This is a genomic window from Mucilaginibacter sp. OK283, assembly GCF_900110415.1.
GTDB lineage: Bacteria > Bacteroidota > Bacteroidia > Sphingobacteriales > Sphingobacteriaceae > Mucilaginibacter.
This window is the reverse complement of the sequence record NZ_FODR01000013.1, coordinates 57,672-173,014: the sequence shown is the minus strand read 5'-3', so window position 1 is coordinate 173,014 and position 115,343 is coordinate 57,672. Positions and strand designations below refer to the sequence as shown.

98 protein-coding genes and 2 tRNA genes (1 of these 100 only partly in view) are annotated in these 115,343 nt (G+C 43.1%); 47 read left to right on the top strand and 53 right to left on the bottom strand.

Annotated elements, in window-relative coordinates; genetic code table 11:
• Positions 1-99 precede the first annotated feature (99 nt).
• On the bottom strand, positions 100-672 hold the full coding sequence (locus tag BMX56_RS24830) for a thymidine kinase (protein WP_090652394.1): 573 nt from the start codon (positions 670-672) through the stop codon (positions 100-102).
• 255 nt (positions 673-927) lie between these two features.
• Here BMX56_RS24830 and BMX56_RS24825 point away from each other — a divergent pair, with 255 nt between their 5' ends.
• The 3 genes from BMX56_RS24825 to BMX56_RS24815 are packed head-to-tail and all read left to right on the top strand — an operon-like array spanning position 928 to position 2,623.
• The gene (locus BMX56_RS24825; RefSeq protein ID WP_143065525.1) at positions 928-1,935 is read left to right on the top strand and encodes a hypothetical protein; all 1,008 of its coding nucleotides are present in this window, start codon (positions 928-930) and stop codon (positions 1,933-1,935) included.
• A 24-nt stretch (positions 1,936-1,959) separates the two neighbouring features.
• Positions 1,960-2,340 (top strand): DUF1634 domain-containing protein, encoded by a 381-nt coding sequence (locus BMX56_RS24820; protein WP_090652392.1) that lies wholly within the window; start codon positions 1,960-1,962, stop codon positions 2,338-2,340.
• A gap of 52 nt (positions 2,341-2,392) precedes the next feature.
• Complete coding sequence (locus tag BMX56_RS24815) at positions 2,393-2,623, top strand: KTSC domain-containing protein (protein WP_090652391.1); 231 nt, start codon at positions 2,393-2,395, stop codon at positions 2,621-2,623.
• A 116-nt stretch (positions 2,624-2,739) separates the two neighbouring features.
• On the opposite strand, the gene BMX56_RS24810 is transcribed toward BMX56_RS24815, so the two are convergent.
• Positions 2,740-5,178 (bottom strand): outer membrane beta-barrel family protein, encoded by a 2,439-nt coding sequence (locus tag BMX56_RS24810; protein ID WP_090652390.1) that lies wholly within the window; start codon positions 5,176-5,178, stop codon positions 2,740-2,742.
• Between the two features lie 277 nt (positions 5,179-5,455).
• Here BMX56_RS24810 and BMX56_RS24805 point away from each other — a divergent pair, with 277 nt between their 5' ends.
• Positions 5,456-6,775, top strand: coding sequence for an alpha/beta hydrolase (locus tag BMX56_RS24805; RefSeq protein ID WP_090652389.1), 1,320 nt, complete (start codon positions 5,456-5,458; stop codon positions 6,773-6,775).
• A gap of 93 nt (positions 6,776-6,868) precedes the next feature.
• Here the strand turns inward: BMX56_RS24805 and BMX56_RS24800 are convergent, their stop codons facing one another.
• A complete protein-coding gene (locus BMX56_RS24800; protein WP_255369914.1) occupies positions 6,869-7,342 on the bottom strand; it encodes a DinB family protein in 474 nt (157 codons plus the stop codon).
• 84 nt (positions 7,343-7,426) lie between these two features.
• Between BMX56_RS24800 and BMX56_RS24795 the strand changes: the two genes are divergently transcribed.
• The gene (locus tag BMX56_RS24795) at positions 7,427-9,211 is read left to right on the top strand and encodes a DUF885 domain-containing protein (protein WP_255369913.1); all 1,785 of its coding nucleotides are present in this window, start codon (positions 7,427-7,429) and stop codon (positions 9,209-9,211) included.
• A gap of 276 nt (positions 9,212-9,487) precedes the next feature.
• Here the strand turns inward: BMX56_RS24795 and BMX56_RS24790 are convergent, their stop codons facing one another.
• Positions 9,488-9,736 carry a hypothetical protein gene (locus tag BMX56_RS24790; RefSeq protein ID WP_090652387.1) on the bottom strand — a complete coding sequence of 83 codons (249 nt, stop codon included), beginning with the start codon at positions 9,734-9,736 and terminating at the stop codon, positions 9,488-9,490.
• 152 nt (positions 9,737-9,888) lie between these two features.
• Here BMX56_RS24790 and BMX56_RS24785 point away from each other — a divergent pair, with 152 nt between their 5' ends.
• The 3 genes from BMX56_RS24785 (at position 9,889) to BMX56_RS24775 (ending at position 14,433) form a co-directional block, all read left to right on the top strand.
• Complete coding sequence (locus BMX56_RS24785) at positions 9,889-10,794, top strand: DUF6263 family protein (RefSeq protein WP_090652386.1); 906 nt, start codon at positions 9,889-9,891, stop codon at positions 10,792-10,794.
• Between the two features lie 121 nt (positions 10,795-10,915).
• Positions 10,916-12,931, top strand: a complete 2,016-nt coding sequence (gene ligA / locus BMX56_RS24780; RefSeq protein WP_090652385.1) for an NAD-dependent DNA ligase LigA — start codon at positions 10,916-10,918, stop codon at positions 12,929-12,931.
• Positions 12,932-13,452: 521 nt separating this feature from the next.
• Entirely contained in the window at positions 13,453-14,433 is a 981-nt protein-coding gene (locus BMX56_RS24775; protein WP_090652384.1) for a type I phosphomannose isomerase catalytic subunit, read from the top strand.
• A 118-nt stretch (positions 14,434-14,551) separates the two neighbouring features.
• Here the strand turns inward: BMX56_RS24775 and BMX56_RS24770 are convergent, their stop codons facing one another.
• The 4 genes from BMX56_RS24770 to BMX56_RS24755 form a co-directional block, all read right to left on the bottom strand.
• Entirely contained in the window at positions 14,552-14,998 is a 447-nt protein-coding gene (locus BMX56_RS24770; RefSeq protein WP_090652383.1) for a response regulator, read from the bottom strand.
• Between the two features lie 16 nt (positions 14,999-15,014).
• The gene (locus BMX56_RS24765) at positions 15,015-16,496 is read right to left on the bottom strand and encodes a PAS domain-containing sensor histidine kinase (RefSeq protein ID WP_090652382.1); all 1,482 of its coding nucleotides are present in this window, start codon (positions 16,494-16,496) and stop codon (positions 15,015-15,017) included.
• A 409-nt stretch (positions 16,497-16,905) separates the two neighbouring features.
• Positions 16,906-17,589: a DNA alkylation repair protein gene (locus tag BMX56_RS24760; protein WP_090652381.1), complete on the bottom strand. Its 684-nt coding sequence runs from the start codon at positions 17,587-17,589 to the stop codon at positions 16,906-16,908.
• Between the two features lie 4 nt (positions 17,590-17,593).
• Entirely contained in the window at positions 17,594-18,058 is a 465-nt protein-coding gene (locus BMX56_RS24755; protein ID WP_090652380.1) for a YciI family protein, read from the bottom strand.
• 503 nt (positions 18,059-18,561) lie between these two features.
• Between BMX56_RS24755 and BMX56_RS24750 the strand changes: the two genes are divergently transcribed.
• Positions 18,562-19,023 carry a helix-turn-helix domain-containing protein gene (locus tag BMX56_RS24750; protein ID WP_218152484.1) on the top strand — a complete coding sequence of 154 codons (462 nt, stop codon included), beginning with the start codon at positions 18,562-18,564 and terminating at the stop codon, positions 19,021-19,023.
• Positions 19,024-19,369: 346 nt separating this feature from the next.
• Here the strand turns inward: BMX56_RS24750 and BMX56_RS24745 are convergent, their stop codons facing one another.
• Genes BMX56_RS24745 through BMX56_RS24730 form a run of 4 tightly spaced genes read right to left on the bottom strand, consistent with a single transcriptional unit; the run spans position 19,370 to position 27,732 of the window.
• Positions 19,370-19,747 carry a hypothetical protein gene (locus tag BMX56_RS24745; RefSeq protein ID WP_090652379.1) on the bottom strand — a complete coding sequence of 126 codons (378 nt, stop codon included), beginning with the start codon at positions 19,745-19,747 and terminating at the stop codon, positions 19,370-19,372.
• Positions 19,748-19,775: 28 nt separating this feature from the next.
• On the bottom strand, positions 19,776-23,360 hold the full coding sequence (locus BMX56_RS24740; protein WP_177183909.1) for a DUF6443 domain-containing protein: 3,585 nt from the start codon (positions 23,358-23,360) through the stop codon (positions 19,776-19,778).
• Positions 23,361-23,407: 47 nt separating this feature from the next.
• Positions 23,408-27,334, bottom strand: coding sequence for a hypothetical protein (locus tag BMX56_RS24735; RefSeq protein WP_090652377.1), 3,927 nt, complete (start codon positions 27,332-27,334; stop codon positions 23,408-23,410).
• Positions 27,335-27,369: 35 nt separating this feature from the next.
• Complete coding sequence (locus BMX56_RS24730) at positions 27,370-27,732, bottom strand: hypothetical protein (RefSeq protein ID WP_090652376.1); 363 nt, start codon at positions 27,730-27,732, stop codon at positions 27,370-27,372.
• A gap of 703 nt (positions 27,733-28,435) precedes the next feature.
• On the opposite strand from BMX56_RS24730, the gene BMX56_RS24725 reads away from it, so the two are divergent.
• Positions 28,436-28,981: a pyridoxamine 5'-phosphate oxidase family protein gene (locus BMX56_RS24725; RefSeq protein ID WP_090652375.1), complete on the top strand. Its 546-nt coding sequence runs from the start codon at positions 28,436-28,438 to the stop codon at positions 28,979-28,981.
• Here the strand turns inward: BMX56_RS24725 and BMX56_RS24720 are convergent, their stop codons facing one another.
• Positions 28,982-29,329 (bottom strand): hypothetical protein, encoded by a 348-nt coding sequence (locus tag BMX56_RS24720; RefSeq protein ID WP_090652374.1) that lies wholly within the window; start codon positions 29,327-29,329, stop codon positions 28,982-28,984.
• 175 nt (positions 29,330-29,504) lie between these two features.
• On the opposite strand from BMX56_RS24720, the gene BMX56_RS24715 reads away from it, so the two are divergent.
• The 4 genes from BMX56_RS24715 (at position 29,505) to BMX56_RS24700 (ending at position 32,840) form a co-directional block, all read left to right on the top strand.
• On the top strand, positions 29,505-29,924 hold the full coding sequence (locus BMX56_RS24715) for a pentapeptide repeat-containing protein (protein ID WP_177183908.1): 420 nt from the start codon (positions 29,505-29,507) through the stop codon (positions 29,922-29,924).
• A 184-nt stretch (positions 29,925-30,108) separates the two neighbouring features.
• Complete coding sequence (locus tag BMX56_RS24710) at positions 30,109-30,468, top strand: hypothetical protein (protein ID WP_143065524.1); 360 nt, start codon at positions 30,109-30,111, stop codon at positions 30,466-30,468.
• Between the two features lie 236 nt (positions 30,469-30,704).
• Positions 30,705-31,082, top strand: coding sequence for a chorismate mutase (locus tag BMX56_RS24705; RefSeq protein WP_177183907.1), 378 nt, complete (start codon positions 30,705-30,707; stop codon positions 31,080-31,082).
• A 297-nt stretch (positions 31,083-31,379) separates the two neighbouring features.
• Positions 31,380-32,840 carry a glycoside hydrolase family 30 protein gene (locus BMX56_RS24700; RefSeq protein WP_090652370.1) on the top strand — a complete coding sequence of 487 codons (1,461 nt, stop codon included), beginning with the start codon at positions 31,380-31,382 and terminating at the stop codon, positions 32,838-32,840.
• 44 nt (positions 32,841-32,884) lie between these two features.
• Here the strand turns inward: BMX56_RS24700 and BMX56_RS24695 are convergent, their stop codons facing one another.
• Both BMX56_RS24695 and purU read right to left on the bottom strand, forming a co-directional pair.
• Positions 32,885-33,760 carry an endonuclease/exonuclease/phosphatase family protein gene (locus BMX56_RS24695; RefSeq protein ID WP_090652369.1) on the bottom strand — a complete coding sequence of 292 codons (876 nt, stop codon included), beginning with the start codon at positions 33,758-33,760 and terminating at the stop codon, positions 32,885-32,887.
• 76 nt (positions 33,761-33,836) lie between these two features.
• Positions 33,837-34,664: a formyltetrahydrofolate deformylase gene (gene purU / locus BMX56_RS24690; RefSeq protein WP_090652368.1), complete on the bottom strand. Its 828-nt coding sequence runs from the start codon at positions 34,662-34,664 to the stop codon at positions 33,837-33,839.
• Between the two features lie 131 nt (positions 34,665-34,795).
• On the opposite strand from purU, the gene BMX56_RS24685 reads away from it, so the two are divergent.
• Positions 34,796-35,212 carry a hypothetical protein gene (locus tag BMX56_RS24685; RefSeq protein ID WP_143065523.1) on the top strand — a complete coding sequence of 139 codons (417 nt, stop codon included), beginning with the start codon at positions 34,796-34,798 and terminating at the stop codon, positions 35,210-35,212.
• 122 nt (positions 35,213-35,334) lie between these two features.
• Here the strand turns inward: BMX56_RS24685 and BMX56_RS24680 are convergent, their stop codons facing one another.
• A complete protein-coding gene (locus BMX56_RS24680) occupies positions 35,335-35,697 on the bottom strand; it encodes a cupin domain-containing protein (RefSeq protein WP_090652366.1) in 363 nt (120 codons plus the stop codon).
• Between the two features lie 125 nt (positions 35,698-35,822).
• On the opposite strand from BMX56_RS24680, the gene BMX56_RS24675 reads away from it, so the two are divergent.
• Together BMX56_RS24675 and BMX56_RS24670 are read left to right on the top strand one after the other, a co-directional pair.
• Positions 35,823-36,317, top strand: coding sequence for a TspO/MBR family protein (locus BMX56_RS24675; protein ID WP_090652365.1), 495 nt, complete (start codon positions 35,823-35,825; stop codon positions 36,315-36,317).
• 52 nt (positions 36,318-36,369) lie between these two features.
• The gene (locus BMX56_RS24670) at positions 36,370-36,903 is read left to right on the top strand and encodes a hypothetical protein (protein WP_090652364.1); all 534 of its coding nucleotides are present in this window, start codon (positions 36,370-36,372) and stop codon (positions 36,901-36,903) included.
• A gap of 260 nt (positions 36,904-37,163) precedes the next feature.
• Here the strand turns inward: BMX56_RS24670 and BMX56_RS24665 are convergent, their stop codons facing one another.
• Positions 37,164-39,554 (bottom strand): translocation and assembly module lipoprotein TamL, encoded by a 2,391-nt coding sequence (locus tag BMX56_RS24665; RefSeq protein ID WP_090652363.1) that lies wholly within the window; start codon positions 39,552-39,554, stop codon positions 37,164-37,166.
• Between BMX56_RS24665 and BMX56_RS24660 the strand changes: the two genes are divergently transcribed.
• The 3 genes from BMX56_RS24660 to BMX56_RS24650 all read left to right on the top strand — a co-directional run bounded on the left by BMX56_RS24660 (position 39,545) and on the right by BMX56_RS24650 (position 40,622).
• Positions 39,545-40,294 (top strand): TrmH family RNA methyltransferase, encoded by a 750-nt coding sequence (locus BMX56_RS24660; protein ID WP_090652362.1) that lies wholly within the window; start codon positions 39,545-39,547, stop codon positions 40,292-40,294. The two genes, BMX56_RS24665 and BMX56_RS24660, sit on opposite strands and share 10 nt — an antisense overlap.
• A gap of 50 nt (positions 40,295-40,344) precedes the next feature.
• A tRNA-Cys gene (locus BMX56_RS24655) sits at positions 40,345-40,415 on the top strand.
• A 33-nt stretch (positions 40,416-40,448) separates the two neighbouring features.
• Positions 40,449-40,622, top strand: a complete 174-nt coding sequence (locus tag BMX56_RS24650) for a spore protein (protein WP_090652361.1) — start codon at positions 40,449-40,451, stop codon at positions 40,620-40,622.
• A gap of 177 nt (positions 40,623-40,799) precedes the next feature.
• Here the strand turns inward: BMX56_RS24650 and BMX56_RS24645 are convergent, their stop codons facing one another.
• Positions 40,800-41,849, bottom strand: a complete 1,050-nt coding sequence (locus BMX56_RS24645) for a quinone-dependent dihydroorotate dehydrogenase (RefSeq protein WP_090652360.1) — start codon at positions 41,847-41,849, stop codon at positions 40,800-40,802.
• Positions 41,850-42,017: 168 nt separating this feature from the next.
• On the opposite strand from BMX56_RS24645, the gene BMX56_RS24640 reads away from it, so the two are divergent.
• From BMX56_RS24640 to BMX56_RS24620, 5 genes are all read left to right on the top strand, one after another.
• Positions 42,018-42,788: an SGNH/GDSL hydrolase family protein gene (locus BMX56_RS24640; RefSeq protein ID WP_090652359.1), complete on the top strand. Its 771-nt coding sequence runs from the start codon at positions 42,018-42,020 to the stop codon at positions 42,786-42,788.
• 204 nt (positions 42,789-42,992) lie between these two features.
• Positions 42,993-44,915, top strand: coding sequence for an ABC-F family ATP-binding cassette domain-containing protein (locus tag BMX56_RS24635; protein ID WP_090652358.1), 1,923 nt, complete (start codon positions 42,993-42,995; stop codon positions 44,913-44,915).
• A gap of 337 nt (positions 44,916-45,252) precedes the next feature.
• Positions 45,253-46,404 carry a type IX secretion system plug protein gene (locus BMX56_RS24630; protein WP_255369912.1) on the top strand — a complete coding sequence of 384 codons (1,152 nt, stop codon included), beginning with the start codon at positions 45,253-45,255 and terminating at the stop codon, positions 46,402-46,404.
• Between the two features lie 317 nt (positions 46,405-46,721).
• Positions 46,722-49,154 carry a beta-galactosidase GalB gene (gene galB, locus BMX56_RS24625; RefSeq protein WP_090652356.1) on the top strand — a complete coding sequence of 811 codons (2,433 nt, stop codon included), beginning with the start codon at positions 46,722-46,724 and terminating at the stop codon, positions 49,152-49,154.
• Between the two features lie 150 nt (positions 49,155-49,304).
• Positions 49,305-50,402 carry an AI-2E family transporter gene (locus tag BMX56_RS24620; protein ID WP_090652355.1) on the top strand — a complete coding sequence of 366 codons (1,098 nt, stop codon included), beginning with the start codon at positions 49,305-49,307 and terminating at the stop codon, positions 50,400-50,402.
• Between the two features lie 110 nt (positions 50,403-50,512).
• Here the strand turns inward: BMX56_RS24620 and BMX56_RS24615 are convergent, their stop codons facing one another.
• The 4 genes from BMX56_RS24615 to BMX56_RS24600 all read right to left on the bottom strand — a co-directional run bounded on the left by BMX56_RS24615 (position 50,513) and on the right by BMX56_RS24600 (position 54,588).
• The gene (locus tag BMX56_RS24615; protein ID WP_090652354.1) at positions 50,513-51,850 is read right to left on the bottom strand and encodes a M16 family metallopeptidase; all 1,338 of its coding nucleotides are present in this window, start codon (positions 51,848-51,850) and stop codon (positions 50,513-50,515) included.
• 16 nt (positions 51,851-51,866) lie between these two features.
• Positions 51,867-53,246, bottom strand: coding sequence for a M16 family metallopeptidase (locus tag BMX56_RS24610; protein ID WP_090652353.1), 1,380 nt, complete (start codon positions 53,244-53,246; stop codon positions 51,867-51,869).
• Between the two features lie 120 nt (positions 53,247-53,366).
• Positions 53,367-54,065 carry a hypothetical protein gene (locus BMX56_RS24605; RefSeq protein ID WP_090652352.1) on the bottom strand — a complete coding sequence of 233 codons (699 nt, stop codon included), beginning with the start codon at positions 54,063-54,065 and terminating at the stop codon, positions 53,367-53,369.
• Positions 54,066-54,222: 157 nt separating this feature from the next.
• A complete protein-coding gene (locus tag BMX56_RS24600) occupies positions 54,223-54,588 on the bottom strand; it encodes an iron chaperone (protein ID WP_090652351.1) in 366 nt (121 codons plus the stop codon).
• A gap of 291 nt (positions 54,589-54,879) precedes the next feature.
• Here BMX56_RS24600 and BMX56_RS24595 point away from each other — a divergent pair.
• A tRNA-Phe gene (locus BMX56_RS24595) sits at positions 54,880-54,952 on the top strand.
• 276 nt (positions 54,953-55,228) lie between these two features.
• Here BMX56_RS24595 and BMX56_RS24590 read toward each other — a convergent pair.
• From BMX56_RS24590 to BMX56_RS24570, 5 genes are all read right to left on the bottom strand, one after another.
• Complete coding sequence (locus BMX56_RS24590; protein WP_090652350.1) at positions 55,229-56,035, bottom strand: helix-turn-helix domain-containing protein; 807 nt, start codon at positions 56,033-56,035, stop codon at positions 55,229-55,231.
• A 49-nt stretch (positions 56,036-56,084) separates the two neighbouring features.
• The gene (locus tag BMX56_RS24585) at positions 56,085-57,122 is read right to left on the bottom strand and encodes an SDR family oxidoreductase (RefSeq protein ID WP_090652349.1); all 1,038 of its coding nucleotides are present in this window, start codon (positions 57,120-57,122) and stop codon (positions 56,085-56,087) included.
• 146 nt (positions 57,123-57,268) lie between these two features.
• Entirely contained in the window at positions 57,269-57,673 is a 405-nt protein-coding gene (locus tag BMX56_RS24580) for a nuclear transport factor 2 family protein (RefSeq protein ID WP_090652453.1), read from the bottom strand.
• Positions 57,674-57,684: 11 nt separating this feature from the next.
• Positions 57,685-58,542 carry an SDR family oxidoreductase gene (locus BMX56_RS24575; protein WP_090652452.1) on the bottom strand — a complete coding sequence of 286 codons (858 nt, stop codon included), beginning with the start codon at positions 58,540-58,542 and terminating at the stop codon, positions 57,685-57,687.
• Positions 58,543-58,652: 110 nt separating this feature from the next.
• A complete protein-coding gene (locus BMX56_RS24570; protein WP_090652348.1) occupies positions 58,653-59,237 on the bottom strand; it encodes a Crp/Fnr family transcriptional regulator in 585 nt (194 codons plus the stop codon).
• A 542-nt stretch (positions 59,238-59,779) separates the two neighbouring features.
• On the opposite strand from BMX56_RS24570, the gene BMX56_RS24565 reads away from it, so the two are divergent.
• Entirely contained in the window at positions 59,780-61,087 is a 1,308-nt protein-coding gene (locus tag BMX56_RS24565) for a phospholipase D-like domain-containing protein (RefSeq protein ID WP_090652347.1), read from the top strand.
• A 645-nt stretch (positions 61,088-61,732) separates the two neighbouring features.
• Positions 61,733-64,894 carry a GH92 family glycosyl hydrolase gene (locus tag BMX56_RS24560; protein ID WP_255369911.1) on the top strand — a complete coding sequence of 1,054 codons (3,162 nt, stop codon included), beginning with the start codon at positions 61,733-61,735 and terminating at the stop codon, positions 64,892-64,894.
• Positions 64,895-65,434: 540 nt separating this feature from the next.
• Here the strand turns inward: BMX56_RS24560 and BMX56_RS24550 are convergent.
• The 4 genes from BMX56_RS24550 to BMX56_RS24535 all read right to left on the bottom strand — a co-directional run bounded on the left by BMX56_RS24550 (position 65,435) and on the right by BMX56_RS24535 (position 72,101).
• Positions 65,435-67,708, bottom strand: coding sequence for a GH92 family glycosyl hydrolase (locus BMX56_RS24550; RefSeq protein ID WP_090652345.1), 2,274 nt, complete (start codon positions 67,706-67,708; stop codon positions 65,435-65,437).
• 310 nt (positions 67,709-68,018) lie between these two features.
• Positions 68,019-69,428 (bottom strand): sugar porter family MFS transporter, encoded by a 1,410-nt coding sequence (locus tag BMX56_RS24545; RefSeq protein ID WP_090652344.1) that lies wholly within the window; start codon positions 69,426-69,428, stop codon positions 68,019-68,021.
• Between the two features lie 46 nt (positions 69,429-69,474).
• Positions 69,475-71,286 (bottom strand): class I mannose-6-phosphate isomerase, encoded by a 1,812-nt coding sequence (locus BMX56_RS24540; RefSeq protein ID WP_255369910.1) that lies wholly within the window; start codon positions 71,284-71,286, stop codon positions 69,475-69,477.
• An 80-nt stretch (positions 71,287-71,366) separates the two neighbouring features.
• Positions 71,367-72,101: a GntR family transcriptional regulator gene (locus tag BMX56_RS24535; RefSeq protein WP_090652343.1), complete on the bottom strand. Its 735-nt coding sequence runs from the start codon at positions 72,099-72,101 to the stop codon at positions 71,367-71,369.
• 281 nt (positions 72,102-72,382) lie between these two features.
• On the opposite strand from BMX56_RS24535, the gene BMX56_RS24530 reads away from it, so the two are divergent.
• From BMX56_RS24530 to BMX56_RS24510, 5 genes are all read left to right on the top strand, one after another.
• Positions 72,383-73,681, top strand: coding sequence for a GH36-type glycosyl hydrolase domain-containing protein (locus tag BMX56_RS24530; RefSeq protein ID WP_177183906.1), 1,299 nt, complete (start codon positions 72,383-72,385; stop codon positions 73,679-73,681).
• Between the two features lie 474 nt (positions 73,682-74,155).
• Positions 74,156-77,302, top strand: coding sequence for a SusC/RagA family TonB-linked outer membrane protein (locus tag BMX56_RS24525; protein ID WP_090652342.1), 3,147 nt, complete (start codon positions 74,156-74,158; stop codon positions 77,300-77,302).
• A 22-nt stretch (positions 77,303-77,324) separates the two neighbouring features.
• Positions 77,325-79,268 carry a RagB/SusD family nutrient uptake outer membrane protein gene (locus BMX56_RS24520; RefSeq protein WP_218152483.1) on the top strand — a complete coding sequence of 648 codons (1,944 nt, stop codon included), beginning with the start codon at positions 77,325-77,327 and terminating at the stop codon, positions 79,266-79,268.
• Between the two features lie 53 nt (positions 79,269-79,321).
• On the top strand, positions 79,322-80,491 hold the full coding sequence (locus BMX56_RS24515) for a DUF5000 domain-containing lipoprotein (RefSeq protein ID WP_177183905.1): 1,170 nt from the start codon (positions 79,322-79,324) through the stop codon (positions 80,489-80,491).
• A gap of 25 nt (positions 80,492-80,516) precedes the next feature.
• Positions 80,517-81,725 carry a DUF4998 domain-containing protein gene (locus tag BMX56_RS24510; RefSeq protein WP_090652339.1) on the top strand — a complete coding sequence of 403 codons (1,209 nt, stop codon included), beginning with the start codon at positions 80,517-80,519 and terminating at the stop codon, positions 81,723-81,725.
• Positions 81,726-81,861: 136 nt separating this feature from the next.
• Here the strand turns inward: BMX56_RS24510 and BMX56_RS24505 are convergent, their stop codons facing one another.
• A complete protein-coding gene (locus BMX56_RS24505; protein WP_090652338.1) occupies positions 81,862-82,344 on the bottom strand; it encodes a hypothetical protein in 483 nt (160 codons plus the stop codon).
• A gap of 45 nt (positions 82,345-82,389) precedes the next feature.
• Here BMX56_RS24505 and BMX56_RS24500 point away from each other — a divergent pair, with 45 nt between their 5' ends.
• On the top strand, positions 82,390-82,875 hold the full coding sequence (locus tag BMX56_RS24500) for an ABC transporter ATPase (RefSeq protein WP_090652337.1): 486 nt from the start codon (positions 82,390-82,392) through the stop codon (positions 82,873-82,875).
• A 53-nt stretch (positions 82,876-82,928) separates the two neighbouring features.
• On the opposite strand, the gene BMX56_RS24495 is transcribed toward BMX56_RS24500, so the two are convergent.
• Positions 82,929-84,014 carry an alpha/beta hydrolase gene (locus BMX56_RS24495; RefSeq protein WP_090652336.1) on the bottom strand — a complete coding sequence of 362 codons (1,086 nt, stop codon included), beginning with the start codon at positions 84,012-84,014 and terminating at the stop codon, positions 82,929-82,931.
• Positions 84,015-84,125: 111 nt separating this feature from the next.
• On the opposite strand from BMX56_RS24495, the gene BMX56_RS24490 reads away from it, so the two are divergent.
• Positions 84,126-84,737: a YdeI/OmpD-associated family protein gene (locus tag BMX56_RS24490; protein ID WP_090652335.1), complete on the top strand. Its 612-nt coding sequence runs from the start codon at positions 84,126-84,128 to the stop codon at positions 84,735-84,737.
• A 95-nt stretch (positions 84,738-84,832) separates the two neighbouring features.
• On the opposite strand, the gene mtgA is transcribed toward BMX56_RS24490, so the two are convergent.
• The 4 genes from mtgA to rpsF form a co-directional block, all read right to left on the bottom strand.
• Positions 84,833-85,597 (bottom strand): monofunctional biosynthetic peptidoglycan transglycosylase, encoded by a 765-nt coding sequence (gene mtgA, locus BMX56_RS24485; protein ID WP_369829651.1) that lies wholly within the window; start codon positions 85,595-85,597, stop codon positions 84,833-84,835.
• Positions 85,598-85,712: 115 nt separating this feature from the next.
• Positions 85,713-86,156, bottom strand: a complete 444-nt coding sequence (rplI, locus tag BMX56_RS24480) for a 50S ribosomal protein L9 (RefSeq protein WP_090652334.1) — start codon at positions 86,154-86,156, stop codon at positions 85,713-85,715.
• A gap of 15 nt (positions 86,157-86,171) precedes the next feature.
• Positions 86,172-86,435 (bottom strand): 30S ribosomal protein S18, encoded by a 264-nt coding sequence (gene rpsR / locus BMX56_RS24475; protein ID WP_022833472.1) that lies wholly within the window; start codon positions 86,433-86,435, stop codon positions 86,172-86,174.
• Positions 86,435-86,800 carry a 30S ribosomal protein S6 gene (rpsF, locus tag BMX56_RS24470; protein ID WP_090652333.1) on the bottom strand — a complete coding sequence of 122 codons (366 nt, stop codon included), beginning with the start codon at positions 86,798-86,800 and terminating at the stop codon, positions 86,435-86,437. The genes rpsR and rpsF overlap by 1 nt, the downstream gene beginning before the upstream one ends.
• A 378-nt stretch (positions 86,801-87,178) precedes the next feature.
• On the opposite strand from rpsF, the gene BMX56_RS24465 reads away from it, so the two are divergent.
• The 3 genes from BMX56_RS24465 (at position 87,179) to BMX56_RS24455 (ending at position 90,797) form a co-directional block, all read left to right on the top strand.
• The gene (locus tag BMX56_RS24465; protein ID WP_090652332.1) at positions 87,179-88,633 is read left to right on the top strand and encodes a capsule assembly Wzi family protein; all 1,455 of its coding nucleotides are present in this window, start codon (positions 87,179-87,181) and stop codon (positions 88,631-88,633) included.
• 126 nt (positions 88,634-88,759) lie between these two features.
• Entirely contained in the window at positions 88,760-88,936 is a 177-nt protein-coding gene (locus BMX56_RS30280; RefSeq protein ID WP_177183904.1) for a hypothetical protein, read from the top strand.
• A gap of 73 nt (positions 88,937-89,009) precedes the next feature.
• Entirely contained in the window at positions 89,010-90,797 is a 1,788-nt protein-coding gene (locus BMX56_RS24455) for a DNA polymerase III subunit gamma/tau (RefSeq protein WP_090652330.1), read from the top strand.
• An 86-nt stretch (positions 90,798-90,883) separates the two neighbouring features.
• Here the strand turns inward: BMX56_RS24455 and BMX56_RS24450 are convergent, their stop codons facing one another.
• Both BMX56_RS24450 and BMX56_RS24445 read right to left on the bottom strand, forming a co-directional pair.
• Positions 90,884-91,321 (bottom strand): hypothetical protein, encoded by a 438-nt coding sequence (locus BMX56_RS24450; RefSeq protein WP_090652329.1) that lies wholly within the window; start codon positions 91,319-91,321, stop codon positions 90,884-90,886.
• Positions 91,322-91,437: 116 nt separating this feature from the next.
• Complete coding sequence (locus BMX56_RS24445) at positions 91,438-92,142, bottom strand: hypothetical protein (protein ID WP_090652328.1); 705 nt, start codon at positions 92,140-92,142, stop codon at positions 91,438-91,440.
• Positions 92,143-92,352: 210 nt separating this feature from the next.
• Here BMX56_RS24445 and BMX56_RS24440 point away from each other — a divergent pair, with 210 nt between their 5' ends.
• From BMX56_RS24440 to BMX56_RS24420, 5 genes are all read left to right on the top strand, one after another.
• A complete protein-coding gene (locus BMX56_RS24440) occupies positions 92,353-93,582 on the top strand; it encodes an NADP-dependent isocitrate dehydrogenase (RefSeq protein ID WP_090652327.1) in 1,230 nt (409 codons plus the stop codon).
• A 259-nt stretch (positions 93,583-93,841) separates the two neighbouring features.
• Complete coding sequence (locus BMX56_RS30275) at positions 93,842-94,075, top strand: hypothetical protein (RefSeq protein ID WP_090652326.1); 234 nt, start codon at positions 93,842-93,844, stop codon at positions 94,073-94,075.
• Between the two features lie 91 nt (positions 94,076-94,166).
• Entirely contained in the window at positions 94,167-96,620 is a 2,454-nt protein-coding gene (locus tag BMX56_RS24430; RefSeq protein WP_090652325.1) for a DUF5686 and carboxypeptidase regulatory-like domain-containing protein, read from the top strand.
• 109 nt (positions 96,621-96,729) lie between these two features.
• The gene (dapA, locus tag BMX56_RS24425; protein ID WP_090652324.1) at positions 96,730-97,608 is read left to right on the top strand and encodes a 4-hydroxy-tetrahydrodipicolinate synthase; all 879 of its coding nucleotides are present in this window, start codon (positions 96,730-96,732) and stop codon (positions 97,606-97,608) included.
• 102 nt (positions 97,609-97,710) lie between these two features.
• Positions 97,711-98,508 (top strand): Fic family protein, encoded by a 798-nt coding sequence (locus BMX56_RS24420; RefSeq protein ID WP_090652323.1) that lies wholly within the window; start codon positions 97,711-97,713, stop codon positions 98,506-98,508.
• A gap of 69 nt (positions 98,509-98,577) precedes the next feature.
• Here the strand turns inward: BMX56_RS24420 and BMX56_RS24415 are convergent, their stop codons facing one another.
• Complete coding sequence (locus tag BMX56_RS24415; protein WP_090652322.1) at positions 98,578-98,757, bottom strand: histone H1; 180 nt, start codon at positions 98,755-98,757, stop codon at positions 98,578-98,580.
• 686 nt (positions 98,758-99,443) lie between these two features.
• Between BMX56_RS24415 and BMX56_RS24405 the strand changes: the two genes are divergently transcribed.
• The 3 genes from BMX56_RS24405 (at position 99,444) to BMX56_RS24395 (ending at position 101,409) form a co-directional block, all read left to right on the top strand.
• Complete coding sequence (locus tag BMX56_RS24405; RefSeq protein WP_090652320.1) at positions 99,444-100,025, top strand: Crp/Fnr family transcriptional regulator; 582 nt, start codon at positions 99,444-99,446, stop codon at positions 100,023-100,025.
• 206 nt (positions 100,026-100,231) lie between these two features.
• The gene (locus tag BMX56_RS24400; protein ID WP_090652319.1) at positions 100,232-100,648 is read left to right on the top strand and encodes an ABA4-like family protein; all 417 of its coding nucleotides are present in this window, start codon (positions 100,232-100,234) and stop codon (positions 100,646-100,648) included.
• Positions 100,645-101,409 (top strand): hypothetical protein, encoded by a 765-nt coding sequence (locus BMX56_RS24395; protein ID WP_090652318.1) that lies wholly within the window; start codon positions 100,645-100,647, stop codon positions 101,407-101,409. Before BMX56_RS24400 ends, BMX56_RS24395 begins: the two co-directional genes overlap by 4 nt.
• 216 nt (positions 101,410-101,625) lie before the next feature.
• On the opposite strand, the gene BMX56_RS24390 is transcribed toward BMX56_RS24395, so the two are convergent.
• From BMX56_RS24390 to BMX56_RS24375, 4 genes are read right to left on the bottom strand one after another with little or no spacing between them, the layout of a single operon-like run.
• Positions 101,626-102,267 carry a response regulator transcription factor gene (locus BMX56_RS24390; RefSeq protein WP_090652317.1) on the bottom strand — a complete coding sequence of 214 codons (642 nt, stop codon included), beginning with the start codon at positions 102,265-102,267 and terminating at the stop codon, positions 101,626-101,628.
• A 3-nt stretch (positions 102,268-102,270) separates the two neighbouring features.
• A complete protein-coding gene (locus BMX56_RS24385; protein WP_090652316.1) occupies positions 102,271-103,056 on the bottom strand; it encodes a sensor histidine kinase in 786 nt (261 codons plus the stop codon).
• Complete coding sequence (locus tag BMX56_RS24380; RefSeq protein WP_143065522.1) at positions 103,017-103,682, bottom strand: hypothetical protein; 666 nt, start codon at positions 103,680-103,682, stop codon at positions 103,017-103,019. The genes BMX56_RS24385 and BMX56_RS24380 overlap by 40 nt, the downstream gene beginning before the upstream one ends.
• Positions 103,683-103,697: 15 nt before the next feature.
• Complete coding sequence (locus BMX56_RS24375; protein WP_090652314.1) at positions 103,698-104,585, bottom strand: hypothetical protein; 888 nt, start codon at positions 104,583-104,585, stop codon at positions 103,698-103,700.
• A 206-nt stretch (positions 104,586-104,791) separates the two neighbouring features.
• Here BMX56_RS24375 and BMX56_RS24370 point away from each other — a divergent pair, with 206 nt between their 5' ends.
• The gene (locus tag BMX56_RS24370; protein WP_090652313.1) at positions 104,792-105,196 is read left to right on the top strand and encodes a hypothetical protein; all 405 of its coding nucleotides are present in this window, start codon (positions 104,792-104,794) and stop codon (positions 105,194-105,196) included.
• A gap of 123 nt (positions 105,197-105,319) precedes the next feature.
• On the opposite strand, the gene BMX56_RS24365 is transcribed toward BMX56_RS24370, so the two are convergent.
• The 9 genes from BMX56_RS24365 to BMX56_RS24330 all read right to left on the bottom strand — a co-directional run.
• Positions 105,320-106,759 carry a glycoside hydrolase family 125 protein gene (locus BMX56_RS24365; protein WP_090652312.1) on the bottom strand — a complete coding sequence of 480 codons (1,440 nt, stop codon included), beginning with the start codon at positions 106,757-106,759 and terminating at the stop codon, positions 105,320-105,322.
• A gap of 169 nt (positions 106,760-106,928) precedes the next feature.
• Positions 106,929-107,867 (bottom strand): glycosyltransferase family 2 protein, encoded by a 939-nt coding sequence (locus BMX56_RS24360; protein ID WP_090652311.1) that lies wholly within the window; start codon positions 107,865-107,867, stop codon positions 106,929-106,931.
• Positions 107,846-108,682, bottom strand: a complete 837-nt coding sequence (locus BMX56_RS24355; RefSeq protein WP_090652310.1) for a class I SAM-dependent methyltransferase — start codon at positions 108,680-108,682, stop codon at positions 107,846-107,848. Before BMX56_RS24355 ends, BMX56_RS24360 begins: the two co-directional genes overlap by 22 nt.
• A gap of 145 nt (positions 108,683-108,827) precedes the next feature.
• Entirely contained in the window at positions 108,828-109,730 is a 903-nt protein-coding gene (locus BMX56_RS24350; RefSeq protein WP_090652309.1) for an FkbM family methyltransferase, read from the bottom strand.
• A gap of 228 nt (positions 109,731-109,958) precedes the next feature.
• Positions 109,959-110,909, bottom strand: a complete 951-nt coding sequence (locus BMX56_RS24345; RefSeq protein ID WP_090652308.1) for a sterol desaturase family protein — start codon at positions 110,907-110,909, stop codon at positions 109,959-109,961.
• Positions 110,893-111,096, bottom strand: coding sequence for a hypothetical protein (locus tag BMX56_RS24340; protein WP_090652307.1), 204 nt, complete (start codon positions 111,094-111,096; stop codon positions 110,893-110,895). Before BMX56_RS24340 ends, BMX56_RS24345 begins: the two co-directional genes overlap by 17 nt.
• A gap of 3 nt (positions 111,097-111,099) precedes the next feature.
• Positions 111,100-111,267 (bottom strand): hypothetical protein, encoded by a 168-nt coding sequence (locus BMX56_RS30270; RefSeq protein WP_177183903.1) that lies wholly within the window; start codon positions 111,265-111,267, stop codon positions 111,100-111,102.
• Positions 111,268-111,392: 125 nt separating this feature from the next.
• Positions 111,393-112,868: a RagB/SusD family nutrient uptake outer membrane protein gene (locus BMX56_RS24335; protein ID WP_090652306.1), complete on the bottom strand. Its 1,476-nt coding sequence runs from the start codon at positions 112,866-112,868 to the stop codon at positions 111,393-111,395.
• Between the two features lie 11 nt (positions 112,869-112,879).
• Positions 112,880-115,343: the 3' portion of a SusC/RagA family TonB-linked outer membrane protein gene (locus BMX56_RS24330; RefSeq protein ID WP_090652305.1), read on the bottom strand. 671 nt of this gene lie beyond the right edge of the window; the window shows 2,464 of its 3,135 coding nt (coding positions 672-3,135); its start codon lies beyond the right edge, outside the window; its stop codon occupies positions 112,880-112,882.

Sequence of the window (115,343 nt, the reverse complement as noted above, 5' to 3'; positions counted from 1 at the left end):
TTAAAATTAAACAGGTCCGGTGCTATAATAACAAACAGAATACCTTTTGTTTTGGCAATTTGGCTTATACCCCAAAAAAACTTTAGGCTATAAATTACCTTAGCTATTATAACAAATGCGGCAGCGAGGTTCGTAGCTTTCTTTTTCGCCCAAAAGGATTCGGGCGTTATCGGGTACAAGGCGATAGGAATACAAAGCGGGGTTGCCGCATTGCACACAAACGGCATGCAGTTTGGTAACCGATTCGGCAATGGCCATAATGGCTGGCATGGGGCCAAAAGGGCGGCCCTTAAAATCCATGTCCAACCCGGCAACTATTACGCGGATGCCTTTATTGGCCAGTATATTGCAAACCTCGGGTAATTGGTCGTCAAAAAATTGCGCTTCGTCTATCCCTATCACGTGAGCATCATTAGTGAGCAGCAATATAGCCGATGCACTATCAACAGGTGTTGAGCTAAACCTGTTGGCATTGTGCGAAACGATGGCATCGTCGCTGTAACGTGTATCTGATTTTGGGCTAAATATCTCTACTTTTAGTTTAGCAATTCGTGCACGGTTTAGCCTGCGGATAAGCTCTTCGGTTTTGCCCGAAAACATCGATCCGCATACCAGTTCAATACTGCCACCTGATTCACTTTTACGCCTAAAAACATCTTCGTGGTAAACCATTCTTTAAATAAAAACCTAAATATTAAACTCTAAATCCTAAGTCCCAAACGCTAAATCTCAAAAACCTGGTGTGATTGCCAAATCTCGATATTAAAACCTTGCCTCCTTAACCCGAAAAGAAAAAAACGGAAGATGTAAAACAAAGCAACTGATATTCATATTGTAACTATAGCATACAACGTGTATGGTATAGCACGGCGCCAAATATCAGAATTTTATCCTATTTTTGGTAAGCATTTTCCCAACATTGAAGCCATGAAGCAAATGGATATTTTTAAAAAGATTGGTGGTATTTTACAAGAGCTTAATGACCAATATGATTACCTGAAAGCCGAAAACAGCGATTTGAATGAACTTGAACTGGAGCTTTTTGTAGCTAATGCCCATTTTTTAAAAGATCATGCCGAAATACTGCGCAAAATACATGAGCGCAAAACCACGCCAGCCGATAAACCGGAACTGGCTATAATTAAGCCGGAGCCTGCAATTGAAAAACCCAGGCCTGTGGTTACAGCCACACCGGTAACAAAGCAAGAGCCATTACACGAACGTCGCTTTTTTGAACCTATGGTTCAGCAGAAACCGGTGGGCGAAACCAGGCTGGAATTAACCAATGAAGCCGAACCTCCCGTTCATGTACCCTATAACCCGGTTAAACCCGAAATAGAGCTGCCTGCCCCTGCTAACGAAGAACCAACCCCGGTAATTAACCTGGAGGCAGATAGCACCGAAGATCCTTATACATTTGAAAGCGAGGGTTCAGAAACTCCGGAACAAGAAATAGTGTTGGATGAAGCCGGTGAACCAGAGGAAGAAGTAAAACCATTGGAATCCGTTACCCTGGCCAAGCCGGTGATTGAAAAACCAGCACCCGCGCCACTACCAGACCTATTTAAACCGATGGTGGCTAAAGTTGAACCTGTAAAAGAAGAGACTGATAAAGTACTTACCTTTAATCAAAAAATATCGGCGCAAATAGCAGAGCGGGACAAAAACTTGCCTACATCAGCTAATGCGCTGCCCATTACCGACCTAAAATCGGCCATAAACCTGAACGATAAACTACTTTATATTAAAGACTTGTTTAACGGTTACAGCCTGGCCTACAGCGAAGCTATTGAGATAGTAAACCGCTTTAATACCTACGAAGAAGCCGAGCGCTTTTTGAAAACTAATTACGTTGCCAAAAACAACTGGGAAGGTAAAGCCGCAACCGCAGAGAAGTTTTATAACTTGCTGAGGAGACGGTATCCTGCTGTTTAGTCGATGAATAATGACCACAACTAAATGACCAAATTTAAGGATACCGACATGCAAGCCATTATAGGCTGGATATTGCGTGCAGGCGTATTAATATCCATGAGCGTTGTTTTTATTGGTGGAGTGTTGTACCTGTACAGGCACGGGCAAACCCAGGTAGACTATAGCACCTTTAAAGGTGTGCCCGATTTTGTGGGGAGCGTTGGGGGGATTGTGCACGGTATTTTTACCGGCCGTGGCCGCGCCATTATTCAGGCCGGTATTATATTGTTAATAGCTACCCCCATTATACGGGTGGTGTTTTCGGCCATTGGTTTTGTAATTGAAAAGGATTACCTGTACCTGGGCATCACCATGCTGGTGTTGCTGATTATCGTGGCCAGCATGCTGAGCGGGCATGCAGGATAAAAGTATTTAAAACCTTTTTATCTTTTGCGCATTGTATTAACTATAAAGTATTATGCAAAAGCAAGTTATGCAAAGGCAGTCGGTACAGTCATCGGCATTGAATAGCGCAGGCTACGATCCTTCTTCTAAAATATTGGAACTTGAATTTAGGGATAGCGGAGGGGTATGGCAATACTTTGGCTTTTCAAATGCTTCCTTCAAAAAGTTCATCAGTGCCGAATCATTAGGGCATTTTTTTGTTACCCAGATAAAAGGTAAATATCCGGAGATCCGGATCAGGTAAGCTCAATTTGAAACTCCAAAATATATAATTCTAAGCCCGGGTCTCTGTTTTTTACCCTTGACTTCGGGTTTTCGACTGAATACTATCCTCCATTTCACTGTTAACACAACATTACCTTAATTACCGGTACGGCGCTGCTCATCATCGCTACCTGTATTGTGTTTAGTGGCCGATTTAACCGATGTTTTACCAAAACGATACGAAAATCCAATTCGCACTATCTGGGTTTCTTTTTTATTGTATTCCGATAGATCGATGTTTTGGTACATGGCATGATTGCGGTCGCGGTCAGTATTAAAAACATCATTTAAATTTATTTTAATACTTGCGCGTTTGTTAAAAATACTTTTGCTGATGCCGGCATTAACCGCATAGCTTTGTTTAAGTTGGTTTACACCGTATAAAGTTGGCGATTCGTACCTGCCGGTAATTTCGGCAGCTATGGTGCTGCTAATTGCAAAGGTTTGGGTGCTGTTAAAAATAATGTCCAGCGATGCTTTATTAAAACTGCCATTAACCGGGTAAGCCTTGTAGCGTATATATGATGCATCTAAATTAAAATTTGCCGACCACCATTTGGTAAATTGTACAGGCGCGTAAAATGATATTCCGTATACGTAAATATGGCCAAAGTTTTTACGCTCGGTTATATTAACCTTGGTGGTATCGTTTTGCCGGTAAACCGGAAAATCGTATGCATCATTGGTTTGGTTGTAATATAACGTAGTGATAAAGGTATCGTTGTAAGTATGCGATAGCTGGATGGTACTGGTATACTCGGGTTTTAAATTTTTATTGCCCGACCGGTAATCGTACGGATCGGTGTAATATAAAAACGGGTTGATGTCCTGGTAATCGGGTCGGTGGATGCCGCGGTTGAAACTTATGCCGAAAACGTTTTTTTGGTTGTAAGTATAACTTACCTGTGTTTGCGGAAACAGGTCAAAATAGTTATAGTAAGTAGTTGTCCATGTGCTGCTTACCGAGCTTCCTTTTGAATTGGTGTTTTCGGCCCGCAAACCGGCCGTAATATCCCACTTGCCAACTTTGTTAATGTAATTAATATATCCTGCGCTTACTTTTTCGATATACAAAAAACGGTTGCTAAAATCAGGATCAGCTTTATAAACATTGCCAACCCTGGGCCCAAATGTAAGGTTGTTATCGCTTTTGGCATAGTTGTATTTTGCACCTGCCTCAATGCGCGAAGTTTTGGTAAGCGGGTTTACGTAGTCGGCTTTAAACGTCCAGATGTGGATGCCGGAGGGCGAAATATTTTGCAATTGCTGGGCGTCCCGGTAATTGCTGCCACCGGGCGTATAAAAATTGTTGGTAATAAACTCATTGGAATGGCGGCTATAAGTAGAGTAGGTAGCATCGGCCGAAAGGCTTTTGCCGCTTTTATCCAGTTCGGCGTTATAATTAATATTATAATTTAAAAAGCTGCTGCCCCTGTCAAGGTTGGATTGTGAAATGATGATAGAATCCAGCTTATTTTGATTGGATATTTTTAAAGTATTATCTTTTATAAATTTACTATCGGTTACTATACCGCCCACCAAAAAACCAATACTTTGCCCTGGCGACAACGAATAATCGAGCCCGGCTTTAAAATTGTGGTTTTGTGTTTTTTGGATATTATGATAGGCTACATTGTAGTTACTTAAGGTGTCGTGGTAGCTGATATTCCTGTCGGTGTTAATGATGCGCGTAGTTTTATTATCATCAAAAGTATAGTTGCCAAATACGTTAACCTTTGTCGTCCGGTTATTGAAAAGAATGCCGGCCCTGCCTTTGGCATATTTGCCATATCCGGCCCCGGCAGTTAAAGTACCGTTGGTTCCTACATTTTTTCCCTTTTTTAGCACAATGTTGATAATGCCGCCACCCGATGCATCATACTTTGCCGATCCACTATTGATGATTTCTATCTGATCGATGGTGCTGCTTTGCATGCTGCGTAACAGGTTGTTAAGGTCGTCGCCGGTTAAATTAGTGGCGCGGCCATCAATGGTAATAAGGGCGGGTTGCCTGCCGGTAATGCTTAATGATTCTTTATCGCCCCCCACATGTACACCCGGCGACTGGCGCAGCACCTCGTAGGCCGAATTGCCATCGGCCAGGATACTGTTTTGTACATTAAGCACAATTTTGCCCGGCTTAACCTGTATGTATGGCCTGCGGGCTATTACGGTTACATCCTTAAGTTGGGTGCTGGTTTGTTTGAGGGTAATGGGTGGCGCTCCAAATATTTGCCCGGCAACTAAACTAAATGGCCCTGCATAAACTTTAGCGCTGCCTATCTGGCTTGCCAAAATAATGTAACTGCCGGGTTTTATATTGGTTAGCTGGTAAGATCCTGTTTTATCGGCCAGGGTTGATTTAATGATGGCAGAATCGGCCGCCAGCATGAGCACAACAGTGGCTGCCTCGGCAGGGCTGTTGGTTTCTGTCAAAACTTTACCCTGAATTACCGAAGATTTTGTTTGTGCAAAAGAACCATAGCACATTCCGGTAAGGATTGCAAAAAAAATGCCTCCGAATAAAACCTTCATTAATAGTTGATGTAGAAATTTGCGATAAAGTAACGTTTAGAAAATGTATCGCAATATAACACAAAATACTAAACTGATAATATCATTATAATTTGTTTTTCATGATATATTAATATTGGCGTTGCCAGCCCTGCTATTTATGATTTGTGTATAACGCTGCAAGTGTTCATAACAATGCTTTATCAAAATAAATATAGTAAATCAATAAAAAGGAAACCGATACGATTTTTCTTAATTTCGCATCAAACCGGCAATAGCCCTTTTTGAATATCATAACATGAAGAAAGTTAGTTTTTTAGTACTGATGCTTTGTTTTGCAGGCCGCATATTTGCACAAACAGAACCTGCAAATTATAAAGTTGCGCTTAACAGGTTTATACATTTGTATAACACCAACCAGCCCGATAGCATTTTCAACTACTTTAGCCCCGAAATGAAAACCAGCCTGCCGCTTGAAAGTTTTAAAACCACCACGCTGCAGTTAAAAGCGCAAATGGGGAGCCTTGATCGTACCGATTTTGTAAAGTTTGCAAGCCCGATAGCTTCATACAAAGCAGCGTTTAGCAAAGGGACCTATTTATTAAATATTGCCTTAAATGATAAAAACCAGTTTACAGGTTTGTTTTTAAAGCCGTTTGAAGGCGTACCTGCCGATGTAACAGCTTCAACTACCAGTAGTCCTGCTGTTACATTTGCAATGGATCCATCTGTTGAAGAGACACCTGTATTGGTAAAAAACCTTGCCGGCAGCATATCGGGTACTTTAACTATGCCCAAAAACGTAACCGGGAAAATACCTGTAGTAATTATTATTGCCGGATCGGGCCCTACAGACAGGGATGGTAACAGCCCTAAATTGGGCCTGGCCACAAACGCCTATAAAATGATTGCCAATGAATTGGGAAAAAGCGGGATAGCGTCCCTGCGGTATGATAAACGCCTGGTAAGCAAAAGTGTAAGTTCGACCACAGAAGACCAGCTGCGTTTTGAAGATTATGTGGAAGACGGCGTAAACCTGATTAATTTTTTAACAGAGGATGAGCGTTTTTCGAGGATCATTATACTGGGGCATAGCGAGGGCTCGTTGGTGGGTATGCTATCGTCAATAGACCAGCCGGTTAAAGGATTTATATCCGTTGCCGGCGCCGGCGATTCGGCTGATAATATTCTTACCGAGCAAATGAAATCTCAGCCCACCCATATCTCGGAAGGTTTCAAGCGGATGCTCGACAGTTTAAAAAGAGGTAAAACAACCGATAATATCGATCCGTCCCTTTACTTTATAGCAAGGCCGGGTATTCAAAAGTACCTGATGTCGTGGTTCAGGTACGACCCTACCCGGGCTATCAAAAGGCTTAAAATTCCGATTCTGATAGTGCAGGGCACTACAGATCTACAGGTAAAAGTATCTAATGCAGAAAAACTGAAGAAAGCCAAATCAGATGCTGTGTTGGATATCATCCCCGAGATGAACCATGTTTTAAAAGAAGCGCCGGCCGACAAGGATAAAAACCTGGCCACTTACAAAGACCCCGATTTGCCCCTCAAACCCGAATTTATAAAGTCGGTTATCAGTTTTGTAAAGCGGGTGAGGTAAGCGCCTCACCTAAATCCTCTCCAAAGGAGAGGACTTTAAAAATGAATAGCCAAAATTCAACCTTTCGTTCCCCCTTCAGGGGGGTAGGGGGCTTCACCACGCGTCCAGCAATCTCCTGATCACAATAATCTCTGCGATGTGATAAGCCATATGATCGGCTGCTTGCAGAGCTTCGCGTAATATGTTTTGTCCGTCGCCGTGCGGGATTTTTGTAAACAAATTGCCGGTTTTAACAAGATTTATCAACTCATCAAGGTCTTTGTCAATCTGTTTTACCGATTTTTCCCATGTCTCGTCGCTTTCCGGCCCGGTTTCTTTTGGCCAGTAGCCATTCGGCCATTCGGGCGATTGGTGGCTGCCATCTTTACAAAACTCCAGCATGTCCCATTGTGCAATCCGGATATGCTCTAACAGTTGCCAGATGCTATACGGGAGTTTATCAGGTTTTACACTCCTTAACGCTTTGGGCAAATTTTGTAATGCTTTTTTTATGTCGGCATGCGCATTTCCGCCTTGCAACAGATGAACTACCTCATCTATCAATATTTCATGATCATTATTCATCATACCCAAGGTAACAAAATAGTTTACGGTTTGATTTATTCGGCTTAAATGTTTTAAGTTTATGCGGCATTTTAATTCAATTATCCCGTGATCAAAAACGTTTTATTAAAAATAACACTGGCCGTTGTATTTTTCATGGTGGCTTTAACCGGCTGCAAAAAAGAAAGCGCCGGCCGGGGGCCCGATTTCGCTAAAGACGATGCGGCTTTCACCGTTTATGAAAACTCGTTCCTCGAAAATTTATGGAAGCTAAACCCCGATTGGGCAACAACTGCCGGATACCATAAATACGATAGCTTACTATATATCCCTAACGATCAAAGCCGCGATAAAATGCTTGATTTTGCCAAAGTGCAAATGGACTCCCTGAGCCGCTTTGATGTAAATACACTTAACGAAGGTAACCGCATTGATTACAACATGATGCAAAATCAGCTGGATTATGCACAGTGGCAGATAAAGCAATTAAAAAGCTACGAGTGGGATCCATCATCCTATAATGTAATCAGCACATTTGCTTATATCCTTAACGAGCACTATGCGCCGCTGCAAAAGCGTTTGCGTAACTTTTACCAGCGCATGTTAAACGTGCCGCTGTTTTATAAGGATGCCGAAAAACAGATTAAAAACCCGGTAACCGAACTGATGAGCCTGGCCATTGAACAAAACCTGGGCGGATTGGATGTGATAGGAAAAGATTTTGCCGATTCGCTGCAAAAAACCACTATCCCCAAGGCCGAACAAAAGCTGATGGTTGACAGGGCCGCGGTTACCGTTAAAGCGATAAAGGATTACGTCGAATGGCTGAAGAATTTAAAAAACGAACATCCCCGCAACTTTAGGCTGGGGCGGGAACTGTACGAAGATAAATTTAAGTACGAGATTGTGGCAGCCAAAACCGCGCAGCAGGTTTACAATACTGCTGTACAGCGTAAAAAATATGTTCACCAGCAAATGGCCAAAATAAGCAGGCAGCTATGGCCAAAATATTTTGGTAAAAAGGCGATACCTGCTGATAGCCTGGAAATGATAAGCCAGATGATAGATACCCTATCTGGAAATCATGTTAAACCGGATGATTTTCAATCGGCCATTGTGCAGCTGATCCCGAAGCTGAATAATTTTGTGCGGACAAAAGACTTGTTAACACTTGATGCAACAAAGCCGCTCATCATCCGCAAGGAGCCTGGCTATATGGCCGGTGTTGCCGGCGCGTCCATGAGCGGGCCCGGTCCATATGATAAAGATGGTAATTCGTACTATAATGTGGGTAGCCTTTCGGGCTGGCCTAAAGAAAAGGCGGAGAGCTACCTGCGCGAGTATAACCAATACATCATCCAGATATTGAGCATTCATGAAGCCGTTCCGGGGCATTATGTACAGGGGGGGTATGCCAACAGGTCGCCAAGTATTATAAAAGCCGTATTTGGCAATGGCGCTATGCAGGAAGGCTGGGCCGTATATGCAGAAGAAATGATGCTGAACGCCGGTTATGGTAACAATGAGCCCGAAATGTTGCTCATGTGGTACAAATGGAACTTGCGATCGGTATGTAATACTATTTTAGATTATAGCGTACACAGTGGCAACATGACTAAAGAGCAGGCTATTAAAATGCTCACCACCGAAGCTTTTCAGCAACAGGCCGAAGCTGATGGCAAGTGGAAGCGTGTAACCGTGAGTAGCGTACAGCTCACCAGCTACTACACCGGCTATAAAGAAATTACCGATTTGAGGGACGCCTACAAAGAAAAAATGGGCGATAAGTACAAGCTAAAAGAGTTTAACGAGAAATTTTTAAGCTACGGCAGCGCACCGGTAAAATTTATAAAGGATGCCATGCTGGCCAAGCAGCCAGCGAAAAAGGAATAAGGATACTGTATATGGTTAGCCTACTGAAGCTGATGAAGCCAAATTCTGTTAATTCTTAAATCCTGAAAATTTTGATTCAGACAAAGGTGTTAGGAATAGAAGCGGATACCGGCAAACGTGCTTAAGGTCTGTGCAGTATGAGCGTATAGCCCGGCCGAAGGCAACGCCATAAACGTGGTCGAAAAAAAAAGATAGCCCATGAACAATAAATTCCCATGGACTATGAACCATGAGCCATTATCCATGAACTATCAAAGTCTTTGTTACCTGTTTTACTTAGGATGCGTAATGGTTTTTTATTTGGTTGGCCAGTTGAGCCATAACATTGGCGCCTAACTTTCCGCGGCTGCAAACCACATCGCTGCGGTTTTTGTCAAAATTAATTTCTGCAATAACTTTACCCTGGTCAACCACGCGGAACTTTCCTGCTTCGTTGGGTAAAACAGCTACCGCGCGCTCATCATTTTTAAAATTGATTAACACGTGGAACTGATGCTGTGGTATAAATGCTATTTGCTGTAACATAAATGCCTCCTTTCGGTCTTGAAATGCCTGAAAAATTAAAGTCAAATTGGTTACTATAAAGTTAACGAAATTAGTTTTAATAAATTGCTATGTTTTAGCATATTTTTTAGCCAAAATATTATAATATCTTAGCCTATTATAAGCTACCAACTATGAAGTACCTGTTTAACTTGTTTTTGCTGTTTTTTGCTGCAATTTCGTGCCAGGGGCAAAAGCTGAAACTTGTTTTAAATTTAACAAAAGGGAATACCTATAACATGGTTACCACCACAAAATCGGCCATAACGCAAACCATAAACGGACAGGTAAACCATATTGATGTAACGGTAACGGGTACAACAGCCTTTAAAGTACTTAGTGCCGATGATTCGCTGTACTATATGGAGGTTACCTATAAATTCCTGACTATGAAGATGCAACTGCCCGAGGGGCCTGTTAGCTTTGATTCCGAAAAAAGAGATCCGGCTGATTTGATGTCGTCCATGTTGGGCGCGTTAATTGATAAGCCATTTACGGCTACGTTTACCAGGAGCGGTAAAATTCGGTCGGTTAACAATGTGGAGCGGATGATATCATCTGTACTGGATGGTTTCCAGGAAATTCAGGGCGTGCAGAAGGAGGAACTGAAGGCAAAGTTTATCCAATCATTTGGGAGTAATGCTATCAAAGGCAGTATCGAAATGTCCACAGCCGTATTCCCCGAAACGCCGGTTGCCCGGAATGATAAGTGGACAATAAATACAACTCTTCAAAGCACCATGAAGGCCAATGTAGCTATGGTATACCAGTTAACCGATGCCACTACCGCCAGCTACATAATTCATGGCGAAGGCAGCATAACTACTATCCCCGCCCCGCCAGATGCACAGATGAAATATAATATGAAAGGCACCATGACATCAGATGTTAAAGCCGACAGGGTAACCGGCTGGATCACCGAATCGAAAATAAAGCAAAGCATAGGCGGCACGGTAGCCATAAAAGACAATCCAGATGCCCCCGGCGGCGCTACCTTCCCGATGAGCATGGTGAGTGAGACGGTTATTACTGATAGGTAGTTCATTCGGTTCATGGCCTATGGTTCATAGTTCATGGTAGAAAAATTTACCAACCTCAAAAAAGCCATGAACTATGATCTATGAACCATGAACCAATTGACTAATTTATTACCTTCGTACCATGTCACCCGCCGAAGCTAAAAAACAGATTAAGGCCCTTAGCGCCGAATTGAAGCAGCACAATTACAATTATTATGTGCTGGCTATGCCTACCATCAGCGATTTTGATTTTGATAAAAAGCTGAAAGAACTGAACAAGCTTGAAAAGGAATTTCCCGAATTTTTAGACCCCGATTCGCCTACGCAAAGGGTGGGCGGAGAGGTTACCAAAGAATTTGTAACGGTAAGGCACCGCTGGCCCATGCTATCGTTAGGTAATACCTATAACGAGCAGGAACTGGTGGAGTTTGACCAGCGCATTCGCAAAGCTATCGGTGATAGTTTTGAATACGTTTGTGAGCTTAAGTTTGACGGCCTTAGCATGAGCTTAACCTACGAACACGGCAAACTGGTGCGTGCAGTAACCCGGGGCGACGGTACACAAGGCGATGAAGTAACCACCAATGTACGCACCATACACAGCATACCCAAAAAACTGACATCCGGCGATTACCCCGACCTGTTCGAAATTCGCGGCGAGGTGTTTATGCACCTGAAAGCTTTTGAGCGTTTAAATAAGGAGCGTACAGATAATGGCGAAATGACATACGCCAACCCACGCAATTTTGCATCGGGTACTATGAAACTACAGGATTCGGCCGAGGTGGCCAGGCGCCCGCTGGATTGTTTTCTGTATGGTTTATATACTGAAAAAACATTGTTTAAAACCCATTGGGAAAGCCTGGAAGCTGTTAAAAGCTGGGGCTTTCATGTTGATAACCACAGCCAGCTTTGCAGCGATATTAGCGGCGTGCTGGAATTTATAAGCCATTGGGATAAAGAGCGGTTTAACCTGAGCTATGATATAGATGGCATTGTTATTAAGGTAAACAACTACTCGCAGCAGCAAGAACTGGGCTTTACATCCAAGTCGCCGCGTTGGGCCATATCCTATAAATTTAAAGCCGAGCGGGTAGAAACCGAATTATTACAGGTAACTTACCAGGTAGGCCGCACCGGCGCGGTTACCCCGGTTGCCAACTTAAAGCCGGTATTGCTGGCCGGCACAACCGTAAAGCGTGCCACCCTGCACAATGCCGATGAAATTACCGAACGCCTTAAATTGCACGAGCATGATACTGTATTTGTTGAGAAAGGAGGGGAGATCATCCCCAAGATCATTAGCGTTAATTTGGATAAGCGCAAGCCTGATGCCAAAGCTATTGCTTACATAACCCATTGCCCGGCCTGTGATACGCCTTTATTGCGGACCGAAGGCGAAGCTGCATGGTATTGCCCGAACGACGAAGGTTGTCCGCCGCAGATAGTAGGTAAAATGCAGCACTTTATTGGCCGCAAGGCCATGAACATTGATGGCCTGGGCGACGAAACTATAGAAACGCTGCACTCTCGCGGGTTTATAAACCACATCAGCGATATTTATGATTTGCATACCCACGCGGCTGAATTAAAGCAAATGGGACGTTTTGGCGAAAAATCCATCAGTAATATGCTGGATGGTATCGAAAAATCAAAACAGATGCCTTTTGAAAAAGTACTGTTTGGAATGGGCATAAGGTATGTTGGCGAAACGGTGGCCAGGAAACTTGCTTTCCATTTTAAAACCATTGATAAATTGATGGCTGCCACCGAAGAGGAACTTATCGCAGCCGACGAAATTGGCGGCCGCATTGCCCAAAGTATTGCAGAATACTTTGGCGATGAAAAACATAAGCAGGAGATAGAGAAATTAAAAGATGCCGGGCTGCAATTTGTAGCCGAAGAAAAAGAAGTAACCCTGGCCAGCGAAAAATTGGCGGGCCAAAGCTTTATTATTTCGGGCGTGTTTGAAAAATTTTCGCGCGATGAACTGAAAGATATTATTGAACAAAATGGTGGCAAAATTTTGAGCAGTATTTCGGCAAAGCTAAATTATCTTGTTGCCGGTGATAACATGGGGCCGGCCAAGCTCGAAAAAGCGCAAAAACTTAATATCCCAATTATTAGCGATCAGGAGTTATTGGATTTGATTGCGTAATTGTAGGGCTATCATTGATGATATAAATTTCCTGTACTGAGGTTTGCTGTGTGTGCATCTTTCAGGTTCTTATCAATAAATAAACCGAATGTCGAGTAACCACCAGCTAAGTTGGAAAAAAAAGGAATGACGCATTGGGTTTAGAACTCGACAACAATTATGTCATGCGGATATCTATCAGGTAAACCTAAAAAAAGATTATGACACGCAACGGATATAGTTAAACGAATGTTCTAAACTACCGTCATTGCGAGGCTCGAAGCAATCCCCTACGTGCTTAGTCCCACATAGTTCGGGATTGCTTCGTGCCTTATAATGACGGTATAGAGGAGGTTGTGGTATCCATAGTCGTCATTACTATTTTTTCCAGCAGGGCTGGTGGATACTCGCAATCACCGGTATTCGATATTGATAGTTTGCTTATCTCTGCATTAAAAGCCATTACTCCCTGCCGATTTAAAAGTTATTTGGGGCTTTTTATATTAAACTTTTAACTTAGCGGGCAAAAGCAACAAACTACTATGTCGGCATTATATCCTTTAAAGTTTAAAACCATATATAAAGATAAAATCTGGGGCGGTCAAAAAATCAAAACCTATCTGCATAAAGATTATGGCGATTTGCCAAACTGTGGTGAAACCTGGGAGTTATCGGGCGTAAAATCGGATGTATCTGTGGTAAATGGCGGCGTGCTGGATGGCGAATCATTGGCTGATTTATTGGAGCAATATAAAGACGAGTTGGTTGGTAAAAAGGTTTACGACCATTTTGGTAATATTTTTCCTTTGCTGATTAAATTTATTGATGCCAATGACGACCTGTCGGTACAGGTACACCCGGATGATAAACTGGCCAGGGAACGCCATAACTCATTCGGCAAAACCGAAATGTGGTATGTTATTGAAGCCGACCCGGGCTCGACGCTGATAGCCGGTTTTAACCAGGAGATGACGGAGCAGAAGTATGTAGACGCGTTAAACAGCGGCCATATTATGGATATATTGAATAAAGAGGATGTTGCCGCCGGCGATGTATTCTTTTTACCAGCCGGTCGGGTACATACCATAGGCAAAGGTTTGCTAATTGCCGAAATTCAGCAAACATCCGATATCACGTACCGCATTTACGATTTTGACAGGGTAGATGATAAAGGCAATAAACGTGAGCTACATACCCAGGAAGCATTGGCTGCTATTGATTACAAACACTACCCGGAATATAAAACCATATACCAGCCGCAAAAAGACGAAACCGTTCATTTGGTAACCTGCCCTTACTTTACTACCAACATACTTGATTTTGACAAAAGCACCGCGAAAGATTATTCGGCGCTTGATTCGTTTGTGGTACATGTTTGCGTTGAAGGCGCTTATAACGTAACCTATAACGGCGAAACCTACCCGGTAAAAATGGGCGAGTGCATCCTGCTGCCCAAAAGCATTGATAAAATTGAACTGAAGACCACCGGTGGCTTTAAAATATTAGAAAGTTATATCGAATAACAAGCATAATATTAATATAGTAAGTGCTTTTTAGACTAAAAAGCTGTCTGAAAAATGAAAATTATTCGTATTCGTTGATTTAATCAACGAATACGAATTCTATGTCATACGTAAATCATTAAGCTTTATACTTACTTATATTTGAAGCAGCATCCTGTTCCCGGAGTACGTTTATGATTGCGCGCAGCTGATATTCATTTATCGGCTTAAAAATATAATCTGCTACATCAGCAATTTTTTTTGCCCGGTAAATATCATTCAGGTCGATAGATGAGCTGAGCATGTATACCGTGATTTTTTTGCTCAATTGGGATTTTATTTCCGCAAATTTCCGCATAAAATCCCAGCCATCCATGTTGGGCATATTAATATCCAGGAATATTACATCTGGTAAATTGTGGCTGTTATGCGGGTTTGTTAGCCAGGTAATGGCCTGGCTTCCGTCGCAAAAATTAATTACCTGGCTATTAAGCCCCCTTAAATTGATTAGTTTTTTAAATCCGAAAGTATAAACCTGATCATCGTCAATTAAGCACACCCCCACGGGATCCTTCTCTGCTGTCATCTGCTATTGGTATTATTTATACCAGCCTAATAGTAAATTTTGTGCCAATGTTTACGGTGCTGTCCACTTTTATAGTGCCGCCCAATGCCTCTATCTGGTTGCGGGTTATAAATAGCCCAATACCTTTTGCGTCGGGGTTTTGATGAAAGGTTTTGTACATGCCAAACATTTTATCGCCGTATCGCTCCATATCAATGCCGATACCATTGTCTTCAAAAAAGAGGTAAATATGATTCCGTTCTTTTATGGTGTGGCATTTTATAAGAGGCTTTCGCTCAGGCGAACTGTATTTAAGCGCGTTGGTGAGCAGATTTTGTAAAATACTCTCCATATAAGCCGGGATGTAATGTATTTGCGGGCATTTACTAAAATCGTAGGTTATGGTGGCTTCAAGCGTGTCGATATTGCTTTTTAATGCCGATATGATATTTTTAAATACTGTCTCAAAATCAACCACCGTCCGCTCATTGGTAATTTCGGTTTGAATTTGAACTATCTCGTTTAAATGCTCAATTGTAGCACTTAGGCTATCGCTGATTGATTTAATATGCGACAAAATTTCGGCCCTGTCGTCAGGAAGCTCGGTTTCATCATGTAGTGTTACCATGAACTGTAAATTGCCTGCATGCGACCGAAGGTTATGTGATACAATGTAAGCGAAATTTTGCAGGCGCCTGTTTTGGTCTGTCAATAAATTTAACGACGATTCCAACGCCAGGTTCTTGCGTTTTTTATTATCAATATCCTGTATAATTCCCCTTATGGTAATGCATTTGCCAAAATCATTAATAATGGGTATCCCTTTGGCCCTTACCCAAATTACATTGTTTTTTGCCGATCGGAAAAGCAATTCCAGGTCATAAGGCTGGCAATATTCTATTGCATTGTCAATAGCGTTTTTAATCACCGGGCGGTGCGGCGGTTCAAAAAAGCTGATAACCTCATCCAGTGAAAGCTTAACATGGTTTTGCAACTCATAAATATCATAAAACTGCTTTGATAAAGATAGGCCCATGGTAAGTGCGTTCAGCTCCCAACTGCCCAATTTGGCAATTTTAAGGGCCTCGCTATAAACTAAATCATTGTGCGCCGCCTGTATCTGAGCCTGTTTATACTGGTTAATATTAATGATCGATCCGTAAATGATTTGCCCGGTTTCGTCATTGTATTTTTTTACCGTACTCTCAAACCAATGATAGCCCGACTGCTTAGTGAGTAGCCTGATTTGTAGTGGTTGGGTTGAAGTTGAAGGTTGGTTGTTCAGCGCTGTTAAAAAAGCAGGTTTATCCTGGTGATATAGTAAATGTTCAAAAAATATATGGTTCGAACATTCTATTTCGTCCGGCTCGTATCCCAAAACGGTGTAAAACCCTACCGACCATTTGATGTTTTTTGTTGTAATGTTGTATTCCCAAATGCCGGCATTTATATTATCGATGATTTGGGCAAGGTGTTGCTTGCTATCGTCAGAAAATTTGTGCCCTTCAGAAAAACTCATACTAATACTATAAAATAGCCCCTTTATTTAGTTAATGCAACATGCTATTAATAAAATATGTGCCATAATTATAAAATAACTTTATTTACAACCTTTGGTTGTTTACGTTTAACCAAACCACTATTTTTTTTGAACAATTATGGGATTTCAAATATAGTATTTGGTATCATATAAATCACTCTGATACTGATAATTACAAAATAAAAATTGCGCACCGGAAATTCAGGTATTTATAAGGGAGATATTGTTAAATAACCTCCTTTAACGGTAACGGGAAGTGTATTTTTTGCACTTTAAACGCTAAAATGGAATGCGATAATACTTTGCTGGCCTGAAATTTTTAATAAATAATAAAAATTATCGCAAAAAACCGAAAGAATGGCCGGTTTTTAGGCTTATGTCCTGTTTTTTATGAGGGTTTATATTTTTTTAAAGAATTTTTATCAATTATCAACTCGGCCAGGGCATTGGAGGCAATCCATTTGGCCGATTTGTAATTTTGATTTGCAATACGGTTGGCGGCGGCAATTGCCACGGCTTTTAACGTGCTGTTTCTTTTTCCTATTTGTCGCAGGGCCCAGTTTATGGCCTTTTTAACAAAATTGCGGCTGTCCCAGGCCTCACGCTCCATAATGGCAAAAAAAGGTATAAAGATATCGTCGGCGGCTTTTTTGCTATGTACAGCGTATTCGGCCATTAAAACAAAACCCGCGCGTTTAACAAACTCTTCTTCCCGGGCGCTAAACTCAATGGCCTTGGCAACAGCAAAAGATGTCCGGTCAAAAAGGTTTCCGCATACCTGGTCGCACAGGTCCCACGAATAAAAATCTTTTGTCCAGCTATCTATTTGTTGTTCGGTAACGCATGCCGGGTCGTCAACCAGCGAGGCCATAATTCGCGCCTCATGAATGCCGGTATCCCAGAGTTGCTGTGCAAGCAAGTGGTCTTTTTTTAACCCTTTAGCCAATTTGCGTACAGCAGGGAGTTTAACGCCAAGAGCCCTGGAACTGTCTATACCAAAACGCTGCATACCGGTAAGATAGGTTGGGTTGGCCTGTTGCTTAAGTAGTTCTATAATTTCGTCAGCCTGCATTGCCTTAATCGGTAAAGTTCGCGTTCTCAAGTGTGTGGTGAATTTTTACCACTTCCATTAAGGCAGCCGAACAATAAAACGGGTGCAATTCCATTATTAACGAACCGGCTTTTATTGCCGGGTCGGTTTCGGTAAGGGTTTTTGCTTCTTCAATGGTTGCTACATTGAAAATGAAGATGCCTTTGATAGGCTGATCATCCAAAAAAGGACCGGCAACCACTAATTTGCCTTCATCGGCCAGTTTGGATATGTTTTTTAAATGGGCCATTTGCAATTGCATGCGCGCTGCCGAATCTGTTAAACGGGTTGGCCCTTCCTTTAAAAAAGCCATAATATACTTTTTCATCCCATATTTATCGGCGCCCAGTTTTTTGGCAAGTGCAGCATCGTAAACCGGTTTAGTTTGTTTTTGAGCAAGACAATTGACACTTAACGTAGCCATGGTAATGATGAGGATAAGCTTTTTCATGTAAGGGTTTGTTGGTTTATCAAATATACATTTATCAGGATGAATGATGCAATTCCTTAGTCATTTCGCTTCGCTGTTGTTGGTCATTGGCGCTTCGCTTGTCATTGGTCATTTCGCTGCGCTGTCATTAGTCATTTACGTCCCCTCGGGTCTCTTTGTAAAACGACCCTGAGGGTTTCGGGAAGCAACTACCCCTTGGTGAGTTGGATTTTTGAAACCGAGTACAGTGATGTATCCGGATCGCGTAAGCTCTGATTTATCGGAGCGAAGATTATCGGTTGCTTTAAGCATCCCTTAAGCTACGGGCATAGTGATTCGAAGCCTGGAGATTTTGAATAGTGAGGTTCGCGCATTTTTGACTTTTATTTTTTGACTTAAATCATGGCGTACGCCGCCGGTAGAAGCGGCGCCAGGCTATACACTCATACAGCACAGGCGTTAGGCCACGGGCCGGTATCCGTTTCTATCCTTTACGCGAACTGCGGGTATACAAAAACACCCGGGTGAAATTAAACATCCGGGTGTTGCATATTCATTACTTAGCATGGCGTTTACCTATCAGCGGGCCACAAGGCTGGAGCCTTGCGGCAGCGGAGCTTGCGGTAGCTGGGGACAATATTAAGCGTATTAGAGAGGAAAAGAGTTTAACACAACAGCAGATCGCCGACCTGGTGAGTATGCACCGCTCTAATTATTCTAAAGTAGAAAGCGGGCAGCGTGAACTTTCCGTTGTCGCTCTTAATAAGGTTGCCCAGTACTTTAATATCACCCTTGATGAACTGGTGAACATGGAAAGCAGCATGCCCCACGAAGTAACCGTAGAAGATAAAACGACCGTTGAGCAAATAAAGCTGATCCAGGAACTCGATCCGGATGATAAGTCTATGATCTTTAAGATGATCGATACCATGCTCACGAAGAAGAAGTTTAAAGACTTCTTTCAGAAGAATGTAGCCGCACTTTAAAACAACAAAGCCCGGCATCACGGCCAGGCTCTGTTTATTCTACAGCTTTATATTATCCAACAAGCACCCTGCCTTGCATGCGTACCACAAGCCCGGAGGCTTGCGGCAGCGACAAACGCTTGCGGTAGCTGGGGACAAACGCTTGCGGTAGCTGGTGTTAGCCACCTGGCCGGTGTCCGTTTCATCCTTTACGCGAACTGCCGGGATACAAAAACAGCCGGATGAATTACGCATCCGGGTTTGGCATATTCGTTACTTAGCATGGCGTTTACCTATCAGCGGACGCACAAGCCAAGAGGCTTGCGGCAGCGACAAGACCTTACGGTAGCCGACGATACTTTCATATTCATACTACTGATTTACGATCTATATATCCTTCAAAGCCAGTAAATAGAATAAAGTTCTGATCACCTTCTAAAATGTCTAGCGAGGATTCATCTTCCGGATCAAAACAAATATAAAAAAGATTGTCTTTCTTAATAAGCGTATAAGTTTCCACGTTGTAAAAGTGATATATGGAACTCCAATAAAACGAATATTCTTTTATCCCCAGAAATCTCAACTTTAAAATGGCACCCAGATCGTAAAGCAGCTTAAACTCAACTTCCACAACAAGATTATCATCTTCAGCGGTGAATATGTTAAACCTCCTAATTGAGGAACTTACAATGTATATTTTATTCAATTTCTCAAACAGAGAATGATCTTTTCCTATAAATTCCATTTAGTTTTATCTATTTAAATTATTAATGCTAATTGCTACTTCCACCGCTACTACCTCCACTATTGCTACTTCCACCGCTACTACCTCCACTATTGCTACTTCCACCGCTACTACCTCCACTATTATTACTTCCACCACCGCTGCTTTTTTGTTTTTGCTCTTCTTGTCTTCTTTCAGCTTTTGCTTTGTCTTTTTGTAGCTCATTTGGTTTAGGAGGCCTTCCTTTCATCCTTTTTGTTTTATTTAAGTTTCCGGGATTGGGATTAGGCATACGATCATGAACATGGTCTTTCTTTTCATTAGGAGGCGTATGAACTTCCGGATGGCCTTTATTGTGTTCTTTTTGCACCCGCCCGTCAGGGCCATATACTTTTGATGTTGTCCCTGGCTTATTTGTAACTACTGTATTAGGTATGGCTTCATCCGGCAGTTTGTTTTTGTTGCTGGCACCTTGTAATATCGGTGCTCGTAAATTTTCGTCACGCTGCATTACAGGAGTACCATCCGAATTTTGCGGATGTGTAATAATTTTGATTGTAATATACGCCGCTCCAGTAACGGTAGCAGCGGTTAGCGCAGAATATGCTGCATACGCCGCGGGTTCTTCCCAACCTTGGGCAACCGTTCCACAACACGGTGCTTTTCCATCAGGATCGGTTAACCTAACGGGATTATCAAACACATACCCATATGGTGAGGTGCTTTCCTGGCCATCTTCCACCAAAGGATCGACTGCTGTCCATCTGCCGACTGCCGGGTCATAGAACCTTGCGCCGTAATCGTAATACCCCGTTTCAGTTTGCAGCTCTTTATGGTTATAAAGATAATTATTTTGAGGACTTGTAACATTCGCTAAACTTTGAATAGTATACCCAAAGGCATAGTAATCATTGCGCTGCGAAATTACCGGCGTCATCTGCGTAGCATCGCTTAAGTTCCAGGTAAGCGTTATACGGGTATCGCCCAAATGATCTTTTAAATCATGCTCATATTTATAAACCGATCCGCTTTTCCTCGCCCTTCCCTCCTCGGTCTGGATAAAAGAAAGCACCGGCGTAGTGCCTGTATATTCATACTGGATCCCACCAATATACTCTGTGATGGTGGTAATACTGCCACTGGTAGATAGCTTGCGCAGCTTTTGGCCCGATGCATCGTAGATATAAGCAACTGAAACTCCCGATTTGATTACCGTCTGCGGCAGGTTAAGGATATTGTAAGCCTGGGTAATCCCTTTATTCAGGTCGGTGAGCTGGTTTCCGTTTCCGTCATAAGTATACTCACCGGCCTGCTTTACCGCCTCAAAAAAGCCAATTGTACCACCCGTCACAACATCATCTATCCTATCCACCTTATTTCCGCTTACATAACCAAAGCTCAGGCTGTCTATAACCGTACGCACTCCGTTTGAGTTATCATAACGGTTCAGCCTCACCATATTACCCATCACATCATAGCTGAAGTTCTCGTTGTAAAAATTGTCGTTAGGTATTGCCGTAGTGCTGATGGCATTGACAATCCTGTTCAGCTTATCGTACTTGTAATTATAGGTAAGCGCCGGAAGAGTGGTGCCCGATAATGCCCCGGTAAGTGTTTTCGCGCTGCCGATGTTACCGTTATACTGTGGGATGGCCGCATCGTCATATTTCAGGTCCATCCCGAACTGGTCATTAGCGTCGGTACTGGTTAAGGGATCATTGCTGAGCGCCCCATTATTGACATTGGTAACCCAGCCCCTGGCATTATAGCGGTAATCTACGTTCTGTAAAAATGTTGTTCCGTTAAGCGAGTGCAACCGCTTTTGCTTCAGCTGGCCTATCTCATTATAAATATTGTTAACAACGGTAACCTGGGCCTGCGCTGTGTTGGTTCCGTCTTTAAGCGTATTGAGCGTTTTTAGCTTCCGGCCAACATGGTCATATACCAGGCTGTCTGTCGAGGTTAGTATCGGTGTCCCGGCGGTCCCGCCCGCGTTTTTCATATAATGTGTGCGGGTAACTTTCACAGGCTGCTGTACAAAATTGTATTTAGTGCTTACATCATCATAATTATACTGATTAAGGGATGACGAACCTCCCAAATAATGCTGTTTAAAAGCACGTACCATTTTCCCTTCCTCGTCATAATAGTTTACCGTCCACAGGTAATCGGCGGTGGTATTCAGCACCAACGTTTTGGCGGCGGTTACCAGGCCGGCGGTATGTGTAGTGTTGCCGGTTACCACGTAGGCTGTGGGGAAATTTGGAATACCTGTATAGGTATCAAAATAAACAACGCCCAAAACTGTTGTAACCGTAAGCGGCCAGGCGGCAGAAGTATACCCATTACCGGTAGTAACCGGTGTTTCCCAGTAAGTGCTTACCCCGGCAACAAGCGCCTGTACCACCGCTTGATTATTGGTACCCGCCGTACTGCCCGGATGCTGATAAATGCCGGTAACAACCTGCCGTCCAAATGCGTCATACTTGGTAACCGTCCACTCCTGTGGGGCCTTCATCCGCTGCACCGAATCCTGTGTGCCCACCACCTGGTCAAGCTTATTATATACCATCAGGTCCCAGCCTTTGCCAGGCACTTTCTTCATCGTCAAACGTCCCCGGCCATCATAACGGTACTGGTAACATTTGCTGTCGAGCACTGCCTGGCTTATCGCAACGCCCGATGTATCCGGGCTGGCGCCGGGAGGCAGTACAAATGATAGCTGATTGCGTTCGTCATAAACATAATAGGTGCTCAGCATCTGGGCTGCCGATCCTTTAATGTTATAGGTACGCTTCAGCACCACTTGGCCTTCCTTATCTTTAAAAGTTTCGGTAGTGCCAAAACATTTATCGGTGGGTATCCAGTTCTCATCACGATTGATGGCAATATCCAGCTGACCATTAACATAGGTAGCCGTATTGCCTGTTCGCAAGAGTGAACGGCTGCCATCGGCATTGATCCTGGCGGTATAAAGCGCCACCTTATGGCTTCCCGCATTGGAGGTCACATTAGAGGTATTGAAAGCTGCCTGGTCATTGGTAGTAACCGAACTGCGTTGGGTGTGGTTGCTGCTTTCTTCTGCAGCCGTGCCCTGTATGCGCCATGCCGTGCCTGCCGCTCCCTGCTCAATAACCCTGCCTAAAGGCGAAGCCTCAAACCCCGTTTGTGCAAAGGGGTAGGGCGTCAGCACGATGCCGTTGCTTTGCTTCCCGTCCACCGTAGCTGTTCCGCCGGGATTATAAAAAGCGTTTACGCCCGCGCCGCTATTTAAAGCGTCACTGCGGTAGCTGCCATAGCTGGTTGAAGTACTCGGGTAAGGCAAATATCTTTTATCTTCCCGATCATAACCATCATAGCTAAACGGCTGGATAACATCATTGCCGCCAAAAGATGCCCTTTGCTGCACGGTTTGTAATGACCGGCCCAGCCCATCGTCGTACTCAATGGTGGTTTGTACCGAATCCTTTGTCGGGGTTAAGGCATCCAGTTTGGTTACCGTTGGTACTTTTAATCGCGGCGCGCGGGTACGCACGTAATTTTGTGATGTGGTTTGGGCTCCGGCTGCCAGCGGGATTAATAAAGCGCCAGTGAAAAACAACAGGCCCTTTTTTAAGTGATATATCAATGTCATGAGGTTAAGATTAGGTGGTGATGAAATAAATTTAAAGCAGGGATTCATCACGGGTCTATAATAATGGTTTGATACCCATCACCGGCCTGAAGGCTAAGGTTGGTATTGGTGCAAATCATTTTTGTATCGAGGCCCTGGCAGCCCGATATTTTTATTGACGCCGTTGTTGCCTGGTTAGTACCTGCCGTTATAGTTATACTTCCGTTACCAATACTTGTATAGCTTGGCCTGCCATCATAATAAGTGTATGTTGTAGATTGCTGGTAATTAACAGATAAATTTACCGGAACATTAATAGGTACACTGCCGTTTGCATCAGAGAAAGCTTTAAAAATAAAAGGCCTGTAGGTACTGCCATTGGTGGTAGTGGTTGCACCGTAAAACATCTCTACATAAATAGTTACCGGTATAGGGCAGGCAGTTGTATTGGTGCCGCCACTAATCCACTGGTATTGGTTATAAGTAGGGCTTAAGGTATTATTATCCCTTTGCTGAATCAGCTGTTCTCCGGTGTTGCCGCTTACGCCCTGCACACATTGCGTTGCTCCCGTATTAACCCAGCTGGGTTGCGGTATGGCATAGTTGTAATTAAAGTTTTTAAGTATGTTGCCATCCTGGTCGCGAATGTTCAGCAGGCGCTTCATATCATCATATTCGTAAAACTGGGTCAGGCCTTTCGTATCGGTTATACTCAGTACGCCTACTTCCGGTTTATACGTGTAGGTGTTCATCATGGCATTGGCAGGCACTAAACGCACTTCATCAATTAGGTTCCCGTTGCTATTTACCGTTACGGATGTAACTCCGGTAAGCGCCCAGTCGTACACCTGCCAGCTGGCGGTTATGGTTTTGGCCACGCCTCCAACTGTTACCGTACCGCTGCCCTTGGCCCATAAGCTTACAGTATAATTTCCTGACGGCAGGCCCGATTTGGTCATGGTACCGTTATAGCATTTCACGCCGGTACGGGCATCCGTGATAACCACGCTTGCTGCCGTATAAGGCCAACTGGTATCGTCATCTTCAAAACTGGTATAGGCTACTGATGATATCGTAGTGTTTTTAACCTGCGCTATAGGATAATTATTATGGTACCCCCACAGGTAGCTTACCTGCGAATTGCCGTCGCTGCCCGTCATGTCCTGCGATACCAGGTTGCCGCTGGTATAATCGTAGGTGTTTAAAATGCGCTGTTCAAACCCGGTGCTGCTGCTTAGCAAATTGAGGTATTGCCCGCTGCCGTTTTTAGCTTCCTGGTTCATGCTGGCAACCGGTGCCATGCTGTTATATCCATACAATACGGCGGGTTTTATTAGGCTGCCGTCATAGGAGGTCACCGCGGAGTTGGTCAGCACCGAGTCGGTTGCCGACCGCTTCAGCCACAATTGCTTCTCTAAAACAGGTGCGTACACGTACCTTGCTGTCAATGCACCTGAAACTGCTGTCGCATAGTTTTCAGGATATTTATTCTTTTCTACGAGTGTGGTTCCCTTGGAATCGTTGGTGGTTATCAAAACCTGGTTACGCGGTTTGGCATCATATACGTAGGTTTTGGTAGTTACCAGCGTGTCACTGGTGTTGTAGTATTTGACCTCCTTTTCAGAATCAAGCTTTGTCCATATCAAATCCAGCGAGTAAAAATCATAGGTATATACCCGCTCTGTGGGTTCGCCGGTTACCCAGCGTTTTTGTACGAATGGCTTTATGGCAAAAAAGCTGCTGTCACCTACTACCGAATAATTGTATTCTTTTTTCAGTACCTTGTTATAAACGCTCCCTGTCTTCTTAAAGTCTGTTTTCCTGACCAGCATTACGTCTGCGCCGGCCAAGGCCGAATTGTAATAATTGTAGTCGCTCCTGCTGAGCAGGTAGTCGCTGCCGTTTACCTGCTTTTCATAAACGGTTTTGTAATACATTGGTTGAGATGCGCTCAATCCGTTGCTGTTGGCCGAGGTGTACGCCAGATAATGTATTACCGGAGTTGGCTGGGTAACTCCACCTATGGTATGCGGCCCTTCCCAGTAGTCCTTTCCGCCATAATCCGGAATATTCAGCAGAACACCTGTAGACATGCCGATACTATCCTTATAAATGTATTCCTTTACCGAAGAAGGCGTGCCGGTGGCCAAAAAGTCGGTATAATCTGTTATCCGTTTAATGCGGATTCCCGGTCCCGCCTTCCCTTCAATTACCTGGTTTGTCCGCTCCCTGTAACTAACGGAGCCGGCAACATAATTTTCCTTTTCATCACATTTAATAGTCATGGTATAGGTGCCCGGCTGCAATAAAACCGAATCGGTTTTGCCGGCGTTATCGGAATTTGTAAGGATAGAAAAGTTGTAGGTTTGCGATCCTGTGATGATAACATCAGGCGTAAAGTTTTTGGTCGGGTCGGTAGGCAGCCTGCCGTTTGGATAACCGGCTACATCTTTTGGGGTGCGCTGCCAGTTCACTTTGACATATTGGGCAGTAACAACCTGGAAAGATAGGGGTGTTGACGTTATTACATTTACCGTATTGGTATCCGGCCTGGATATAAAATCGCTCGGCCCCAAAGTGTTATAGACATAATTGAGCCCGTTGTTCGTTAGGTTTTGCTCGTATTCGAATAAGGTTGATCCTCCCGTAGGGTAAACAATTTTACTTAAGATGCCCTTGTTTGAATAGCTGATATCGGGTTCCCTGCTCACACCGTAAGGATAATACGGTTTGGGTATGATGACCGGACCGTTTGACGATCCGTTGGCATAACCCCAGTGGTCGACCCCGGTGCTTGTTTTTGAATACGCAACATCACTGTTATAAAAGAAAAAGTGCTTTTTCAGCGTAGCCGGATTTAGCCCCTCCTCGATGCCGGTAAGCTTAAGCCTCTTGGTATCGGCAGTACCACTGACGTTGAAATAGTCTGTCTTGAGTTGAAACTTGTTGATCAGCTCTCCCAAGTAATTGTACACCTGGATATTGTCCAACCCGCTGGAGGTCATATCCTGTCGCTTTGAGGTGGTAGGGTTAAAATCAATCCTCATTTTTGAAGTAGTGATCCTCGAAAGCCGGATCGTGCCAACCTTTAGCGGGAATTCATTGCCAAGTTGTGAAAAAGTGTAGCCTGGCAGGGAATTGGTAACGTCAACGTTCAGCGTTTGGCTAAGTGGGCCGGCCTGTGCCACTACCTCCGGGGTGTCATAAGTAAATAAAATCTGATCCTTTGTGTCAGCCGAGGTAACGGTTTGCAGGTACCAGCTTGAGGTATAGCTGACCGGTGGGTTATAAAACGGCCGGTAAGCATCAATGATCTGGGTGATCTTAGAGTTGGTCAATTCTGTCGTCCAGAACCGGTACGTTGTTCCCTCTGGGGTGATAATAGTAAAGCCGTCGACGGCGGTTTCCCTTATTATGGTCAACTGCTGATACGGGTACTGGTAAACCTTGCCTTTGTAAAGGACGAATTTGCCCGAATGCCCCGCAAAGTTAAACGCGTATATATCAGGCTCCAGATCGACAGACAGGCCATACATGGCCTGCTCCATAAAGCTTTGGGTTATCGAATCCGGCTGGTGAAAGCGCCAGTCAACGTCCTGGTACTTGTTGGTTACGTGCTGATCCTCGTCCACTTTGTCCTTGATGATACGGGTAATTACGCCTCCGGCATCGAGCGACCAGCCGGCACCCACCCAGCTTGCTTCCTCAAATGGCTTTAAGCCATTGTTGTGATAATTCAACGTTATGGGAATTTTGAGCTGTTTGCCCACCGCTTCGGTAATGGGGATGCTGATGTTCGGGATTCCCGTTTGCAAACTGACTGGGACGATGCCGTACTTCCCCAATGAGGCGGCATTGGGCGACGGGGGGATCAGGTCGGTTCTTAATGAAAATTGGGATGAGGGGTTGGTGGTTTGCGCGTTTGTCTTTGTAAAAAACGAAAACAAAAGTACAAAGCAAAGCGCATGCAGCGTTATGGGTCTTGTCGAAAACATAGTTATACGTGATAAAGCTTAGAGAAATTTTATTGTTAGTTACCAGCACGGTTAAGCGTGCAATGCACCACCGAGCCGTTCAGACTGATGTTCATCCCAATGGAATCGGCATACACCGTCCCGTTGTGGTACACGTCCAGCCCGTTTACTGTAACTTTAAAGTGTAGCCCGGCAGTGTCCAGCTTGCCTTGGTCAATCGGGAACTCGCCAAGCGTACTTTTGGCGGTGCCGGCAACGGAATCGCCGATGAGCGTAAAATTGTAGGTTAAAGGGTAGGCGGTGCTGTCGGCAGTGAGCAGGCTGCCCGTCCATTTGCCTTGAAGATTGAACGGAGCAGCGGCAAGGCAAAGGGCGGCTGATGCCGATAGCACGGCCGCGACGATGGATTGTATTTTCATTGCGATAAGGTTATTTAGCAGTTTGGTAACAAAGATATTACTTGCGATGAAATCTGCAAGTTTTTTTTGACTTTTTGGGCAAACTTAAAAAGTGCAAGGATTGCCCTGGCCTTTTAGACGACGGATCAGGGAAAGACCAAGCGGAGAACGAAGGAATTTTAAGTAAGGCATTCGGTCCAAACTTTCACAACTTATTATCCGCACTTCAAATTTACAGCAGCTGGTAAAAATTAGTGGTGACACTACCTTGTCAGTACTTGATTACCAGGAAGATAAAAACGCGGCAGATAGCATGGCCCACTTGTGACTCTTTAACGAAATATGTGCATTGAAGCATAACGTCGGCCATCATCCAAACCACTAACATATGACCCACGCAAAAAATATCGCTCAGTAAGCTTTATTTACCTGAATGTATTTGTTTAGCCGCAGTCCCGTTAGCGATTGAAACGGATACCGGCCAGGCGCCTAAGGCCCTGTGTAGTATGAGTGTAAAGCGCGGGCCGCAGGCAACGGCAGGAAAAGAATCAAGAGGCGGGAATTGAGAGTTAAGACGGATATTCGATATTTTGTAAATGTAGACAGCTCCATCAACGGCTTAATTCTGCCCCCTGGCCGCCCTCTTTCACAATAACTTAACACTTAAAATGCCCGGCAACTACAATTATTGGTTAAATTTGATTAACAGGAAAAATAAACCACTATGGGAAAGTTTTTTGAAACCATCCAGCCGGCACATCAGGCCTTTATCGAAAAACAAAAAATGTTCTTTGTAGCATCGGCGCCACTTGCCGCCGGTGGGCATGTTAATTTATCGCCCAAGGGGATAGATAGCTTTAAGGTAATATCTGCAACAAAAGTGGCTTACATGGATATTATAGGCAGCGGTAACGAAACGTCGGCCCATATCCTGGAGAATGGCCGCATTACCCTAATGTTTTGCGCTTTTGAAGGGCCGCCCAATATTCTGCGTTTATATGGCAATGGCTATACCGTATTGCCCGACGATGAAGAATGGCCGCAGCTGGCACAGCATTTTGATATCCTGCTATCAACCAGGCAAATTATAGTGGCCGATGTTTACCAGGTGCAAACATTGTGCGGCTTTAGTGTACCTTATTACAGCTATGAAGGCGAGCGCGACCAGGCCTACAAATGGGCCGCCAATAAAGGCCCTGAAGGATTGGAGGCTTACAAAAAAGAGAAGAACCTGCTTAGCCTTGACGGCCTGCCAACAGCCTTGTATTAATTACATATCATCAATTGGTCGCCAAAGTGGCGGGTTATTTCTGAATTTGGTTAGCAGTTCAATTACTTCTTCCACTTCGGATATGCTTAATTCATGCTGGCCCGCTGTATATGAAAATACGTTGGCGGGCTGTTCAAAAGCAATGAAACCTAAATAATCCGGGTCGGTAATTTTATCTAAATGCAGGGTGCTCAATTTATCTAAAGCTTGTTCCTCGTGGCCCCTGTCCCTGTCAATAAACAGGCTGTAGGTATAACTAATTACCGGGTGTCCGTCCAGATGCGCTTCGGTGTCGGGTATCACCATCAGCCGTAGCTTACTGGTTAACGTGAAAAATATCGGTCTCATGATTGGTTTATTACAACCTAACGTTGTAACTGCCAAATAGTTTGATGCGACCATAGATAATAATGCCTGCACACAACAATGCCTCAATTGTTGCAAAAACACCTTTAAAATGTCTGATCAGGCCATTACAATTTGCGGGCTCCTTTGTAAATTCGATCAACAAAACAAAACTACCATGGAAAGTACAAATAATCAGGCCGAAAAGCTAACCATCATCGAAACTACCAAAGTAATTGATGCCAAATACTCGCACCTGGACGGATCGACGTTCGTGATGCTTAAAATGAGCAATGCCAGCTTTAATGATGTTGACCTTACCAAACTTAAAATTATTAACGCCAACCTAAGCGAGCTGGAGATTGAAGGCGCCCAGCTTGGCGGGGCCTACATCCATAACATTGGTATGCCACCCGAGGGCCACCCGGCATATGACCCCGCCGCTAAGCAACGCCCCTTACACTTTGAAGACTGCGAGCTTAGCCACAGCACCATCAATAATTGTAATTTGCAAGGCGTGGCCATAGCCGATTGTAATATTAACGGCATGACCATCAATGGTATTTTGATTGAGGATTTGTTGAATGGAAAAATATAGGGGAGTGCTTGGGGGGATGAGTAGTGGCCAGCGTTCAAAACCAATGTTTATTTGACCCCCGAACTCGTCATGGACAGAAAATATAACCAGCGAAAAATATTTCCAATAAATATGGTACTATGTATTGTATAGTACTGTGTTTTGTATTAGCTTTGTGATGAAAGCAGCACTACAACATATCATCATGAAAAAAATACAACAATTTATGGCCATTGCAGCAGTTATGTTGCTGGCTACGGCTTGCCATTTTGGCGGCCGGCACACCACCATTATTGAAAATGCCGACGGCAGGACAGTAAAGATTGAATACCGCGGCCAAACCTACTTTACCGAGGACGGCAAGGGTATCAAAGCTATTTCGCCCCATGGTTCGGCATCCTGTAGTATCAACAGCGATGACCTGGTAGCCGAGAATGACAACGGACGGATTGTTTACGAAATTAACGGCGGCGGCAAACAAACTAACCTTGATGACTACGGAAAGGAGCTTTTAGCCAGGGCAGTTCAGGAAATGATCAAACGCGGGCATAATAGCGATAAGTAATTACAATTCGGAATGATTATTTAAGATAAAACCGGGTATGGCGACCCGGTTTTTTTGTAGCTATAGCGACAATGCGATACCTGTTATAAAAAAATGGCCGAATGCTGGTATTTTTATTATCCAAAACTGATAACCAGTTGCTTTTTTGTGCGGTTTTTTGTTATTTTTTGAAACTTTTTGCCCCCTTCCATTTTCAAATCTTCAAATTAATTAGATTAATTTTATTAAATTGTGGTATGAAAACATTTACCCGAATTGTAGTTTTGTTATTGATGTATCTGTTTAACCTCAATTTAGCCACCGCGCAATCTGTACCGATGGAGACCCCTAAAAGCACCGATCAAACCCTGAAGATAAGCCGTAATAAAATTGATTCGCTTGATAAACAACTTATTACGCTGTTGGGCCAGCGCGAACAGGTGGTTAAGGAGATTGGTATTTACAAGGCCAAAAATAATATCGCTCCATTACAGGCCGACCGCTTTAAGCAGGTACTTGAAAAGGCCGTTGAAGCAGGAAAAAAAGAAGGCCTGTCAGAAACCTTTATTACCGAGCTGATGAACGCTATTCACAAAGAAAGCCTGCGGATAGAGGAGGAGCTGAAAAAGCAATAAATTGAGTAGCAAAAGGCTAAATCGGACATGCAGAGTGTATAAAATACACAAATGTGCCTTAGCGTATCAAAACATTTTTCCGATATCGTTCCCGATTTTTTAACTATTTGATTATTAATGCTATTTGGATTTTTTTTATTGGTATTAAACCGTATCAATTCCTAATTAAAAAGCTATAAATCAACTAATTATTGCCCTTGCTATTTGCTTTATTCAAATTAACTCTTTTAATTTGGAGCACCGGAACCGCTTTTCCTAATGGCGATTTGCCCGCCGGTACACCAATTAATATTGACCATGAATAAAAAAGCGATAATTGCCTGTTTTATTGCAAGTGGCTTACTGCAGCTACCAATGGCCAACGCCCAGGTTAAAGTGCCATTTTCTATAGGCAATAAAAGGGTAAAAGTTATAGTTTCTGATAATCAACCGGGTATGAGGTTTAAAACTACCGAAACCTTGAAGTTTCAGGATAGCCCCCAACCCGGCGAAACGGAAGTATCTGTTTTTGTTGACCCGGCAAAGTCGTTCCAAACCATGTTAGGCATTGGCGGTGCGCTTACCGATGCCGCTGCCGAAACGTTTTATAAACTGCCTAAGGATAAGCAAAAAGAACTTTTAGCCGCTTACTACGATAAAGATAAGGGGATAGGTTATACCATGGCCCGTACCAATATCCAAAGCTGCGATTTTTCGAGTGATAGCTACTCTTATATCAAGGAGGGTGACGGCGCACTTAAGACGTTTAGTATTAGTCATGACAGGGCTTACCGAATACCCTTTATAAAAGAAGCTATAGCGGCGGCCGGCGGCAAACTTACTTTGTTTGCATCGCCATGGAGCCCGCCCGCATTTATGAAGGATAATAATAGTCTGCTGCATGGTGGTAAGCTATTGCCAAAATACTATCAAAGCTGGGCCAATTTTTTTGGCAAGTTTATACGGGCTTATGAAAATGAAGGCGTGCCTATCTGGGGCTTATCGGTACAAAATGAACCCATGGCCTCACAAAGCTGGGAATCGTGTAAATACACCGCCGAAGAGCAGCGCGATTTTGTAAAGAACTTCTTAGGCCCAACTTTACAAAAGCAGGGCCTGGGCGCTAAAAAGCTTATTATTTGGGATCATAATCGTGATTTGTTATATCAGCAGGCCAGCACCATTCTTGAAGACCCTGCCGCCGCTAAATATGTGTGGGGCATAGGTTTTCACTGGTATGAAACTTGGACGGGCGCCGGGCAACAATTTGAGTCGCTAAGGCGCACACACGAAGCTTTTCCTGCTAAAAACCTGATCTTTACCGAAGGTTGTATCGAAAAATTCGACTTCAATAAAATTAACGATTGGTCGCTTGGTGAGCGTTATGGATTATCAATGATAAACGATTTTAATGCCGGTACCGTAGCATGGACAGATTGGAACATTCTGCTGGATGAAAAAGGCGGCCCTAACCATGTGGGTAACTTCTGTTTTGCCCCGATACACGCCGATTTACGTAACGGCAGCCTTATTTACACCAGCTCATACTATTATTTAGGGCATTTTAGCAAGTACATTCAGCCTGGTGCCAGGCGGGTTGCAGCCGTAGCCAGCCGCGATAAATTATTAACTACCGCTTACCTAAACCCTAACGGCAAGTTATCCGTAATAGTGATGAACCAAACGGACGAAAAAATTGAATATAGCCTGTGGATAAAAGGTAAAGCTGCTAAAACAACCAGCCAGCCACATTCCATAGCCACGCTTGTAGTAGAATAACAAAGATCTTTTTATAATCAACTAAATCTCAGATGTATGGTGGATCATTTATGGTCCACCATTATCATTACCGGGAAATGGTCTGACGGCAGCTTAGTTTCGTATTTATTGGTTTGTTGGTTCAAGGCGCGATAGGTATCGGTGAGGATACCATATCTTTTTACAGAAAAATCTTTGCTCAGGAAGATGTGGTCTATCCGCCCTTTTGATTTATTTTCGGCGTCAAAAGCATTAAAAGTGCCAGTCCCGGCATATTTTATGGGAGATAGTTCATATGCATCCTTCAATTTACCGGATGTGTTGATAATAGCGTAACTATCTGAAGTTTCATCGACATTAAAGTCGCCTGATAGTATTACCGGCTGATTAGCCGTCATTTGTTTGATCTTTTGCAGAACCAGTTTGGCGCTTTCGCGGCGGGCTACTACGCCGATGTGGTCCATATGTAAGTTGAAATAATAGAATTTATAACCCGTTTTTATTTCCCGGAACGATGCCCACGAACAAATGCGTGGCAAGGCTGCATCCCACCCTTTGTTGGGGCGGTTGGTTATGGTTGATAACCAGAAATCGCCATGCTTAAGCAACTTAAATTTATTGGTTTTATAAAATATAGCCGAAAATTCGCCGGCTGTTTTCCCGTCATCGCGGCCGATGCCTGTATAATTATAGCCTGGCATCGCTTTGGTTAAATCATGCAATTGATGAACAAGCCCTTCCTGGGTGCCAAAGATGTCAAAATCATGAAATTGGATTAGCTTTGCAACAACAGGCAGGCGTTGTTTCCACCCGTTGCCACGCACGGAATCATCGTTGGTGGGGCTGTCATTACGTAAATTGTAGGTAGCTACAGTAAAACGCTGCGCAAAACACGCAGAAGCACAAATAGCAAACAGTAAAATAAACAAAAGTTTTTTCATAGGGATAGCATTAGATAAGAAATCTAAGGGCGAAAATAACTGGTTAGTGTTAATCAGGAGTTATGTAACAAGCTGTTTACTCAAAAATAACAGTCTTGTTTTTTGATACAAATACCCGGTCTTCAAATACCAGCTTAAGGGCTTTGGCTAATACTGATGTTTCAATTTCCTGCCCGGCTTTTACCATAGTTGCTGCTGTAAATGTGTGGTTTACGGGGATGATTTGCTGGGCGATAATAGGTCCCTCGTCCAACTCGTTTGATACAAAGTGAGCGGTTGCACCAATGAGCTTCACACCACGTTCAAAAGCCTTACGGTAAGGATTTGCGCCAATAAATGCTGGTAAAAAAGAGTGATGAATATTGATAATGCGCATAGGGAATTTGCTTACGAAATATGGAGATAGGATGCGCATGTACTTAGCCAACACAAGGTAGTCGGGCGTATAACACTCAATGGTTTGTATTACCTGCTGTTCAAATTCTTCTTTGGAGTATTCCTCGTGTGATATGTGGTGAAAAGGCATATCAAAGCGTTCGCAAATGTTCTGCAGTGTAGCATGGTTGCCAATAACGCATTGTACAGTTGCCCCTAATGTGTTAAAATAATTGCGGATAAGGATATCGGCAAGGCAATGGTATTCTTTGGTTACCAGTACTACCACTTTTTTGTGAGGCAAGGGGTTTACCATAACCATGGCGCCCTCAGGCAGCAGGGGTTTTAATAGTCGCTCCAGTTGTGCATCGTCCTGGTTATTGTCAACTTCAACCCGCATAAAAAACAGCCCTTCGTTTTGGTCTACATGTTCGCGCATGGATACTATGTTTAATTGCTGTTTGGCTAATATGGCTGCTATGTAGGCAACCAGGCCCACCTGGTCTTTACATTGAATAACTATAATCATGGTTTAACGATACAAAAAAATTTGGTGCAAAATAACATAACTAATTATATAAAATCATTTTTGCAAAAAAATGTAATGCGCTGTAGCAAAAGATCAGGTACTTGCGTAATACCTTAGTATAACCCAAAAAAATGAAATACTTTGTCCTGTTGTTTGCCGCCACGGCGCTTTGCGGCATTAGTTCGTGTAATAAAGATGGCTTGCCGGTCCCAACATCTACACAAATAACAGGCAGTTGGCGGTGGGTAAAATCTGTAGGTGGTATAGGTGGGGTTACACTCACACCGCAAGGCCTGGGCTACTCATTTACCCAGGTTTATGGAGCCGACAGTACTTTTAAAATGTATAAAAAAGATTCGCTTACCTTGTCTGGTAAGTTTTCGATAACCAGGAACTATAAGTATTCGGCTACCGAAACTTTTGACCTGTTGAAGATTAACAACCAAAACCCTACCGCTTTTATTATCCGCAACGATACCTTATACCAAAACGACGTGTTCGTTTCTGATGGCTTTAGTACCGTTTATGTAAGAATTAAGCCCGATTAAAGAAGTTTAAAGGTCATCCGGTTTGCTATCGGGGCAAAACACCGGCCCTGCAAGCAAGACAGAATGATTGTTTTGCAGGCAGGGAGCTGGTTTGGCAGCAATGCCGGGCCAGCATGACTTTTTTAAACACCGTCTGGCACAAAATTTATTTCATGGCCGGCATCAAAAGCTACATAAGCTCGTCGCCATGGCTGGTCATCAACAAGTTTCCACTTATGGGCGGTCCCGGTGGTATCCAGGGCAATCAATATTTCGCCGGGGCGCACAATAAAAGTTTCGCCGGGACGGGTTTCAAACTCAAGGGTGCCTGATAAGGTTATCACATACTGCTCGGCAGGGGCATTGTGCCAATCAAAAAATGAATGCGGTGGCGATTCCTGGAACCGGATGCTTGATGCCTGGTTGAAAAGACCTTCGGCCACTGTACCCGTTTGTACATGCGAGTGCCCATCGGCGCCGGTATATAGCTTATAAGTTTTTATCATTGTATTTTTGCCAACTTTGGCAATTACCGCTAACCTAAAACATTTGTGATTTTCAAAATGCTTATTTGGATAATCGTATTGTAAATATTGGCAAACTTATTGCATTTTTGATGGTTAAGTAAACGATGATCCCGGCCGTACCCAGAAAGTTTCAATTTTTTCCGTTCCTGATCAGTTTAATAATTACACTGGCCATTGGCTTTGTGGCTTCGCTATTTACAAGGCCCGAAATTGCCGGTTGGTACAGTACACTCAAAAAACCATCATTTAACCCTCCGCCATGGTTGTTTGCGCCGGTATGGACAGCGTTATACATTATGATGGCTACTGCAGCTCACCTGGTGTGGAAACACCGCAGTCGTAAGCCTGTATACATCATAGCGCGCAACATTTACTTTACACAGCTTGCCCTGAATTTTTCATGGTCGATAGTGTTTTTTGGATTGCACCAGGTGCCGGGAGCCCTTATTGTTATTATTTTACTATGGCTAAGCATTATTTTAAACATCAACTGGTTTTATAAGTTTAGCAAGGCCGCAGGCCGGCTGTTATGGCCTTATTTACTTTGGGTAAGTTTTGCCGCAGTACTTAACGCGGCTATTTATTTGCTGAATAAGTAGTGTAAAAAACACTATTTTTATTGCGTACATTTTACTGAAGGTTTATTGACAGATGAAAAAATTATTGCTCTTATTTTGCTTTGTTATAGCAGCCCACAGTTTTGTTTTTGCTGATGCAATAACCATAAACCATTTTGTAGTTAAAGAAAATCCTTTCGCGGTTGACCAGGTGGCCATAGTAGCAACCGACACGGCTGGCGTAACGCAGGAGAAAGTAAATGGCCTGTTCACTTTTGTAATGAATGGGTTTGAGTATCAGCTTAAATTTGAAAAAGGGGTTGCTTTTTACCGCCAAAAGATAGACCGATCTACGTTTTTGTATGCCAAGCATATGAACGAAACCGGCACCCACGCCATACTGTATTACATTTACAAGCACGATAGTAAACTAAGCCCATGGCACATTAGCTGGGTGCTTTTAGTTGCCATACCGTTAATATTGGTGCTGCTGGCTTATATGTTTAAGCGGTTTATTATTATAGCGGTAATCATCTTTTGTATCTTCCTGTATTTTAATTACCACAACAACCTCAGTATCCCAACATTTTTTGAAAGTATAATTGACGGATTGAAGAATATGGTGTAGGGGAGAGCGTCAAGAATCAAGAGCCAAGAATCAAGATAGATTTTTTGACAGGGAACTGAGGACTTTGAGATTATTGGACAGGCGGCTGCGCTTCTTATAATGCAGTTCAATTCTGTTTGAGAATTATTACAATTTTAGAAGAAGAGAATGATGGACTATTGGAATTTTAGATTATTAGACGGGAAATCAGATAAGTTACAAATTGAATAACCCAGCCACCCTTCCCAATTCAATAATTCACTAAATCGATAATTCAATAATTAAAAAGGCAGCCCTATCCCAAAGTTCAGCTGCATAAAATTGTAGCTATCGCCAACAATGTTGCCCTTGCTATCAACACCGGTGGCGTTGGCTTTAAGGTATGCCTCTTTAAAGTTGCCCGATTTAAACAATTCATCGGCGTGTTTAATAAGCACCCATTGATCGCTGCCGCTAAACTGCGGATCTTTAAACTTAAAGGCCATATCCAGCCTGAATACAAAGAAACTTAAATCGAATCTTAAGCCGGTGCCTATCCCAATTGCGGTTGATTGCAAAAGGTTATCAAACCTGAATTCGCCATTTGGGCTTTCGGCCTTTTTGCCCAGGCGCCAAACGTTGCCGGCATCAACAAAAACACCCCCTTTGAGCTTTGCGCCAAAAAAGTTATTGATCAGTTTATAACGGTATTCGGCATTGGCAACTAATTTAATTTCGCCAAACTGGTCAAGATATTTATAACGGGCGCGCCCGGTGACATCAGTGCCGTAATAAGCCGCCCTATCAAAATTTCCAGGGCCTAATGTACGTGGCAGCCAGGCGCGCATATCATTGGCGCCGCCGCCATAAAAGTTTTTTTCAAATATCAGCTGGTTGCTGTTGCCATACGGCACTCCGATACCAGGGTTAATACGGAAAATAAGCTGCTTCTCGCCGCCCAGCGTTCGGTAAAAGCGTATGTCTCCCTCGGCCTTCGCATATTGGCTAAAAGTATAGCCCAGGAATTTGCGTTGACCTGAGTCGTCCCGTGGTGTGTTAAAGGTATTGCTTAACAGACTCAGAAAATTGCCACCAACATCCAGGCTTCCGCGGAAGTACAAAAAGTTGTCATAGGAGTTCAATTCAATAGCGTTGTACTGAAATGTGTATTGGCTACCGGTTGTAAATACAGTTCGGCCTATTAAATTGATGTAAGCCTGCCTGTTATAGGCCAATAGGCTGTCCATTGCAGCAGGGTCAATAACGCCTCTTGAAAATTCAATATTTATTGGTGTAATGGTATGCAGCTTGCGGGCTGTTTCATAAAAGTCATAACTAATGGAGTTTACAAAACTTTGGCGGGTTACCAGGCCCTTTTGATAAAACAAGGAGTAGTTGGTTGAGAAGGTGGTATGCGGCACCCCGAATTTCCCTAAAAGCGGGAAGCTGAAGGGCGATATGATACGGGGATAAATGAGATTAGCCCCCATCCTAAGCTCCTGGTTTTGTATATTATCGCTATTGGTGGTGTTTGTTCCGTTATCAAACAAAATGCTCCAGTTGAGTTTTAACTGCAGAATTGCCGCCTGGTTAAATAGGTTTCGGTTGGTAAAGGTATTACCCACATTGTAACCATACCTGCCGTTTGCAAACAGAAACTCGCCCTCAACCCGGTCTGAGTAATGTTTAAGCGGAATAATGTCAATTTTGGTATTAAGGCGATGTGTACTATCGCCCAGTTTTTCATATGTGGGGTTGGGCACGTTCCGGAAAACGTTTAACTCCGAAAGCCTGGTTGTAGTTAATGTTTGTTTGTCGATGTTATATAATTGCCCTTTTTTCTGGAAAGTATAATCAATTACCACCCGAGGTTTAAACCGGTGGGAGAAATCTACATACCTGAATTGCGAATCGACCTGCAAGGTATCGGCTTTGCCGGTTGTTTTACCATTACTTGCAGAGATGGTTATTAGTGTATTATTAATTTTATAAGCCGGATGTTCTGTTTTACCCGCCGGGTTATCAATCATCATTTTAATATCAACCACGCTGCTGTTGAAGGTAGAATCGTAGGTGAAATTAACGTACTGGCGGTAAAAGTCAAAATAGCCGTTACGTTTCATCAGCAGGTAAAGTTCATCGCGGTCATGCGCCAGGCTATCCATGTCAAAACGCCCTCCGGGTTGTATATGCGACATACTGTTGCGGTTGGCGTGGTAAAGGTTGGCAATGTTTTTATCCGGAATGCTATCCACAAGCTTACGGATGTGAAACATCGGACCTTCTACGGTAGTAAAAACTATTTCGGCGCGTTGTTTTTTGATGATAACACTATCAGTAACTTTTGCTTTTAAATAACCACGGTTCTGGATGAATTTTTCCATCTGGAAACGCGAGTACTCAACCAGGTTACTATCAAGTAAAGTAGGGGCCTCGCCTATGTTGCGTTTGCCATGATTGCTAAACCAATAATAAAATTGCAGGTTAAGCTTATTATTTGGCTGTTGTTCTTTATCAACATAATTTAACGCGGCTTCTTCAAATTGTTCGTCAATGCCTTTTATGGTAATTTTACGCACCAGCGTTTGATTTTTGCTGATGCCACGGGTAAGGCTACAGCCCGAGCCTATTATGAGCAGTAAAATACTTAATATTGCAAGACGGTAACCAGCAGGTTTTTTGTATGCTTTCAAAATCACAAATCAGTTTATTAACATCCTTACAACATAAAAAATTTCGCAGGGAGCATGGTTTTTTCCTGGTTGAAGGCTATAAATCAGTTGTTGAATTTACAGGTTCACGTTACCAGGTTGATACGGTATACCATACCGGCGCAATTGCCCCAAAAATGCTGAATTTATCCCGAAAAATAAACTTTCAGGAGATTTCGGTGAAGGATATCGAAAAAATCAGCACTTTGAAAACGCCGCAGGAGGTAATTGGTTTGGTTAAAATACCAATATGGCCAACTTTAAATTACGATAGCCTTAAACATAGGTTTTCCTTAGTGCTTGATAATATACAGGACCCCGGCAATATGGGCACCATTATCCGCACCGCCGATTGGTTTGGCATTAATGATATTATATGCAGCGAGGGCACGGTTGATGTATACAACCCCAAAGTAGTGCAGGCAACCATGGGCTCGTTGGCGCGTGTAAATGTACATTATACCAACCTGGCGCAAGCGCTGCCACAAATTAAATTGCCGATATTTGGCGCGATGCTGGACGGCGAAAATATTTACAATACTGCTTTTGGCACCGAGGGGTTATTGGTAATGGGGAACGAAGGCAACGGTATAAGCACTGATATTGAGCGGTTAATAACCACTAAAATAACCATCCCGAGGGCGGGGCAGGCCGAGTCATTGAACGTGGCGATAGCTACTGCCGTACTGTGTTCTGAAATAAAAAGAAATTCAATGAAATAAATATTGGCTTTGCAATAAATAAATTACTATTTTTGCAATCCTAAAATTAGGGTCGGGTGGCCGAGTGGCTAGGCAGAGGTCTGCAAAACCTTTTACAGCGGTTCGAATCCGCTCCCGACCTCAAGGGTATTAAAAACATTAAAATAACAACACCATGGGCGTTACACGTTTAAAAAGAAAAGATAGAAAAAACAAAACTACTTCACGTTTAGAAGTTCAGTTTTTAAAACTGGCTACTAACCTTGAGTACGGAAGCCGTTCTGCCGAGAAAAAAGGCAACCAGATCCAAAAAAACAACGAAGCTTTAGCTATCGCTGCCGGTAAATAATCTATCTGTTTTCAGGCGCCTGGCGCTTAAAAAGATCTTATAAATCCCGCTGGTTTCAGAAACCGGTGGGATTTTTTATTGATAGGAATTTTCTGAACCGGGATTTGTCGAATTCATCAAATTGCCAGAATTTTAAAAAGAAAATTCAAAAAATTCCTTAATTCGATAAATTCCGGTTCAGAAACTACTTTGAAGCAGCTTCCTGTTTATCCTCCCAATCAACCCCGGCCCTTCGTAAATAAAACCGGTATACAGCTGCACCAATGATGCGCCTGCATTTAGTTTTTCGATGGCATCATCGGCAGAGTGTATGCCGCCCACTCCAATTATCGGGAAAGATCCGTTTGATTTTTTGTGAATATAGCTGATAACCTCGGTTGAGCGTTTGGTCAGCGGCATGCCGCTTAGTCCGCCCATTTCGTCTTTTAAGCTGGCTGGAGATCTTAAATTCTCCCTGCTGATGGTTGTATTGGTGGCTATAAGGCCGGCAATGCCGGTTTGCTGTACAATCTCTACAATATCATCCAACTGCGAATCGGTGAGGTCTGGTGCTATTTTGAGCAGGATAGGCCTGCTGATGCCGTTTTTTGAATTACGTTGCTGTAGGGTATTCAGCAGGTTCATTAAAGGCTCTTTTTCCTGCAACTCGCGCAAGCCGGGCGTATTGGGCGAACTTACGTTCACCACAAAATAATCAACCACATCAAAAAGGCGGTCAAAACATTTAATATAATCGCTTACGGCATCTTCATTGGGGGTAACCTTATTTTTGCCAATGTTACCGCCTATGATCAGGCTCCTTTGCGCGCCTTTGGCATTTTTGCGGAACGTTGCTATCCGTTCGGCAGCTACGTCAACTCCAAAATTGTTAAAGCCCATGCGGTTAATGAGTGCACCATCTGCCGGTAGGCGGAACATGCGAGGCTGTGGGTTGCCGGGCTGGGGCAGTGGGGTAACTGTGCCAATCTCTACAAAACCAAAACCTATGTTGGCCATTTCGCCCATCAGTTCGGCATTTTTATCAAAGCCAGCGGCAAGGCCAACCGGATTTTTAAATTTAAGGCCAAATACCTCACGTTCCAATCGCGGGTTGTTTACATCCCATATGGCCCGGCTTAACGCGGCGCCACCCGGAAAACGATTAAAGCGCTTTAAATTGCGGGTTACAAAATAATGTACTTTTTCGGGATCGAACTGGAACAGGATGGGTTTTAATAAAAAATACATGGCGCGAAGTTAACAAATACTAATAGCTGTATAAACCAGAATTTTATGAAAATTAAGCTGGCAGATTATATTATTAGGGCAAATGCTGGTACAAAATTCAACAAAATTTAAAAAAGCCGGGTAAATCAGTAAATTCGGAAATCCAAAATCAAATCTATCAAACCATTTATGAATAATATTTTTAAACGCAATCGCCGTGATTTTTTAAAAACAGCATCGGTGGGTACCATCGCTGCAATGGGCTTGCCGCAGATAGTTTCGGCTGCATTAGCCAACACTAAACCATCAAGAAAAATCAGTTTTAATACCGATGATGTGGTGCTTTTCCAGGGCGATTCCATTACCGATTGGGGCCGCGATCATAATAATACCGAATTTAATACAACCAGTGCCTTAGGGTCGGGTTACGCGCTTATCGCCGCATCGCAGCTATTGCTTACTCATGCCGATAAAAACCTGAAAATTTATAACAAAGGAGTTAGCGGTAACAAAGTATACCAGCTGGCCGAACGCTGGGATACCGATTGCCTGGCGCTAAAGCCCAATGTATTGAGCATTCACATAGGTGTAAATGATTTTTGGCATACCCTTACCAATGGCTATACCGGAACTATAGATAATTATATTGCCGATTATAAAAAACTGATAGACCGTACCAAGGCTGCACTGCCGGATATAAAACTGGTTATTTGCGAGCCCTTTGCCGAAAAAGGCGTTAAAGCGGTTGACGATAAATGGTACCCAACGTTTGATTTGTTCCGCAAGGCAGCCAAAGATGTAGCCGAACAATATGAGGCCGTTTTTGTACCCTATCAATCGGCATTTGATAAAGCCGAGAAAATTGCCCCGGCCACCTACTGGAACCGCGACGGCGTACATCCCAGTGTAGCCGGCGAAGCCCTGATGGCCCAAACGTGGCTGAAAGCGGTGGGAGCATAGGTAGGCGAAAGGTAAAAGGCAAAAGGTTTTTGGGGAAAGGATTGAAGGTGATTTTTTTGACTAAGTCATGAAAGTCCATTCGTGTTATACCTGTCGATTGAAAATATCATTTTTCTATCATCTTAATACCTTTCATCTTTAGCCTTTTACCTTTCACCTCGGGTCTGCCTAAATACGGCTCAAAAACCGTATCTTTGCGCCCAAATGATTGCTATAAATAACCTTACGTTTGAGATTGGTGCGCGGGCCCTTTACGATGAAGCCAACTGGCATATAAAACCCGGTGAAAAAATTGGTTTAATAGGCGCCAATGGAACAGGTAAAACTACCCTTCTGAAAATTATTGTAGGCGATTATAAACCTACATCGGGCACCATATCAATGGCTAAGGACCTTACCATGGGTTACCTTAACCAGGATTTGCTGTCATACTCATCTGATAAAAATATTGTGCATGTGGCCATGGAAGCTTTTGAGCGCCAAAACCAGTTGCACGACGAGATAGAAGTTTTACTAAAAAAACTCGAAACCGATTATACCGAAGACCTGATAAACAAGCTAAGCGATAAACAGCACGAGTTTGAACTGTTGGATGGTTATAACATTGAATACAAAGCGCACGAAATTTTGGCCGGTTTGGGCTTTAGCGAACAGGATTGCCAGCGTAAGCTAAGCACTTTTTCGGGCGGATGGCGTATGCGCGTAATGCTGGCCAAAATCCTTTTGCAGGCACCAGATATCCTTTTACTGGATGAGCCTACCAACCACCTTGACTTACCATCCATCCAGTGGCTGGAAGATTATTTGAAAGCTTTTAACGGTGCCATCATCATCGTATCGCACGATAGGTGGTTTTTGGATAAGGTTATTAACCGCACGGTTGAATCGCGCAAAGGTAAGCTGACTGTTTACGCGGGCAACTACACTTTCTACCTGGAAGAAAAAGCGCTGCGAGAAGAAATTCAACGAGGTGAGTTTAAAAACCAGCAATCAAAAATAAAACAGGAAGAACGTTTGATCGAGCGTTTCCGCGCCAAGGCATCCAAAGCAAAAATGGCGCAATCGCGTATCAAAATGCTTGATAAAATGGAGCGGGTAGATGACGTGGATGATGATAACCCATCAGTAAACTTTGCCTTCCGTTTCTCTAAACAATCGGGCAGGCACGTGGTAACCTTAGAGGATATTGTTAAAAAATACCCTGCAATTGATATTTTGGATGGTGGCGAAGCCGTAATTGAAAAAGGTGATAAAATTGCTTTGATTGGGGCCAACGGTAAAGGTAAATCAACCTTGCTGCGCATTATTGCCAATGCCGATCATGATTATACCGGTAAAGTAACCACCGGGCACAACGTGAGTACTACCTTTTTTGCCCAGCACCAGCTGGAATCATTACACCTGGAACACCAGATTTTACAGGAATTGCAGGCATTTGCGCCAAAACATACCGATACCGAACTGCGTACCATTTTGGGCTCATTTTTGTTTACCGGCGATGATGTGTTTAAAAAGATCAAAGTATTATCGGGTGGGGAAAAATCGCGTGTGGCTTTAGCCAAGGCACTTACAGCCGATGCAAACTTCCTGGTACTGGATGAGCCTACCAACCACCTGGATATGCAATCGGTAAATATCCTGATCCAGGCCCTGGAACAGTACGAAGGTACTTTCATAGTGGTATCTCACGATAGGTATTTCCTTGATAATGTGGCCAACAAGATTTGGTTTATTGAAGATCAAAAAATAAAAATATATCCTGGAACCTACGCCGAATTTGACGAGTGGTATTCAAAACGCAAGTTAGAGCCAAAAGCGGCAGCACCTGCACCTCAGCCTAAGAAAGAGGAGAAGAAGCCCGAGCCCGCTAAACAACAGCACGGCGAAAACAAGCATCAGCAGTTAAAAAAACTGAATCAGGACCTGGCCAAAATGGAAGAACAAATTGCCGCGCTTGATAAAACAGTGAAAGAGTTTGAAGCCAAACTGGCCGATACAAAAATATACACCGACAGCCAAAAGCTAAAAGAAACCAACGCCGCTTACAACCAAAAGCAAGCCGAGCTGAAACAAATTCAGCAAAAATGGGAGACTTTGGCGGAGCAGATTTTGGAACTGGAAGCGTAAGTATTACATACCAGAAACATGTCATTGCGAGGAATGAAGCAATCGCGAACTGTGCATATTCGTTTTGCACCCGAAGAGATTGCCACGCTGCGCTCGCAATGAGATAGTTTTAAAGTAAAATATATCTATGAAACCCGTCATTGCGAGGTACGAAGCAATCCCCAACTATACAAGGCAACCTTGCAAGGCCACTTTGCATATCGGGGATTGCTTCGTGCCTCGCAATGACGCTCGGTTTTTGAGGCTGGTTTACTTATTACTCTTTACCTGCCTCTCGGTTCGGGCCTTTGCTCAATCCCCTTATGATAACAATGTTTATAATCCTGCCATTAAAAGTGTGGAGTTTAACGGCACAGGCAAGCAGCCATTCCCGGTTATAAACCTGGGCAGCGATGATAAAGTGCTTCTGGCTTTTGATGACCTGCGTGGCGGCACCCGCAATTACAATTACACTATCGAACATTGTGACGCCAACTGGAACTCTTCAAACCTTTCGCCGGCCGAGTACCTGCAAAGTTTCCAGGACGATAGGTTTTATACCTTTAGCTACTCCATAGGTACGTTCCAAAAATATACCCATTACGAGCAGCAGATTCCCAATGATAATATCGCGCCCAAAATATCCGGCAATTACATCCTGAAGGTTTATGAGGATGGTGATCAATCCAAAATGATCCTTACCCGCCGTTTATACGTGGTGGGTCAAAAGGTTTCAATTGCGGCCAATACGCTTGCTTCGCCAAGTACGCAAACTCGCCAAACCAATCAAAAGTTAAACTTCACTGTCGACTATGGGAGTCTCAGGGTGCAAAATCCATCCTATGATATCCGGGTTTTTGTAATGCAGAATGCACGTACATCAACGGGTATTTTAAATAACCGGCCTACCAATATCCGCGGCACTTCGTTAGTTTATAATGATGTAGCTATTAACGATTTCCCGGGCCGTAACGAATTCAGGCTGTTTGATTTGCGTACGCTTAAGCTCAATTCGCAAAGGGTGGCCAGGATTTATAAAGATACCGCCAACATAGTGGTGCTGATTGGCGACCCCTGGCGCAATAACCCCAATTATGTACAGTACTTTGATAACAACGGGAAGTTTTATATCCTGAACCAGGACGGCAGCGACCCACGTAACGACGCTGATTATGCCCGCGTGTATTTTAGCCTGGCCGCAAATACCACCGGAGGCGACGGCACGCCATACATTGTAGGCATGTTTAACGATTACAAAATTGACGAACGCAGTAAACTTACGCGCGACGAGAATGGCCGCTATTATATCAACCTGTTGCTAAAGCAGGGCGTTTATGATTACGAATATGTTTGGGTTGATAACACAACTAAAAAAGCCGACGATGTACCCATTGAAGGCAGCCATTTTGAAACCGAAAACGATTACCAGCTACTGGTTTACTACCGCCCCGCAACGGCCCGCTGGGACGAGCTGGTAGGCTTTAGCATGGTGAATACGGTGAAGAAGTGATCGTATTCACCATACCACGTCCCGGACAGTTGTAGTTTATACTACTGTTATTCTGAGTGGTAAAATTTCGAGAAACTTGGAACGGGGAAATTACATTCAAAAATAAAAGACTGTCATCCTGAGGCACGAAGGATCTATTCGCGAACTTTGTTGGCGGTTATGCATGGCGTACAATAGATCCTTCGCTATCGCTCAGGATGACAGAAAATGAAGCTTGTCATTCTTTCGTGCGTTAGGATGAAAGGTTCTTTATTTCTAAATCCCACAATTATTTATAATTTAGTGTCGTAATTACATTTAATCCAATTGTTGCCTTTATGTACGCTATAAAATCTTTCCAAAAGGTCATTAAGCTTAGTGGCCTGTTGCTTGTCGCGCTGTTTTTTAGCGCCAAATCGTTTGCTCAGCAAACCCGTCAAACACTGGATTTTGACAAAGGATGGCGCTTTAACCTAGGCGAGGTGGCTGATGCCGAAAAGCCCGCCACCAGCGATGCCAAATGGCGCAGCCTTAACCTGCCCCATGACTGGAGCGTTGAAGGCAAATTCAGCAAAGATAACCCTGCAACACCCGAAGGTGGCGCACTGCCGGGAGGCATAGGCTGGTACCGTAAATCATTTACCGTTCCGGCATCATCAAAAGGCAAATTGGTATACATTGATTTTGACGGCGTTTACCAAAAAAGCAAAGTGTGGATTAACGGGCACCTGCTTGGTTTCAGGCCTAATGGGTATATTTCATTTCGCTATGAGTTAACTCCGTATCTAAACTTTGGGGGTAATAATGTTATAGCTGTTAAGGTTGATAATTCGGTTCAGCCAAATTCGCGCTGGTATTCCGGTTCTGGTATTTACAGGAATGTGTGGCTGGTTACTACCGCTAAAACTGCTATTAACCAGTGGGGGACCTTTGTAACCACGACGGACGTAAGTGCTGCATCGGCAAAAGTAAATATCAAAGTAAGCGTAAAACACGGATCATCTGCTGCTGGGCTGGTTGTAAAAACTACATTATATGATGCCCTTGGTAAAGCAGTTGCAGGCGGCGGCTCAATACCATCTAAAGCACAATTACAGGATACCATATTTGAAACAAATACGACCCTTGGAGTAAAAAATCCAACCTTATGGAGTGTTGATAAACCATATTTATACAAAGCGGTTACGCAGGTACTATCCGGCAAAACCGTTATCGACGAGTATACTACCCCTGTGGGCATCCGTTATTTTAATTTTGATGTGGATAAAGGCTTTAGTTTGAATGGTAAAGCCATAAAAATTTTAGGCGTATGCGATCATCATGACCTGGGTAGCCTTGGCGCGGCCATCAACACCCGCGCATTGGAGCGCCAGTTGCAAATATTAAAAGCAATGGGTTGTAATGGTATCCGTACCTCGCACAATCCACCTGCGCCGGAGCTGCTTGACCTTTGCGATAAAATGGGTTTCATTGTAATGGATGAAGCTTTTGATTGCTGGGAATGGGAAAAAGTTAAATATGATTACCACCTGTTTTTTAAAGAATGGCATAAACGCGACTTAGAAGACCAGGTACTGCGCGACCGTAACCACCCCAGCGTAATGATATGGAGTATTGGTAACGAAATTCCGCAACAGCATGATTCAACGGCTTTAAGGATAGCACCGGAGCTTGCTGCCATAGTGCATAGCCTTGATACTACCCGCCCTATTACAGCAGCCAACAACAACCCGGATGCAAAAAATAAGATCATAGCTTCAGGGGCGTTAGATTTAGTGGGTTACAATTACCATGAAGGGGAGTACGCTGGTTTTCATGACCGCTATCCCGGTAAAAAATTCATAGCTACCGAAACAACATCAGGACTGGAGACACGCGGATTTTATGAGATGCCATCAGATAGCATCCGTGTATGGCCCGAAAAATGGGATAAACCATTTGAAAGAGAAGGTAATAATGTGTCGGCTTATGACAACGTACGACCACCATGGGGATCGACCCATGAGATGACCTGGAAGGTGATGAAGAAATATGATTTCCTTTCGGGGATGTTCATTTGGACAGGCTTTGATTATTTAGGCGAACCTACACCATATAGTTGGCCGTCGCGTAGTTCGTACTTTGGTATTGTTGATTTAGCCGGTTTCCCTAAAGATGTGTACTACATGTATCAAAGCGAGTGGACAAATAAGCCGGTACTGCATATTTTCCCGCACTGGAACTGGACTCCGGGCAAAATGGTTGACGTTTGGGCTTATTACAATAATGCCGATGAAGTGGAGCTTTTCCTGAACGGCAAATCATTAGGCACCAAAAAGAAAACCGGCGACGATCTGCACATCATGTGGCGCGTAAAATATGAGCCAGGTACGCTAAAAGCCGTATCGCGTAAGAATGGCAAAGTAGTGTTAACCAAACTTATCCATACTGCCGGCGAGCCGGCTAAGATCGAACTATCGGCTGACCGTAAGTTGATCAAAGCCGACGGAAAAGACCTATCGTTCATCACCGTAAAAATATTGGATAAAGATGGCAACGTAGTCCCCGATGCGGATAACCTGGTCGACTTTAAAATAAGCGGCCCCGCCTTTGTTGCCAGCGTTGATAACGGCGATCCTGTTACACACGATTCTTTCAAGGTATCGTACCGTAAAGCTTTCCACGGCTTAGCACTGGCCATTGTACAGGCAAAGGAAAAAGCAGGCGCTGTTACATTTACAGCAACATCAAAAGGCTTGCCTGCTGCTACAATTACGTTGACTGCGAAATAACCAACCGAAATCTAGAGAAATACCGATATGTCATTGCTTTTGTTAGACCAAAGGCAATGACATTTTTATTTTAAATGCATAAACATTTAATATCCGTAAAACAATTGGGCGTTTAACCCATTAATTGGTAATACTTTATTACCTTGTTTTATGCCTGCCAAAGAATACCCGTTTTATCTTAAGAGCACCGTTATCATGTTCGGGCTCATTTTATTGGTTTACATATTTTACCAGCTGGCCGATGTTTTTGTACCCGTAGCATACTCCTTATTTATCGCCATTTTGTTGAACCCGGTTTGCAATTGGCTGGAAAAGAAAAAGGTGCCTAAAGCATTAGCTATTTCCATTACCTTGTTGTTGGCATCCATAGCAATAGCGGGGTTGTTTTATTTTCTATCTACCCAAATAATCCAGTTTGGCGATTCGCTGCCCGTGCTGAAGCAAAAATTTGCAACTATCTCGGCCTCGGCGCAATCATGGGTGGCAACAACGTTTGGTTACCCCATACAAAAACAAAATTTGCTCATTAAAGAGGCAATGAATAACAGCCAATCGCTATTGGGTAGTACCCTGGGTTCGGTATTAGGTATATTTGGGTTGATATTTATTATACCGGTTTATGTTTTCCTGGTACTTTATTATAAAACTTTACTGCTCAACTTTTTTTACGAAGTGTTTTCTGAGGAGAACTCCAAACGCGTAGCCGATGTATTGCAGGAAACCAAAGCCGCTGTGCAAAGTTATATCATAGGTTTGTTAATTGAGATGATAATTGTGGCGGCGCTGAATTCGCTGGCGCTTATATTGCTTGGTGTAAAGTATGGCATCCTGATTGGCGTTATCGGCGCTATCCTTAACCTGGTGCCCTATTTGGGCGGCATTATTGCCATAGCCTTGCCTGTATTGATGGCTACAGTTACCAAAGATGGCTACTCGACACAATTGGGCGTAATTGGGGCCTACCTGGTAATCCAGTTCATTGATAACAATATCCTGGTACCAAATATCGTATCATCAAAGGTTCAAATCAACGCGCTCATGTCCATAATCGTAGTATTTTTGGGTAATATGCTATGGGGACTATCTGGCATGTTCTTGTCCATTCCGTTCCTGGCCGTGTTGAAAATCATTTTCGACCGGATAGACGGCCTTAAACCATGGGGCAAACTACTTGGTGACACCGTACCCACCCGCCATAAAGGCGATATATGGAAGAGGAGGAAAAAAGTTATTCTACCTGTGAAGTAAGTAAAAATTCAAAAAAGGAAGCAAAGCGGTCAATATAATGGAGGCTATAAAAATCAAAAGCCAAAACCGCTATGCAATTTTGACTTTTGATTTTTTAATTTTGACTTAAATTAGTGATTGACACCGTTTTCGCCTTTGTTCAGGGTTCCGTTGATGTATAAAACCTGGTTTACTTTTTTAGGGTCGCCCTGGTATACCCACACAATATTGTTGATGTAGGTTTTAAAGGCGTTGTTAACCTGCTCAACAGTTAATTTTTTAACATCATCAACCAAAGTTAATGAGCGTTTCCAGTTATCAAATAACACTTCGTTTGATGCGATAGATGATGCCTGTGCGCTATTGGTTTCGTTTTTATAATAAAAACCGGTTAGGTAGGTAACCTTCATGTTGGCTACTTCTTCGGGTTTAAAGCCTTCTGTTTTTACTTTATCAACCAGCTTATCAAACACGGCTATATATTTATCTGGCTGCGTGGTTGATACCGAAAAACGTGCGGTTGATGTTTGCCCAACGCTAAACCAGGCCTGCGGTGCATATGATAAACCATTATTGGTACGCACATCTAAAAAATGGCGGTTAGCGAAGATCCGCATAGCTACGTTAAAGGCGTCAAAATCTTCGGTACCCGGTATGGGGCCGCTCGTGATACCTTCAACATAGTTGGTGGCTAAATCGCGCTGCTCCACATTAATGCTGTTTTTGTAAACCTTAAATGATGCTTTTTTAAACGCAAATGAAGGGCCTTTTTTAACACCATCCAACATCGCTTTTACTTTGGCCTCGATAGTAGCCTGATCAAGATCGGCCACAACAACTATCAGTAAGCGCGATTTGGTGAAGATGGACGTATAATAAGCTTTGGTTTCTTCGGGCGTTAATTTGGTCAGTATGTCTACTGTTCCCATCGGGTCTTTGGCATAGTCGCGGTTTGCAAATGCAACTTTATCGGCAAACTTATCAATGGCATTGTCCGGCCTGGAGTCAAGGCTTTTTAAATTAGTAATGGCGTCCTGTTTAATACGGGCAAACTCCTTGGCGTCAAAACGCGGTTGGGTCATGGCCTCAACATATAGCGGCCAAACCACGTCTAAATCGCTTTTAATACAATTCATGCGTACTACCGAATAGTTTTTGTTACTATAACCATAAACTGTAGCGCTTACTTTATCCAATATATCTTTAAATGCGTTTTTATCGTGTTTAACGGTACCGCACTCGGTAAGCGCGTTCATCGCCATCGATTCGATACCCATTTTCTCGGCAGAGTAGTTTTGTACGCCGCCTTTAATAATAGTTTGTATCTCTACAATATCGTTGCCGCTTGGCTGTACAATTACCTTAACGCCATCAACCGAGGTTTCGTAAGCTGCTTTTTGTGCCTGTACTGTTTTTATATTTCCTATCGCCGCTATAATCAGCAGGCCCAACATATATTTCTTCATCATGATAAGATCTTTTAAATTACTTAGCTACAAAAAATGAAGCTGCATTCAGTTGTTTACTCAAATCGGGCGATATAATCAAGCCTGCCGCGTATGGTTTACCGATGATATAGGTATCCACAAATTTTTTGATATCGGCACGGGTTACTTTCTGGTAATTACTATCAAGGTCGGTAGCAAAATTGAGCGATGTGCTACACCATTGGTAACTCAACTGGCTGGCCAGGGTTGATGGCTTTTCTTTACGGTGAATGCTGTTACGCAATAATATAGCTTTTGCGTCTTTCAGTTGCTCATCGGTGTAGTAATCATCCTTTGCCCATAGGCTTATCTGGTTTATTACCTCGTCATAGCATTCTTTAAGTTTGGTTGGGTTCGGCTCAATACCCATATCAATAGGCCCAACGTATTTGCTGGTTGTGTAGCTTACATATACGCTGCTTGCCAGCCCTTTATCAACCAAAGCCTGCTGTAGTTTCGACGAGTTTAAACCCACAATAGTGCCAAACAAATCCGCAGCCACGGTAGACGCCGAATCGGTAAGGTATGACGGCCCCTGCCATGAAATTTGCATTGATGGTGTTTGCGCTATGGTGGTTTCTTTAATAAAATATTCTTTTTGGGTTAATGGCTTAAATGCCGGGATAGGATATTTTTCGTGCGGGTTGAAACCACTGCTTTCCCAATCGCCAAATATTTTTTCGGCCATGGCAAAAGCTGCATCATGTTTTACGTCGCCGCAAATAGTAAGCAAGCTGTTGTTAGGGAAATAATATTTGTTTTTGATGACCATCATTTTCTCGGGCGTAGCGGTGTTAATCACTTCGTGAATACCGATTGGATTTTTACGGGTGATGAGGTCGCCCCATAACTTTTGCTGGATACCGTACCATAACTGGAAACCCGGATCGCTTTCGGCACGCTGAAACTCGCCGTCCACAACAGGACGTTCCTTTTTCATATCCTCCTCGCGGTAAATAGGAAAGCGGATGGCTGCGTTCATGAATTTTAAACCAGCGCTAAGGCTATCCCTGTCAAAAGTAAAAAAATAGTTTACGCGCTCTACATCGGTAGTGCCATTCCATATGGCGCCAAGTTCTTGCGTACGTTTCAGAAATGATGCCTGGTCTGGATAATCTTTGTTGGCTTTAAAAAACATATGCTCGAACATGTGCGACAGGCCGCTGAATTCGGGGCCCTCGGTATAAGCACCGTTTTTTACGGCAATTTCAATGGTAGCCAAAGGCACTTTGCTGTTTTCAATAACAACAACTTCCAGTCCGTTTGGAAGCTTTTTCCAGAAGTAGCCTTCCGGCAGCCGGGGCTGGGCAATTGCAAGGCAAAAGCTAAAAACCCCGATAACACTCAGTGTTAAGGTTTTAATAAGATTTTGGTTCATAGATATATTTATAATGTTTTAAACACTATAAATATATTGGTATAAATTAGGAAAAGGAAAAAATTATCCTTTTTTAACTTAGTTTTTAGTTAAAAGGTATAAACTGATTACGTATATTATTTATAAGCCCGATTTAATACTATTGTAAGGAATGCCTAAATCATCAATAGAGTATTGGGTAAGTATGCTATCTTTTATGGTGATATAATCTCCACGATCAGTCACAAACCATTTTTCGATACCATCCTTAGTAACCACAGTTGGGATTGTTGCAGATACCACTTTGCCTGTTGTATCCAATTCCAGTATATAATACTCCTTCTTTGGATCGGTTAAATCCCTGAAGGGAATAATGACGGTATGGTTGTTATCATCAATAAAGTGCCCGAAAAAGTTTTGGTCTTTTAATTCCTTTGGATGAAAATTAACCATTTTTTGGGCCATCTGTGCAGATACGCCGGTTATTTTCAGCCTTACAACGTTGCCTTCCGAATCTTTTAAAGTATCCTGCATAGTTGCCGTTTGGGCACTGGGATATTTGGCAATGGCGTAAAAATTGTTCGATCCGGTATTTTTATCATTATGACCGGGCAGCATATAACATAGTTGCAGGTTAGGCAAAGCTGCACTGTCTGATTTTATTTTTCCGGCGATGCCAAGCAGTTGTTCTTTCGTCAGTCGGGTTTTGATATTAACGATAACCTTACTGGCCGTGTCTGATTTAGTTACTTTGGATATGCTGAACCAGGCAACGTCTTTTTTTGTGCAGGCGGATGCGAAGAGGGCAACAGACAAAATATAAAAAGATAGATTTTTCATAGCGTTACAAAGATAACACGATTTTACTCAGTTTTATTTTTACAACGTTGTTCACGAAGACTATGCAGTTCAAACATTTGAAAGGGTTTACCGGCCTTTTGTATGTGATACAATGTATTAACCCCTGCGGCAATATGAATTATTTAAGCAAAAAGGTTTACTTTTTTGCTTTTTCCAGGTTCCGCTTTACCAGGAATTTGGTGATCCTGGTTATCAAATCTAAAGGCATTGGTTTATCCAGGGGGAATTGAACCGATCCTTTGGCGCCTTTGTAGTTGGATAGTTCTTCTTTAAATTCATCTATCCCGCCGGGCGTAGGGTAAAGCCCAATATGGTTTTTATAGCCTGCAAAGTAAATAAGGTTGCCATGGAGGGTAAAGGCAGGCATTGCATAGCTTATCTTTTCTTTGGCTTCGGGCGCCGCTTCCCTGATGGTAGCACGTACCTGTTGCAGTATTTGCTGAACATCATGGGGGAAGGCTGCAATATATTCATCGATAGAGGCTGGTTTAGTTGTCATCATAACATTGGTTTTAGGCCTTGATAGCCAGGTTTATAAATGTTTTAAACACCTAAATATACAAAACCTATGCAAACTGATGTAGTTAGATTGATTTTATACAATGTTTTTATATCAGTGGGAATACTGGCTAAACAAAAAGATAAATGGTAATTAAGGTAATTAGTAAGGGTAGTGGTATCGTAGTAAAAATAATACCCTTTGTTACAGTATGTTGAGCGCTTTTTTTAAACTATTTTCAAAAAATAATTCTCAAACACAAAAAAAAAGCTACATTTGCACTCCCCAAAAGGAGGTATCATAGCTCAGTCGGTAGAGCAAAGGACTGAAAATCCTTGTGTCGCTGGTTCGATCCCAGCTGATACCACAGAAAAATAACACTGTGTTATAATAGTGTGAAATTGTTCAACAAATTCTCACAGAAGCCTTCAGATAATTTCTGAAGGCTTTTTAGTATAGTATATTCAGACTTTACGAGGATTAAATTTTTAGCGATAGCCTATTAAAGTAATCTTGTCATTGAATATATCTAAATAACCCAGCATTTCCATAAAACTTTGTTGAACTCGACGTAAAATGCGATACAAAGTTATTGCGTCCTAAATCAGTATTAACAGCGACTATCGAAGTGAAGATTTTGCATTTACGATTTGAATATCTGTGCCGGCGTACAACCAAAGTGCTTTTTGAATATGAATGAAAAATGCGACAGATTTTCGAGCCCGACCTCCGTACACACATCCGTGGGCCTTATTTGCTTCTGCTTTAGCAAATAATAAGCTTCTTCCAGGCGTTTAGCCTGTAGCCACTTAGCGGGTGTTGTATTATATGCATTAAAGAAGTCTCTTTTAAAGCCCGAAATGCTGCGTCCGCATAGGAAAGCCAAACGTGCAATGCTTAGGTTATACCTGAAATTCTGTTCCATAAATGCTTTCAGATTGATCTTTCCGGGAGGGTCGAAATCGAAAAGTAGGTCTTTAAGTTCGGGCTGCACCTTTAGTAATATAACCAGTGCTTCTTTTAGTTTCAGTTTAACCAATTCCCGGTTGCCGGCTTCAAAATAAGGTAATGATTGCTGTAAGGCATTCATGAAGTTTTGCAGCAGCGGATGTTTTTTAAGTTTAAACGAAGGAGGGGTGTTTGGCTTATTTTCCGGTACCAGGCGATGTTCGGCAGCGAATTCGCGCAGTACTTCTTCATCGAACTGGAGCGACAATGAGCGGAAAGCTTCTCCCTGTTCCGGCTGTTTAATAAACCTGGCTAACTGGTTACGCACGTTGAACCGGAAGTCTCCCGGTTCAAAAATCACGGTTTCCTGCTCGCCCCGAACGATCAGTTTTCCTGAAAGCTGATAAGCAAAAGCGTGATGGCGGATGATATTCTCGCCTTTTACGGTTTTATGGTAATAACACGAGATCAGGATTCCGGGTAGTTCAGCATTGGCTTCCATTATATCAAAGGTTTTAAATACGCTGCGTACTTTATCTTTCTTTTTCGCTTCAAACTTTTACAATGCCGCGCTCCAGCAGGCTTTTTGCTGTATCGATGATGATCTCCTGGTTGGAGCGTGGTTTCCAGCCCAAAATTCTTTTAGCTTTTCCATTCGCCGCATTCCGAACTACCCCTAAATTAGGGATAACTTGCTTAAGTTCCGGCTTCAATAGCGAAAGGACGCGTAACAACCAACTTGGCGCAGCTTTAATGGATACGCGCTCCGATACTTCGGCAACACTCGTTTTAATGGTATGTGCTATCTCTGTAAAGCTCATAACGGGACCGCTGAGTGCCAGAAATCGTTGGCCCGCCGCCTCAGACGCAAGCATGGCGCGGATATGCAGGTCAGCCACGTCCCGCACGTCTGCAAGGTTAGTATAAACATCCGGGATGGCTGGCATTTCGCCCGTCATCATGCGGCGGATGATGTGAATGGAGCTGGAAAAATCCTCACCCAGTACCGGCCCGAATATGCCCACCGGATTGATAACGGTCAATTCCATTTTGCCGTCTGTACCGGTAACGAAATCCCAGGCCGCTTTTTCTGCCACTGCTTTTGACTTGATATAGGCCGGTAGTTTGGCATTCGCATCGGTCCAGTCCGCTTCAGTAAAGACATGGCCCCTCGGGTTAATGCTGTACCCTACAGCAGCGAAGGATGAAGTTAGCACCACCCGTTTAACACCTGCCGAATGCGCAGCACACAACACCCGCAGAGTACCGTCCTTTGCAGGCATGATCAGTTCATTCTCGTTCTTGGATGCATTACCTGGAAAAGGCGAAGCCACATGTAAAATATAGGTACATCCGGCAACTGCCTCGTGCCAGTTTTCGTCTTTGGTCAGGTCTGCCGCGATGAAATAAAGCCGGTCCGGATGTTGTAAGCCGCCGGCCTGTAGCTGATTTATAACAGCCATTTTTTTATCCAGCCGCCTGATAGTAGTTTTTACTGCGTATCCTTCGGCGAGTAGTTGGAGAATACAGTAGTTGGCCAAAAAGCCACTTCCTCCGGTAACTAACACAGTTTCTTTTTGCTGTTTCATATCTTAATTAAAATTAACAGTGCAAACATGGCGGTTACTTGGATGATCTATTTTGTTGTGGCGTCCAAATTATTTTGTTGTGGCGTTCGGGATTGAATAAACTAAGAGACCTCATCATTATGGATATGAGGTCTCTTGGTTACCGATCAGAAGATATTGATACCTTTGATATCACGAATTACCGGAACCATGTTTAGCGCTTCGCGGATCAATTGGATCTTTCCGTTTTTAGCAACTACCCTGCCCATATAGTGCTGGGTGTAATTGTTGCCATTAGCGGCTATAATTGCGGTTGCTTCGTACTCACCAAACGCTTGCTCCGGTGTGTCGATATGGATCTGAATATTGCTGAATTTAAAGCCTGGAAAGGTCTTAGGAAGATTACTCAGAAATTTGTGTAACACCTCCCTGCCTTCCCAACGGGCTGGCAGGCCGATACTCGCCAAATAAGGCAATTCAAAAATAGCGTCATCGGCAAATAGTTCGATCTGGAACTCCGGATCACCTATATGGTTTAAGTAATCCAGTAGTAGTTCTTTTGCAGTTTTCATTTTCTTAAAAATTAAGCGGTGTAAGTAGTTAACCATTTCTCTTTGATAGCGGCACGCGCCTCAATAAATTCTTTGTCGGTACCCCTGGCTATCGCGTCCAACGGAAGCCGTAAAGGACGGGTGCCTTTAGGCATATTCACCAGTTCCAGCACACCGTTTGCAATGGTTTGCGGGTCCATTTTAAATTGTTCCATTTTACCGAACAAGGCAGTCCCCAAAGCGTTGAACCTTTCAGTCGCAGCGTCCCCGTATGCTGTCACTATCTCGGGCCTGTCGGCATGCACGCCGGCTTTTGATCCGTTATTCATTTCGGTAGGATAAACACCAGGCTGGATGCTCACGTTCTCAATGCCGAAGTCGGATAGTTCATCCTGCGCCCCTTCGGTAATGCTTTCTACCACAAATTTGGAGGCCAGGTAAGGTACCATAAAAGGCAACGTGTGGCCGCTTGCGCCCGAGGTGAGGTTGATGATCAGGCCGTTCTTTTCTTTTCTCATGGCAGGCAACACGGCCTGGTAAGTGCGTAATACCCCGTATACGTTCACCTCGAACATATTCCTTACCTGGTTGAGTGAATAACCCTCCAATAAGCCGAAGCCACTTACAGCGGCATTGTTTACCAGCACATCTATTTTGCCGTATTTAGAAAATACCTGCTCAAAGGCTTGCTTAACAGAATCGTCGCTGGTGATATCGATCTCCACGACTTCTATATTGGGAATACTATTTAACTCATGGGCGACGGCGGCATTTTTGCTCGCCATGTTACGCATACCTGCAATAACCGAATGCCCTGCATTTGCCAGCGTAATGGCAATGAGTTTTCCAAAGCCTGTACTTGTTCCGGTAATAAAAATTGTTTTTGACATGGTTCTTATTTTTAAATGTTTGTAAATGTTTTGTTTGTACATTACAAAGGTGCAGCACCGGACAAACGTGCACATTGACATAAAATAAGAAAGCAATTGATCTATATCAATCAGGATTTGTTCCGCGCGGTTTGTGTGCGGATGCGGCTGAGTGTTTCAGGCGTCATACCCAGATAGGAGGCGATCATGCTTTGGGGTACGCGCAATGCAAACTCGGGGTACTTTTTAACAAAGTAGAGGTATTTTTCTTCAGCAGTGTAGCTTAGTGTGGCATTGATGCGGTTTTGCTGGGTGACGAAGCTTTTATTAAGGATGTTGTTGACCATTTGATCGAACAAAGGTATTTCACGGCGCAGCATTTCAAAATTATTGTGGGTAAACAGCACCAGCTCGCTGTCTTCTATCGCGTCTATATTAAAGCGGGAAGGTTCCCCCGATAACAGGCTTTCCCGATCGCCGCTCCACCAGTTTTCGATACTGAACCCGATGATATGTTCATTCCCTTTTTCATCTACCGAATAGGTGCGTAAACAGCCGGCGCTTACAAAAGCATCGTACTTCCATATGTCTCCTTCCTGTAACAGGTACTGGCGTTTGCGTATCTTCTTGATCACGGCAACCGAGCGTACCCTATCTTTTTCCGCATCAGTTAGTATCACCCGGTTATCTATATACCGCTGGAAAATTTCATACATAGGGTCGAAGATAAAGAAAATGCCGAAACTGAGCACCCCTCGCCATCTCAAAAAAACAACGTACCCCTAACATTTATTAGTAATATTCTTCATTGGCAGGTTATATACTTCACCAGGGTCAACCTTATGCAGTAAAGGCCTGCAACACAATCGACTTTATGATCTCAGCCCGTAAGTTTGTTTGTAAGTGGCCCCGCTCGTGAAAGCGAATTATGGGCGCTGTTTGATCGTCTTCCGTTTTCATACATTTCTTTTTAGCGTATAGTTTTTCCCGGGGCGAGTCAGTATCTGTTGCCGGCGGCCTTGGTTATCAATACGGAATTTGAACCATTTTCAATTCAGGTCTAAATCTGTCAATCTTTTCAAATCATGAAAGAAAAATTGTGTTATAAATAAAGTCTGCACCACAAACGTTCGCAACTTGCTAAATGCTTGCGAACGTTTTTCGTTTATAGTGGGATAGAACAATTCGATTAAGTTCTCTCATCTAAAAAATCCAGGTTTATTTAATTCATTATATCAATTTTTGATAAGTTCGTAGGGTGAATACCACAACAATTCCTTTCGCAGGCGCGGCATCCTACCCCGTTCGCTCAGGAAATTTGGTGAAGCCGTTGATAGACGGTGAACCTGCATTCCGGCGTATCTGTATGGCAATCGAAGCTGCACAGCATACAATTTACGCTACTGTTACTTTTTTATGGGCAAACTTTGTGATGCCGGATCACCGGGGCAGTATGTGGGAGGTGTTGGATAAAGCTGTCGCCAGGGGGCTCGATGTCCGGTTTATTTTCTGGAGACCGGACGAGGAAACGGCATGGCTTAGGCAGAACGCGTTTTGGGGCAGTGCCGATCATATTGATTTTCTCAATAAGCGAAATTCCGGCATAAAAATTCGTTGGGATCGGGCACATTCAGGCTTTTGCCAGCACCAGAAAAGCTGGCTGATCGACGCCGGTCACGACAATGAAACAGCTTTTGTCGGGGGGATCAATCTCAATCCTCATTCAATGGTTTCACCGGGGCATTATGGCGAGGGGCATAATCATGACGTTTACGTCGAACTAACGGGCCCATCTGTTGTCGATGTTCATCATAACTTTGTTCAGCGGTGGAACGAAGCAAGTGAACGATCTGTAGAAGATGGCCGCTGGGGAATCGGCAGTGAAGTTAATTTGGAATTTCCCGTCGAAATACCCACTGCACGCGGGCAGGCGTCGGTACAAATACAGCGGACTATACATGTCGGCCGATATTTCGACGGGAAAGCAACTCCAGGCGGAAAGAGTTTCGCTATTGCTGCGGGTGAACAATCTAATTTCATGCAATATTGTATTGCAATTAATGCTGCGTGCCGTACTATCTATATAGAAAATCAACAAATAGATGTTCCCGAAATAATAACACCTCTAAAAAATGCCCTCGAACGTGGTGTATATGTAGTGTTATTGATGCCTTTATCGGCACAGGTACCATCGGCTCTTGCTGCATACGAAAACTTCTCGGTTGCAGGTATTGCCGGGCTGGACGCGGCTGGATACCGGAAACCTGTATACATACATGCCAAACTGATGTTGATTGATGATGAGTGGGCAACTGTCGGATCGTGCAACCTGCACCGGTTCTCACTTTTTGGGAATAGTGAAATGAACGCAGCATTTTCAGACATCGATACCGTTCGCACTTTTCGTTCAACGCTTTTTCAAGAGCATCTCGGCCAGGATACGTATAACCTTGATGACCGGGAAGCTATTCGGCTTTTCCGTAGGATAGCTACAGAAAATCGCAAGAAGTATGAAAGCGGTGATCATAATTGGCGGGGCCTCGTGTGTGAGAGGCTATCCAATTAAATAGCTTGGATTCTCCTTTAGAAAATTTGGAGAAAAAAAACAATTCCAAATAAGCCATTAAAAGCAAATCAGAGAGGAAATAGTTCAAGATTTGTACAGTAGCCACCACGCTTTCAAAAGCTTCTTAGTAATTCTAACAGGCTTTCCTTTCTAAAAGTGCCATTTGAAGCTAAAAAGGGATCAAGCAGAATATTTGAGGATCAAGCAGAATATTGGGAGGAAAAGAAAAAAATCATTGTTTTGTGATGAACAACAAACTACAAAAACTTGACAAACGCTTACGAAACCCTGATTCGGCTGATCTTACCCGAATACCTTTTAGGCTATTTTGAACTGCCCGTTTTCAACTGGCTTGAACTTTATCATTAGTGGGTTTTATGTTTTTTGGGTCATGCATTTGATTTTTAGATACTTAAATACGTATAAATACATGACCTTACCTGATTCCTTATCACTTTTTTCTGATTAATAATCAAACTCTGGCTACAAATTTATTCGACATACTTCATTAAAATTTGCATATTGAAATATTTTATGTATTTATGTATGGACATTATTAAGCCAATCTGTTAGATTGGAGAATTTATTAATGTTTAGAGAAGCATATCTCTGCATATTTAACTGAAGTAAATCAATTTTGAATATATGATTATAAGGATGAATGGGAAAAGTGCATTTTTAATGGCGGCCTTGTGCTTTACACTTAACCGGGCTGTTGCTCAACAGGAAGCGATTTGGCAAATAGGCAAAGCCGACCGCAGTAGTGCGGGGATGGCGTTGGCTCCTGCAGCATACCAACATTTTTTAGACCATGATTTTGGATGGGAAGACCGTTTTTTTCTGATCGGGCTATCTAAACCCGAAACTGATTGGCCATATGTATTGCCTGGGCCAAATGATGACTGGGGCGGCACTGGTGGTACATCGGGCATCCATTCACAGGTACTTAATATTTTGTTTGGCGTAAAAACTTTGCCGGTTAATGGGGTGTATAGTTTTACCATAAACATGGTTGGCTACAATGCAGCCTCGCCGCCATTGGTAAAGGTGGTTATCAACGGTAAGTCGTTTAAAACCCGGCTTCCAAAAGGTAAAGACAATAAGGTTGTTGAAGGTGACCTTAGTGAAGCCAATCCTTATGCGCTAACCATTCCCATAAAAAACGGGCTGTTGCACAAGGGGGGCAACGAAATACAAATTACCTCCATAGATGGCTCATGGTTGGTATTTGACCAGGTTAAACTGGATGGACCAAAGGAATTGCAGCTAATTGCTCCAAACAGTGCCTTTTTGCGCAGCGTTAAACCTGCGACGTATGAAATTGAACAAGACAAAAAAAGATATCAGCCGCTACTTGTTGATGCACAGCACCTGAATGGTAAACCTAAGTTGCTGGTTAAGCTGGATGGGAAGATAATTTTTGCTGATAGGCTCGATTCGGCAAGGTATGTGTTTGAGGCACCTATGCCGGCTGTTTCAGCCGCAAAAAAAAGCAGCTACGAGGTTTTTTGCAACGATACCTTGCTTGAAAAAGGCGTAGTGCTGCGGACGCCTAATAAACTACAAACACCTGCAGATTATGTAGATACCCGCCTGGGTTCGGCACATTCCAGGTGGATGATTGCACCCGGGCCGTGGATGCCCTTTGGCATGGTTAAATTGAGCCCGGATAACCAAAACGGGGGCTGGATGGGTGGTTACGACCCCACCTTTGAAAGCATTGGTACATTTAGCCATATTCATGAATGGACAATGGCCGGCCTGGGTATGATGCCCACCAGCGGCCCGCTGCAAACCCGTATTGGCGACGAGCATAAACGCGATGGCGGTTACCGCTCACAGATTGATAAATCAAGCGAGGAGGCGCCTTTAGGCTATTATAAAGTAATGCTGACCGACTATCATATTAAAGCCGAACTTACGGCAACAACGCGATGCGGCTTCCAGCGTTATACCTACCCCAAAGTTGAAAACGCAAGGGTAATGATCGATTTAAAAATCCCGGCGGAATATGGCTATAACCTGAAAGATGTTACGTTAAAGAAGGTTAGTGATACCCGGATAGAAGGATCAAGCAAACAATTTACTAAGGATGCATGGTCGGGCGGAGTCGATCAAAACTATACTGTTTATTTTGTGATTGAGTTTGATCGCCCCATACGCAAATTTGGCACCTGGGTAAATAATAAAGTAGGGGATGGCGATATCGTAAGCGCTATCGACCCTAAAAATGCCGGCGCTTATGTGGAGTTTGATACCCGCGAAAACCAGGCGGTACAAACGCGTACAGGTATATCACTGGTGAGTCTTGATAATGCGGCGCAAAATTTAGCAGAAGAAATTACAAAACCATATAACTGGAGTTTTGAAAAAGTACGTGAAGGCCAAAAGGAAACCTGGAATAAGCTCTTGGGCCGCCTGGAGATAAGCACTAACGATAGCCGCGAGAAAATGCGGTTTTACAGTAATATGTTCCGGGCGTTGGCCAGCCGCAATACCTGGAGTGATGTAAACGGGCAATGGATTGATGCCTCAAAAAGATTGCAGCAGCTTAAAGACCCTAAATCGCCGGCGATGGGTTGCGACGCGTTTTGGAATACCTTTTGGAACCTTAACCAGTTTTGGAATCTGGCAACGCCCGAATGGTCGTCAAATTGGGTAAAATCCCAACTGGCTATGTACGATGCTGATGGCTGGCTTGCAAAAGGCCCTGCCGGGATGAATTATGTGCCTGTGATGGTAGCCGAGCATGAAATCCCGCTGATGGTTAGCGCCTACCAGATGGGTATCCGCGATTATGACTCGCAAAAAGTGCTCGATGCTGTGGTAAAAATGCAGACCACGCCGGCGCAAAAAGTAGGTAAGGCAGGCTTTGCAGGGAATGAAGACCTGGAAGCTTATTTAAAATACAAATATGTGCCCTATGATAAAGGCCGGTTTTCAAACACCATGGAGTATGCCTATGACGATTGGACAGTATCGCAGCTGGCAAAATCATTAGGCCGGAATGATGTATATGATACCTTTAAAACCAGGTCGGGCTATTGGAAAAATGCGATGGATACAACTATAGGCTATTCAAGGATGAAAAAATCGGACGGCACCTGGTATCCAAATTTTGACCCTTTCCGGTCGGGCGCTAATGAACATTATGTAGAAGGGAATGCGTGGCAGCTCACGTTTTTTGTACCCCAGGATGTTCCGGGCCTGATACAGAAGATAGGCCAGGATAAGTTTATCGACAGATTAAGCTGGGGTTTTAAAGAGAGCTATAAGCTGAGGTTTAATGCGCCAGGCGATCAGTATTGGGACTACCCGGTGATACAGGGCAACCAGCAAAGTATGCAGTTTGCATTCCTGTTTAATTGGGGCAAACACCCCTGGCTTACCCAAAAATGGAGCCGCTCGGTGGTCGATCGTTTTTACGGCTTTGGTGTAGCCAATGCCTACCTGGGCGATGAAGACCAGGGGCAAATGAGTTCGTGGTTTATCATGAACGCCTTAGGGCTTTTCCAAACAGACGGCGGTGCCGGTGCACACCCGATATACGAAATAGGAAGCCCCATTTTTCCTAAAGTAACCATCCACCTTAACGGCGCGTACGGCAGGGGGCAAAGCTTTACCATCGAGGCTAAAAACGTATCGAGGGATAATAAATATGTACAAAGCGCTACACTTAACGGTAAAGCGCTGCAATCCTTCTGGTTTCCCGCATCTGAATTGTTAAAAGGAGGGGAGCTAAAGCTGGAAATGGGCCCCGAGCCTAATAAGGCATGGGGTATTAAGGATTTGCCGGTTACGCAGTAGGTAATTATAGCTCCCGTATTTGCCCGGGACTAAACTTGCGAAGTTTTTAAACTTCGCAAGTTTTTTTGATTATACTCGGATCGGACAGTTGTATGTAATCTACAATGCCAGGTTCGCGAGCGGATACTTGGTTACTGACTATGATATGTTTAAAAACGAAAGTCATCCCGAACTTGTTTCGGGATCCCACAGGATAGGTGACCCGCATGAAGTACACTTAGCATGTGGGGTGCCGAAACAAGTTCGGCATGACATTGAAGATTAAACCGATGTCACACCTCCTTCAGAATTTCGCGAAATTTTATCACTACCTATGACGTATTCAATTTTCCCGTCATCCTGGGGCTCGAAGGATCTATCAGCTATGCATGAGCGATAGAAAAGTTCGCGAATAGATGCTTCGTTCCTCAGCATGACAGTGTTTTATTTTTGAATGCCATTTCCCTTCCGGATTTTGTGAAATTTTATCACTGAAACATGATAATTTAAGGGATACCATTACCGGCAGATTCGCTGGATCTTACAGCCCAGGATTAAAGTTTAATTAGCCGTGGCGCTCATATACAACTCCAGCTTGCCGCCATTTACAATATCTTTAAAGCTGATATGATTATCCTTTAAGGTTTTGCCGTTTAACTTTGCCGTATGGATGTAGATGTTTTTGGCCGAGTTATGATATGTCTTAATCTCGAAGGTTTTTCCCTTGAAATAGGATGGGTTCAAATTGATTTTAATATTGTTAAACAGGGGGCTGGTAATATCAATTCTTAAATCGGGCGATGTACCGCCGTTCATTTCAAATAAACCCATCGAACTTAATACAAACCAGGCGCCCATCTGGCCTTCGTCTTCATCGCCATTCCAGCCAACGTAGGGCGAGGCGTCATAAAAAGTGTTCAGGATCTTCCTGGTGTAATACTGGGTAAGGGATGGCTTGCCTGCATAATTAAACAGGTAAGCAGCCTGCATATTCACCTCATTGCCCTGGTTAATATAATACTCGGCCGATTGCCCCATGGTACGGTCAAGCGCGTGCGCCGCAAATTTGTGCACTTCAGATTTTTGAAAGCCGATGGTTAGCCGCTTTAAAAATTCATCCTTATGGATATAATTGATCAAACCCGGAACATCATGCGGCACATATAACGAATATTGCCAGGAGTTGCCCTCCACAAAATGGCTAACAGAAAAAAGGTCGAAATCAGGAATAAATGAGCCATCTGCTTTCCTTGGCGTAACGTAGCGGCTTGCCGGGTTAAAAACGTTTTTCCAGCTTGCAGATCGCTTTAAAAAAAAGTTATAGTCATCGTCCTTATGCAGCAATTTGGCCATCTGAGCTACGCACCAATCATCATACGCATAATCTAATGCTTTTGAGGTGGCACCTTTTTCAACAGGTACAAAGCCAAATTTGGCATAATCAGTTATCTGCGGATTGCCCGGATTGCCCCCACAGGTAGGAGTGGGTTCAACCTCCATAGTCTTTTTCATGGCGCGGTAAGCTATCTCGGCATCCTTGGTTACTATACCTTTTAAATACGCGCTGGCAATCAATGCCATTTCATGCGAGCCTTCCATAATGCCCGAGTATTCTACCCCGGCAGGACCTTTGGATAACCAGCCTGTTTTTTCATACATTTCCAGCTGCGTATCTACCAGTTGCTGCACCATATCCGGCGATGTCAGGGTCCACAGCAGGTTCAAATTCCAAAAGGTATTCCAGTATGCATCGCCACCTATCATTGCGGTACGGCCGGCCGGCAATTGCTGTACGTTTTCGCAAGCATCGGTATATTTTCCGTTGGCATCGCTCATGATCATCTTGGCAGTGAAACAGCGGTAAAAATTGGTGTAAAATTTCTTCTTATCGGTTTCGCTGCCACCGGTTACCGCAATGCTTTTTAGGGTATTATTCCATATTGTCCGGTTATGTTTTACCAGGGCGTCAAAATTCCAGCCGAAATCTTTTAATTCTGTTTTAAGATTGAGCCGGGCCTGGTCCATGTTAACAAACGAGATGCCGGTTCTTAGTATTACCTGTTCGGTTTTCGAGGTTGGGTAGGTAACGTATGCGCCCAGTTCGCCCGATCCTTTGATCTCTTTATTGCTCTTAATTACCGACTGGTTTCCATATTCCTCAAAATCATGAAAAGGTTTGCTAAACTGCATCACAAAATACAAGGTATAGTCATTAAAATTGGCCGATGCGGTTTTGGCATAGCCCTGTATCTCGGAGTTGGATACTTTGGTAATAACAGCATCTTTCAGGTCATAACCATATTCCGCCGGAATGTTAAGCTGGATCATAATCCGGTTTGAGCTGTCTTTGGCAAAAGTATAGCGCTGCACGCCGGTACGTTCGGTTGCAGTCAGTTCCACCTTAACCTGCGGATCCATCAGGAAAACAGAATAATACCCCGGCGAGGCCTTTTCATCCTCGTGCCTGAACCTGGAGTGGTAACCGCCCCCGGCCCCTTTAAACGGTTCGTCGGGCGCGCCCGGTGATGTCGACAGATCGCCGTTGGCAGGCATGGTCAGTAGACCCGCCATTGTCCAGCCGTGTAAAAAGCTAAAGCCATGAATACTCCCTACCGCATACTCATAACCACCCTGCCAAACCCCTCTTTGGTTATCGGGGCTAAGCTTAACCATCCCGTTGGGCATTGTAGCACCGGGGAATAACATCCATCGGGAATTTGATGTGCCGATGAATGGATCAACATAATCAACCGGCTGTTTTGTTTGCGCGCCGCCGCTTAAATAGGCGCATAAAATTGCCAGGAACAATACGGCGGTTTTGCGTATCCTTATCATATTGCTTTTTATATATCGTTAAGAGCCTCACCTAAATCCTCTCCAAAGGAGAGGACTTAAAAAATATGCAAATCAAGAACCCTTTCCAAAAGCTGCTGGGCACACACACAAGTTCCTATAAAAAGAAGTTGTCATTTCGAACGAGGTACGAGGAGAAATCTTGAACGCCCTGCATCAACATAGCCCCTCGGAATGCAAATCGCATAAGATTTCTCCTCACCCCCTCACACAATCCCACTCTGTTCGTTCGAAATGACAATTTCTTTTGGTAAATGTGTACTCACAGTAGTCTTTGCGGGCAGGGTGAGGCTCAATGCCCTGCCCAAATCTCCTGAACCTCCTCAAGCGATTTACCTTTGGTTTCGGGTACCATTTTATATACTACCCAGAATGACAGCAGGCAGCAAGCCGAGAAAAACCAAAAGGTAGCTGCCGGGCCAACCGATCCTAAAAACATGGGGGTAAGCTGCCCCACAATAGTATCGGCAATCCACATCACCATTATGCTTAAAGCCAAAGCCCTGCCGCGTATTTTGGTAGGGAAAATTTCTGAAGCAATAACAAATTTAAGCGGCCCTATAGAGAATGCGAAACAAGCCAGGAATAGTATAATGCTGATGACTAACGAGATACTGCTGGTTGTACCTGCATAAAAACAAATGCCGGTAAATGCAAGGCAAACTGTAGCACCCAACGAGCCAGCAATGTATAATGGCCTGCGCCCCATTTTATCTACCTTCCAGATGGCTATAATGGTAAACAGGAAGTTGGCTATACCAAAAATGATTTGCCCAAGCAGTGCATTGGTAATGTTGATGCCCGCATCGCTTAAAATACGCGGGCCGTAATATATTACCGCGTTAATACCGCTGAACTGGGAAAACAGGGGCAGCAGCAGGCCGATAAGCAAGGGCTTGCGCATGGCGGGCGAAAACACTTCTTTATATGATCCTTTTTCCTGGCTTTTAGTATTTTGAATGAGTAAGGCATCTTTTTGCGCCGAAGCCATGTTGGTTATTTTTGCCAAAATTGCTATCCCCTCATCATTTTTACCTTGCTGGATAAGCCAGCGCGGGCTTTCGGGCACAAAACATAGGCCTACAAAAAATAGTAGCGCGGGTGCTGTACCTAAACCTAACATGCCACGCCATACTTCCTTAACCAGTACCAGGTTTAAAATGTCGCCCAGTCCGCCGCCTTTATAATTTAGCGAAAAACTTAATAAGCCGGCGTTGGTCAAATAAGCCACCAGTATGCCCGCTGTGATAGCCAGCTGGTAAAAGGTGACCAGGCGGCCCCTTACGTTTGCGGGGGCAATTTCTGAGATATACAAAGGTGCTACAATTGATGCCACCCCAACGCCCATACCGCCAAGCATGCGTGCCAGTATGAGTAAGGTAAAACCCGATGATAACGCCGAGCCAATGGCCGAAAGCAGGAATAATATGGCCGCTAACATCAGCATCTTTTTACGGCCTATCCGGTCACTTAAGTCGCCCGAAAAGGATACGCCGATGATACAGCCAACTAATGCCGATGATACAAACCAGCCTTCTGTGGCGGCCGATAACGAGAACTGGCTTTTAACAAAAGGCAGCACGCCCGAAATTACGGCCATATCGAAGCCGAAAAGTAAACCGCCCAATGTAGCTACCAAAGTTATGGCCACCAAAAATAGGGTAGACCTGCCTTGTACAGACTTTGAATTTTCCTGGCTCATGAAATGGTAATTTAGGTAATGGGTTATTTTTATTTTAGGTTTTTAGTTAACAGCATTCATCCTTAACAAAGGCTTTCACCACTTTTGCCTTGTTGTTGCCGGTATTGGTCATGGTGTAGCTTAACGCGTTGGCCGGTATAATAAATGTTTCGGCGTAATGGATAATTTGTGTTAATCCATTGGTGGTAACTTTTATGCTTTCGCCTTCTACCAGGCTTAACACATGGCATTGGTTGTTGGTATTTTCTTCAACAACCGTATCAAATTCAAAACGCTCAATAGCGTAAAAATGCTCTGGATGCGTGGTAAGGTTAATTACCTGCCAGTCTTTACCTTGTTTTACTATGCTTTGTTTTGATATTAAGGTATCGGTAACTACATCACCCTTTCTGTCGAAGTTTAGATTTTCAAATGCCCTGTCGATATTCAATGTGCGCGGATTTCCATTCAGGTCCGGGCGAAGCCAATCGTACATTTTAAAGGTGAAAATATAGGGCGTGGCGCTTATTTCAAGCACCATATTGTTTTTGCCCGAGCAATGTACCGTACCGTTCGGAATCAGGAAAAGGTCATGTTTTTTTGCCGGGAATGTTTGTACGTAGTCCTTTATTTCAACAGGCTGGTTGTTTTGAAAACTATCTTCCAGTACTGTTTTAAATTCCTGTTTATCAATGTTATCCTGGAAACCCAGGTACACCTCGGCATCCGGTTCGGCATCAAGAATGTAATAAGTTTCGTCCTGGGTAAAATCTTCGCCAAAATTTGCCTTGGTATAGGCTACAGTAGGATGGCATTGCAGCGAAAGGTTACCGCCATCAAAAGTATCCAGAAAATCAAACCTGATTGGGAAGGCATCGCCAAACCTGGCAGCAGCTTTGCCTAAAATAGCCTGGTTATCGTATAAAAACAAGGTATCTAACGATACTTCCAGCATATGATTATCGTATTGCAGTATGAGGCCATTTTCGGGTGCTATCAGTTCAAACGACCAGGCATAGTTTACCACTTCGTCGTTTAAACCATTAATATTATCTTTTATCCAGCGGCCACCCCATACACCCGGCTCAAACCATGGCCGGGCCCTAAACATGTGCCCTGATAACTGTTTTAGCGCGTTCCTCAGGGTATCGCCGGTTGCCCAGCTGATATCATCAATCCTTTGCTCATCAACAATTATATCAACAGAAGGCAGTAATTGCTTTTTGTGTTTATTAAGTACCGGCCAATCAACAAAATAGAAACGTTTATACTGTACTTTAGGATCTGCAGGCTGATAATCGCCAATATTACAGATCTTGTTTGCCCTTGACCTGAATTGGATTTCGTTTTTAGGTACATCCAGGTAAATAAGGGGGGCCTGCCAGCCGCTGAGTGCTGCGCCACAGCCGTAAATAATATTCAGGCAGTTGTTTAAAGGTGTTATTTCGCTTAGCAGTTCCTCGTCAAAAAAATCGATAAGGTCACCTTCGTAAATCTTTCCAAATAAAGGATCGTTGCCGCCCATAAATGGTGCTATTGTGGCGTGAATAACCAATTCGGGTTTAAGGGCGTCATTGATGTTTATCCAGTTTACGCTTGCATCCTTATTAATAAGCTCGGTGTTAAGGTGTTGTACAAAAATATCCCAGTAAACGCCGGAGTATCCATCAATGATGATGTTTTTTTGCTGCGCAATTATCCAGCTTGCCAGTTTTCCAAATCCATTAAAAATTGGCCCGTCAATTTTAAATGTGGGGTAGATATCGTATTCGGAATTTAGTGCCGACTGCTTTTCAGCCGGAATAAGGAACTGGCTGGTCGACCTCAGTTCTTGAATATCTGGTTTGACGTCATTTTTTACAACTGGACCTCTGTTCATATAATCGTTATATGTTATAATGTGCAAACATATTAGATTTCATTTAAATTGCAAACAAGTAATCAATATTTAGTTTGAACTTAACTTGTCCTTCTGCTCTCCACTGTATATTCAAAACTTTCGGCTTTATAATAACCCAGGTTATATTCCATTGGCCGGTCGCCCTGGTCAAATACAAAACGCTTTCTGAAAAGTACCGGGCTGCCAATATCAATCTCCAGTTTGCCGGCAATAAATTTATCTGCAGCTTTAGCGCTAATCTCTTCTTTTGACAGATCTGCAACTACAGAATGCTCATTTTCAAGCATTTCGTATAACGGTTTTTTAAAATCCTCATCGCCTGTAAGGCCAATCCTGGGGTGAAAATAGGATACAAAATAAACAAAAGCCTCGTCGGAATTTCCTCTTAAGCGCTCCATTTTCAGTATCTTTTTTTCAGTTTTTATATCAAAAAAGTTGGCTATATAATCGTCGGGGTACACCCAGCTTATATGCAGCTCGTAATTTTTAATTATGATACCGCGAGCCTGCATTTCCTGTGTAAAACTTAGCCAGTTCATTGCTTTTGAGCTCATTTTTGGCTGAGCCACTTTTGTTCCCAGCTTTTTTTTCCTGATCAGCAACTCCTCATAAACCAGTTTATTGATAGCCTGGCGCAGGGTGGTTCTGGATATGGCCAGTTTTTTGGCCAGATCTACTTCATTGGGTAAAAGCTTACCTGCCTGGTATTCAGGGTCTTTTATTAGCTCTCTTAGCAGGTTCTCGGCTTGTATGTGAAGCGGAACGCTGCTTTTATGATCAATTGAAAATTTCATGTTGGTATTTATCCAGGTTTTATGAACAGTATAGTGCAAATTAAATAATTAGTTACATGTTTTATTAATATGTCTACTAATTATGTGTTATAAATAAAACATTCGGCACACTGTACAGGCATCGTCTGAAACTTAAAGATAGCTTTATATTTTCTGCAAATAAAACGCATAATAAATTTGGTTTGAATTTTAATGTTTTTATGTTTGTACATATTATTAGTGCCAGGAGATTTGCCTGCGTTATATCCTAAACAGTTTTTAATTATAAAAATTATTTATACATGAAAATACTTTTGTCTTTTTTTATTATGCTTTCTATACTTACCGGCTTATCTGCCAGTGGCCAAACAACCGGTAAAGCCGCGCTTGCCAAATCTATCATGGCCGATGGCCGGTTAGATACTATCCAGGCGAGGGCTTTAAAATTACTTTCGGGGTTTTCTGCAGGCACATCCTACAACGAGGTTTGGATCCGCGATTTTAATACTTTTATTAAAGGATCGCTCCAGGTACATCCTAAGGATGAGGTTAAAACAAAGATACTACTATTTTTTAAGATTCAGGATGATGATGGTAATATAGTTGATGGTGTTGTAGATAGCGCTAAAGCCAACGTGGGATACAAATACCGCTACTCGCCTTTGCTGCGCGGCTGGGCGGCGCATAAAAATACTGTAGAAACCGACCAGGAGTCGTCGTTGGTGCAGGCTGTAAAAAAATATATTGATGTTACCGGCGATAAAACCATTTTGAATGAAGTGATAGGCGGCAAAACAGTGTTGCAGCGTATGGAGGATGCTTTTATATACCTGCAAAAAGACCGCTGGTCGGCAAAGTACGGCCTGGTTACAGGCGCTACCACTATTGATTGGGGCGATGTGCAGGCCGATGGCGGCTGGGGTGTTGCCATTAACGAAAAAACCAAATGGGCTATTGATATATATGATAATGCCATGTTTGTAATAGCCCTGCACAATTTTGTGGCCATGCAGCCTAAAGGCTATAAGGCCAAGCAAAACTGGGCGCAGGTAGCGGCTAATGTTACCAAAAACGTGCGTAAATACCTGTGGGATAAGGACCGGCAGAAATACATCCCGCACCTGTACCTCAATGGCAGCCCTTTTACGCCCGATTTTAATGAAAAAGAGATTTTGTATTTAGGCGGATCGATATGTGCTATACTGGCAGGCTTTAATACCCCGGCCGAGGTTAAGGAAATAAACCGCCAGATGCTGGCCGCTGCAGCAAAAGAAAAGTATGCAACTATTGGTCTTACAGTTTACCCGCCGTACCCAACGGAGCGCTTTCCGAACATGCATTCCTATGATTATCAGAATGGCGGCGACTGGACATGGTTTGGCGGCCGCATGATAGCCCCCTTACTGTCATATGGTTGCGCAAAAGATGCTTATGCCGAGCTATCGCCGATGCTGGATAGGGTTATTGCCAACAAAGGTTTTTTTGAATGGTACGATGTACGAACCGGCGCCCCAAAAGGCTCGGGCGATTTCAGGGGCGAGGCCGGGGTGCTTTACGATGCCATTGCCGTTTTAAAACAATGGGCTGCTAAAAATAAATAAGTTGGGGTTATAGTTGATTTCTTGATTGAATAGGCCGCTTTGCGGCCTGTTTTGCGTTATGCCTTTTTGCCCCCTCACATGCAAAAACTTATCAAGTATGTATAATTTTTAAGTGGTTAATTCTAATTTTTGGCTAAAAAAGTACAAGAAAATTCAAAAAAACTACAAAAAATTACAACCTCCTTTTTTTTGCCTTTTAATGCCTGTTTCTCCGCTTCATCCACTCATTTTGAAGACATCTTTTTAAAATATTTTATAATGTACAAACATTTAATAAATATGTTCGAATGTTTGTTATTAAAATAAATATTATGAGTGCCTAAATCATTAAAACACAGGATAAATTGGCATATTGTGCACTAATGCGCAACTTATTTAGATTTTATCATGAAAAAAATTTGTTTTTGTAATTTTAATATGTAATTATGTATATACAAATACAAATTTATAGTTTAATCTTTACACAAACCCATCATGAATGAAAGAATTTTTACCTATTTGAAGGTGAAGTACCTTTGTTGCTTACTGTTTTTATTAATGCTTGGGAAAGTATCCCTGGCGCAAACAACATTTACTGTGAGTGGTAAGGTAACAGATAACAAAGGGCTGGTAATGCCCGGCGTAAGCGTTGCCGTAAAACATACCAAAAGCGGTACCATTACCACAGTTAGCGGCGATTACACCATTAAGGTGCCCAAAGCCACCGATACCCTTGTATTTTCGTTTTTGGGCTATGCCAAACAGGAAGTAGCCATTAACCGGCGCCACACGATTGATGTGGTACTGCTTGACGATAAAAATGATCTGAACGAGGTTGTAGTAGTAGCCTACGGTACCCAGAAAAAGGAAAGCATGGTAAGCTCTATTACCACCATTAGCCCAAAAGAGCTAAAAGGGCCAACCAGCAATTTAACCACCATGCTTGCCGGCCGTATTGCCGGTTTAATATCGTACCAGCGCAGTGGCGAACCGGGAGCCGATAATGCTTCGTTCTTCATCAGGGGGATAACCTCATTTGGTTCGGGCAAAATTGATCCGCTGATCTTGATCGATGGTATGGAATCAACCACCAACACACTGGCCCGCCTTCAGCCGGATGATATTGCCGGGTTTTCTATCCTGAAGGATGCGGCCGCTTCATCGTTATACGGTGCGCGCGGCGCCAATGGCGTTATACTGGTTACCACCAAATCGGGCAAAGTGGGCGATACCAAAATGAATGTACGGTTTGAAAATTCAACCTCATCAAACACCCAGAATTTTGCACTGGCCGATAATATCACCTATATGAAATTATCAAACGAAGCGGCCCTTACCCGCAACCCGCTGTCGCCCTTGCCGTATACCCAAAACAAAATTGACCATACCATGGCCGGGGATAATCCGCTGCTTTATCCCAGTAACGACTGGATTGGCTCGTTAATTAAAAATTACACCAATAACCAAAGGCTTAATTTAAACATCAGCGGCGGTGTTAACCGGGCGCAATATTATATATCGGCATCGGCCAATAAAGATAATGGCGTGCTAAAGGCGCAAAGCGGCAACAATTTCAACAACAACGTAAGCCTTAAAAGCTACGAGATCCGGTCGAACGTAAACGTAAAGCTTACCTCAACTACCGAGGCCATCGTACGCACATCCGGCGATTTTGACGATTATAACGGCCCTATAGGCGGTGGCGGCGCAGTTTTTGGCAGCGCGTTAAATGCCAACCCTGTATTGTTCCCGGCCACTTTTCCGGCATCTGATCTGCCTTTGGTTAAACACCCTTTATTTGGTAACGCGCCAAGAGGATCAAACGGCGATGTTTATGATAACCCTTTTGCCGATATGGTATCGGGATTTCAGCAGTACAGCACATCAACCCTTAATGTGCAGCTTGAAATTAAGCAGGACCTGAAATTTATTACCGAAGGCCTTTCGGCAAGGGCCATGGCTTATACCCAGCGCTATGCTTACTTTAACCTGAGCAGGCAGTATACGCCGTTTTATTACGCGGCCAGCCCCTCGGCCACCGATCCTAAGGGGTATACCTTATCGTTATTGAACGAAAAATCGGCTACCGAATACCTTAACTACAACCAGGGCAATAAAATAGTGAACAGCTCCAACTATGCCGAGGTTGCCCTAAACTATACCCGCACTTTTAATAAGGTACACAATATAAGCGGCCTGCTCATCGGCATACAGCGTAACTATGTTACCGGTAACGCCGGCGATTTGCAATCGTCGCTCCCTTTTCGTAACCAGGGCGTAAGCGGCAGGCTAACCTACGGTTATGATAACCGTTATTTGTTTGAAACCAACTTTGGTTACAACGGATCGGAACGTTTTGCGCGTAACAACCGTTTTGGTTTTTTCCCGTCGGTAGGCGTTGCCTGGAATGTTAATAACGAAAAGTTTTTTGAACCCTTAGCCCACACCATCACCAAGTTAAAATTCCGCGCCACTTACGGTTTGGTTGGTAACGACCAGATTGGTAACGCCAACGACAGGTTTTTTTACCTATCCAACGTGAACCTTAACGATGGTAATTTCGGATCGTACTTTGGCGAAAACTATGCCTACAACCGTCCGGGTGTTTCTATCTCCAGGTATGCCAATGATGGTATCACCTGGGAAAAATCAAAGAAAACCAATATCGGGATGGATTTGGGTTTGTTTGATGCCCTTAACATTACCGTAGATGCCTATCATGAGCGCCGCAGCAATATTTTAATGCAGCGGGCCTACATCCCAACAACCATGGGCCTTACCGCCCCGGTGAGCGCCAACGTAGGCGTAGCCGAAGGCAAGGGTATTGATTTTGCTATGGATTATAATAAAAACTTTGGCAGCGCCTGGCTGCAAATGCGGGGCACATTTACCTATGCGGCCAGTAAGCTGCTGGTAAATGAAGAGCCTGCGTACCCGGCAAATGAACAATACCTGTCGCGCGTGGGCCAATCACTGGGCGAGGTGTACGGTCTTGTTGCCGAACGTTTGTTTGTTGATGACGAAGATGTAAAAAACTCGCCCAAGCAAAACTTCGGCGAGGTTAGGGGAGGCGATATCAAATACCGCGATTTAAACGGCGACGGCCAAATAACCGCGCTTGACATGATTAATGGCCTTGGTTACCCAACCACACCCGAAATTATTTATGGCTTCGGCTTCTCATTTGGTTATAAAAACTTTGATATCAGTACATTTTTCCAGGGATCGGCCCGGTCGTCATTTTTTATCGATCCTACGGCTATTTCTCCTTTTGTGGCCAATGGTGCTTACCAGCATGGTTTGCTTAACGTAGTGGCCAATGATCACTGGTCTGAAGATAACCGGAACTTGTATGCTTTTTGGCCACGATTAGGTTTAACACAAAATACCAACAACAACCAGCCATCCAACTGGTGGATGCGCAACGGCGCTTTCCTACGTATGAAAACTGCCGAATTGGGGTATAGTATTAAAGAGAAAACCTTAAAAAGGTTCCATATATCGGGCTTAAGGATTTACGCCAACGGCACCAACCTGTTTCTCATCAGTGGCTTTAAGCTTTGGGACCCTGAGCAAGGGAGTAACGGGCTTGGTTATCCGGTTCAAAAAGTGTTTAACGTGGGGATAAATGTTCAACTATAAATCCTGCTAAAATTTAATCGAGATGAAATTGTTAACTATATACACCCGATATTCAGGCCTTTTAGGTCGAAAATCTATGGGCCTTGCCTTGTTGCTGCTCATCGTGGCAGGCATGCCGTCCTGTAAAAAAAGTTACCTTGATGTAGTGCCCGATAACGTGGCAACCATCGATAATGCCTTTGCCAACCGCAACGAGGCCGAAAAATACTTGTTTACCCTGTACTCATACCTGCCGCAGGAAGGGCACCCTGATAAAAACCCCGCCTTCAGCGGTGGCGACGAAGCCTGGACTTACTGGCCCATGACCGAAGACTTTTTTTACCTTGACCCCTATAACATTGCCCGCGGTAACCAAAACCGGGCCGACCCTTACATGAACTACTGGGATGGCTATGACGGCAAATCGTTATGGCAGGGCATAAGGGCCTGTAATACCTTTTTAGATAATTTGGATAAAGTAACCGATTTGCAGCCCTATGTTAAAGTACGCTGGGTAGCCGAGGCCAAATTTTTAAAAGCATATTTTCACTGGTACCTGTTCAGGATGTATGGGCCTATACCCATCATGGATAAAAATATAGCCATAACCGCGCCACCCGATGAGGTTAAAGTATACCGCCAGCCGGCCGATTCGGTAGTGAATTACATTGCCCGACTACTTGATGATGCTGCCGCAGGCGATGATAACACCGGCTTGCCAAGCGTAATTACCAGTGCGTCAACCGAGCTTGGGCGGGTTACCAAGGTAGCCGCGCTTGCTATTAAAGCCCGTGTGCTGGTTACCGGCGCAAGCCCTTTATTTAACGGTAATAATGATTTTGCAGGCCTGAAGGCCAATAATGGTAAGCTGCTTTTTAACCCGCAGTATGATGCCACCAAATGGGCAAGGGCTGCTGCCGCCTGTAAAGTTGCCATTGATGCCGCAGCGGCAGCAGGGTTAAAGCTGTATTATTTTACACCGGGTATTACCGCTGTTGATGATGTAACCAAGGTAGAAATGAACATCCGCAATTCGGTTTGCGAAAAGTGGAATAGCGAACTGATCTGGGGCTTAACATCAAGTGGCAACCCAACCTTTTGGTTACAGGAGTTTGCCATTCCGCAGCTTGACCCCAACAACATCAATCTTGATTTAAAAGGCAAGCTGGCGCCGCCGCTAAAAATGGCCGAGCTGTTTTACACCAAAAACGGCGTACCTATTGAAGAAGATAAAACCTGGGACTACGCCAACCGCTTTAAACTGCGCACTACCACAAGCGCCGATGCCGGTATGCAAAACGGTTACCAAACCGTGGGCCTGCATTTTGACAGGGAGCGCCGTTTTTATGCCGATATGGCCTTTGATGGCTCAACCTGGTTTATGAAAAATGGCACTTACAACGTGCAAAGTAAACTGGAGCAGTACACAGGTAAAAAGCAAAGCCGTTTATATTCCATTACCGGCTATTACACCAAAAAAATTGTGAACTGGAACCTGGTATTTTCATCTACCAACGTAACGCTCGAATCGTACCCATGGCCGGTAATGCGCCTTAGCGATTTGTACCTGTTATATGCCGAAGCTTTAAATGAATCGGGTAATTCGGCTGCTGCTTTGCCTTATCTAAACCAGATCAGGACAAGGGCAGGCTTAAAATCGGTAGAGAGCTCATGGACCAATTTTTCTACCAATCCGGCCAAATATACCAGCGTTAGCGGCTTGCGCGACATCATCCGCCAGGAGCGCGGTATCGAGATGGCGTTTGAAGGCAGCCGCTTTTGGGACCTTCGCCGCTGGAAAACCGCGCCGCAGGTATTAAGCGCGCCAATTTACGGCTGGGATATTTTACAAAGCAGCTATGAAGATTATAACCGCAGGGTGCTGCTGTACAGCCCCAGGTTTGTGGCCCCGCGCGATTATTTCTGGCCAATTAAAGAGTACAATTTGCAGGTTAATCCAAACCTGGTTCAAAACTCTGGATGGTAATTAAAATGTAAATGATGTCGGAAAAAAATTATATCCATCTAAAATATAAGATAATGAAAAAGATATTATTAATGTGCCTGGTGAGTTTGGCTGTACTGGGCCTAAACTCCTGTAAGCAGGATAAGCTTGAGCCTGTTACAAAAGATGGGGTTGCGCCGGGGCCTGTAACCGGCGTAAGCGTCGAGAACCTGCATGGCTCGGCAAAAATAAGCTATGCCCTGCCTAACGATGCCGATTTGTTATACATCAGGGCCGTGTACACCACCAAACAGGGCGCCGTGCGCGAAACCAAGGTGAGCCGCTATAACAGTAATTTAACGGTAGTTGGCTTTGGCGATACCGATGCTTACCAGGTTACGTTGTATGCGGTTGATAAAAGCGAGAACGTATCGGCCCCAACCGTTGTAACGGTGCACCCTTTAACGCCCTCGGTGAGCCTGGTGCGCGATAGCCTGGTGGTATCGCCCGATTTTGGCGGCATCAACGTAAAATTTGTAAACGCCACCGAAGAAAGCCTGGCTATTGTTGTGCTTGCTAACGATTCGCTTAAACAATTTGTGCCCATCAACACCGATTATACCAGCCTTAAAAAAGGCGATTTTTCAACAAGGGGCCTCCCGGCAACGCCTACCAAATTTGGCATTTTTGTGCGCGACAGATGGGGCAACCTTTCAGATACCCTTATAGTAACGGTAACCCCATTGTTTGAGCAATTGCTTGACCGTACAAAAATGAAAGGCATAGTTTTACCTACCGATGCCCCGCTTGGCTACGGCGGCAACATAGCCGGCCTTTTTGATGGCAATGTAAATGATGGTTATTACCACACCGGTGATGCATCGCGGATGCCGCAGCAATTTACTTTTGATATGGGGGTAACCGCCAAACTGAGCCGCCTGGTGTGGTTTATGCGTCCGGGTTTCTTTTATACGCTGCACAACCCAAGGGTGGTTGAAATATGGGGATCAAACAACCCTAACCCCGATGGCAGTTACGACAGTAGCTGGACGCTGCTGGTTTCGCATACACAAATCAAACCGTCAGGCTTGCCCGAGGGGCAGCTTTCGCAGGCTGATATAGATGCGGCGCTTGCTGGCGAAACCGTAACCTTCCCGCTAAATACACCCAAAGTACGTTACATCAGGTTCAAAACATTAAAAAATTGGTCAAACGGATCGTACGTCAATTTTTATGAGCTGATGATGTACGGGGATGCCCATTAATTAACTATTTAAAGAGACGAGTTTTATGAAGACGATAAAATATTTTGCCCTCCTGTATGTGCTTGGCCTTATTGCCGGGTTAAGCTCCTGCACAAAAACAACGGGCGATGCTTACAAAAAATATGAAAAGGGCGGAGAGATTACTTACCCCGGCCGGGCAGATACCATGCTGGTACATGCGGGGTACAACCGCGTACAATTAGCAGTAGTTTTAGGCAACGATCCGCTGGTTACAAAAATCAGGGTATACTGGAATAACCAGGTCGACTCTACTGATGTAGCTGTAACGCATTCGGGCGGTAAGGACACTGTTAAAGTGATTGTTCCTAACCTCACTGAAGGCAACTATAATTTTACGGTATACACGTTTGATAGCCAAAACCATAAGTCGGTGGTTATTAACGGATCGGGTATAGTTTATGGCCCAAGCTACCTTACATCATTAACCAACAGAACGTTAAAATCGTTAACTGAAAGTGCCGATGGCAATAAGATAGAACTGAGCTGGGGCGAACCTGCCGGCGGAGAGTTAGGGGTGGAAATTAATTATACCGGGCAAAACGGCGCGGCCCGCAAAATAGTGATACCGCCAACCGAAACCAGTACCGAACTGCCCGATTATAAAGAAAGCACACAGCTTACCTACAAATCATTATACAAGCCCGATTCAACCGCGTTTGAAACGTTTTCGCCCCCGGTATCAACAGTTACTTTGCCAAAGTTTGAAAGGCAGCTTGATAAATCAAAATTCGCCCTGGTTACTTTACCTACCGATGTAGATGAAGGCGGCTACGGCTGGCTGCAAAGCTACCTGTGGGACGAAAATTATAACCCGCCGGGCTTTGCCACGCAATCTATCATCCCGTGCTGGTTTACATTTGATAGCGGGGCATCAGCATCCATAAGCCGTTTTAAAGTTTGGCAGGCAAATGACAGGCTGTATAACCTGGAGAGCGTGAAAACCTTTGAACTGTACGGTAGCAACAGCCCATCTTCAGATGGTAGTTTTTCCAGCTGGACAAAAATAGGCTCCTATACTTCGGTAAAACCGTCGGGCTTGCCACGGGGACAAAACACAGCCGCCGATATCGCCTTTGCATTGGCCGGCGAAGAATTTACCGTGGCCAATGGTACGCCCAAATTCAGGTACTACAGGTTTAAATTACTCACTAACTGGGGCGGCGGCAATTTCATGACGATGGAGGAAATTGCGTTTTATACCCATGATCGTTAATTGCCGACACAAAATATTAGGGGGGTAAACAAATAGCTATTCGGCATTCGCCGGGTGGCTATTTGCTTGTAACGGGTAGCTCAGTTATTTAAATGTTAACACGTAAACAACATAAGTTTTAAGATCAGCCCGAATCTCATAAACCCCTCGTCTTAAAATAATTCAATGCTGTTTTTAAGCTATCCAACCTTGCCGGGCTCATGTGTTTTACAGGCAGATCAATGGTGGTAGCCATCGAGTCAAGGTCGCCCTTCGGATCTTCGTAGGTTTGTACAATAATATCGTCGGTTAGGGTGCTTAGTTTAAGAATTCCGGTGGTATCGCTGCCCAGGTATTCTACATTGTTGAGGCGGTGTAAATTAAACGAAAAATACTCTTGCCTGTCGTGTTGATAAGTTTTCCTTAAACGCAAAAAATAATCGTTGGTAAGTGTTAATTCCCACTTTTTCAGTGCAATATCCGGCGGCGGGTTAAACGACTCGGTAAGGCATTTATTGCTCCAATTAAGCCATTCCTGATCGCCCATACCCGGTTTAAAACCGTAAATAAAGCAACTGGAGACCAAAATTGCTATAATTACCGCAGCTTTTTTTATTAACAGCGAGATTGATGTTTTCATGACAACAAAATGTTACCCTAAGTTAATAAATTGATATTTTTGTAAATGGAATTTTCTCAACACTCAAGAGTTTGGATCTACCAGGCTGATAAAAAATTAACCGACGATGTGGTGCAACAAATTCAGCAGGAACTGGATAAATTCACCACCGGATGGACTGCGCACAACAACCAGCTAAAGGCTAAAGGCGAGGTACGGTATAACCGTTTTTTAATACTGATTGTTGATGAAAGCCAGGCAGGCGCCAGCGGCTGCTCTATCGATAAGTCAGTTCATTTTATGCAGAATATCGGGCAGCATTTCAACATCAACCTGTTCGACAGGTTTAACCTGGCCTACCGCGATGGCGAAGAAATTTTGTCCCTGCCCCGCCATGCTTTTGAGGATATGCTGAAACAGGGCAAAATAAATACCGAAACTATTGTATACAACAATATGGTACAAAACCTCACCGAACTGGAAACCAAATGGGAGGTGCCGTTTAAAAACAGCTGGCATATCCAGTTGTTCAGGGATTTGGTTAATGGCTGATAATTGTTACCGCTGTTTCGGGCCGTTAAGCACGTTTTGTATTAAAAACGGCATCAATTAACCCTATCCAATCGCACCGGCTTTTCACCTGGGAAATTAAATACTAAATACTTTTTGCCGTCTTCTGTTTTAAAATTGATGTCGGTTTTTTCATCTTCATACATAAAAAACGAATCTTTGGCATAAGGTGCAAATTCCTGGGGCAACTGGTCGTTTTGTTTAAAGTATAGTTTACCTCCCGACAGGTACACTTTAAACGTGTCTTTTTCATCACCGGCTACCTTGTAATTACCGCTATACGATTCAAGTTCCTTTGCAGTTAGCAGTATTGCTTTATGTTTTTGGCAATAAGCAAAAGCTATGGCGTTTTGCATTACCTGTGCCAGGGCAGCACCATGGTTTGCGCCCGGGGTAATAGCAAAATCAATATCCAGGTTTTTGCAGTTTTGCTTTTTCATGTAAGCGGTAAACTGCTCAATGTTTTTTGCGTTTTCATGCTCATATGATCCAACACCTAAAAACACCCGGCAATTAAGGTCGGTATGGGTTGTAAAGTATTTTTGTGCCGATGGCATTAGTTCCCTCCCGGTATTACCGGGAGCGCCTATAAATATCATATTAAACAAACCAGGATGGTTAAACAATACCATAGTGGTAAACATGCCCCCAAACGAGTAGCCATATAAAGCCTTATTATCATTAACCCTGTATTTGCTTTGTATAAAGGGTATTACCTCCTGCTCAATAAACGATATGAATTTTGGCCCGCCGGTTTCGGGGTTAAGGTCGCGGTTGCGTTTGTTTGGGCGGTTGCCGTAACCTATGCCTACTATCAGCGCTTCGGTAGTTTTATAATCCTGCCTGAGCATGTTAAAGCAATTCATGGCAACGGTCATGTTCCAGTCGCCATCTGTCATGTACAGTACCGGGTATTTGGTTTTTGTGGTATCGTATCCCGGCGGGAAATGCACATAAATGGTATAATCTTCGCCAATGGTTTTTGAGGCGTAATCCCACGAAACCATATCCTTATCAGTAAAGGGGCTGGGCGAGGTGGTTTTTTCCTGGCCGAAAACGGTACTAACAGTAAAAGCCAATATAATGATTCCTGTAAATAATTTGAATACGCTTATAGTCATAGTTTTATATGATTTGGTGTAACGGAATTACCTGCTTTAGCTAAGATGCAAAATATCTCTTAAACGTTGCAAGCCGGTTGCGATTTAACAATTTGTTACTAAATTTATTTTATGGAACAATACGATAGCCGCGTTGATGCTTTTATTGAAAAAGCCGCCGATTTTGCCAAACCAATACTGGAGTATATCAGGGAAATTGTTCATGAAACATCTCCGTTATTGATGGAGACCGTAAAATGGGGCTTCCCGTTTTTTGATTATAAAGGCCCGGTATGCCAGATGGCTGCTTTTAAAGAGCATTGTTCATTCGGTTTTTGGAAGGCAACATTATTGAATGATCCTCATAACGCATTAAGCATCGGAGATGGTTCTGCCGGCAGCTTTGGCCGGATAACTAAAATAGAAGATTTGCCTTCGAAGGAGATTCTACAGGATTTTATCCTGCAAGCTATTGCCTTAAATGAAAGTGGCAAAAAAACACCCGAAGCAATAAAAAAGGCATCGGCCCCCAAAACCGAATTGGTTATCCCCGAATATTTTACTGAGTTTTTGAAAACTTACCCCAATGCCAGCCTTAACTTTGATCGTTTTAGCTACTCGCATAAAAAGGAATATGTAGAATGGATTGTAGATGCTAAAAGCGAGACTACCCGTCAGAAGCGTATGGAAACTGCTGCCGAATGGATTGCCGAATGTAAATCAAGGCATTGGAGGTATAAGTAAAAGCGAAGCTCCCTAACCCCCTGAAGGGGGAACAACAGTTACATTTAACATGGGTTTTATGAGCTTTCGTTCCCTCTTCAGGGGGGGTAGGGGGCTTAAAAATCCAGCGGCCCTAACCTTTTCATATTTTTCATGATCAGATACTGCCGGTGTTTTAAATACCTTGTAGGGTTTGTGGCCGACCATTTAAGCGGGCTTGGGAATATCACCGCTATAGCAGCAGCTTCGTGCCTGGTTAGTTCCGAGGCATGTTTATGAAAATAGGCCTGCGATGCAGCTTCGATACCGTAAATACCATCGCCCATCTCAATCTCATTCAGGTACATCTCCATGATGCGTTTTTTGCTCCAAAAAACTTCTATAAGTACCGTAAAATACGCCTCGATTCCCTTGCGCAATAATGAACGGCCTTCCCACAGGAAAACGTTTTTGGCTACCTGTTGCGATATGGTGCTGCCGCCGATGAGTTTTTTGCTATGCGAGTTTTTTTCAATTGCTTTTTCTATCGCCCTGAAATCGAAACCATGATGCTCTAAAAAGCTTTGGTCTTCGGCAGCTACGGCGGCTCGCTTCATGTTATCAGATATCTCATCGAAGCTAACCCATTGCTTATCTATCTTCCAATCCACACCGCGGGCCTTTTGCTGAAAACCACGTTCAATCATCAGCCAGGTAAAAGGCGGGCGCACAAAACGATACAACAGCACACCAAATAAGCTAAGCCCGAAGAAGAGTAAAAATCCCAGCTTGAAAATCCTGAAAATAAGTTTAAATATGCCGTTAAACCTGCTGTTTGATATCAGGCTTCGTTTACCCGGTTTTGAACTGGACAGTTTTGATGAGTTGTAATTGCGCTGCACTATTGTAATAAGTTTCTATAAAAATTAAAAGGTGTTTTGCATTGCAAAACACCTTTTAAAATTCTAAAATTTAAGTCAAAATCCGAAATCAAAAATCCGAATTCCGAAATATAAATTACTCAGCTACTACCGAGAAAGGAACTTGTACCTTAACTTCTTTGTGCAGGTTAATGTTTGCGATGTAATCACCAACAAACTTAGGCTCCTGATCAAAGGTGATACGGCGACGGTCAACATCAAAACCTTCTTTTTTCAATGCATCAGCAACCTGAATGGTATTGATAGCACCGAAGATTTTTCCGCTTTCACCGGCTTTAGCGCCAATGTTAAGTTTAACGCCTTCTAAACGGGCTGCAATCGCATCGGCATCCTTGCGGATTTTTTCTTGTTTAAACTGAGCTTGTTTCAAGTTTTCAGCTAAAACTTTGCGTGCGCTTGGCGTAGCTAATATGGCGAAGCCTTTAGGTAAAAGGTAATTACGGCCATAACCTGGTTTAACGTTTACTACATCGTCTTTATCACCCAGGTTTTTTACATCTTGTTTTAAAATAACTTCCATTTCTTAAATCTCCTATTATTTTAATGAATCTGTAACGTAAGGTAATAAACCAATGTGGCGTGCACGTTTAACAGCCTGGGCCACTTTACGCTGGAATTTTAATGAAGTACCAGTTAAACGGCGTGGTAATACTTTACCCTGATCGTTAATGAACTTTAATAAAAAGTTAGCGTCTTTGTAATCGATATACTTAATACCATTCTTTTTAAAACGGCAGTATTTTTTACGGTTATCCTCCACTTTTGGAGCGGTAACGTATTTAATTTGTTCGTTTGCCATTATTTTGAAGCCTCCTCTGTTGCTTTAGGTTTCTTGTTAAAGGCACCGCTGCGTTTTTTGTCGTTGTACGCAACAGCATGCTTATCTAAAGCAATGGTCAGGAAACGCAAAACACGCTCATCGCGCCTTAATTCAACCTCCAATTTGTTAATTAATTCACCCGGAGCCTTAAATTCAGTTAAGTGATAGTACCCTGTAGTCTTTTTTTGAATAGGGTACGCTAATTTTCTCAAACCCCAATTATCCTCCTGGACAATTTCGGCTCCGCCATCAGTTAAGATTTTGCTGAACTTGGCGTTAGCCTCGGCAGCAACTTCTACTGATAACAACGGGGTTAGAACGATCACGATTTCGTACTGTTGCATTATTATTCTTTGATTTTTAATTAATTACCCGCTATTACGGGGCTGCAAATGTAGTGATAATATTTAAAAAAACAATGCTTAAACAGCATTATTATCGCCTGTTTCTATTGAACAAAAAACAAGGAGCTTTATAAGCCTGAAACTGGTTTAAATATAGATTTCGATTAAGTTAAAACTTTCTTAAAACAATAATTTCTAAAAAAACTTGTTATGATATAAATTTCAATTTCTATCGATAGAGTTGGCTTTTTCGTTCTTTTAGTTAATAAAATGGCTTTAATGTTATTTTTTTGTTAATGCATTCATTTATAGGATGTAAAAGTTGCAATTGAAAGTTGTGTTTTTATTCACCCCCTTAACATAATCAGACATCGTTATATGAAGAAAGTATTTCTATTTGCAGCTTTAGTTTCGGTTTATTCCGTAGCCCGGTCCCAGGAGAAAGATGTTCATATTAGCTTAGAAGCCCAGGGTATTGAAACCACCAACGGTACCGTACCTTTCTGGCTAAGATCAAATCAATTCGGCAGTATTCCGCTTTCGGGCACTTCCGGTAGTATAATTGGCAGAATCCGAAAGGACTATGATACCACTAAAACATTTGACTGGGGCGCTTCATTTGAAGGAAGGGGCAATGCAGGCAAAACCAGTCAGTTTATGCTGATTGAAGGATTTGTTAAAGCGCACGCCGGCATTGTTGAGTTAAAGGTTGGCCGTTCAAAAGACATCGTCGGGCTGGTCGACTCTACGTTGTCTTCCGGATCATTCCCGATATCCGGCAACGCATTAGGTATTCCCAAAGTAAAGATAGGAATACCTGAATATTATAGTTTGCCCCTTTTAGGTAAATTGTTTGCGCTGAAAACCTCGTTGGCCGTTGGCTACGTTGGTGATGTTGGAATTGGTTACAGGCATGCTAAAACTAATCAGTCAGATGCGTATTATCTGGAAAATCAGCTATATGTACGTATTGGAATGCCTTCCTGGAGATTTAAACTTCAAGCTGGTTTTAATCATGAGGCATTATGGGGCGATGAAAAGGAAATATTTCCGTCATATAACCTTTCCGGTTCCCAAACTTTATGGTACGTGTTATCAGGTAAGGTTTATCACCACTCCAAAGTGGGTAATCATGTAGGGTCATTAGATATCGGCGCAGAATATAAATTTGACGGTGTTACATTGTTAGTTTATCGCCAAAATTTATACGATAAAGGGGCATTAGCATCTCTTGCCAATATTGCCGATGGTTTAAACGGATTGAGCATAACTAATAATAAAAAGCGAGATGATAATTTTAATTGGAAAAAGATAGTTGTCGAAGTTTTATATACCGCTAATCAGGCGGGCGGGTTAAATAGTATAAGGACAGCATCCGGATATGAAAACTATTACAATAATTACGAATACAGCGAAGGCTGGTCATATAAAAACATAGGGTTAGGTACGCCATTTATTACGGCAGCTAATGCGGCCCGCGCAGGCTTGCCTTCGTATGAAAGAGAATATTTTATAAATAACAGGGTCACCGCTTTTCATGTGGCAACGCAAATTGCCGCTTTTAAATGGATGTATACTTTAAAGCTATCATACAGCGAGAATTTAGGCAATTATATTACCGGTTCCGATAGCTTTAGAGGGTCTGCCGGTAGAATAGTTATCCCAGGCCGCTATGGTTTGTTTAAAAAGGTAAATGAGCTTTCAACTTATATAGAGGGGACAAGATCGTTGCAAAATGGTTATAATATAGGTTATAACATTGGGTATGATAGGGGCGGACTGCTCTACAATTCTTTTGGTGTTGTATTGAAGGCATCAAAAACATTTTTGTGACGAAAAAAAAAGATTGCTTTTTAAACATTTAACACAATTAAGTATATCTTGCTAAATGTTGATTGTACAGATTGTAGTTAATGAGGCTTTAAATTATTTTATTGATTGGTAAAAAATGAGATGATTATGATATTTCCACGCGACGATAATCCCATTGAAGGCGATTGGAATGATGAGGACGACGAAGATTTTGACGACCAACTGGATGCAGAAAGCAACTTGCACCAAATACGGGTAGGCGAAGATATTGATGAACCCGATCAGGAAGATGATGACCACCTGCCGGAAGATGATTTGCAATAGTGTTGGTAATTTTATCTTAACAATAGCCCGTTTGACTCTTTAACATAAGGCATTTTCTTGTTAACTTCGTGCTGTGGATAATTTCATTGTTTCGGCCCGTAAGTATCGCCCGGCTACTTTTGAAACCGTTGTTGGTCAGCAGCATATAACCAATACGCTCAAAAACGCTATTAAAAACAACCAGCTGGCACAGGCATTTTTGTTCTGTGGTCCGCGTGGTGTGGGTAAAACTACGTGCGCCCGTATACTGGCCAAAACCATTAACTGTACTAATTTGCAGCAAAATGGCGAGGCTTGCGGTGAATGCCCAAGCTGCAAAGCCTTTGAAAACGGCAACTCTTTTAACGTTCACGAACTGGATGCTGCATCCAATAACTCGGTTGATGATATCCGCAGTTTAATTGAGCAGGTGCGCATACCGCCACAAGCTGCCCGTTACAAGGTTTATATTATTGATGAGGTGCATATGCTATCGCAGGCGGCGTTTAACGCCTTCCTGAAAACGCTGGAAGAACCACCTCATTACGCCATATTTATATTGGCTACTACCGAGAAACACAAAATACTGCCTACTATATTATCCCGTTGCCAGATATTTGATTTTAACCGCATCAGGGTTGATGATATGGCCGGCCACTTGGGTGCTATCGCCGGCAAAGAAAACATTAGTTATGAACCCGATGGCCTGCATATTATAGCCCAAAAAGCCGATGGCGGATTACGGGATGCGTTATCGATGTTTGACCAGATCGTAAGTTTCTCTGGCGGTAAGGTTACTTATCGTTCGGTTATTGATAACCTTAACATACTTGATTACGATTACTATTTTAATATAACAGAAAGCCTGCTTAAAGAGGATACGGCCAAAGTACTGTTATTTTTTGACGAGATATTGTCACGTGGTTTTGATGGGGCACACTTTATTGCCGGCTTAAGCGAACACTTTCGTAACCTGCTGGTGAGTAAAGATCAATCAACTTTAAAGTTATTGGAGGTAAGCGAGGGGATAAAAAACAAATACCTGCAGCAATCACAGGCAGGCTCGGTATCCTTCCTGCTATCAGCTATGAATATTGCCAACCAATGCGATATCAGTTATAAGTTAAGTAAAAACCAACGGCTGCAGGTTGAGTTGGCACTGCTCAAAATGTGTCACTTGCCTTCGGCCTTTAATTTGGCGGTAACTCCCATTACAGATGGGGGATTAAAAAAAAAACCTGATACCCCAACAATAACGCCACTGCCGGCAAATAAAGCAGCTAATGATACGCTTGTTTTAAGCGATGCGCAGCCAGTTTATAATAAGATAGCCCCTGAAGCCAACGGGCACACTGCACCGGTTACCCAGCCTGTACAGGTAAAAGAAGCTGTTGCCGAAAAGCCTAAGATTATTATGCCGCTTAGGAGTACATTAACTCCGTCGTTAACAGATACCGCCAAAACAGAAGAAGAAATACTTGAAGAAGAAGATCCTTATTTAAAAGGAGATGCCCGGGATGATTTTACCATGGATAGCTTTTTAAAATACTGGAGTGATTTTGCCGCTAAAGTTAAAGCCGATGGTAAAAAAAACCTGGTAACTATTTTTACATCAAACGCTCCGCGGATGATAAAGCCCTACGAATTTGAAATTTTAGTAGGCAATAAAGTACAAGAAAACCTATTCAGGGAAGAGCGCCCGGGGATGCATAACTTTTTACGCAGTAAGCTAAATAACTTTACCATTGAAGTAAACGCCCGGGTTGATGAGCAAGAGGTTGTCCGTAAGCCCTATACATCGATAGAAAAATTTCAGTACATGGCTTCGCGAAATCCGGAACTGATGGAATTGAGGAATCGCTTTAATCTCGATTTTGATTAGCGAGGGTGATTTGTGGATAGTGAGTTGTTGTTTTTTCAATTAGTCATTCAGTTTTTAACTAATCACTCACTATTCACCACTCACCATTAAATATTTTTAGGATACCCTTCTTCATCCAGATCGTCTCTGTCATCTTCTGGCGTATGTGCAAGTGCGGCATCAGCGGCATCCACTTCAACAATGTCACCATCATCAATATGCATCCCCAGGTCGTCAACATCTGTTTCAATGGATCTTTTGTTGGCATATTCACCATCTGCAGCGTCATAAGGGTTGGCCTCATCATATGTGGAGTTCATGTCCTCGCCATTTTTTACTGATGTTTTGTAAGGGTCGGGGTGGTCGTAATCCGGATCGTCGCTTTTTACATCGTATTCAAAGCTGTCCTCTTCTTCGTTATAACTCAGATCTTCTGTATCAATAATTTCACCAAGTTCATCTTTTAATGTTAGGTCACGATCACTGGCATTATCGGTTAATGCATCGTCATCTTCATCGCCGGGGTTGATATTTTGAACGTTCATAGATTTTGTAATTTGTAATTAAAGATACGGTAAAAACCTTGCCAAAAAAACAACAAGTAATAAGATATTGCGTGCAAACAGTGTAAAGGAATCAGAACTAAGACTTATCTGCCTTATCAATAATGAATTTGCTTACGGTATGAGGTAACACCGCCAATGGCAAATTTTACACCGATCGTAAATTGGGCATAGGCGTCATTATTGTGTGCTGATGTATAACCATCTAAATTATCGCCAAATATAAAATTATATTGATACCCTATATCTATTTTAACGCTTGGCTGACTATATTGATTATACAACTTAAATTCATATCCAATTCTTACTGGTAAAAAAGGCACCTGGGCGTTATTGTCTCCTGCAGGAGTATATCTAAGGCCGCGTTTGTCGTCTGTTTTAGACACAATATGGTTTGAAATATAGCCAATGCCGACTGAGGTATACCAGTTTTTCATCACATTCATGAACGGGCTCGAAGAATAATCCAAAAACTCGCCGGCCTGTAACTGGCCTCTGAATGAAAAGGCTGTAAAGTGGTTTTCAAACTGCCTGCCCGATGACGATGCCAGTGTGCCCCCCTCTAAACGACCAACTTGCAGTTCAAATACGTAATTAATAAAAGGGCTTTGGTTGTAATTAAAATTAAAGTGGACAGATGGAGTAACAGTAAATGTATTTACATCGGCCATAGCGGCAATATTAACACCAACTGCTGTACCCACATCATATTGGGCATAGTCATATCCAACCTGTGCTTTAGCTAAAAAGGAAACTGTACAAATGGTTATTATCAGAACGGTTTTAGTGATGAATTTTATCATAATACAAGTAACAGGGCGTTGGTTTGCCAGCCCGTTGGGGTAATAACGTTTAATTTTATAAAAATAGCATCAAAGTTTATAAAAACAATAAACTGTCGTAATAAATCGTCATTATATAGCCATCAATTATTTTCATATGCTATTTAGTTAGTTTGGTAAACTCAAATTAATATATTTGAAGCCATTAAAATAAAGAAAACAACGTCAGCTATGTCAAAAATTAAAGTAGAAAATCCGGTAGTTGAGCTGGATGGCGATGAAATGACCCGGATCATCTGGAAATTCATCAAAGACAAATTGATCATCCCTTATCTTGACCTGGATATCAAATATTACGATTTAGGTATCGAGTACCGTGATGAAACCAACGATCAGGTAACCGTTGATGCCGCAAATGCTATTTTAAAATATGGTGTAGGTATTAAATGTGCAACCATTACACCCGATGAAGCGCGTGTTGAAGAATTTGGCCTAAAACAAATGTGGCGGTCGCCAAATGGTACTATTCGTAACATTTTGGATGGTACTGTTTTTCGCGAGCCTATTGTTATGGCAAATGTACCACGTTTAGTACCAAACTGGACAGCCCCAATATGTATTGGCCGCCATGCTTTTGGCGATCAGTACCGTGCTACCGATTTTGTTACCAAAGGAAAAGGTAAATTAACAATCACTTTCAGTCCGGAAGATGGCGGTGCAGAACAATCATTTGAGGTATTTAATTTTAAAGGCGACGGTGTAGCTCTGGCTATGTATAATACTGATGAATCTATCAAGGGCTTTGCACATGCATGCTTTAACCAGGCGTTAATGAAAGGCTGGCCTTTATATTTATCAACCAAAAATACTATCCTTAAAAAATATGACGGCCGTTTTAAGGATATTTTTGAAGAAATCTACCAAAACGATTATAAGGCAAAATTTGCTGAAGCCGGTATTACTTACGAACATCGTTTAATTGACGACATGGTTGCATCTGCCCTTAAATGGAATGGTAACTTTGTTTGGGCTTGTAAAAACTACGATGGCGACGTACAATCTGATACGGTAGCACAAGGTTTTGGTTCCTTGGGTTTAATGACATCAACGCTGGTTACACCTGATGGTACGGTTATGGAAGCTGAAGCTGCACACGGTACAGTTACCCGCCATTATCGCGAGCACCAGGCTGGTAAACCAACATCTACCAATCCAATTGCATCCATTTTTGCGTGGACAAGAGGCTTGGAGTTCCGGGGAATATTGGATAAAAATCAGGAGCTGATAGATTTCTGTAAAGCTTTGGAGCAAGTTTGTATTGAAACTGTGGAAAGCGGTAAAATGACCAAAGATTTGGCCATTACTATTAAACCGAAAGTTGAGCACGGCACAGATTATTTATACACCGAAGAGTTTTTGGCAGCGATAGACGAAAACTTAAAAGCAAAGTTAGGTAAATAAGCCTGGTAGCTTTTAATATTGACCGCCCGTTCTTCAAAAAGGACGGGCGTTTTATTTGGATGGTATTTACTGCTTGTATAAAAAGCCAAAGGCTTACTTTTAGGCCAAATCGGAGAGGAGACGACAGCAATTTTTGCTATAATAATGACTTAAAATGCTTTTTTTGATTGAGTCAAAAACCGGACAGTAATATTTACGTAAGTTTATAAAGTTATTTGCCTAATACTATGTTTATAATTACAGCAAAAAAAATCCGGTTATGAAAGGTTTCATACAAATTCAGGCAAACATTTTTGTTGAGCCTTGTAAAGATTGTGGTGCAAGGCCAGTTATTGAGCAGAAAAAGGGGACATTTATAATCAGGTGCCCCAAACACGATAATCATTACCAAACCAAACCGGGATTAGTTGACATAGCGGATTGGAACCTTAAAAACAAGGTTCACAATTCATTAGGCACTAAGGATGTTAACCCTTCGAAGGAGGCTTCCTGAAATTACGTCGTTATACATATTTCACATAATTTAACAATTAACTGTTGTAACATTTAGTAAATAAGCTACATCTTAGTGTAAACTAAACTAAATGAAATTAAGCTTACTGTTAATACTGTTTTTCGGTTTAAGTGTCCATGTATTTTCACAACAGTTTAGTATTATCAGCGGTAAAATTACCGACGAGCATAACCACCCCATTCCGTTTGCTTCCGTATATGTAAAAAATACTACTAAAGGGGTCTCGGCTAATAGCGAGGGTGTGTATTCCCTGCAGTTAGCACCCGGTAATTATGAGCTGCAATTTAAAGCTGTTGGTTATACACAACAAATTAAACAGATAAACCTTAACCAAAACCAGGTGATTAACATCAGCCTGAAAACAGAAACATACCAGCTTAAAGATATTACCATACGCGCAGGAGGCGAAGACCCCGCCTACGCCATTATCCGTAAGGCCATCAAAAAACGTAAAACCTATTTAAACGAGGTGAAAGCCTATACCTGCGATATTTATATAAAAGGTTTGCAAAAATTGCTGGCTGCGCCTAAAAAGTTTATGGGTTTTGATGTACAAAAAGCCACCACCGAGGCCGGGCTTGATTCCAGTCGCACAGGCATCGTTTACTTGTCGGAGTCCGAATCGAAATACAGCTTTATGCAGCCCGATCTGGTGCACGAGGTGCAGGTATCCTCAAAGGTATCGGGCTATAACCGGGCCTTCAGCTTTAACCGTGCTTCAGATATGCTGGTGAACTTTTACCAGAATTTTGAAAGCTGGAAACGCCTGAGCAACCGCCCGCTGGTATCGCCCATTGCCGAAAATGCCCTGTTTTATTATAACTATAAACTGATAGGGATGACCATTGAGAACGGCGAAACCATCAACAAAATACAAGTAACACCCAAACGCGGTTATGATCCTTGTTTTGAAGGATATATTTATATTTTGGACGATAGCTGGCGTATTGCCGCGCTACAACTTTTTATTACCAAAAAAGCCAATATCAACTACGTAGATACGCTGAAGATAAGCCAGCAGTTTTATCCCGTTGATGCCCGAACCTGGATGCCCGCCACTATTAAGTTTGAATTTACAGGTGGTGTTTTTGGCTTTAAGCTGGGTGGATATTTTATAAGTGTATATAAAAACTACAACCTGGCCCCTGTGCTCAACAAAAAGGATTTTGCCGAACGCATTAACATTACCAAAGGGCACGATAAAGATTCGGTTTACTGGGCACAGGAGCGGCCCATCCCGCTTACTGATGAAGAGAAGAAAGATTACCAAGTAAAAGGAAAACTGGCTGTCAAACGGGAATCAAAACTATACCTTGATTCATTGGATAAGGCCAATAACACCTTTAAATTAAGCAACCTGTTGCTCACGGGTATTGATACCCGTAACCGTTACAAAAAAGAATCTTTTCATTATAGCAGCGTACTCAACTCGGTTTTATACAATACTGTTGAAGGTTTGGCCATCAACTACGGGGTAGGGTTTACTAAGATGATTGATACGGTTGATAGCCGCTTTATAGCTGTAAACGCTCGGGTGCGCTACGGCTTTGGTAACCACTTGTTTGGCGGAGTTGCTGGTGTCTCCGTCCCTGTAAAACAGATGACGTTGAGTTTTAACGCCGGATCAGACGTTACCGACCTTAATAACCTGCAGCCTTTATCAGCATTTGTAAATTCGGTTTATACGCTTTTCAGGCGGGAGAATTTCCAGAAACTTTACCAAAAACAATTTGCATCGGCATCACTTACCGGCCGTATCAGCGGTGGCTGGCAGGCAAGTGCCAATGTAGAATGGGCCAACCGTAAATGGCTGCCCAATACAACCGATTATAGCTTTTTTAATAAAAATAACCGGCAGTTTACTTCAAACAACCCGCTGTTACCAACACAGGATGTACCTTTATTCCCCCAAAATCAATCTTTTAAAATAAGCGCCCGCACCAGTTATGATTTTAGCAATAGGTATGAAACGTATCCGTTCGGCCGCCGTTATCTACCCTCAAAGTATCCAACAATCGGAATTAACTATACAAAAGGCATAGGTGGTGTGCTGGGCAGCGATGTAGATTACGACCAGCTAAGCGCCGACATTTCTAAATCGGATATCGACCTTGGATTCTACGGCCAAACGTCGTTTTTTATTGGCGCCGGTAAGTTTATCAACGCAAATAAAATATACTTTCCCGATTACAAACACTTTGATGGCGACCAAACCCACGTGTACAAACCATCGCTCAACCGCTTTTTGTTGTTAAATTATTACAACTTTAGCACAGCCAATAAATACCTTGAAGGCCATCTGGAACATAACTTTTCGGGTTTTATAACCAATAAGATCCCCGTTTTAAGAAACCTGAAGTTACAGGAGATCATCAACGTAAACTATCTCTCGACCCCAACGCTTAAAAATTATACCGAACTGGGCTTCGGCATGCAGCGTGGCCTGGTACGCGTAATGTACGGCCGCAGCTATAATACGGGTAGTAATATTAGGAATGCGTTAAGGGTGGGGATATCTTTATAGTTTTGAGTGGTGAGTTTTGAGTTCGGATTTACGGAATAATAAAAAACTCACCACTGATTGCCCACTACTCAAAACTAACTCCCTATATTAGCATCCTTTAATTTAACTCATGAATATATTTTACGGAACAGGGGTAGCCATGGTGACCCCTTTTCAGGCGGATGGTCAAGTTGACTACGACGGGTTGAGCAACCTGATTGAACATTTGATTGATGGCGGGGTGGAATACCTGGTATCATTAGGTACAACCGGCGAAAGTGCCACATTAAGCGAGGCTGAGCGAAAGCAGGTTTGGGCCTTCACCGCTGAAGCAGTAAATAAGCGCGTGGGTTTGGTTGCCGGCATTGGCGGCAACAATACACACGAAGTTGTTGAGCAAGTAAAATCATTTAACACTGCCGGTTACGATGCTATTTTATCATCAAGCCCGCATTACAATAAACCAACGCAGGAAGGTATTTACCAGCACTATAAGGCAATAGCTCAAAATACGCAACTGCCCATTATTTTGTATAACGTACCCAGCCGTACGGGCAGTACCATTAGTGCCGCTACAACCGTACGCCTTGCAAACGATTTTAAAAATATAATCGGCATTAAAGAAGCATCGGGTAATTTTGATTTGTTTAACCAGCTGATGAGGGATAAGCCCGAAGGGTTCTTATTTATATCGGGTGATGATCCGGTTACGTTGCCTATGATGGCTTTAGGCGCTGTGGGCGTTATATCGGTAATTGGTAACGCCCTGCCCCGCCAGCTGTCAGATATGGTGCGCCTGCTGCTTAATAACGATTATAAAGGCGCCCACAAGGCCCATTATAGCCTGATAGAATTTACCCGCTTAATGTTTGCCGATGGCAGCCCCGCCGGTGTAAAAACGGCGTTAAAAGAATTAGGCATTTGCGGCGATGCTGTAAGGTTACCGCTGGTGCAAGTGGGTAGCGCTACCGCCGAAGCGATAGTTAAGGAAACGAAAGCTTTAGCGTAAAATAACTAAACTAATTTAGCAAAAAAGCCATATCAGTTTTGATGTGGCTTTTTTGTTGGGATGTAGTTAATAACAATTTATACCTATTTTAGTATCTATAAAATGGATTGTGTTAAACTCATAGCAAAATATAATGATCTTGGTATAGCCGGGGTGATAGATCATGACAGGTTTAACCTCATCGCTATCGATCACCACTCTACCCGCATTGAAGGATCAACCCTCACCGAGATAGAAACGCAGGTGCTTATTAACGAGGGCCGCACACCTAATGGTAAACCTTTGCAGGAAAGCCTCATGGTAACCGATCATCATGCCGCGCTTTTATTTACCATTGAAAACGCAAAAGCAAAAAATAAACTTTCGGTAAGCCTTTTGCAACAGATAAACGCGTTGATAATGAAAAACACCGGAAAGGTATATAATACCATGCTGGGTACCGTCGATTCGGCAACCGGGGTATTTCGTAAAGGGAACGTTACCGCCGGCGTTTCTTATTTTCCGAATTTTGATAAGGTGGAAAGGCTAACCGGCGATTTGGTGGCGAAACTAAATGACCAGATGGACAAGCCCCTATCTGTGGCGGGGCAATTGAACCTTTCTTTTGATGCCCATTTTAACCTGGTAAGCATCCATCCTTATTATGACGGCAACGGGCGCACCTCGCGTTTGTTAATGAATTACATTCAGGCTTATTATAATTTGCCTCTGGCTATAGTACAAAGCGAAAACAAGGCGGCTTATATTCAAGCCCTGGTTGATACCCGTGAGCAAGAGGATATTCAGGTCTTTCGCAATTTTATGAACAGTGAATATGCATCGCTGCTTGGTAAAGAGATTGAAAAGTTTGAGGAGATGAAGAAGCCATCAAAGAGCGGCGGGTTTACTTTTCTTTTCTGAATAAAAAACCCGGCTATTGATTGTAACCGGGTTTTTATCAGGGGAATAAGATTGATCAAAAAATCTGCCTTAGCTTTCTTTGTTTTTCGCCTCCTGAACCTCAAGGCGGATTGCCTGTGCCAGGTTTTTAAGATCTTGCATGCCTTTGCGAACACGGGTTCCGGCAGCGCTGTTTCCTTTGTTGTAGAATTTGTCGGCGTCAGCCTCTAAAGAAGCTACAAGCTCCTTTACTTCAGTGAATTTTTTCATTTAATTACTCCTTTTAAATTATGAGGTCTATTGTTTTTAATTAAAGCTAAGCTATAAGGTTTTTTTTTAATTAAAAATTTTTAAAGTCGAAAAATAGTGCCTTTACAGTGGTTTTTTTCCACATTTTGAAGTTAGGGCGGATATTTAGCGCTAATTATATAGTATGAAAACCGGTATTCTATCTATATATATCCTGGCTATACCTGGCTGATAAATTAAATATTTTAATAATATATATTTTTAATATTATTAAAGTCGAATTTTTGTATCAATTCGGTATATTATTGCGTTTTTCTGTGTTTATTATTTAAAACCATTAAATGTATGCGATGTTTGCGAAGTTATCGATCTGCAGTTTGAGCAATCGCATTTAAAATTTCACAGTCAAATGATGTAGTACTATTCCCGTTAGGGCAAATAATAGTATCCTATTTAAGGCATTAGTGCAAAGATCGCGAATGCGCCAACAAAAACCGATAAAATGCCAGGTGCCTTCGGCCTAAATAGATCTCGTTCAACACCATCAAGTGAACAGCAATACCTGTTGGGTGCTTTTTTTACAGCAAGCCAGTGGTTTTGTATTTCGTTACCGCTGCCTTCGGATCCAATAGCCATTTCAATTATTCATGTATATTTGACTAAACAGTTTTTTATTAAAATTTGGCTGCCGGCAAGCAGGTTTTACCATGTACGAAATCATTACCAAATCATTACGCGCGCTGGTTGATTTTACCGACGAGGAGCTTTTTTTATTTATGCAAAGGCTTAAACCGTTAAGCTTAAAAAAGTATGCTTTTTACTTGAAACAGGGCCAGGTTTGCAAAAGTATGGTAATTGTATTCAAAGGCGGGTTACGATATTTTTCGCGCAGCGAGAAGGGCGATAACACTTTAGGCTTTGCATTTGAGGGCGAGTGGATTGGCGATTATGAAAGCTTTTTATTGCAAACCCCATCGCCTGATTTTATTGAAGCCCTGGAAGATTGTGAACTGTTTACCCTAAGCTATGCCGACATGCAGGCGCTGTATAATCATAGCCAGCGCTTTGAACGGTTTGGCCGCATCATAGCCGAAAGACTGTTTATTGACACCGCCAGAAACAACCGGAATTTAAAACTACAATCAGCGGAAGACAGGTATCTCGACCTGCTTACTAAACAGTCCCATATATTTGAAAGGTTGCCCCAGCATTTAATTGCCTCGTACCTGGGCATTCAGCCGCAAAGTCTTAGCCGCATCAGAGCCAGGCTGGCAAACGCTAAAAGTTAACTTAGGTTAATAAACCAGCTTCTTTTTTTAACCCCATATCATTTTTGGACTAAGCTATTAGCCCCAGTTTTGTGCTGTTCATTATAAAGCTTAATGCGGAAGGCACAAAGCTTAAAGCGTTTTAGTTTTAGCTTGATCAAGTTTAACGTGCTGAAGGTTAATTAGCAGGCTTTTAAACAAAATAACACTACAAAATCAAAAATAATATGAATCCGGCACAGGTTTTTTCTATCGTTAACGCTATGGCAGCTTTGCAGTGGCTTTTGTTAATTGTAATGCCAAAATGGAAAGTTACGCAGTGGTTGGTCAACCACGCTGCTGTCCCCTTATTGCTTTCGGTAATTTACTGCATTTATATTGCAGGCTGTTTTAGCATTAACGGCGGTGGTTTTGGGTCGATACAGGAAGTCCGCACCCTCTTTGGTAATGATAACCTGTTACTGGCGGGCTGGGTCCATTACCTCGCTTTTGATTTACTGGTCGGCTTTTCCATCATTAAATCGGCGCAGGCCTCGGCAGTTTCGCATTGGCTGGTTATCCCCTGCCTGGCGCTCACCTTTATGTTTGGCCCTTGCGGCTATTTACTTTATCAAATCATCAACAAAATCAAATCATCCAAATGAAAAGCTTATTGGCCCGTATAAAAACGATCAGTCCCGTTCTTTACTATTGCGCCTTGGCGCATTTAGCCTTATTTATGGTGATGCTCATCATCGCGCAATTTGATCATCGACAGCTGATGGGCATTAACTTGTGGACAAAGCCCATCAAATTTGCTATCTCCATCGCCATATATTGCCTAACATGGCCTCTGCTACTGCAATACCTGCCTTATGAACGGCTCAATAACCGCTTTGCCAATTTTACGGTGTTCGCTATGGGTTTTGAGATGCTGGCCATAGCCACACAGGCCGCAAGGGGGCAGCTATCGCATTATAACACTTCGGGTGCTTATAACGCGTTGGTATTTAGCGCGATGGGGATAGTGATAGTATCGCAAACCCTGTTTGCCTTATACATGGGCATAAAGTTTTTTAAGGTGAAGGCGGTACAATTAACACCCGCTTTGCTGTGGGCTATTCGCCTGGGTATAATTATGGCGTGCATCTTCGCACTTGAAGGCGGTGTAATGGCATCGCGCCTGGCGCACACGGTGGGCGCTGCCGATGGCGGCCCCGGCCTGCCGCTTTTTAACTGGAGCCGTATAGCCGGCGATTTACGGATAGCACACTTTATGGGCCTGCATGCCCTGCAAATTGTACCGCTGTTTGCTGTTTTCAGCGGGGTAAAAAGTGCCAGGCCGGCGGTTGTTTTTGCCTTAATTTATTTTGTGCTGGTTTCACTGTTGTTTTATAACGCCATGCTGGGGAGGTCGCTATTTTGATCGGGACAATGTAAATTTAGTCCTAAGCCGGAAGCCTGGAGTATTAAGTCAGAAAAGTACAAAGCTGTCTTAACGATCAGCTCGTGGATCGCATGGATTCAGCTTTCAGTTGAGCTAAGCCGGAGGCATAAACCAGATAATTCCCAAAAGTTGTGCTGCGCTAACCTGGCAGGATTTGAGAGTTAAGTTGATATCCGAATAACTTTGGTTGCTTTACTAAAATTCAAATATCTTATTTTGAATAGCATACAGTACCAGGCCGGTGCGGGATTTTAAATTGAGTTTTTGAAAAAGCGATTCCCGGTAATTATCAATAGTTCGGGGGCTTACAAACATTTTGTCGGCTATCTCTTTGTAGGTTAACTCAGAACAGGCTAATCTCAAAAATTCAAGTTCGTTTTTTGTTAATGAAATTCCTGTTTCTTTGTGGGCAACCGAGCGCATCAACTTACCCGAAACCATCTCGTTAATGTAAACACCTTTGGTGTAAATGGCTTTAATGGCTTCTAAAAGCTCTCTTGGTTTCGATTCTTTTAGTATATAGCCCCTTGCACCGTATTTAATCATTTTAATAACGGCATCATCATCTTCAAACATACTGAGGGCCAAAACCTTTATTTGCGGATAGTTATCCCTTAACCACCGGGTGGCCTCGTGCCCGTCAACAACGGGCATGTTAATGTCCATCAGTATTAAATGCGGCAATGTTTTGTTTTTTAACATTTGTTGCATTTGCAGGCAGCTTTCGGCCTCAAAAATAATTTTTATCTCTTTGAACTCGCCCATAAGGGCAGCTACGCCGTTCCTGAAAAGGGTATGGTCGTCAACAATAGCTATCTGTATCTGTTCGGTTTCCATGGTTTAAGGATAAGGTATAAAAATATCGGTACATGTACCCTCGCCGGGGGTTGAGCTGATAACTGCTTTACCGCCAATGATGCCTGCCCTTTTGTGAATGTTTAGTAAACCCATTCCTTTTTGTTTTACTGAAGGCGAATCGGTATAAAAACCTGTACCATTATCTGTTATTTGCAACCGCAGATTGTTTTCCAGGTAGATTAATTTAATAGCTATTTGAGTGGCATGTGCATGTTTGATGGTATTATTTAGTGTTTCCTGCAAAATCCGGAAAATAATCAGGTCTTTATTTTTATCGCCTGTTTCCGGTTCCCCGCCCTCAATAGTATAAACCACCTTGTAATTGCCCGATTTTTCGATCCAGTTAATGGCATGCCCTATGGCTTCGTTTAAGCCCTGTGCCATTAGCTGATCGCCCTGTAACAATTTGCCCAGCAACCGCATTTCTTTGATCGACTTTTTGGTAAGGTCAAGGGCAGCATCTATTTTATGTTGGGACTGCGCCAAATCCGGCTCCTCTATCGAACCAAGGGTAAGCGAGGTTAGCCCCAATAGCTGCCCAATGTTGTCATGCAAATCGGCGCCGATGGTTTGCATTGTTTGCTCCTGCATTTCTAACTGGGCTTTAGCCATTTCGGCTTCAAATGTCAGTTTCATTTGTGCTTTTTCTTCCTGGTCTTTTTTTTTGCGCTTGTTATAAACCGAAATGTAAATGACGATGAATACCGGCGCCATCGAAAAAACGAGGGTTAAAAAGATGACAAGGTTTTTGACTTCGTAGCCCGACATAATCTGCAATAAAATGAATAAGCCCAGGATGTGTATAATAGAAAGTTAAGCCCCTTGTAAATATAACTAAATGAACTGTCGGGTATTTTAATGATATCGGTTAATGCAGGATAGAAAACATCACAGGCAATATCACCAAAATAATACAAAAGCACACCGGTTACCCACCAAAAATCAGCCGAATATCTTAAATTGACGTATAATTCATCCTTTAGCAAATGGTAGTAATAAATTAAACTGTAAAATATAAAAATTACCGCGATGGCTGTATTGGTGTAATTATTTCTGTGCATTATACCATGTAACCAAAACTCGTAGCAATAAATAACAGCTATAACAGCAAGCCCGGCTATAATCCAGGGCCTGCTGTTAAAATACCGGTTTAATATGATGGCAAATATGTACGAAATAAAGCCCGCCTCAAATATCAACAGAACATTGTAAACCCAACTGTTGGGTTGGTGCTGCTTTTTGATGTACAGCCCGGTAATTTCGGCAATGCATACCAACAACATATAAAGTATCATGCTTCTCCAGGCAAAGCCAGGCTCCCTTCGCAAGCAAATGAATGCTGTTAAAAAGCAAAGTAACTCAACAGTTGTGTTTAATGTGAAAGGGTTAAACATATATGAAAGCGTTAATTACGGTTGTGGTAAGCTAACTGTGGTACAATTAATTGGGCATTCTTCGCCATGGTCATCAGTGCCTTTAATAACTGGCTGGTCATTATAGCGTTCGTAATAATCCACATGCATGCCAGCTACATCTTTTGTAGTTGTAAAAACAAAAACGTTTCTTTTCTTTTTATTTTTTGCAAAGTAAATCCGGACGCCGTCTGCAGGAACGTGTTTCGCTTTAGCCGCTATAAGTTCTGCATCAAGAGAGTCAATTACCGAGATTGGAAACCACTCGTTAAGTGTGTTAATAGTTTTTTTCTTAAATCTCGACACTAAATCATAAGCTTCGGCGCACGAAATATGATTATTGTCTTTCTCGCTGTGGTCGCATTTCACGCATGGACATTTATACAAGTATAATTTCGCCGACAAGCTATCTTTTTTATCGTGCTCTTCCATGTATTCAGTGCCGTTATTATATTTATTAAGATTATTTAAATAGGCAAGCGTATGCTCATAATAATCCTGATGATCAGCCTTTGAAGGTGCATTAACATTGCTTCCTCCTTTTACTGTTGAAACAACTACTACAGTATTTTGTCCATTTTCTTTTTTCGCAAAGTAAATTCTGATTCCATCTATATTTACCGTCTCCTTCTCGTTATCGAGTAAAGCTTTTATTTTGCTTACCCAATTGTCACTGAACCAAACATTTGTTGCGGTGTCTGAACTCGTATTGTCGTCATAAAAATTTTCAACATAAGAGTTGGCTGTAGCAGTCGACAGCCCATCTAAGGTAATACCATTCGTTGGCAACACAAGGCTAATTGATTTATTGTTTTTTTTGATGACGAACAAATAAATTGCCACGCCAATTAAGGCAATGCAAATGGTTAAAATGATCTTTTTCATGATACGGGGGGATTTAGGATTTGTTTGTTAAATATATAAATTTTTCTCTCAACTAAGGTCTTGATACCAGGCTTGTTTTTAATTGTTGTTTTCGCGTTTTTAATACCGTAAAAATACCCTGCCCAAAAGGTATTATTTACGGTTTATAACTTTGATTCAGCTACCGAGATTTGACATATTCAATCACCATTAAAAATCTTAAAACGATGCTATTATTTAACGAAAAACACGAGCAGCTGAACGCTGATGCTGTAGCTGCCGACCTGGCCAACCTTGATGATGTTGCAACCCCTACCGACGACGAAGTTGAAGCCATATTACAGGATTATTATAAACAGGCTTTGCAGCTTGAAGGTGCCCGCCGTGGTTTTACGGCCTCATTTGCGGCCCCTGCTTTTCCGGGCATAGGAGACATACTGGATGCTATCCGTAAATTCATTTGTGGTATTTTAAATGAAGGCTCCACCACACAACAAATTATTGATGCCATACTACAGGCAATTGCTTCAGTTATCCCCGGTGGTATTATTATAAACCTTTTGGTTAAGCCTATTATAAAATACATCTTATCGACAGGTATTAAGGCTTTTTGCCAGGTAAAACCGGCTTAATATCAAAACAAGAAACCTAAACTTTATCGAGCCTGGTTAACGGCAGTTTGGCTGCAATACAGGAAAAAAAAGAAGCTGCCGCTTAAAAAGTGACAGCTTCTGCATTTTAATTTTATAGCTTTTTTAAAAAATCTTCTGTAACAAGTCAGGATGGTGAGCGTGCAGTTTCACAATTAGTTCGCCAAACAGGGTATTTGCCCAGGCAAACCACTTGCGGGTGAAATTGCTGGCATTGTCTTTATGGAAACCTTCGTGCATAAAACCTGTACCGGCATGGGTGTTTTTAAGCATGTGCAGGCAGCGGGTAATCTCTAATTTATCTGTCGAGGTAAGCGCGCGCATGGTGATAGCCATAGGCCATATAAAATCAATCCCTACGTGCGGGCCGCCAATGCCTTCGGCAACTTTGCCTTTAAAAAAGTAGGGGTTATCCAGGCTTAACACAAAACGGCGGGTGTTTTGATACAACGGATCGGTAACCGGCAACGAATCCAGGTAGGGCAGGGCCAGCAGGCTGGGTACATTGCTGTCGTCCATCAGCAACTGGTTGCCATAACCATCCACCTCGAAAGCCAATATTTTGCCATATTTTGGATGATTTACTACTGCGTATTTTTTTAACGCAGCATCTACTTCGGCGGCAAGGGCTTTGCATTCGGCGGCTGTTTTGGCATCCTTACCTATCATACTATACATTTCGGCCATTTGCCTTAAGCTGGTTACCGCAAAGTAATTTGAAGGGATAAGGAAAGGATAAATCGTGGCATCATCTGATGGGCGGAAGATACTGCAAATCAATCCAACCGGTTTTACCGGGTTGCCGTAACCCCTGTTTGGCGCGGTATCGCTGGCGGTTTCTGTTTTACGCTGAAAATGGTACGGGCCTTTGCCGTTTTTGCGTTGCTGTACCTTAAAGGTATCCAATATGGTTTTACCTGCTTTTTGCCAGGTTTCGTCAAAAAAGCCGGTATCACCGCTTATTTTCCAATAGTTATAAGCCAAACGTACAGGATAACAAAGGGAATCAATTTCCCATTTACGCTCGTGCAGTTCTGGTTTCATATCGGTAACATCGCTGTCCCATTCGCTGCCGGTTGGGCCTTCGTTAAAGGCGTTGGCATAAGGGTCAATCAGCACACATTTTGCCTGGCGGCTCAACACACCCTGGATCACTTTTTTAAGCGCCGGGTCGTTTTTTATCAGCGGCAGGTATGGCCAAACCTGTGCCGATGAATCGCGCATCCACATGGCAAAAATATCGCCGGTAATTACAAACGTATCGGGTTTGCCGTCTTTTTCTGAATAATTTACCGTGGTATCTAAAGTATTGGGGTAGCAGTTTTCAAAAAGCCAGGCTATTTCCGGGTCTTTAATATCTGCCTTAACTTTTTGAATGGTGGCCTCAACCGCTTTACTGGTAAACTTGCGGTCGGCCGGTTTGGGGCGATGGCTTTCAAAAACCGGTGCGGCTTTGCCCAGCCAGCTTGTTGCAGGCACAACGCCCAGGCCTAAGCCGGCGGTAGCCACACTGTTAATTTTAATAAAATGTCTCCTGGTAATCATAAGTAGTTTAAATGGTAGCTGTAAAAATATAAAAGTGTTTTACAATCCGAAAACAACGTGCTAAATTAATTTACCAGGGATATTATCGGGTAGTTAGTACCATGTGCCAGGATTAATTTTCGGTAAAAAAAACGCGAAAATATATTCAGGACAACGCCCGCGGCAAACGTCAGGGACGCAACCTTTGCTTTAGCTTGTTGTATAAGGCAGCATAAAACATGCGTTTGTATTTTAAACTAAACGGAGGTACCAAAAATATCAGGATATTTTTGGCGCTAAATAGTGGTAATTTGCTTATCCATTCGTCAATGATCCATTTGTGTTTGCTTGTTTCGGGTTTTAGCTCAAAGGTGTTTTGGATGTAATTAATTATCGTGAAATATTCTTTAATTCTCAGTATTTCATCGTTAATTGATTTTAACGAGCGGGTGCTGGTATGATGAATCCTGAAATAGTTCAGCTTTTCGGCCACATAACTAATTGCTCCCTGGTTGAGTAAATTAACCCATATCATCCAGTCGCCGGCATATTTTAGGTTGATAAACAACGCCGGGCTGATGGTTTCAAAGGCTGCCCTCTTAAAAATAACGGCGCTGGCATTAACAATAATGTTTTTGTAAGCTAGGTAATCTCTTATCTCGTCGGCGCCGTTATTTTGATAATCCTTTTCCCATTTTGTCAAATTCAATTCTTTTCCCCACCGCTCAAAATCCAGTATTGTATTTTCTTCGTTTACTACATTGCTGCCACAATAAGCTAATACGTTAGCCGTATTTGCCATCATACATGCCATCATGGTTTCAAGAAACGCCGGTTCGCAATAATCATCACTTTCGGCAATCCATATAAAAGGGGCCGTTGTGGCGGCAATTCCTTTTAACCACTGTTTAAAAGGACTCTTGCTATTGTGATCATTATAAATAATAGTATCCACCAGCGGATGATGGCGGAATTGTTCGATAATAGTACGACTATCGTCGGTTGAACAATCGTCGAGTATAACCACCTCAAAGGCAGGGTAGGTTTGATTTAATACAGATTCGATCCTCCTTTTAAGGAAAGCAGAATGATTATAGTTAGGTATAATTACCGCGACTTTGAAGTCCATTGTTTGAAAAGACTTAATGGCTTCAGCAAAAAATTACCTAAACGGTAACTGTTTGAAGCTTTAACACGGTTAATAGCATCATTGGCAACCTGCTGCCAAACATCAGCATCGGGGAAGATTGACGTGCCAATACGGGGAAGTGTGGCGTTTGACGCAATGGCGATGTTATAAACGGCCTGGAAATCGGCGGTGGATGAAACATTTTCATAATCGCCAAAAAAGTGCGTGCAACCGGCTATCACTGCGTCAGATACCACAAGTGAACCGTTGAGTATACGTTGATAATAGATATCAAGGTTTGCAAAGTATTCTTTCAGCAAATTCCTGAACTCATCAGTATAAAGTTCTTTAACATGAAAGGGGTTGTTGTAGCCGGTAGCATCCGAATAATTTTTTTTGTCGGGCGTCGAAATTATCAGTATACCGTCGGGCCGCAAAACACGCTTTATTTCGCTAAGCATTTTCTGGTGTTCGGCATGATGTTCAATGGTTTCAAAACTAACTACTACGTCTACACAGTTTTCGGGTAGTGGTATATCGTTGCATGACCCCAAATGGAAAGTCAGGTTTGAAGCATGATACTTTTTCTTTGCGTCCGATATAGCTTTTTCAGATATATCGACACCCGTAACCGATGAAGCAACTTTGGCAAGTAAATTTGAACCGTACCCCTCTCCACTTGCAACGTCCAATACTTGTTTGCCTAAACAAAGTTGCTGTGCAATGCCGTAACGATGTAAATGTTCTATCGCGGTTGATCCCGAAATAAACGTTTCCAATCTTTCGCCATCCCAGTTAGGTGTTTTTTCTGCCATCGTTCAATATTTTTTACGAATATAACATTTGGATTATTAGTCATACCGATAAAATAAATTGATCCTTAATAATCTTTTTGGGTTTGTGCCGGGAGCAGATTTTCGGAAGGCTGCCTGTCAAAGAAAGGTAAATTCAGCTTATAACTTACTCCTTAATGCCGGCTGTATCGGGCATGAATAAAACATTAGGGTGCCCAACTATCACAGTGCCAATTCTGTCAATTGTTAAAGCGCCGTTTTTGAAATCAAAATCGTATGGCAAATAGTCAAAGTTTTTCATTAATGAAATTAAGCCCTGCAAACGTTCGGTGGTTTTTCCGTCCGATCTGAAATCCGATTCAAGCACAATCAATGGTTTGTCTTTTGCTATTAAATTAGCGGCGCCTTTTATAACATTAACTTCAAAGCCCTCCACATCGCATTTAATAAAATTCACAGGTTTGATCCTGTCATTCAAAAAAGCATCTAACGTAACCAGTTTCACTTCAATTACCTTTCCCTCTTTCGATCGTACCCATGGATTATCAATAAAATTTGAGTTGCTGGTTACACTATTCATTGCTGAACTATAAATGTCATACGCATTCATATTCACAACGCCTTCGTAGTCGCCAACAGCTAAGTTGTTTAAGCTGACGTTATCGCCTGTCAAATTCAACTGCGCTATTTTGAAGGAACTGGGGTTAGGCTCAAAGGCGATCACGCTACCTGTTTTTCCTACAATTTTAGAGCCAACCATGGCTTCGAAACCATAATGCGTGCCAACATCTACAAAAGTGTCCCCTTCTTTAAGCCTGGTTAACATTAGCGCTATTATTTCGGGTTCCGAAAACCCAAAAGCTATTAATTGCCGGGATACAATTTCGTCGGTTACTACATGCATTTTATCGCCATAAAAAACCGGTACGCGCACTATTTTGTTAAGTCCCATTTTTTGCATCAAAATAGCCGGTAAAATACCAAGCCGCCTTAAATAGCAAGCAAAATCGCGTTTCTCATTATGTGCTATCCACTTAGAGAGTTTGCCCAGGTAGTCGATATTTTGCATACGTAAAAGTAAGGTTTAGCCTGAATAAATTGAGAAGCTTTACCAATTTAAAAAAGGCGTCATGCCTGGATCCCCTGCCCTGCTTTGTTTGAGGGTAAACATCGGTGTTCGAAAGAAGTAATAGCGAGAAGATAGCATATCCAATGCGAAAATCCCGGATAAAGCAATATCCGGGATTTGCAAGGTTACAATATAAAATTCGTCATTATAAAGTACAAACAAAATCGGCTACTGCGCAACCGCCACTTTCAACTCGCGCTTCAGTTCCTCAACCGGTACCCCCCGCTTTTCTTCCCTTACAAAATCGTCAGTCCTTACCACAGGGCCATTGGCTGCCAGTTCGCTGCCTTCAACTTTCGATTTAAATATCGGCCACAGTAATTGAGCGTACCATTGGTCGCCTTCATAATGAGAAATGCCATATGCTTTTGGGTATTGGCGCGAAATTAAGGCTGTACCAAAAATGATATCCCACAAAAAGAACATATTGCCAAAATTGCCTTTGTAATAACCCACACCGTCATCGGTGGTAGCCGCGTGGTGGGCGTGGTGGGTAGCCGGGGTCGAGATCACCCTTTCCAGTACCCAGGCTATGGGGTGCAGCACCTTGTATTTATAAAAAGGTTTATCCCATGGTATGCTGGAGTGGGCCAGCGTAGTAATGGTGCCTTTTATGGCTTTTACTATTACAGCCGGTACGCCCAGGCCCAGGTATACCAAGGCGGTTGTTAAATAGGTTTGCGAAAAAAAAAGGGTATAAATGGCGTTTTGCCTGCTGGCCATAGCCATACCCATGTACGATGCCGAGTGGTGGGTACGGTGAAACCTCCACAACCACGGAATTTCATGATGCAGGCGGTGGTACCAGTATTGGGTAAGGTCGTCGGCTACAGCTATGATAATAAAGCCCCAGAAAAAAGGTACCCAGCTAAAAGTTTCTTTAAGCCCGGGCAATGCCGATGGTAAAAATTTAAGCCCGAAATAGGCTACCGCCGGCCTGATGATGAGCCTTGGCAGGGTAAAGCAGGCAATATCAACCCAACGTTCGTTTTTTGGCCATTTCTTTTTATACAAGCCAAATGAAAATTCCAGTACGCCTATAAAGAATACTAAAAAAGGGAAACCATAAGTATCTAAATGGTTGTAAATGTTTTTGATAAAATTAATCGTTGCTTCCATTGCCGTCGGTATTTTTAGTGTTTACTGATTTTGTTTGTTGTGTTTTTGCAGGCTGTTTTTTATTCCACGGCCTTTGGCCTGTTATGGAAAACGTGATAAACATGGCTGCAATTGGCAGTATGTAAATGAATAGGCTCAGGACAGCATTCTTAGCTATCCGTTGCCGGGTGGCTTGTTCCATTTTCATGTTTTATGACGTTTTAGTTGGTTTAACGTTGCTTGATTTTTCGGCGGGCGGGCTGCTCAGCAATTGCCGGGTAAGGTACAGGCCGCCAAAAATGATTACAAAAGGCACCAGGGTGACAATAATGCCAACCAGTATCTTTTTTCCTAAAATTGTTACATCTGATAGTGTCATATTTTGTTTTTTTAGTGTTTAGTTTTTACTCCGTATAAAGGGCCTCACCTAAATCCTCTCCATAGGAGAGGCCTTTGAAAATCATACCGATCAGAACCCTCTCCTTTGGAGAGGGCAGGGTGAGGCTAATACCCTGGATTTTGTGTTAACTGGCTGTTCAGTAGTATCTCTGCCTGTGGTATGGGGTAAAGGTTGCACCTGGCGCTTACACCGGTTTTTGCAGGTACTTTATGCAAAGCATCAACCAGCACCGTACCGCCCTGCCTTACCAGGTCGAACCAGCGGTGCCCTTCCTGCATGAGTTCTTTGCGCCGTTCAAGGAAAATCGAATCGCGAAAAGCAGTTTGACTTAAACCTGTTGTAAGGTCGGCCACATTTGCCCGGGTACGTACTTTATTGATAGCTGTATAAGCATCGTTTGTAGGTCCGTTTAATTCATTTACTACTTCGGCATACATCAGCAACACATCGGCATAACGTAAAACCGGGTAGTTGACCCCGCTTTGTGATTGTATGGTTAGCGGCGACAGGCTGTAATCAACAAACTTGTTAAAATAGGGCGTATAGGCGTTTTTGAATACTACATACTTGCCCGTGGCCGCGTTGTAAACCGAATCATAAAAAGTTACCGCCCGGCGCGTATCTGTTTTGGCAAACAGTTTTGATACGCTGCTATCGGCAGGTACATCAATAGGGAAAGTACCGGTGTTAAACGATGTAAAGCTCTGGCTTAGATTTTGGGCGCTGTTGGCTTCGCCCAGGTTGGTTTCAAACTGAACAGAAAAAATATGTTCAGCGCCGTTTTTGGTTGCTTTTTGAAAAACATCCCTATAGTTGTTAAACAGGGCATAACCGTAACCGCCGTTAATTACCGTATTAAGTTCAGTTAGGGCTTTGCTGTATTCTTTGCGGGTTAAATAAACCTTTGCTAGCAGGGTATGCGCTGCCCCGCCGGTAGCGCGGCCAAGGTCGGTACCGCTGAATGATTTGGGCAGGCTGGTAGCATCCTTCAGGTCGCTGATGATCTGGGTATATACTTCTTCGGCAGGACTGCGTTTTACAAAAAGCTGGCTTAAATCAAGGCTGGCCGGGTTGTGCAAAACCAGTGGCACATCGCCCCAAAGCCTTACCGCGTTAAAGTATAACAGGCCACGTATAAATTTCGATTCCCTTACCAGGCGGGCGCGTAAGGCCGTATCTATCTGTACATTGGGGATGTTATCAATGGCAATATTGGCGCGGTTGATGCCGTAATAAATTTGTTGCCATACCTTTTGCACCCGGCCATTTGATGCAATGTAGGTAGCAGTGCCCAAAGCCCGTACATCGGGGTTGGTATTACTTGGGCTAAATACCTGGTTGTCGCTGGCGTTTTCAACCAGCAGGTTAAGCTGGCGGCCATAAAGCGGGAAATCGCCTGCCGGATCGCTGTTCAGTGTACCGTAAATAGCGTTTACGGCCGATGTGGCATCTGATGCTGTTTTAAAAAATTGTGAGGTTACAATTACCGATGTAGGGTTTTCATTTAGTTTATTGCACGATAACAGCGCCGTTGCTAGCGATGCGGATAGGAGGAGGATATATGTGGATAATTTTTTCATGTTGATGTATATTAAAAAGTAACCGATAAGCCCGTCAGGAAAGTGCGTACCGATGGATAGGTACCGTAATCAATTCCCTGCTTGGTGTTGTCGTTATCATAAAAGCTTACTTCGGGATCCAGCCCTTTATATTTGGTTATAGTAGCCAGGTTTTGTGCCGATACATAAACGCGAAGGTTTTTGGCATGAATTTTTGAAAGCGCCGGGCTGGTAAAGCTGTAGCCCAGCGAAGCGTTTTTAAGTTTCAGGTACGATCCGTTTTCGATATATCTGTCGGTAACCTGTGGCACCGGCGAGTTGGTAGCGCGGGCTACAGTACCGCTGGTGTTATCGGCCGTCCATCGGTTTAGCAACGCTGCCGATGCGTTATTGCTTAGCGTAGGCCGCTCCAGCGTTTGCTGCAGCAGGTTAAATACCTTGCTGCCATATGAGCCCTGGAAAAATACCGACAAATCGAAATGGCCGTAAGTAAATGTATTGGTAATGCTACCGGTAAACTTAGGCTGCGAGCTGCCAAGGCTATGCTTATCGGCAGTGGTAATTACACCATCATGATTGGTATCTACATATTTGGTATCGCCGGCTTTTTGTGGTACACCGGCCAAAACAGGCGTGCCATTGGTCAGGTCGGCGGCGGTAAGCAACCCATTGGTGTTATATCCCCAGAAAGTACCTACCGGCAAACCTACCTGCACAATTACGGGCGATAGCTGGCCGGTAGCTGCCAATGGGAAAAAGCTTTGAATGCCCTGGCCAAGGTTTAAAACCTTGTTACGGTTAAGGGCAAATACAATGTTGGTTTTCCAGCTAAAAGTTTCGCCCTTAATGTTATCGGTATTTAATGCCAGCTCGATGCCTTTATTGGATACGCTGCCCACGTTTTCGAGCGCGCTGGCATAACCGGTGTAAAGCGGCAGGGGCACGTACAACAGCAGGTCGTTTGTTTTTTTGTAATAAGCATCAAACACCAGGTTAACCCGGTTATCAAACAAGCCAATATCAAGCCCGGCATCATATTGGGTTGTGGTTTCCCATTTCAGGTTGGGGTTGGCCAGTTGTACCGGCGATACGCCGGTTACCAGCTTGCTGCCAAAATAATAGTTGGTAGGCGAGAGGGCGGCAAGCGAACTGTAGGGCGGCACTTCGGAGTTGCCGGTTTGTCCCGCGCTCAACCTTAGCTTTAAGTTGCTGATGGTATTGCCGAGCGGTTTAAAAAAATCTTCGCGGCTGGTATTCCATGAAAGGCCTGCCGACGGGAAATAGCCCCATTTGTTGCTGGCGCCCAGTTTTGACGAACCATCGGCACGGCCGGATAGGGTAACGTTGTATTTATGCAGATAAGAATAATTTACCCGGGCCAGGTAAGAGTTCAAAGTTGACTGATGTGCCGATGACGAAGGCAGGTTGGCTATGCCGGCATATGAAAGGTTATCGAACGATGTAAGATCATTTGGGAATTTTTGTGCCGATGCTACAGATGCATTGTCGCGGTTATATTGCGTAGTGTAACCTGCCAATACATTTAAAAAATGCGTTTTGTTAAAAGCATGGTCGTAAGTAAGCGTGTTTTCATTAAGCCAGCTTAGCGTATGCCCCGAACCTATAGAGGCGTAGCCGACAGCCGCATAACCGGTTGAACCGCCCGCAGGCGACCCTGTGTACGATGGTGCGTAATAATGCTGTTCGGCATTAAGTATATCAACACCTGCGGTTACTTTTAAGGTAAGGTCGGTTAATAGCTTGTATTCGCCGGCAACGTTACCCAGGATGCGGGTAAGCGTAGTGGTGTTTGTGGTAGCAGCTATATCCTGCAGGGGGTTGGTAGCCGACGCATTATAGGGGTTGGAGGTATTGTAGCTGCCATCGGGGTTTTTAATAGGCGCAACAGGCGATGTCAGGATCAGGCTGGCAAAAGCGTTGCTGAAATTGTTGCTGTTATATGAACTGCCCGCCAGCTTGTTTTCGGTAGACTGGCTACCGAATATATTGGTAGATACCTTGAATTTTTCGGATACATTCCTTTCGTAATTGGCCCGGGCCGAATATCTTTTAAAACCGGTGTTTAAAATAGTGCCCTTTTGATTAAAGTAATTGCCCGAAATAAGGTAACGCGATTTTTCATCGCCGCCCGAGATGGATAGTTCGTCATTCAATACCGGCGCGCTGCGCAGGGCCGAACTTTGCCAGTCGGACCCGGCGCCAAATGCGGCTATCTGCGCATCGGTAAAGGTTTTGGCTACACCATCGCTGATGTTGATATCGTTTACCAGCGAGGCCCACTGCCCGCCATTCAACAGGTTTAGCTTTTTAGCAACCCGCTGGGTACCGTAGTAGGTATTAAAGCTCACATTGTTTGTGCCTTTTTTACCCCGTTTGGTAGTGATGATGACCACGCCATTTGCCCCGTGCGACCCATAGATAGCCGTAGCCGAAGCATCTTTTAATACCTCGATAGATTCGATATCATTGGGGTTG

Coding starts and splice junctions, on each gene's coding strand:
- BMX56_RS24830 (WP_090652394.1), bottom strand. CDS start 672: ATGGTTTACCACGAAGATGTTTTTAGGCGTAAAAGTGAATCAGGTGGC.
- BMX56_RS24825 (WP_143065525.1), top strand. CDS start 928: ATGAAGCAAATGGATATTTTTAAAAAGATTGGTGGTATTTTACAAGAG.
- BMX56_RS24820 (WP_090652392.1), top strand. CDS start 1,960: ATGACCAAATTTAAGGATACCGACATGCAAGCCATTATAGGCTGGATA.
- BMX56_RS24815 (WP_090652391.1), top strand. CDS start 2,393: ATGCAAAAGCAAGTTATGCAAAGGCAGTCGGTACAGTCATCGGCATTG.
- BMX56_RS24810 (WP_090652390.1), bottom strand. CDS start 5,178: ATGAAGGTTTTATTCGGAGGCATTTTTTTTGCAATCCTTACCGGAATG.
- BMX56_RS24805 (WP_090652389.1), top strand. CDS start 5,456: ATGAAGAAAGTTAGTTTTTTAGTACTGATGCTTTGTTTTGCAGGCCGC.
- BMX56_RS24800 (WP_255369914.1), bottom strand. CDS start 7,342: ATGATGAATAATGATCATGAAATATTGATAGATGAGGTAGTTCATCTG.
- BMX56_RS24790 (WP_090652387.1), bottom strand. CDS start 9,736: ATGTTACAGCAAATAGCATTTATACCACAGCATCAGTTCCACGTGTTA.
- BMX56_RS24785 (WP_090652386.1), top strand. CDS start 9,889: ATGAAGTACCTGTTTAACTTGTTTTTGCTGTTTTTTGCTGCAATTTCG.
- ligA (WP_090652385.1), top strand. CDS start 10,916: ATGTCACCCGCCGAAGCTAAAAAACAGATTAAGGCCCTTAGCGCCGAA.
- BMX56_RS24775 (WP_090652384.1), top strand. CDS start 13,453: ATGTCGGCATTATATCCTTTAAAGTTTAAAACCATATATAAAGATAAA.
- BMX56_RS24770 (WP_090652383.1), bottom strand. CDS start 14,998: ATGACAGCAGAGAAGGATCCCGTGGGGGTGTGCTTAATTGACGATGAT.
- BMX56_RS24765 (WP_090652382.1), bottom strand. CDS start 16,496: ATGAGTTTTTCTGAAGGGCACAAATTTTCTGACGATAGCAAGCAACAC.
- BMX56_RS24760 (WP_090652381.1), bottom strand. CDS start 17,589: ATGCAGGCTGACGAAATTATAGAACTACTTAAGCAACAGGCCAACCCA.
- BMX56_RS24755 (WP_090652380.1), bottom strand. CDS start 18,058: ATGAAAAAGCTTATCCTCATCATTACCATGGCTACGTTAAGTGTCAAT.
- BMX56_RS24745 (WP_090652379.1), bottom strand. CDS start 19,747: ATGGAATTTATAGGAAAAGATCATTCTCTGTTTGAGAAATTGAATAAA.
- BMX56_RS24740 (WP_177183909.1), bottom strand. CDS start 23,360: ATGACATTGATATATCACTTAAAAAAGGGCCTGTTGTTTTTCACTGGC.
- BMX56_RS24735 (WP_090652377.1), bottom strand. CDS start 27,334: ATGTTTTCGACAAGACCCATAACGCTGCATGCGCTTTGCTTTGTACTT.
- BMX56_RS24730 (WP_090652376.1), bottom strand. CDS start 27,732: ATGAAAATACAATCCATCGTCGCGGCCGTGCTATCGGCATCAGCCGCC.
- BMX56_RS24725 (WP_090652375.1), top strand. CDS start 28,436: ATGGGAAAGTTTTTTGAAACCATCCAGCCGGCACATCAGGCCTTTATC.
- BMX56_RS24720 (WP_090652374.1), bottom strand. CDS start 29,329: ATGAGACCGATATTTTTCACGTTAACCAGTAAGCTACGGCTGATGGTG.
- BMX56_RS24715 (WP_177183908.1), top strand. CDS start 29,505: ATGGAAAGTACAAATAATCAGGCCGAAAAGCTAACCATCATCGAAACT.
- BMX56_RS24710 (WP_143065524.1), top strand. CDS start 30,109: ATGAAAAAAATACAACAATTTATGGCCATTGCAGCAGTTATGTTGCTG.
- BMX56_RS24705 (WP_177183907.1), top strand. CDS start 30,705: ATGAAAACATTTACCCGAATTGTAGTTTTGTTATTGATGTATCTGTTT.
- BMX56_RS24700 (WP_090652370.1), top strand. CDS start 31,380: ATGAATAAAAAAGCGATAATTGCCTGTTTTATTGCAAGTGGCTTACTG.
- BMX56_RS24695 (WP_090652369.1), bottom strand. CDS start 33,760: ATGAAAAAACTTTTGTTTATTTTACTGTTTGCTATTTGTGCTTCTGCG.
- purU (WP_090652368.1), bottom strand. CDS start 34,664: ATGATTATAGTTATTCAATGTAAAGACCAGGTGGGCCTGGTTGCCTAC.
- BMX56_RS24685 (WP_143065523.1), top strand. CDS start 34,796: ATGAAATACTTTGTCCTGTTGTTTGCCGCCACGGCGCTTTGCGGCATT.
- BMX56_RS24680 (WP_090652366.1), bottom strand. CDS start 35,697: ATGATAAAAACTTATAAGCTATATACCGGCGCCGATGGGCACTCGCAT.
- BMX56_RS24675 (WP_090652365.1), top strand. CDS start 35,823: ATGATCCCGGCCGTACCCAGAAAGTTTCAATTTTTTCCGTTCCTGATC.
- BMX56_RS24670 (WP_090652364.1), top strand. CDS start 36,370: ATGAAAAAATTATTGCTCTTATTTTGCTTTGTTATAGCAGCCCACAGT.
- BMX56_RS24660 (WP_090652362.1), top strand. CDS start 39,545: ATGCTTTCAAAATCACAAATCAGTTTATTAACATCCTTACAACATAAA.
- BMX56_RS24650 (WP_090652361.1), top strand. CDS start 40,449: ATGGGCGTTACACGTTTAAAAAGAAAAGATAGAAAAAACAAAACTACT.
- BMX56_RS24645 (WP_090652360.1), bottom strand. CDS start 41,849: ATGTATTTTTTATTAAAACCCATCCTGTTCCAGTTCGATCCCGAAAAA.
- BMX56_RS24640 (WP_090652359.1), top strand. CDS start 42,018: ATGAATAATATTTTTAAACGCAATCGCCGTGATTTTTTAAAAACAGCA.
- BMX56_RS24635 (WP_090652358.1), top strand. CDS start 42,993: ATGATTGCTATAAATAACCTTACGTTTGAGATTGGTGCGCGGGCCCTT.
- galB (WP_090652356.1), top strand. CDS start 46,722: ATGTACGCTATAAAATCTTTCCAAAAGGTCATTAAGCTTAGTGGCCTG.
- BMX56_RS24620 (WP_090652355.1), top strand. CDS start 49,305: ATGCCTGCCAAAGAATACCCGTTTTATCTTAAGAGCACCGTTATCATG.
- BMX56_RS24615 (WP_090652354.1), bottom strand. CDS start 51,850: ATGATGAAGAAATATATGTTGGGCCTGCTGATTATAGCGGCGATAGGA.
- BMX56_RS24610 (WP_090652353.1), bottom strand. CDS start 53,246: ATGAACCAAAATCTTATTAAAACCTTAACACTGAGTGTTATCGGGGTT.
- BMX56_RS24605 (WP_090652352.1), bottom strand. CDS start 54,065: ATGAAAAATCTATCTTTTTATATTTTGTCTGTTGCCCTCTTCGCATCC.
- BMX56_RS24600 (WP_090652351.1), bottom strand. CDS start 54,588: ATGATGACAACTAAACCAGCCTCTATCGATGAATATATTGCAGCCTTC.
- BMX56_RS24590 (WP_090652350.1), bottom strand. CDS start 56,035: ATGGAAGCCAATGCTGAACTACCCGGAATCCTGATCTCGTGTTATTAC.
- BMX56_RS24585 (WP_090652349.1), bottom strand. CDS start 57,122: ATGAAACAGCAAAAAGAAACTGTGTTAGTTACCGGAGGAAGTGGCTTT.
- BMX56_RS24580 (WP_090652453.1), bottom strand. CDS start 57,673: ATGAAAACTGCAAAAGAACTACTACTGGATTACTTAAACCATATAGGT.
- BMX56_RS24575 (WP_090652452.1), bottom strand. CDS start 58,542: ATGTCAAAAACAATTTTTATTACCGGAACAAGTACAGGCTTTGGAAAA.
- BMX56_RS24570 (WP_090652348.1), bottom strand. CDS start 59,237: ATGTATGAAATTTTCCAGCGGTATATAGATAACCGGGTGATACTAACT.
- BMX56_RS24560 (WP_255369911.1), top strand. CDS start 61,733: ATGATTATAAGGATGAATGGGAAAAGTGCATTTTTAATGGCGGCCTTG.
- BMX56_RS24550 (WP_090652345.1), bottom strand. CDS start 67,708: ATGATAAGGATACGCAAAACCGCCGTATTGTTCCTGGCAATTTTATGC.
- BMX56_RS24545 (WP_090652344.1), bottom strand. CDS start 69,428: ATGAGCCAGGAAAATTCAAAGTCTGTACAAGGCAGGTCTACCCTATTT.
- BMX56_RS24540 (WP_255369910.1), bottom strand. CDS start 71,286: ATGAACAGAGGTCCAGTTGTAAAAAATGACGTCAAACCAGATATTCAA.
- BMX56_RS24535 (WP_090652343.1), bottom strand. CDS start 72,101: ATGAAATTTTCAATTGATCATAAAAGCAGCGTTCCGCTTCACATACAA.
- BMX56_RS24530 (WP_177183906.1), top strand. CDS start 72,383: ATGAAAATACTTTTGTCTTTTTTTATTATGCTTTCTATACTTACCGGC.
- BMX56_RS24525 (WP_090652342.1), top strand. CDS start 74,156: ATGAATGAAAGAATTTTTACCTATTTGAAGGTGAAGTACCTTTGTTGC.
- BMX56_RS24520 (WP_218152483.1), top strand. CDS start 77,325: ATGAAATTGTTAACTATATACACCCGATATTCAGGCCTTTTAGGTCGA.
- BMX56_RS24515 (WP_177183905.1), top strand. CDS start 79,322: ATGAAAAAGATATTATTAATGTGCCTGGTGAGTTTGGCTGTACTGGGC.
- BMX56_RS24510 (WP_090652339.1), top strand. CDS start 80,517: ATGAAGACGATAAAATATTTTGCCCTCCTGTATGTGCTTGGCCTTATT.
- BMX56_RS24505 (WP_090652338.1), bottom strand. CDS start 82,344: ATGAAAACATCAATCTCGCTGTTAATAAAAAAAGCTGCGGTAATTATA.
- BMX56_RS24500 (WP_090652337.1), top strand. CDS start 82,390: ATGGAATTTTCTCAACACTCAAGAGTTTGGATCTACCAGGCTGATAAA.
- BMX56_RS24495 (WP_090652336.1), bottom strand. CDS start 84,014: ATGACTATAAGCGTATTCAAATTATTTACAGGAATCATTATATTGGCT.
- BMX56_RS24490 (WP_090652335.1), top strand. CDS start 84,126: ATGGAACAATACGATAGCCGCGTTGATGCTTTTATTGAAAAAGCCGCC.
- rplI (WP_090652334.1), bottom strand. CDS start 86,156: ATGGAAGTTATTTTAAAACAAGATGTAAAAAACCTGGGTGATAAAGAC.
- rpsR (WP_022833472.1), bottom strand. CDS start 86,435: ATGGCAAACGAACAAATTAAATACGTTACCGCTCCAAAAGTGGAGGAT.
- rpsF (WP_090652333.1), bottom strand. CDS start 86,800: ATGCAACAGTACGAAATCGTGATCGTTCTAACCCCGTTGTTATCAGTA.
- BMX56_RS24465 (WP_090652332.1), top strand. CDS start 87,179: ATGAAGAAAGTATTTCTATTTGCAGCTTTAGTTTCGGTTTATTCCGTA.
- BMX56_RS30280 (WP_177183904.1), top strand. CDS start 88,760: ATGATATTTCCACGCGACGATAATCCCATTGAAGGCGATTGGAATGAT.
- BMX56_RS24450 (WP_090652329.1), bottom strand. CDS start 91,321: ATGAACGTTCAAAATATCAACCCCGGCGATGAAGATGACGATGCATTA.
- BMX56_RS24445 (WP_090652328.1), bottom strand. CDS start 92,142: ATGATAAAATTCATCACTAAAACCGTTCTGATAATAACCATTTGTACA.
- BMX56_RS24440 (WP_090652327.1), top strand. CDS start 92,353: ATGTCAAAAATTAAAGTAGAAAATCCGGTAGTTGAGCTGGATGGCGAT.
- BMX56_RS30275 (WP_090652326.1), top strand. CDS start 93,842: ATGAAAGGTTTCATACAAATTCAGGCAAACATTTTTGTTGAGCCTTGT.
- BMX56_RS24430 (WP_090652325.1), top strand. CDS start 94,167: ATGAAATTAAGCTTACTGTTAATACTGTTTTTCGGTTTAAGTGTCCAT.
- dapA (WP_090652324.1), top strand. CDS start 96,730: ATGAATATATTTTACGGAACAGGGGTAGCCATGGTGACCCCTTTTCAG.
- BMX56_RS24420 (WP_090652323.1), top strand. CDS start 97,711: ATGGATTGTGTTAAACTCATAGCAAAATATAATGATCTTGGTATAGCC.
- BMX56_RS24415 (WP_090652322.1), bottom strand. CDS start 98,757: ATGAAAAAATTCACTGAAGTAAAGGAGCTTGTAGCTTCTTTAGAGGCT.
- BMX56_RS24405 (WP_090652320.1), top strand. CDS start 99,444: ATGTACGAAATCATTACCAAATCATTACGCGCGCTGGTTGATTTTACC.
- BMX56_RS24400 (WP_090652319.1), top strand. CDS start 100,232: ATGAATCCGGCACAGGTTTTTTCTATCGTTAACGCTATGGCAGCTTTG.
- BMX56_RS24395 (WP_090652318.1), top strand. CDS start 100,645: ATGAAAAGCTTATTGGCCCGTATAAAAACGATCAGTCCCGTTCTTTAC.
- BMX56_RS24390 (WP_090652317.1), bottom strand. CDS start 102,267: ATGGAAACCGAACAGATACAGATAGCTATTGTTGACGACCATACCCTT.
- BMX56_RS24385 (WP_090652316.1), bottom strand. CDS start 103,056: ATGTCGGGCTACGAAGTCAAAAACCTTGTCATCTTTTTAACCCTCGTT.
- BMX56_RS24380 (WP_143065522.1), bottom strand. CDS start 103,682: ATGTTTAACCCTTTCACATTAAACACAACTGTTGAGTTACTTTGCTTT.
- BMX56_RS24375 (WP_090652314.1), bottom strand. CDS start 104,585: ATGAAAAAGATCATTTTAACCATTTGCATTGCCTTAATTGGCGTGGCA.
- BMX56_RS24370 (WP_090652313.1), top strand. CDS start 104,792: ATGCTATTATTTAACGAAAAACACGAGCAGCTGAACGCTGATGCTGTA.
- BMX56_RS24365 (WP_090652312.1), bottom strand. CDS start 106,759: ATGATTACCAGGAGACATTTTATTAAAATTAACAGTGTGGCTACCGCC.
- BMX56_RS24360 (WP_090652311.1), bottom strand. CDS start 107,867: ATGGACTTCAAAGTCGCGGTAATTATACCTAACTATAATCATTCTGCT.
- BMX56_RS24355 (WP_090652310.1), bottom strand. CDS start 108,682: ATGGCAGAAAAAACACCTAACTGGGATGGCGAAAGATTGGAAACGTTT.
- BMX56_RS24350 (WP_090652309.1), bottom strand. CDS start 109,730: ATGCAAAATATCGACTACCTGGGCAAACTCTCTAAGTGGATAGCACAT.
- BMX56_RS24345 (WP_090652308.1), bottom strand. CDS start 110,909: ATGGAAGCAACGATTAATTTTATCAAAAACATTTACAACCATTTAGAT.
- BMX56_RS24340 (WP_090652307.1), bottom strand. CDS start 111,096: ATGAAAATGGAACAAGCCACCCGGCAACGGATAGCTAAGAATGCTGTC.
- BMX56_RS30270 (WP_177183903.1), bottom strand. CDS start 111,267: ATGACACTATCAGATGTAACAATTTTAGGAAAAAAGATACTGGTTGGC.
- BMX56_RS24335 (WP_090652306.1), bottom strand. CDS start 112,868: ATGAAAAAATTATCCACATATATCCTCCTCCTATCCGCATCGCTAGCA.